Source organism: Roseburia sp. AF15-21 (assembly GCF_003479505.1).
GTDB lineage: Bacteria > Bacillota > Clostridia > Lachnospirales > Lachnospiraceae > Roseburia_C > Roseburia_C amylophila.
Genome location: NZ_QUHG01000001.1, coordinates 461,373 through 576,715, shown reverse-complemented (window position 1 = coordinate 576,715; position 115,343 = coordinate 461,373). Strand labels below are relative to the sequence as shown.

The 115,343-nt window shown below is 41.1% G+C and carries 105 protein-coding genes, 1 pseudogene and 2 other annotated features (2 of these 108 cut by a window edge); of the genes and pseudogenes, 92 read left to right on the top strand and 14 right to left on the bottom strand.

The window, feature by feature from the left end; all coding sequences use genetic code 11:
• The 4 genes in view from pheA to DWW33_RS02770 are tightly spaced (at most 30 nt apart) and all read left to right on the top strand, a layout consistent with a single transcriptional unit that may run on beyond the window.
• On the top strand, positions 1-904 hold the 3' portion of the coding sequence (gene pheA, locus DWW33_RS02785; protein ID WP_022244094.1) for a prephenate dehydratase. It extends 227 nt beyond the left edge of the window; 904 of the gene's 1,131 nt are visible here — the last part of the coding sequence; the start codon falls outside the window, past its left edge; the stop codon is at positions 902-904.
• 21 nt (positions 905-925) lie between these two features.
• Entirely contained in the window at positions 926-2,221 is a 1,296-nt protein-coding gene (locus tag DWW33_RS02780; protein ID WP_117698734.1) for an ATP-binding protein, read from the top strand.
• A 30-nt stretch (positions 2,222-2,251) separates the two neighbouring features.
• Positions 2,252-3,784 carry a Ppx/GppA phosphatase family protein gene (locus DWW33_RS02775; protein WP_118638787.1) on the top strand — a complete coding sequence of 511 codons (1,533 nt, stop codon included), beginning with the start codon at positions 2,252-2,254 and terminating at the stop codon, positions 3,782-3,784.
• Positions 3,785-3,796: 12 nt separating this feature from the next.
• The gene (locus DWW33_RS02770; RefSeq protein ID WP_117841207.1) at positions 3,797-5,992 is read left to right on the top strand and encodes an RNA degradosome polyphosphate kinase; all 2,196 of its coding nucleotides are present in this window, start codon (positions 3,797-3,799) and stop codon (positions 5,990-5,992) included.
• Between the two features lie 318 nt (positions 5,993-6,310).
• Here DWW33_RS02770 and DWW33_RS02765 read toward each other — a convergent pair whose 3' ends face one another.
• Positions 6,311-7,183, bottom strand: coding sequence for a PHP domain-containing protein (locus tag DWW33_RS02765; RefSeq protein WP_118638786.1), 873 nt, complete (start codon positions 7,181-7,183; stop codon positions 6,311-6,313).
• A 177-nt stretch (positions 7,184-7,360) separates the two neighbouring features.
• Here DWW33_RS02765 and DWW33_RS02760 point away from each other — a divergent pair, with 177 nt between their 5' ends.
• The 8 genes from DWW33_RS02760 to rplT all read left to right on the top strand — a co-directional run bounded on the left by DWW33_RS02760 (position 7,361) and on the right by rplT (position 16,846).
• Entirely contained in the window at positions 7,361-8,545 is a 1,185-nt protein-coding gene (locus DWW33_RS02760; RefSeq protein ID WP_117698730.1) for an AfsR/SARP family transcriptional regulator, read from the top strand.
• 166 nt (positions 8,546-8,711) lie between these two features.
• Positions 8,712-11,672 carry a hypothetical protein gene (locus tag DWW33_RS15910; RefSeq protein WP_243088490.1) on the top strand — a complete coding sequence of 987 codons (2,961 nt, stop codon included), beginning with the start codon at positions 8,712-8,714 and terminating at the stop codon, positions 11,670-11,672.
• Positions 11,673-11,690: 18 nt separating this feature from the next.
• Positions 11,691-11,873, top strand: a complete 183-nt coding sequence (locus tag DWW33_RS02750) for a hypothetical protein (RefSeq protein WP_117698320.1) — start codon at positions 11,691-11,693, stop codon at positions 11,871-11,873.
• Between the two features lie 183 nt (positions 11,874-12,056).
• Complete coding sequence (locus DWW33_RS02745) at positions 12,057-13,859, top strand: hypothetical protein (RefSeq protein ID WP_117698319.1); 1,803 nt, start codon at positions 12,057-12,059, stop codon at positions 13,857-13,859.
• A 12-nt stretch (positions 13,860-13,871) separates the two neighbouring features.
• Positions 13,872-15,512, top strand: a complete 1,641-nt coding sequence (locus DWW33_RS02740; protein WP_117841203.1) for a MutS-related protein — start codon at positions 13,872-13,874, stop codon at positions 15,510-15,512.
• A 238-nt stretch (positions 15,513-15,750) separates the two neighbouring features.
• Positions 15,751-16,245 (top strand): translation initiation factor IF-3, encoded by a 495-nt coding sequence (infC, locus tag DWW33_RS02735; RefSeq protein WP_022244104.1) that lies wholly within the window; start codon positions 15,751-15,753, stop codon positions 16,243-16,245.
• Positions 16,246-16,267: 22 nt separating this feature from the next.
• Positions 16,268-16,465: a 50S ribosomal protein L35 gene (gene rpmI, locus DWW33_RS02730; protein WP_022244105.1), complete on the top strand. Its 198-nt coding sequence runs from the start codon at positions 16,268-16,270 to the stop codon at positions 16,463-16,465.
• A gap of 24 nt (positions 16,466-16,489) precedes the next feature.
• Complete coding sequence (gene rplT, locus DWW33_RS02725) at positions 16,490-16,846, top strand: 50S ribosomal protein L20 (protein ID WP_022244106.1); 357 nt, start codon at positions 16,490-16,492, stop codon at positions 16,844-16,846.
• Positions 16,847-16,883: 37 nt separating this feature from the next.
• Here rplT and DWW33_RS16185 read toward each other — a convergent pair whose 3' ends face one another.
• Positions 16,884-17,186, bottom strand: a complete 303-nt coding sequence (locus tag DWW33_RS16185; protein WP_330408315.1) for a hypothetical protein — start codon at positions 17,184-17,186, stop codon at positions 16,884-16,886.
• 191 nt (positions 17,187-17,377) lie between these two features.
• On the opposite strand from DWW33_RS16185, the gene DWW33_RS02715 reads away from it, so the two are divergent.
• The 19 genes from DWW33_RS02715 to DWW33_RS02630 all read left to right on the top strand — a co-directional run bounded on the left by DWW33_RS02715 (position 17,378) and on the right by DWW33_RS02630 (position 37,872).
• On the top strand, positions 17,378-17,878 hold the full coding sequence (locus DWW33_RS02715; RefSeq protein WP_117841202.1) for an SEC-C metal-binding domain-containing protein: 501 nt from the start codon (positions 17,378-17,380) through the stop codon (positions 17,876-17,878).
• 93 nt (positions 17,879-17,971) lie between these two features.
• Positions 17,972-18,174: a binding site (T-box leader), on the top strand.
• A gap of 76 nt (positions 18,175-18,250) precedes the next feature.
• On the top strand, positions 18,251-20,212 hold the full coding sequence (gene thrS / locus DWW33_RS02710) for a threonine--tRNA ligase (RefSeq protein WP_117698317.1): 1,962 nt from the start codon (positions 18,251-18,253) through the stop codon (positions 20,210-20,212).
• A gap of 220 nt (positions 20,213-20,432) precedes the next feature.
• Positions 20,433-20,747 (top strand): DUF1540 domain-containing protein, encoded by a 315-nt coding sequence (locus tag DWW33_RS02705; RefSeq protein ID WP_022243376.1) that lies wholly within the window; start codon positions 20,433-20,435, stop codon positions 20,745-20,747.
• A 188-nt stretch (positions 20,748-20,935) separates the two neighbouring features.
• A complete protein-coding gene (locus DWW33_RS02700) occupies positions 20,936-21,535 on the top strand; it encodes a zinc dependent phospholipase C family protein (protein ID WP_022243375.1) in 600 nt (199 codons plus the stop codon).
• 103 nt (positions 21,536-21,638) lie between these two features.
• Positions 21,639-21,815 carry a hypothetical protein gene (locus DWW33_RS15610; protein WP_022243374.1) on the top strand — a complete coding sequence of 59 codons (177 nt, stop codon included), beginning with the start codon at positions 21,639-21,641 and terminating at the stop codon, positions 21,813-21,815.
• A gap of 201 nt (positions 21,816-22,016) precedes the next feature.
• Positions 22,017-22,448 carry a division/cell wall cluster transcriptional repressor MraZ gene (gene mraZ / locus DWW33_RS02695; RefSeq protein ID WP_022243373.1) on the top strand — a complete coding sequence of 144 codons (432 nt, stop codon included), beginning with the start codon at positions 22,017-22,019 and terminating at the stop codon, positions 22,446-22,448.
• A 10-nt stretch (positions 22,449-22,458) separates the two neighbouring features.
• Positions 22,459-23,406, top strand: a complete 948-nt coding sequence (gene rsmH / locus DWW33_RS02690; RefSeq protein WP_022243372.1) for a 16S rRNA (cytosine(1402)-N(4))-methyltransferase RsmH — start codon at positions 22,459-22,461, stop codon at positions 23,404-23,406.
• 14 nt (positions 23,407-23,420) lie between these two features.
• Positions 23,421-23,909 (top strand): hypothetical protein, encoded by a 489-nt coding sequence (locus tag DWW33_RS02685; protein WP_022243371.1) that lies wholly within the window; start codon positions 23,421-23,423, stop codon positions 23,907-23,909.
• Between the two features lie 20 nt (positions 23,910-23,929).
• A complete protein-coding gene (locus tag DWW33_RS02680; protein WP_118638785.1) occupies positions 23,930-25,966 on the top strand; it encodes a peptidoglycan D,D-transpeptidase FtsI family protein in 2,037 nt (678 codons plus the stop codon).
• A 68-nt stretch (positions 25,967-26,034) separates the two neighbouring features.
• Positions 26,035-27,840, top strand: a complete 1,806-nt coding sequence (locus DWW33_RS02675) for a peptidoglycan D,D-transpeptidase FtsI family protein (protein WP_243006644.1) — start codon at positions 26,035-26,037, stop codon at positions 27,838-27,840.
• A 94-nt stretch (positions 27,841-27,934) separates the two neighbouring features.
• Entirely contained in the window at positions 27,935-28,888 is a 954-nt protein-coding gene (mraY, locus tag DWW33_RS02670; protein ID WP_117698314.1) for a phospho-N-acetylmuramoyl-pentapeptide-transferase, read from the top strand.
• A 19-nt stretch (positions 28,889-28,907) separates the two neighbouring features.
• Complete coding sequence (murD, locus tag DWW33_RS02665; protein WP_117698313.1) at positions 28,908-30,269, top strand: UDP-N-acetylmuramoyl-L-alanine--D-glutamate ligase; 1,362 nt, start codon at positions 28,908-28,910, stop codon at positions 30,267-30,269.
• Between the two features lie 6 nt (positions 30,270-30,275).
• Positions 30,276-31,397, top strand: a complete 1,122-nt coding sequence (ftsW, locus tag DWW33_RS02660) for a putative lipid II flippase FtsW (RefSeq protein ID WP_118638784.1) — start codon at positions 30,276-30,278, stop codon at positions 31,395-31,397.
• A gap of 3 nt (positions 31,398-31,400) precedes the next feature.
• A complete protein-coding gene (locus DWW33_RS02655) occupies positions 31,401-32,150 on the top strand; it encodes a cell division protein FtsQ/DivIB (RefSeq protein ID WP_117841198.1) in 750 nt (249 codons plus the stop codon).
• Positions 32,151-32,306: 156 nt separating this feature from the next.
• Entirely contained in the window at positions 32,307-33,542 is a 1,236-nt protein-coding gene (gene ftsZ, locus DWW33_RS02650; RefSeq protein WP_022243364.1) for a cell division protein FtsZ, read from the top strand.
• Positions 33,543-33,871: 329 nt separating this feature from the next.
• The gene (locus tag DWW33_RS02645; RefSeq protein ID WP_118638783.1) at positions 33,872-34,672 is read left to right on the top strand and encodes a sigma-E processing peptidase SpoIIGA; all 801 of its coding nucleotides are present in this window, start codon (positions 33,872-33,874) and stop codon (positions 34,670-34,672) included.
• A gap of 36 nt (positions 34,673-34,708) precedes the next feature.
• The gene (gene sigE, locus DWW33_RS02640; protein ID WP_022243362.1) at positions 34,709-35,449 is read left to right on the top strand and encodes an RNA polymerase sporulation sigma factor SigE; all 741 of its coding nucleotides are present in this window, start codon (positions 34,709-34,711) and stop codon (positions 35,447-35,449) included.
• A gap of 92 nt (positions 35,450-35,541) precedes the next feature.
• Complete coding sequence (locus DWW33_RS02635) at positions 35,542-37,146, top strand: MBL fold metallo-hydrolase RNA specificity domain-containing protein (RefSeq protein WP_117841196.1); 1,605 nt, start codon at positions 35,542-35,544, stop codon at positions 37,144-37,146.
• A 141-nt stretch (positions 37,147-37,287) separates the two neighbouring features.
• Positions 37,288-37,872 carry a hypothetical protein gene (locus tag DWW33_RS02630; protein ID WP_118638782.1) on the top strand — a complete coding sequence of 195 codons (585 nt, stop codon included), beginning with the start codon at positions 37,288-37,290 and terminating at the stop codon, positions 37,870-37,872.
• Positions 37,873-37,934: 62 nt separating this feature from the next.
• On the opposite strand, the gene DWW33_RS02625 is transcribed toward DWW33_RS02630, so the two are convergent.
• Positions 37,935-38,573, bottom strand: coding sequence for a lactate utilization protein (locus DWW33_RS02625; RefSeq protein ID WP_117698307.1), 639 nt, complete (start codon positions 38,571-38,573; stop codon positions 37,935-37,937).
• A 196-nt stretch (positions 38,574-38,769) separates the two neighbouring features.
• On the opposite strand from DWW33_RS02625, the gene DWW33_RS02620 reads away from it, so the two are divergent.
• The gene (locus DWW33_RS02620; RefSeq protein ID WP_117698306.1) at positions 38,770-39,189 is read left to right on the top strand and encodes a PaaI family thioesterase; all 420 of its coding nucleotides are present in this window, start codon (positions 38,770-38,772) and stop codon (positions 39,187-39,189) included.
• Here DWW33_RS02620 and DWW33_RS02615 read toward each other — a convergent pair.
• The 4 genes from DWW33_RS02615 to DWW33_RS02600 form a co-directional block, all read right to left on the bottom strand.
• The gene (locus DWW33_RS02615; RefSeq protein WP_118638781.1) at positions 39,184-41,793 is read right to left on the bottom strand and encodes an ABC transporter permease; all 2,610 of its coding nucleotides are present in this window, start codon (positions 41,791-41,793) and stop codon (positions 39,184-39,186) included. The genes DWW33_RS02620 and DWW33_RS02615 overlap by 6 nt on opposite strands.
• On the bottom strand, positions 41,790-42,473 hold the full coding sequence (locus DWW33_RS02610) for an ABC transporter ATP-binding protein (RefSeq protein WP_022243356.1): 684 nt from the start codon (positions 42,471-42,473) through the stop codon (positions 41,790-41,792). Before DWW33_RS02610 ends, DWW33_RS02615 begins: the two co-directional genes overlap by 4 nt.
• A gap of 87 nt (positions 42,474-42,560) precedes the next feature.
• Positions 42,561-43,565: a sensor histidine kinase gene (locus tag DWW33_RS02605; RefSeq protein WP_158561515.1), complete on the bottom strand. Its 1,005-nt coding sequence runs from the start codon at positions 43,563-43,565 to the stop codon at positions 42,561-42,563.
• 78 nt (positions 43,566-43,643) lie between these two features.
• Complete coding sequence (locus DWW33_RS02600) at positions 43,644-44,321, bottom strand: response regulator transcription factor (RefSeq protein ID WP_118638779.1); 678 nt, start codon at positions 44,319-44,321, stop codon at positions 43,644-43,646.
• A 509-nt stretch (positions 44,322-44,830) separates the two neighbouring features.
• Here DWW33_RS02600 and DWW33_RS02590 point away from each other — a divergent pair.
• From DWW33_RS02590 to DWW33_RS02540, 11 genes are all read left to right on the top strand, one after another.
• Positions 44,831-46,558 carry an ABC transporter ATP-binding protein gene (locus tag DWW33_RS02590; RefSeq protein ID WP_118638777.1) on the top strand — a complete coding sequence of 576 codons (1,728 nt, stop codon included), beginning with the start codon at positions 44,831-44,833 and terminating at the stop codon, positions 46,556-46,558.
• A gap of 143 nt (positions 46,559-46,701) precedes the next feature.
• The gene (locus tag DWW33_RS02585) at positions 46,702-47,841 is read left to right on the top strand and encodes a CobW family GTP-binding protein (RefSeq protein ID WP_118638776.1); all 1,140 of its coding nucleotides are present in this window, start codon (positions 46,702-46,704) and stop codon (positions 47,839-47,841) included.
• 27 nt (positions 47,842-47,868) lie between these two features.
• Positions 47,869-48,816, top strand: coding sequence for a TIGR03943 family putative permease subunit (locus DWW33_RS02580; RefSeq protein WP_118638775.1), 948 nt, complete (start codon positions 47,869-47,871; stop codon positions 48,814-48,816).
• A gap of 47 nt (positions 48,817-48,863) precedes the next feature.
• Positions 48,864-49,103: a binding site (T-box leader), on the top strand.
• Between the two features lie 95 nt (positions 49,104-49,198).
• Positions 49,199-50,254: an ABC transporter substrate-binding protein gene (locus DWW33_RS02575; protein ID WP_118087541.1), complete on the top strand. Its 1,056-nt coding sequence runs from the start codon at positions 49,199-49,201 to the stop codon at positions 50,252-50,254.
• Positions 50,255-50,299: 45 nt separating this feature from the next.
• A complete protein-coding gene (locus tag DWW33_RS02570) occupies positions 50,300-51,265 on the top strand; it encodes an ABC transporter permease (RefSeq protein ID WP_022243349.1) in 966 nt (321 codons plus the stop codon).
• Positions 51,265-52,071 carry an ABC transporter ATP-binding protein gene (locus DWW33_RS02565; RefSeq protein ID WP_022243348.1) on the top strand — a complete coding sequence of 269 codons (807 nt, stop codon included), beginning with the start codon at positions 51,265-51,267 and terminating at the stop codon, positions 52,069-52,071. Before DWW33_RS02570 ends, DWW33_RS02565 begins: the two co-directional genes overlap by 1 nt.
• 132 nt (positions 52,072-52,203) lie before the next feature.
• On the top strand, positions 52,204-53,091 hold the full coding sequence (locus tag DWW33_RS02560; protein WP_118638774.1) for a sulfide/dihydroorotate dehydrogenase-like FAD/NAD-binding protein: 888 nt from the start codon (positions 52,204-52,206) through the stop codon (positions 53,089-53,091).
• Positions 53,091-54,476, top strand: a complete 1,386-nt coding sequence (gene gltA / locus DWW33_RS02555; RefSeq protein WP_022243346.1) for an NADPH-dependent glutamate synthase — start codon at positions 53,091-53,093, stop codon at positions 54,474-54,476. The genes DWW33_RS02560 and gltA overlap by 1 nt, the downstream gene beginning before the upstream one ends.
• A 358-nt stretch (positions 54,477-54,834) precedes the next feature.
• Entirely contained in the window at positions 54,835-55,206 is a 372-nt protein-coding gene (locus DWW33_RS02550) for a GntR family transcriptional regulator (protein WP_022243345.1), read from the top strand.
• On the top strand, positions 55,203-55,901 hold the full coding sequence (locus DWW33_RS02545) for an ABC transporter ATP-binding protein (RefSeq protein WP_022243344.1): 699 nt from the start codon (positions 55,203-55,205) through the stop codon (positions 55,899-55,901). The genes DWW33_RS02550 and DWW33_RS02545 overlap by 4 nt, the downstream gene beginning before the upstream one ends.
• Positions 55,895-56,719 (top strand): hypothetical protein, encoded by an 825-nt coding sequence (locus tag DWW33_RS02540; RefSeq protein ID WP_117841187.1) that lies wholly within the window; start codon positions 55,895-55,897, stop codon positions 56,717-56,719. Before DWW33_RS02545 ends, DWW33_RS02540 begins: the two co-directional genes overlap by 7 nt.
• A 140-nt stretch (positions 56,720-56,859) precedes the next feature.
• On the opposite strand, the gene DWW33_RS02535 is transcribed toward DWW33_RS02540, so the two are convergent.
• Positions 56,860-57,951, bottom strand: coding sequence for a pyridoxal phosphate-dependent aminotransferase (locus DWW33_RS02535; RefSeq protein WP_118638773.1), 1,092 nt, complete (start codon positions 57,949-57,951; stop codon positions 56,860-56,862).
• Between the two features lie 134 nt (positions 57,952-58,085).
• Here DWW33_RS02535 and DWW33_RS02530 point away from each other — a divergent pair, with 134 nt between their 5' ends.
• From DWW33_RS02530 to DWW33_RS02515, 4 genes are read left to right on the top strand one after another with little or no spacing between them, the layout of a single operon-like run.
• Positions 58,086-61,625, top strand: a complete 3,540-nt coding sequence (locus DWW33_RS02530; RefSeq protein ID WP_147404696.1) for a DUF5717 family protein — start codon at positions 58,086-58,088, stop codon at positions 61,623-61,625.
• Between the two features lie 30 nt (positions 61,626-61,655).
• Complete coding sequence (locus tag DWW33_RS02525) at positions 61,656-62,885, top strand: DUF5716 family protein (protein ID WP_118638771.1); 1,230 nt, start codon at positions 61,656-61,658, stop codon at positions 62,883-62,885.
• Positions 62,886-62,896: 11 nt separating this feature from the next.
• On the top strand, positions 62,897-63,661 hold the full coding sequence (locus DWW33_RS02520; protein WP_117947039.1) for a hypothetical protein: 765 nt from the start codon (positions 62,897-62,899) through the stop codon (positions 63,659-63,661).
• A gap of 2 nt (positions 63,662-63,663) precedes the next feature.
• On the top strand, positions 63,664-64,842 hold the full coding sequence (locus DWW33_RS02515) for a hypothetical protein (RefSeq protein ID WP_118638770.1): 1,179 nt from the start codon (positions 63,664-63,666) through the stop codon (positions 64,840-64,842).
• A gap of 182 nt (positions 64,843-65,024) precedes the next feature.
• On the opposite strand, the gene DWW33_RS02510 is transcribed toward DWW33_RS02515, so the two are convergent.
• From DWW33_RS02510 to DWW33_RS02500, 3 genes are read right to left on the bottom strand one after another with little or no spacing between them, the layout of a single operon-like run.
• The gene (locus DWW33_RS02510; protein ID WP_022243337.1) at positions 65,025-65,636 is read right to left on the bottom strand and encodes a manganese catalase family protein; all 612 of its coding nucleotides are present in this window, start codon (positions 65,634-65,636) and stop codon (positions 65,025-65,027) included.
• The gene (locus tag DWW33_RS02505; protein WP_117698289.1) at positions 65,637-65,903 is read right to left on the bottom strand and encodes a spore coat protein CotJB; all 267 of its coding nucleotides are present in this window, start codon (positions 65,901-65,903) and stop codon (positions 65,637-65,639) included.
• Positions 65,903-66,118, bottom strand: a complete 216-nt coding sequence (locus tag DWW33_RS02500) for a spore coat associated protein CotJA (RefSeq protein ID WP_022243335.1) — start codon at positions 66,116-66,118, stop codon at positions 65,903-65,905. Before DWW33_RS02500 ends, DWW33_RS02505 begins: the two co-directional genes overlap by 1 nt.
• 141 nt (positions 66,119-66,259) lie before the next feature.
• Here DWW33_RS02500 and feoB point away from each other — a divergent pair.
• From feoB to DWW33_RS02470, 5 genes and pseudogenes are all read left to right on the top strand, one after another.
• Positions 66,260-68,498: pseudogene (gene feoB / locus DWW33_RS02490) on the top strand (ferrous iron transport protein B).
• Positions 68,499-68,510: 12 nt separating this feature from the next.
• A complete protein-coding gene (locus DWW33_RS02485; RefSeq protein ID WP_117947041.1) occupies positions 68,511-68,684 on the top strand; it encodes a FeoB-associated Cys-rich membrane protein in 174 nt (57 codons plus the stop codon).
• A 147-nt stretch (positions 68,685-68,831) separates the two neighbouring features.
• Positions 68,832-70,340 carry a 4Fe-4S dicluster domain-containing protein gene (locus DWW33_RS02480; RefSeq protein ID WP_118087535.1) on the top strand — a complete coding sequence of 503 codons (1,509 nt, stop codon included), beginning with the start codon at positions 68,832-68,834 and terminating at the stop codon, positions 70,338-70,340.
• Positions 70,341-70,363: 23 nt separating this feature from the next.
• On the top strand, positions 70,364-71,827 hold the full coding sequence (gltX, locus tag DWW33_RS02475) for a glutamate--tRNA ligase (protein WP_117841179.1): 1,464 nt from the start codon (positions 70,364-70,366) through the stop codon (positions 71,825-71,827).
• A gap of 17 nt (positions 71,828-71,844) precedes the next feature.
• On the top strand, positions 71,845-73,680 hold the full coding sequence (locus DWW33_RS02470; protein WP_117841178.1) for an ATP-dependent helicase: 1,836 nt from the start codon (positions 71,845-71,847) through the stop codon (positions 73,678-73,680).
• Between the two features lie 7 nt (positions 73,681-73,687).
• Here the strand turns inward: DWW33_RS02470 and DWW33_RS02465 are convergent, their stop codons facing one another.
• Positions 73,688-73,996, bottom strand: coding sequence for a DUF1292 domain-containing protein (locus tag DWW33_RS02465; RefSeq protein ID WP_117841177.1), 309 nt, complete (start codon positions 73,994-73,996; stop codon positions 73,688-73,690).
• A gap of 15 nt (positions 73,997-74,011) precedes the next feature.
• Positions 74,012-75,106, bottom strand: a complete 1,095-nt coding sequence (locus tag DWW33_RS02460; protein ID WP_118638768.1) for an HD-GYP domain-containing protein — start codon at positions 75,104-75,106, stop codon at positions 74,012-74,014.
• A gap of 131 nt (positions 75,107-75,237) precedes the next feature.
• Here DWW33_RS02460 and DWW33_RS02455 point away from each other — a divergent pair, with 131 nt between their 5' ends.
• The 3 genes from DWW33_RS02455 to trpS are packed head-to-tail and all read left to right on the top strand — an operon-like array spanning position 75,238 to position 78,645.
• Positions 75,238-77,085, top strand: a complete 1,848-nt coding sequence (locus DWW33_RS02455) for a glycogen operon protein GlgX (protein ID WP_118638803.1) — start codon at positions 75,238-75,240, stop codon at positions 77,083-77,085.
• Between the two features lie 6 nt (positions 77,086-77,091).
• On the top strand, positions 77,092-77,640 hold the full coding sequence (locus tag DWW33_RS02450; protein WP_118638767.1) for a DUF5662 family protein: 549 nt from the start codon (positions 77,092-77,094) through the stop codon (positions 77,638-77,640).
• Entirely contained in the window at positions 77,641-78,645 is a 1,005-nt protein-coding gene (trpS, locus tag DWW33_RS02445; protein ID WP_022243325.1) for a tryptophan--tRNA ligase, read from the top strand. It abuts the gene before it with no gap.
• Here the strand turns inward: trpS and DWW33_RS02440 are convergent.
• Positions 78,642-79,610 carry an RluA family pseudouridine synthase gene (locus tag DWW33_RS02440; protein WP_118638766.1) on the bottom strand — a complete coding sequence of 323 codons (969 nt, stop codon included), beginning with the start codon at positions 79,608-79,610 and terminating at the stop codon, positions 78,642-78,644. The genes trpS and DWW33_RS02440 overlap by 4 nt on opposite strands.
• A 119-nt stretch (positions 79,611-79,729) precedes the next feature.
• Here DWW33_RS02440 and sigK point away from each other — a divergent pair, with 119 nt between their 5' ends.
• From sigK to DWW33_RS02255, 37 genes are all read left to right on the top strand, one after another.
• Positions 79,730-80,365, top strand: a complete 636-nt coding sequence (gene sigK, locus DWW33_RS02435; protein ID WP_118057408.1) for an RNA polymerase sporulation sigma factor SigK — start codon at positions 79,730-79,732, stop codon at positions 80,363-80,365.
• Between the two features lie 219 nt (positions 80,366-80,584).
• Entirely contained in the window at positions 80,585-82,123 is a 1,539-nt protein-coding gene (locus tag DWW33_RS02430) for a YifB family Mg chelatase-like AAA ATPase (protein WP_118638765.1), read from the top strand.
• A gap of 5 nt (positions 82,124-82,128) precedes the next feature.
• On the top strand, positions 82,129-83,223 hold the full coding sequence (gene dprA, locus DWW33_RS02425; protein WP_118638764.1) for a DNA-processing protein DprA: 1,095 nt from the start codon (positions 82,129-82,131) through the stop codon (positions 83,221-83,223).
• Positions 83,224-83,257: 34 nt separating this feature from the next.
• Complete coding sequence (gene topA, locus DWW33_RS02420) at positions 83,258-85,348, top strand: type I DNA topoisomerase (protein ID WP_118638763.1); 2,091 nt, start codon at positions 83,258-83,260, stop codon at positions 85,346-85,348.
• Between the two features lie 91 nt (positions 85,349-85,439).
• Positions 85,440-86,213 (top strand): GTP-sensing pleiotropic transcriptional regulator CodY, encoded by a 774-nt coding sequence (gene codY / locus DWW33_RS02415; RefSeq protein ID WP_022243319.1) that lies wholly within the window; start codon positions 85,440-85,442, stop codon positions 86,211-86,213.
• A gap of 226 nt (positions 86,214-86,439) precedes the next feature.
• Positions 86,440-86,829 carry a flagellar basal body rod protein FlgB gene (gene flgB / locus DWW33_RS02410; protein WP_117698276.1) on the top strand — a complete coding sequence of 130 codons (390 nt, stop codon included), beginning with the start codon at positions 86,440-86,442 and terminating at the stop codon, positions 86,827-86,829.
• A 22-nt stretch (positions 86,830-86,851) separates the two neighbouring features.
• Positions 86,852-87,295, top strand: a complete 444-nt coding sequence (gene flgC / locus DWW33_RS02405) for a flagellar basal body rod protein FlgC (RefSeq protein WP_117698275.1) — start codon at positions 86,852-86,854, stop codon at positions 87,293-87,295.
• A gap of 27 nt (positions 87,296-87,322) precedes the next feature.
• A complete protein-coding gene (gene fliE / locus DWW33_RS02400; protein WP_022243316.1) occupies positions 87,323-87,634 on the top strand; it encodes a flagellar hook-basal body complex protein FliE in 312 nt (103 codons plus the stop codon).
• 21 nt (positions 87,635-87,655) lie between these two features.
• A complete protein-coding gene (locus DWW33_RS02395) occupies positions 87,656-89,263 on the top strand; it encodes a flagellar M-ring protein FliF C-terminal domain-containing protein (RefSeq protein ID WP_117947050.1) in 1,608 nt (535 codons plus the stop codon).
• The gene (fliG, locus tag DWW33_RS02390) at positions 89,264-90,271 is read left to right on the top strand and encodes a flagellar motor switch protein FliG (protein ID WP_022243314.1); all 1,008 of its coding nucleotides are present in this window, start codon (positions 89,264-89,266) and stop codon (positions 90,269-90,271) included.
• Positions 90,264-91,055 (top strand): FliH/SctL family protein, encoded by a 792-nt coding sequence (locus DWW33_RS02385; protein WP_158577441.1) that lies wholly within the window; start codon positions 90,264-90,266, stop codon positions 91,053-91,055. The genes fliG and DWW33_RS02385 overlap by 8 nt, the downstream gene beginning before the upstream one ends.
• Before the next feature lie 10 nt (positions 91,056-91,065).
• Entirely contained in the window at positions 91,066-92,373 is a 1,308-nt protein-coding gene (gene fliI / locus DWW33_RS02380) for a flagellar protein export ATPase FliI (protein WP_117698274.1), read from the top strand.
• Positions 92,374-92,382: 9 nt separating this feature from the next.
• On the top strand, positions 92,383-92,829 hold the full coding sequence (fliJ, locus tag DWW33_RS02375) for a flagellar export protein FliJ (RefSeq protein ID WP_117698273.1): 447 nt from the start codon (positions 92,383-92,385) through the stop codon (positions 92,827-92,829).
• A gap of 15 nt (positions 92,830-92,844) precedes the next feature.
• Positions 92,845-93,669, top strand: a complete 825-nt coding sequence (locus DWW33_RS02370; RefSeq protein ID WP_118057402.1) for a MotE family protein — start codon at positions 92,845-92,847, stop codon at positions 93,667-93,669.
• A 35-nt stretch (positions 93,670-93,704) separates the two neighbouring features.
• Entirely contained in the window at positions 93,705-95,180 is a 1,476-nt protein-coding gene (locus DWW33_RS02365; protein WP_118638761.1) for a flagellar hook-length control protein FliK, read from the top strand.
• A 13-nt stretch (positions 95,181-95,193) separates the two neighbouring features.
• Positions 95,194-95,916 (top strand): flagellar hook capping FlgD N-terminal domain-containing protein, encoded by a 723-nt coding sequence (locus DWW33_RS02360; RefSeq protein WP_118638760.1) that lies wholly within the window; start codon positions 95,194-95,196, stop codon positions 95,914-95,916.
• Between the two features lie 30 nt (positions 95,917-95,946).
• The gene (locus DWW33_RS02355; RefSeq protein WP_022243307.1) at positions 95,947-96,345 is read left to right on the top strand and encodes a TIGR02530 family flagellar biosynthesis protein; all 399 of its coding nucleotides are present in this window, start codon (positions 95,947-95,949) and stop codon (positions 96,343-96,345) included.
• Positions 96,346-96,426: 81 nt separating this feature from the next.
• Positions 96,427-98,133 carry a flagellar hook protein FlgE gene (locus DWW33_RS02350; protein WP_118638759.1) on the top strand — a complete coding sequence of 569 codons (1,707 nt, stop codon included), beginning with the start codon at positions 96,427-96,429 and terminating at the stop codon, positions 98,131-98,133.
• Positions 98,134-98,387: 254 nt separating this feature from the next.
• Positions 98,388-99,188, top strand: a complete 801-nt coding sequence (locus DWW33_RS02345) for a motility protein A (protein ID WP_117841168.1) — start codon at positions 98,388-98,390, stop codon at positions 99,186-99,188.
• Complete coding sequence (locus DWW33_RS02340) at positions 99,188-100,021, top strand: OmpA/MotB family protein (RefSeq protein ID WP_118638758.1); 834 nt, start codon at positions 99,188-99,190, stop codon at positions 100,019-100,021. Before DWW33_RS02345 ends, DWW33_RS02340 begins: the two co-directional genes overlap by 1 nt.
• Before the next feature lie 11 nt (positions 100,022-100,032).
• Positions 100,033-100,545 carry a flagellar basal body-associated FliL family protein gene (locus DWW33_RS02335; protein WP_117699053.1) on the top strand — a complete coding sequence of 171 codons (513 nt, stop codon included), beginning with the start codon at positions 100,033-100,035 and terminating at the stop codon, positions 100,543-100,545.
• 42 nt (positions 100,546-100,587) lie between these two features.
• Positions 100,588-101,568 carry a flagellar motor switch protein FliM gene (gene fliM, locus DWW33_RS02330; protein WP_117699052.1) on the top strand — a complete coding sequence of 327 codons (981 nt, stop codon included), beginning with the start codon at positions 100,588-100,590 and terminating at the stop codon, positions 101,566-101,568.
• Between the two features lie 3 nt (positions 101,569-101,571).
• Positions 101,572-102,726, top strand: a complete 1,155-nt coding sequence (gene fliY, locus DWW33_RS02325; protein WP_118638757.1) for a flagellar motor switch phosphatase FliY — start codon at positions 101,572-101,574, stop codon at positions 102,724-102,726.
• 20 nt (positions 102,727-102,746) lie between these two features.
• Positions 102,747-103,109, top strand: a complete 363-nt coding sequence (locus tag DWW33_RS02320) for a response regulator (RefSeq protein WP_117699050.1) — start codon at positions 102,747-102,749, stop codon at positions 103,107-103,109.
• 1 nt (position 103,110) lies between these two features.
• Positions 103,111-103,509 carry a flagellar biosynthetic protein FliO gene (locus tag DWW33_RS02315; protein ID WP_022243299.1) on the top strand — a complete coding sequence of 133 codons (399 nt, stop codon included), beginning with the start codon at positions 103,111-103,113 and terminating at the stop codon, positions 103,507-103,509.
• Entirely contained in the window at positions 103,502-104,359 is an 858-nt protein-coding gene (gene fliP, locus DWW33_RS02310; RefSeq protein ID WP_117841165.1) for a flagellar type III secretion system pore protein FliP, read from the top strand. The genes DWW33_RS02315 and fliP overlap by 8 nt, the downstream gene beginning before the upstream one ends.
• Positions 104,360-104,379: 20 nt before the next feature.
• Positions 104,380-104,649, top strand: a complete 270-nt coding sequence (gene fliQ / locus DWW33_RS02305; RefSeq protein WP_197420812.1) for a flagellar biosynthesis protein FliQ — start codon at positions 104,380-104,382, stop codon at positions 104,647-104,649.
• 20 nt (positions 104,650-104,669) lie between these two features.
• Entirely contained in the window at positions 104,670-105,452 is a 783-nt protein-coding gene (gene fliR / locus DWW33_RS02300) for a flagellar biosynthetic protein FliR (protein ID WP_117699047.1), read from the top strand.
• A gap of 25 nt (positions 105,453-105,477) precedes the next feature.
• A complete protein-coding gene (gene flhB, locus DWW33_RS02295; RefSeq protein WP_117947056.1) occupies positions 105,478-106,605 on the top strand; it encodes a flagellar biosynthesis protein FlhB in 1,128 nt (375 codons plus the stop codon).
• Positions 106,606-106,635: 30 nt separating this feature from the next.
• The gene (gene flhA, locus DWW33_RS02290; RefSeq protein WP_022243294.1) at positions 106,636-108,669 is read left to right on the top strand and encodes a flagellar biosynthesis protein FlhA; all 2,034 of its coding nucleotides are present in this window, start codon (positions 106,636-106,638) and stop codon (positions 108,667-108,669) included.
• A gap of 1 nt (position 108,670) precedes the next feature.
• A complete protein-coding gene (flhF, locus tag DWW33_RS02285) occupies positions 108,671-109,906 on the top strand; it encodes a flagellar biosynthesis protein FlhF (protein WP_117841163.1) in 1,236 nt (411 codons plus the stop codon).
• 4 nt (positions 109,907-109,910) lie between these two features.
• Entirely contained in the window at positions 109,911-110,786 is an 876-nt protein-coding gene (locus DWW33_RS02280; protein ID WP_117699044.1) for a MinD/ParA family protein, read from the top strand.
• 8 nt (positions 110,787-110,794) lie between these two features.
• Positions 110,795-111,535: a flagellar brake protein gene (locus DWW33_RS02275; RefSeq protein WP_118638756.1), complete on the top strand. Its 741-nt coding sequence runs from the start codon at positions 110,795-110,797 to the stop codon at positions 111,533-111,535.
• Positions 111,536-111,550: 15 nt separating this feature from the next.
• Positions 111,551-112,618, top strand: a complete 1,068-nt coding sequence (locus DWW33_RS02270) for a protein-glutamate methylesterase/protein-glutamine glutaminase (RefSeq protein ID WP_118057393.1) — start codon at positions 111,551-111,553, stop codon at positions 112,616-112,618.
• Positions 112,619-112,620: 2 nt separating this feature from the next.
• Positions 112,621-114,708: a chemotaxis protein CheA gene (locus DWW33_RS02265; protein WP_118638755.1), complete on the top strand. Its 2,088-nt coding sequence runs from the start codon at positions 112,621-112,623 to the stop codon at positions 114,706-114,708.
• Between the two features lie 15 nt (positions 114,709-114,723).
• Positions 114,724-115,188 (top strand): chemotaxis protein CheW, encoded by a 465-nt coding sequence (locus DWW33_RS02260; protein WP_022243288.1) that lies wholly within the window; start codon positions 114,724-114,726, stop codon positions 115,186-115,188.
• Between the two features lie 70 nt (positions 115,189-115,258).
• Positions 115,259-115,343: the 5' portion of a chemotaxis protein CheC gene (locus DWW33_RS02255; RefSeq protein ID WP_022243287.1), read on the top strand. 536 nt of this gene lie beyond the right edge of the window; the window shows 85 of its 621 coding nt (coding positions 1-85); its start codon is at positions 115,259-115,261; its stop codon lies off the right edge, out of view.

Below are 115,343 nucleotides of genomic sequence, written 5' to 3'. Positions count from 1 at the left end.
GATGAGCATGAGCAGAAAACGGCAGTATCAGAAGCTGGCAGAAAAAGGCATTATGGAGCCGATACCATTTGAAGAGGTAGCGGCACTTCCGGATAAAAATATAAGAATCGTATATCAGGGAGAAGAGGGCGCATACAGCCAGATGGCAATGCAGCAGTTTTTCCATGATACCACAAACAGTTATCATGTGCAGACCTGGCGGGATGCCATGGAAGCAATCGCAAAAGGAGAAGCAGATTATGCAGTGCTTCCGATTGAAAATTCTTCTGCCGGAATTGTGTCAGAAAATTATGATTTGCTGGTAGAATATGATAATTGTATCGTGGGAGAACAGATTATTCCAATAGACCACTGCCTGCTCGGAACGAAAGGCTCAAAGCTATCTGATATTGAACAGGTATATTCCCATCCGCAGGCACTGATGCAGTGCGGCAGATATTTGGACGAGCATCGGAACTGGGAAAAACACAGCTTTAAGAATACTGCCATGGCAGCAAAAAAAGTAAAAGAAGATGGTCTCCTAAGACAGGCAGCCATTGCCAGTCGTCTTACTGCCGATATTTACAGGCTTGATATATTGGACGAGCATATCCAGGATAACAGCAATAACTGTACAAAGTTTGTCATTGTAACCGGCCGTAAGATATTCTTAAAGAATGCCGGAAAAATCAGTATCTGCTTTGAAATTCCGCATGAAAGTGGATCTCTTTATCATATGTTATCCCATTTTATTTTTAATGATTTGAACATGAATAAGATAGAATCAAGACCATTAGGAGAGCGGAACTGGGAATATCGTTTCTTTATTGACTTTGAAGGAAATTTAAATGAGAGTGCAGTAAAGAATGCATTGCATGGAATCAAAGAAGAAGCTGAAAACTTTAAAATTCTTGGAAATTATTAGAAAGACAGGTAAGACATTAAGATGAAACATTCAGGAGAATTAATTTTATATAAGAACTTTGAAAATGGAGAATTATTTTATAATTTTACATGGATTTTGGAAAACTATGATAGTGAATTTTACAATCGGTCTGATATAGTAGAATTGTATTATAGATGTTTGAACCAACTGATTGAACTGGCAGTGAGCCACGGTTTTGAAGGAAATCTGTGGCACTGTTTTCTTGCGTTTATTATGGTGAATAATGAAAATGCCTATAGTACCGCCTGCGAAATGAAAGGAGCAGTAAACGGAAGTATCAATGCGATTGCAGCCCATGATTTTGCTATTTTAAAAGAAATGTTTGATTATAACTTAAATGAAGTGGCAAAGACTCTGGAAATTGATGATATGGATGTGCTTCAGAATTTCAAGGGACCGGATGATAATGGAAGCGTATTTAACAAACGTATCCGTGACTGCATCTGTGAACTGGCTGTAGAACTGGCAGGAGCAAAGGATACCAATGCATTTCAGGACAGCGTAACCGGATTCTATGCAAGATTTGGTGTGGGAAATCTAGGCTTACATAAGGCATTCCGTATCCAGAATACCAATGGTGTTGTAGAACTGGCACCGATTACCAGAATCGCTCATGTGAAACTCGATGACCTGGTAGGCTATGAAATTGCCAAGAAGAAGCTGGTGGATAATACAGAAGCTTTTGTAAAGGGAAAGAGTGCCAATAACTGTCTGTTGTTTGGTGATGCAGGTACCGGTAAATCAACCAGCATAAAGGCAATTGCCAATCAGTATTATGAGCAGGGACTTCGCCTGATTGAAGTTTATAAGCATCAGTTTAAAGATTTGAACACGGTTATTTCCATGATAAAGAACCGTAATTATAAATTTATTATATATATGGATGATTTATCTTTTGAGGAATTTGAAATTGAATACAAATATTTGAAAGCTGTAATTGAAGGTGGGCTGGAGAAGAAACCGGACAATGTGCTGATTTATGCAACCTCAAACCGCAGACATCTGATTCGTGAGAACTTTTCAGATAAAGAGGAAGTGCGTGAGGATATGCATACTTCTGACACCGTACAGGAAAAACTTTCGCTGGTATATCGTTTTGGTGTATCTATTTACTTTGGAGCACCGACCAAGAAAGAATTCCAGCAGATTGTAGTAGAACTGGCAGAAAAGCAGGGAGTACATCTTCCGGCAGAAGAGCTTTTAGCAGAAGCCAACAAATGGGAGTTAAGTCATGGTGGACTTTCCGGAAGAACCGCACAGCAGTTTATCAATTATATGTTAGGACAGGAAGTGTAACAGAAGATTTACACAGGAGGAGGAGCACGGATGAAGACTTTTGCAGCAATTTATATCGGGTCTTATGAAATCAGCATGAAAGTGTTTGAGCTTTCCATTAAGAGAGGAATCCGGGAAATTGACCATGTCCGCCATAGAATAGAATTGGGAAGGGATGTTTATTCCCAGGGATATGTTGGATATGAAACAGCGGATGAATTGTGTCAGGTGCTGAAAGAATTCGTGGGGATTATGGAGATGTATCGGACGGATGAGTATGAAGCATATTCAGGTCTTGTCATCCGGGATGCACAGAACGAAGCATTTATTTTAGACCAGATACGGATTCGAACCGGACTTAATGTGAAAGTGCTGAGCAATTCGGAACATCGTTTTATCAGTTATAAGACGGTGGCATCCCAGAAGAATTTTGAGGATATGACCAGTCAGAATGCAGCAGTAGTTGATGTAGGTGGTGGCAGTATGCAGATAACACTTTTTGTAAAAGGAAAGGTAGTTACCACGCAGCATCTTCTGATTGGAATTATGCGTGTGCAGGAGAAACTCTTTGACCTTGGCATGCAAAGCAGCGGTAATTATGAGCAGCAGATACAGGAAGTCGTAGATAAGGAATTAGAGGTCTTTAAAGCTCTTTATCTGCCAAAGGATGGCATCCGTTATGTTATTTTTATGGGAGATTATATCTCTGCATTTATGCCGAAAATCAGTAAAGAAAATGGCAAATGTATGGTAGATGCGGACAAGTTCTATCGTTATACGGAGAAGCTGAGAGCCAAGAATACAGGACAGATTGCAAGAGAATTAGGAATCACCAACGAGAGTGATGCATTGCTGATTCCGGCACTGGTTATCTATCGTCAGTTAGTTGCTGCATTAAATGCGCAGAATGTTGTTGTTCCGGGTGTGAATGTAAATGATGGTATAGCATATGATTATGCACAGCGGCATAATATGGTGAAAGCAACACATGATTTCGAAGAAGATGTAATATCTGCGGCGGAATGTATGTCCAAAAGATATTTCGGCTATCAGCCACATCTTGAAGCATTAGAGCAGATGGCAGTCCAGATATTTGATGCCATGAAGAAGATTCATGGATTGGGAAACAGAGAGCGGCTGATGCTAAGGACAGCAGCCATTCTCCATGACTGTGGTAAATTTGTCAGTCTGGTTAATGGACCGCAGTGCTCCTATGACATTATTATTTCTTCAGAAATTATTGGATTGACTCATCTGGAGCGTGAAATTGTGGCGTCTACGGTACTTTATAATACACTACCGATAGACAGCTATGACAGACTGGCAGATAAGATGGATCATGACAGTTATCTTACCGTAGCCAAGCTTGCAGCTATCCTTAAGGTGGCAAATGCCATGGATAGAAGCCACAAGCAGAAATTTAAGAATGTAAAGACATCTGTTTCCGGAAGAAATCTGATTATTACCATAGAGACGGAAGATGATGTGACCTTGGAAAAGGGACTGTTTGAGTCCAAGGCGTCCTTCTTTGAAGAAGTATTCAGTATGAAACCGGTGATTAAAGTGAAAAAGGTCTATAGTTAGGAGAGTATGCGAATGGAAAAATTAAAAGAATATACGAATCCGGAATATTATGAAAACCGTGAGTTGAGCTGGATTAAATTTAATGGCAGAGTATTGAATGAAGCAAGAGACAAATCCATTCCGCTGCTGGAGCGGTTAAAATTTGTCAGCATTACTTCTTCAAATCTGGACGAATTTTTCATGGTACGTGTGGCTTCTTTAAAGGATATGGTACATGCGGGCTATAAGAAAACAGATATTGCCGGTATGACAGCGTCTGAACAGTTAGCAGCCATTAATCATGATACCAGGGAATTGGTAGAACTGCAGTATTCTACTTATAACCGTTCCCTGATTCCGCTATTGAATGCAAGAGGAATCTATATTGTAGATGCCTATGAAGATTTGGAAAATTTTCAGGCAGAATATGTAGACCGTTATTTTGAAGAAAATATATATCCGGTACTGACACCGATGGCAGTGGATGCATCCAGACCATTTCCGTTGATTCGCAATAAGACATTAAACATTGTAGCTTTACTGGAAGAAAATCCGAAGAAGGATGACCTCCTTGGCAAAGAAGAAGAGAAGAAGCTTAAGGCAGAGGGGAAGAAGGGCGGAACCATCTATGAATATGCAACCGTTCAGGTGCCATCTGTATTACCAAGGCTGATTCCAATTCCATCCGTAAAGGAAGGCGAGAAATCCTTTATCCTGTTGGAGCAGATTATTGAGAAGAATATTTCCAAATTGTTCTTAGGCCATAAAGTGGTCTGTGCTTATCCGTATCGTATTATGCGTAATGCGGACCTTTCCTTTGATGAGGACGAAGCAGAGGATTTACTGAAAGAAATTGAAAAATCCCTAAAGAAACGGCAGTGGGGCGAAGTTATCCGGCTGGAAGTGGAATATGGCATTGATAAGCGTCTGCTGGCATTTTTAAAGGATGAACTTCGGGTAGAGTCAGAGGATGATATCTTTAAAATCAATGGACCGATTGATTTGACTTACCTGATGAAGATGTATGGACTGGAAGGCTGTGATGATTTACGTTACAAACCATATACGCCACAGCCGGTGCCGCAGATCCAGCAGGGAGAGAGTATCTTTGATGCGATTAAAAAAGGTGATATTTTACTGCATCATCCATACCAGACCTTTGATCCGGTAGTCGAATTTATCCGTCAGGCAGCCAAAGATCCGGATGTACTGGCAATCAAACAGACACTTTACCGTGTCAGCGGCAATTCGCCAATCATTGCATCGCTGGCGCAGGCAGCAGAAAATGGCAAACAGGTATCTGTTCTGGTAGAATTAAAAGCCCGTTTCGATGAGGAAAATAATATTGTCTGGGCAAAAAAATTAGAGAAAGCAGGCTGCCATGTCATCTATGGTCTGGTGGGCTTAAAGACCCACAGCAAGATTGCACTGGTCGTAAGAAGAGAAGAAGAAGGCATCTGCCGTTATGTACATCTTGGAACCGGAAACTATAACGATTCCACTGCAAAGCTGTACACAGACTGTGGTATCTTTACCTGTTCGGAAGCAATCGGAGAAGATGCAACAGCAGTATTTAATATGTTATCCGGTTATTCTGAACCGCTGTCCTGGAACCGGCTGGTGGTAGCACCAATCTGGCTGCGGAAGCGTTTCTTGAAATTAATTGAGCGTGAAACAAAATACGCCAGGGCGGGAAAGACAGCCAAAATTGTTGCCAAGATGAATTCTCTTTGTGACCGTGATATTATTGCAGCTTTGTATGAAGCATCAGCAGCGGGAGTGCAGATTGATCTGGTGGTACGTGGAATCTGCTGCCTGAAGGTAGGCATTCCAAAGATCAGTGAAAATATCAGAGTGCGTTCCATTGTAGGAAATTTCTTGGAGCACAGCAGAATTTTCTATTTCTATAATGATGGACAGGAAGAAATTTACATGGGAAGTGCTGACTGGATGCCGCGTAACTTAGACCGCCGTGTAGAGATTATTTTCCCCGTAGAAAATGAAGAGTTAAAGCATAAAGTAATGCATATTCTGGATGTGGAACTGGCAGATAATACGAAAGCACATCTCCTTCAGAAGGATGGCACCTATGAAAAGGTTGACAAACGTGGAAAGGTACTGGTGAATTCACAGCTGCAGTTCTGCAGGGAAGCAGAAGAAGCAGCACCAAAGCCTGCAGATGTGGTAAAAGACCGTATTTTTATTCCGGCAGAACCGGTAGAGGACTAAAGAAATCAGACACTTTTGCCGATATATAATATGAAACCATTGAAATAAAGCTCCAGGGAGGGGATTGTCGCATACGGATATGACGGTTATTTTAAGGTTCCGGTTGTTTTGCTCGTTCATGAGCAGGCAAGACAGCAGAATAGAGGGTATTCGGATGAATCCAGCCGGAAAAAATGTTCCGAAAATGAATTTGAACGAATCTTTCGAAATGCATTAGACGAGGTGAAAGACAAAAAATAGAAAGTATCTATAAAGAGGGACTGTTGTTTTACAGAAATTGTAAAATGACAGTCCCTCTTGGTGTACATGAGTAGTAAGCTATCTGCAATGCAGCGCATTTTTAATATCCGATAAAATATAATAAGGAATCGGCATATGTCTCGTTCCGTTTCCCATGGAAATATAAGGTTTGTTACTTCCGTGGAAGTCAGAGCCACCAGAAATAAGCAGATGATATTTTTGTGCAAGCTTCTTGATGTTCTGTTCGTCACCAAGCTGGTAGCTGGAATAGACGGCTTCAATACCATCTAAATGGCTTTCTTCTACCAGTGTCTGAACCAGAGCGTCCAATCGGTCTGCATTCATGCGATAGAGTACCGGATGGGCTAAAATGGCAAGACCACCGGCATGATGAATCAGGGAAATACCTTCCTGCGGAGTGATTTTAGGACGGTCTACATAATAAGGACAGTCATCCCCGATATATTTACTGAATACTGCATTCATATCTTTGGCAAGACCATGATTTACAAGGTATCTTGCAATATGTGCCCTTGTAATGACTGCATCCGGAAATTCTCTGATAAGACTGTCATAATCAATGGCAAAGTGTGCCTCCTGCTGCAGTTTATCAACCATCAGGCGGTTGCGGTCTGTGCGGGAAGAACGGAATGCATTTAATTTATCATTAAATACTTTATCGTCCGGGTTAATATATAGCCCGACCATATGGATTTCACGATCATCCAGTTCACAGGAGAGTTCAACACCGGCAATGACTTCCGGTGCATCCGGGGAGTTAAGCCGCAAGGTTTCTTCCTGTGCTTCTTTAATACCATCGATACAGTCGTGGTCAGTAAGGGCAAAGGCATATATCGAATGACGTCTGGCTTCATGAACCAGCTCAGATGGAGTAAAAGTTCCGTCAGAGCAGGTTGAATGTACATGTAAATCAATAAATCCTGTTTCCATGGTATAATCCTTTCTAACAGCTCGAAACAATTATTTTTTAGAATTATTTATGAATATGATTATAAGAGTAATCTTTCGTTTTGACAATCCGGAAGAAATGAGAAAAATCTTTTGCGTATAAAAACAAAGTCCTTTATACTGCAATTAGGAAAAATAATCTGCAGGGGGGCAGGAAGCATGAAAAAAATTTTAGAAGTAAGTATGCTTGGAACATTTCGAATGCAATATGGAAATCATTCCTTTATCATAGACCGGAAATCAACGACAAAGACGAACCGGCTGCTTCAGATTATTCTGCATGCGGGTACAGAAGGGGTAACAAGGGAAGAACTGGTGGGAAGACTATGGGAAAATGAGGAGGTCGCAAACCCATCCAACAGTTTCCGGGCAATTCTTTTCCGGGTGCGGAAACTGCTTAAGGAGCAGGGACTGCCGGAGAGCGATTATATTATAAGCCGAAAGGGAGTTTATTACTGGACACCGGAAATTCCGTATCGTTGTGATTGCATTTCTTTTGAAGAGAAGGCAGAGCATGCATTGAAACAGGCGGAAGATTTTGGAAAAACAGAATTAGAGGAAGCAGTCAGGCTGTACCGTGGAGAATTTTTGCCGGCACTGGGAGCATCGGAATGGGTAATTTTCTGGGCAACGAAATACCGGAAATTATATATGTCCTGTGTAAAGAGACTGTGCGGAATTTACAGGGATGAGCAGGAGTATCAGAAATTATATGAGATAGCAGAAAAAGCAGCGGTTCTTTATCCACTGGATGACTGGCAGGTATACCAGATGGAGGCATTGATTGCCATGAAGCGTTCCAAAGAGGCGGTGGCATTATATCATAAGACAGAAGAAATGCTGCTGGCAGAGCTTGGCAGTGAGCCTTCAAAGTCTATGCTGGAACAATTAAAACGAATCAGCAGCTGTGTTACGGAGGATGATGCCACTCATATTCAGGCAATACAGGAGAAGCTGGAAGAAGAGAGAGAGGAAGGAGCATTTTACTGTTCGTATCCTGTTTTCATTGAAAATTACCGCTTTGCAAAACGGGTTTTGCAGCGTACGGGAAAGAGCGCGTGGCTTCTTATGAGCACCATTACCGATGGGAAGGGGTATGCTTCAGAAGGCGGTGTTCATTTCGAATACATCCGGGCAGAACTGGAGCAGGCATTGAAAAACTCCCTGCGCAGCGGTGACCTGTATACCAGATACAGCACAAACCAGTATCTGATACTTTTAATAGGTATTGAAGAAGAAAATTGCGGACTTGTGATAGAAAGAATCAATGACAACATGGAACGGACGGCTGGAAAGAAATATGTGAAATATCATAAAGTATTGGTGAATGGAACAGACGAGTAGATACGAGGAGAAATACAATACAAACAGGAAGATTTAAGTACAATTCGGAAGAATAAAGAAAAAATAGAAAAATATAACGCTTTTTATAACACAGAGTAGGCTATGATTGGTTATACAATTCATAAATTAACAGGAAATGGATAAAATGAATAAAAGGAGAAAAAACATGAGAGTAGCCAAAATGTTGGGAAAAAGAATTACAGCTTTTGTAATGGCAGCATTGATGGTATTGTCCTTATCCGGAATAACCGGGATGACAGTAAAAGCTGCCGAAAAGGATGGTACAATTAAGATGCAGCTGCAGGATACGAAGAAAATCGAGTGTTCTGCATGGATTGCTTACGAAACCAAATGGAGTGTTACCAGTGGAAAAGATAAGGTAACATTAAAAAATACAAATAAGAAAGAGGTATCTGTAACTGCGGATAAGACAGGAACAGTTACCTTGAAGTGCAAGTATAAGAATTATCTCTTTCAATGGAAAACAGAAAAATATACTATTAAAATCAGTAAGAGAACTCCGGTATTTGAAGAGAGCATTTCAAATCTGACTTATAACGGAAAAGTCCAGACACTGAATGCAAAGAACTTTGTAAAGGATGGTCCAAAGAGTGGTATTGCTGGAACCTGTGACAAAGAGATTTTAAATGCAGGAACTTATACTTATACGGTTACAACACCGGCAACAGATGTATATGAGGCAGGAAGCAGGACTTATGCGGTAACTGTAAATAAGGCAGAGGCAGTAATTAAGGAAAAACCATCTGCAACAATCAATCATATGTCCGGAAAACTGAGAGAGTCCCATCTGAATGGCGGAATGGCAGTAGCGGTCAATGATGAGAACCAGGAACTGGAAGGCCATTTTGAGTGGCAGAGCCCGGATGAGACACTGTGGTTTAATACTACCGGAACTGCAATCTTTGAAGATGTAGACCATCATGTAGTATTTGTGCCGGAAGGAGATACAGCAGAGAACTATAAAGAGACGGTATTTATTGTACCGGTAAGAACCTATTTGAAAGCATTGTATGCAAATCTTACAGCCAGTGATTTTGAATATAACGGAAGTAATGACGAGAAGAATTTAAGCTGTGATGCCAATGCATACAGCTGGGGAATTGAGAAGAATCCAAGCATTTCCATTACTTATACTTATTATGATGAGGCAGGAAACAAATTAAGCAAAGCACCGGTGGACGCAGGAACTTATACGGTAATTGCAACAGCCAGTGCAAAGAAATTTGAATCCGCAGACAGTAATGAAGCAGCCTTTACTATCCGGCAGAAAACGTTGACGAATGAAATGGTAACTGCAAAGGATACTGAGTATACTGGAAACACAGTTGCAGTTGTGGTAAAGGATGGAGACAAAACATTAGTAGAAGGAAAAGATTATACTGCAATATACAGTGGAAGTAATCCAAATGCAGGAGAGGCATCAGCAGCAATTACCGGAATCGGTAACTATAAAGGAACGGTAAATACAACCTATACCATTCTTCCGAAAGAAGTGGAAAATGACAGCGTGATTGCAGCTGCAAAGGAAAAATATTATACCGGAAAAGCAGTAACACTCAGTGAAGAAGATGTAACTGTAACTTATAATGGAAAAGTATTAACAGCAGGAACCGATTATACTGTTGGTAATTACAAAGATAATGTAGAAGAGGGAACTGCGCTGGCAACCGTAACCTTTACCGGTAACTATAGTGGAACTGTAAATGTAAGCTTTGGAATCAGTAAGATTCGTGCAAAAGTATATGCCAAATATGGAAATGGAAAACTGCTGCTGTTAAGTGGAAACTGTATTTTAGACCCGGCTGTATTAGAAGAAGCAGCAGATTATGCAACCACAGAGGAAAGCGTAATCCATGGATTCATCTTAGAGGATGAAAATGCAGGTGTAGTGACAACATATACAAAACTTTTCCGCAATACAGAGGGTTATAACGTATATGTAAAAGTAGCAGATACATTTACACAGAAGGCAGAGTTCTACATCCGGAAAGCAGGAACTGTCCGTCCGGAAGGAACAGTTGGTGATGCAACAGCAAATTATGACTATATAGGAAGAGCAGCAGTTTCTTTAAATCAGCTGAAAGTGACAACGGATATGTCTGGTTTTACTGCACCAGCCTCTTTTGATGCAGAAAAGAATTATGATGGAAAGATGCCGGTAACACTTGCATCTGTTTTAGATGCATATGCAGCGAACAGCGGCATTGCAGGGGATGATGCAAGATTCTACCGCATCGAATGGTACCGGATGATTAATCCGAATTCCTGGCATATTGATGGAGAAATTGTTGATAACAGTTATACCGTTACTTTTATGGTAGACGGAAATGTATATCAGGAAGTACGTGAAGTAAAGGGAACGGAAGTTTCTGTAACAGATCCTGTAAAGGCAGAGACAGAGACAACAACCTATGAATTTACCGGCTGGACTTTAGAAGATGGCAGTAAAGTAAATGTTGCAGATTTAAATGATAGTACCGTAGTGTATGCTTCTTTTGATGAAAAGGAGAAAGAAACTGAGCCGACCGAGCCAGTTGGACCGACCGGACCAACCGAACCAACCCAGCCGACTGAGCCGACTGAGCCGACTGAGCCAACCGAACCGACTGAGCCAACCGAACCGACTGAGCCGACCGAGCCAACTGAGCCGACCGAGCCAACCGAACCAACCCAGCCGGCAGAATCAACGGAACCGGCACAGCCGGCAAATCCAGCCCAGCCAGCATCATCAGAAACAGCGGTAACTCCGGCAGATAACAATACACAGCCGGAGACAGCCGTACAGACACCGGTAATCCAGGCACAGACTCCGGTTACACAGACCCAGGTGGCACAGACACCAGTCAGACAGCAGCAGGCAGCACAGCAGCCACAGGATGCAGAAGAACCGGTGGTATTAGAAGATGAAGAGGTTCCACTGGCGAATGTAACGGACGATAATGCAAAACAGGAAGTAACTGCATTAGAAGATGAAGCAGTTCCTCTGGCAGCAAATCCGGCGGGAGAAGATAACTGTATCATCCATTGGATTATGATGATTCTTACGATTGTATTTGCAGGATATAATGTAGTAAGGGCAGTACTTCGTCAGAAGAGAAATGCATAAAGGCAGGAGGCAGAAAGTATGAAAAAAGTAGATGGAATCATTGCTGTTATATATGTAATTGCTATGGCAGTGCTGTTTTTCTTGAGAGACTGTGAGAAAGATCTTCCAATGGGAATTCTGGCACTGGCTGTTACCGCAGCTGCAGTAGCATGTATGGTTATCCAGAATAAAAAGCGTGATAGCAAAGCAGCAAGAGCTTAAAAAAATAATATAAATAAGTATTGCAGGCAGGACGATAGAAAATGAAAATACATTTTGTCGTCCTGCTGTTTTTAGTTGCCAGCCATTTGAAGAAAGCTTTCACTTGACATTATTTTGAAATTGAGTTATTGTATTAATTAAATAATACAATAATAATTGCAAAGAAGAAAAGGGAGATTAGGTATGGCAAAGAAAAAGAAGAAAAGGGAGTTTGAAACAAAGCAGATAAAGCTGCCTCATGTAAAGGGGCTGTCCATTGTACTTCCGGTTATTTATATTTTATGGGTGGCAGTGATGTATTATCTTCTGCTTCCGGCATTGAATATTCATTCCAGAGGTTTATGGCTGTTTGTATTAGGCGTTATGTTATTCCCGTTAGGAATAATAGGTGCGTTGGTATCGGCAGCCAGGAAGGCGGAAGGTAAGTCCGCAGGAAAGCTGGAAAAGCCGGTAAACGGTATTTTTGCAGCAGTTGGAGTAATCGGAATTCTGTTCTTGATTCTTTTATTTTATGGCAGCAAAATGTTCCATGCACAGGCATATGCAGATATCCTGACCATCGAAGACAGTGATTTTAACAGCGATATCAATACAGCATCTTCTGTATCAAAGATTGCGTTAATGGATACGGACAGTGCAGTATTGCTGGGTAATCGTGAAATCGGAAGCCTTTCAGAAGTGGTGAGCCAGTATAATGTATCGGAAGACTACACACAGATTGATTATCAGGGGGCACCAACGAAAGTATCTGCATTAGAGTATGCCGGCTTCTTTAAATATATGGGAAATAAGGAAAATGGTGTTCCGGGTTATATAACTGTTGATCCGGTAGGACAGAAGGCGCAGTATGTTCCGGTAAAGGAAGGAATGATTTATGTTCCGTCTGCTTACTTTGGCAAGGATTTAAGAAGGCATATCCGTATGAATTACCCGGATAAACTTTTCGGAAATCTTCATTTTGAAGTGGACGAAGATGGAAAACCATACTATATTGCCAGTGTATACAAATACACCATCGGTTTATTTGGTGGAGAAACTGTTGAGGGTGCAATCAGCTGTGACCCAATCAGCGGAGACTGTCAGTATTATGATGCATCAGAAGTGCCGAACTGGATGGATGATGTCTTTGACGGGGATCTTCTGGTGGAACAGTATAACTGGTATGGAGAATTATCTAATGGATTTATGAACAGCATCTTCGGCAAAAAAGGCTGTAAGAAATGTACGGAAACGGTAGTAGAGGATGAAGACGGAGATGAGGAATCTTACGAAGCAAACTTCGGCTATGTTGCCAAAGACGGGGATATCTGGATTTATACCGGAGTTACTTCCGTCAATGATGATGCCTCCAATATCGGGTTTATACTGGTAAATGAGCGGACTTCAGAAGCACATTATTACAGTATTGCAGGAGCAGATGAAAGCTCTGCAATGGCTGCTGCAGAAGGAGAAGTGCAGGAGAAAGGATACCGTGCATCTTTCCCGTCTTTGATTAATGTAGATGGTCAGCCGACTTATATTATGGTATTAAAAGATGCCAGCGGCATAGTGAAGCTTTATGGCATGGTAAATGTAGAATCTTATAATATGGTAACAACAGCAGCCAGTCTCGATGAGTGCTTTGCAAAGTATCGTAAGATGACAGGCAGTGATGGTACAGAAAACACTGGGAATCCGGAAGAGGCAGAAAATTCTTCCGGGGACAGCAACAGCACTGCAGGTAATGCACAGACAGCAGCCAAAGGAAAAACAATTCCGGAAGGTGAGACAGAGACAAGAAGTTTTGTAATCAGTGAAATGCAGTATGTTGAGATTGCAGGAGAGACCTATGTTTATCTGGCAGGAGACGACGGTATGGTATACTGGCAGAAGTTTTCTGATAATGAACAATTGATTTTCCTGCATGCGGGAGATACCGTTACTGTAAATGGAATTATGGATAAAGATAATATTTACTGGATAGATACCATTGGGATCATGCAGTAGGAAGGCGAAGAAATGGAAGCAGCAATCCTTGTAGTAATTATGATTGCAGGATTTACTTATTCAGCAATTAAGACAAAAGAAAGTTGGAAGAACCGCTGCAAACGGACACTGAAAGAAAAATATGGAAAAGAACCTGAGAAAAAGGAATTTAAAAGAGAACTGATAAGAAATTATCTGGATACTGTGGGTGGAACACAGCAGGTGGATGAGGTCACATGGAATGACCTTAATATGGATGATGTGTACCAGAGAATCAACAACTGTGATTCCACTATGGGAGAAGAAATTTTATATGCAAAGCTTCATTATGCGAAGCAGACGAAGGAAGAAGAGGAGCTTTTAGAAAAAAGAATAGCTTTTTGTGAAGCAGATGATGAAAAACGCTATCATCTGGAAGAAACTTTGTCAAAGCTTGGAAAGAGAGACGAGGCTTACTATATTCCATCCTTTATCCAGACAGTAGAGGATTTTGCAATTTCAAATCTCTGGGTTTATCAGATGCTCCGGATATTGCTGATGGTAGTTGTTGTGGCGGCAGTCGTATTTCATAATATATATGCTCTGTCAGCTTTGGTGGTAGTATTTCTTGTGAATTTGTCGGTGTATATCTTTACGGTCCGGCTGAAGTTTGACCAGGAGATTCATATGATGGGAACGGCGGCATACCTGATTACGGTAGCACGAGAACTGGAGCAGGAATACCGGAAAGACAAAATATGTGAGGAACTGGCACCGCTGCTTCCGGTATTTGCCAAAATGGATAAGAAGGCATTTCTGCTAAATATCCAGAGCAGAAATGCCATGGGAGATGTGTTTGAAATGCTGCAGGATTTCCTGCTGGGAGTAACCCAGTGGCATATCCTTACTTATATGAAAGTATTGAATCAGTTTATGGATAACCAGGATGCTTATCTTAAGATTTACCGGGTGGTAGGAGAACTGGATGCAGCGGTCAGCACAGGCTCTTTCCGAAAGAGTCTGCCTCTTGTGACAGTACCGGAATATGAGGAAGCAAAGCAGCTTGAGATGGAAGAAATTTATCATCCGCTGCTTCATGGAGCAGTGACCAATTCTATGGAACTTCAGCATAACTGCATTATCACAGGCTCCAATGCTTCCGGTAAGTCAACCTTTATCAAGACCATAGCTGTCAATGTGATACTGGCACAGAGCATTCATACCTGCACCGCAAAAAGAATGCATCTGCCTCATGCAAAAATGATTACTTCCATGGCGGTAAGAGACGATATTTTATCCGGTGACAGTTATTTTATTAAAGAGATTAAATATTTAAAACGTATCCTGGATGCTTTGTCGGAGGATGAACTGGTTATCTGTGTTATTGATGAAATCTTAAGAGGAACCAATACCCAGGAGCGTATTGCAGCTTCAAAAGCAATCATGGAATATCTGGCACATCATAACTGCATTGCAATTGTGGCATCCCATGATAAGGAATTGACGGAGCTTGAAAAAATTGGTTATGACAATTATCATTTTTCCGAAGAGTTTGGAGAAGCGGATATTGTATTTGATTATAAATTGCAGAAGGGACCAGCAAATTCCCAGAATGCAATCCGCCTGCTTTCCTTTACCGGGTTCCCGGAAACGATTATTGAGAGGGCGGAAAATATCAGAAGCGAATATCGGTAAAAATAATGCTTGACGAACGAAATGACATATGGTACTATAAGCGAGTTGAAGAAAGTAGAGTATCCACTCTCACCTTAGCACAATCAAGTGACTAAGTGTTTATAATGAGTATGCAATGAGCGAATCATTTTGAAGTGGATAGTCTGTCTATCCACTTTTTTTGCGGAAATAAACGGAAAGTTGTCTGGCAAAGCTGTGGTGAATTTAATTTTGGAGGTGTACGACCATTAGCGAGTTAATGATCAATGAACAAATCAGAGATAAGGAAGTCCGCCTGATTGGCGCGGATGGTGAACAGTTAGGTATCATGTCAGCAAGAGAAGCATATAAGCTGGCACAGGAAGCAGAACTTGATTTAGTAAAGATTGCTCCTGGAGCAAAGCCACCTGTATGTAAGATTATCGATTACGGTAAATACAGATATGAGCTTGCAAGAAAAGAGAAGGAAGCACGTAAGAAACAGAAAACGGTTGAATTAAAAGAAGTTCGTCTTTCTCCAAATATCGATACCAATGATTTGAATACCAAAATGAATGCCGCAAGAAAGTTCATTTCCAAAGGAAATAAAGTAAAAGTTACACTTCGTTTCCGTGGCAGAGAAATGGCACATGTACAGGCAAGCAAACATATTCTGGATGATTTTGCAGAAGCACTTGCAGATATTGCAGTAGTGGAGAAAGCACCAAAGCTGGAAGGCAGAAGCATGGGTATGGTGCTGGCAGAGAAAAGATAATGATTTTAAGGAGGAATAAATTATGCCAAAACAGAAAACAAGCAGAGCAGCAGCAAAACGTTTCAAATTAACAGGAACAGGAAAATTAAAGAGAAACAAGGCTTATAAGAGACATATCTTAACAAAGAAAACAACTAAGACTAAGAGAAATCTTAGAAAACCTGCAATGACAGATGCAACAAATGTTAAGAATATGAAGAAGATTTTACCATATTTATAAGAATTGGTTAAGGAGGAATAGAACATGGCAAGAATTAAAGGCGGCTTAAACGCTAAAAAGAAACATAATAGAACATTAAAATTAGCTAAAGGTTACAGAGGAGCACGCTCCAAACAGTATAGAGTAGCAAAACAGTCTGTCATGAGAGCCTTAACAAGTTCTTATGCAGGAAGAAAACAGAGAAAGAGACAGTTCAGACAGTTATGGATTGCCCGTATTAACGCAGCAGCAAGAATGAATGGATTATCTTACAGCAAATTTATGTATGGTTTAAAATTAGCTGGTGTTGATATGAACCGTAAAATGTTAGCTGAGATGGCTGTAAATGATGCAGAAGGATTTGCAACATTAGCAGAGCTTGCAAAAACAAAACTTGCTTAGTTTTAAGAAGTGGACAAGTTATAAAAGAGGATTGTGGTTATTCGCAATCCTCTTTTTTGATGTTTGGTTCATTTGAAGTTTTTGCGGAAGCATCCTGCCCGGAAGCTTCTTTTTTGATGGAATCCAAATCTTCTCTTAAAGAGTAATGATTCTTAAGTAAGCGGTATACCATGGTATAAGCCCAGATGAGAACCGGGACAACCACAGTGGCATAGATGGAAGCCTTAAGACAGTTTGTGGCAAAATCGCTTCCAATCAATGCAAAAACAAGAGTGGAAACATAGAGGGCAACTAAGAGTACAACACCGATAATTGCAAGAATCTGTTTTGTCTTTTTCATATATGACCTCAACTTTCTTTGATGACCTGTTTTTAGAAAAAAGCAATATACATTATTTTAACATTTGACAGCAGATAGTCAATCAGAAAATGTAAAGTTGCAGAGGATAAATACTTGAAAAAAGCACAAAATATGCTATACTGAAACAAGCGTTATACGACTAAATATGGATTAAAGGATGGATATGAACAATGGCATTATTAGAAGAATGGCAGAAGATTGCTTATGATCAGCAGGCAGATAGAGGAAAATTACAGAAGTTCTGGCAGAGATATTTTATGTTAGAGAAGGGCGTATATGAGAAGCTTTTAGCAAACCCGGATGAGAAGGTAGAAGGAACTGTAAAAGAGCTGGCAGAGAAATACGACCTCAGCATTATGGATATGACTGGATTCTTAGATGGAATCAATGACAGCCTGGTAACACCAAACCCAATTGATACTATGGAAGAGGATACCAAGGTAAGCCTTGCATTCGATAAAGAAAAATTATACAAGAACATGGTAGATGCCAAAGCTGACTGGCTCTATGAATTACCACAGTGGGATGAAATTTTTGATGCAGATACCAAGAGAAAGCTTTATTTAGAGCAGAAGAAATCCGGCACTGTTGTAGTTGGAAAGAAAGTCGGAAGAAATGATCCGTGTCCTTGTGGAAGTGGAAAGAAATATAAATTCTGCTGCGGAAGATAAGAATAAAATATTTTGGAAAACATTTGGAAAATATTTCGCAGAAAAACTCTTTACATAGCAGAAAAAAGAGTATACAATAGCTTTTGTCAAAAGGACAAAACAAAGAAGAGACGAGTAGCATGACAGGAAGTCAAAGAGAGGAATACATCTGGTGAGAGTATTCTGATGGAGTGTAATGTGAAGACCAGCTCTGAGTGACCCCAATCCGGTCCGGTGATTCCGTTATCATCAGAATGAGCGGTTGTACGATAAGTACAGCAAGCAGGGTGGAACCACGATAGAGTATCGTCCCTGATGCATAAATTTTATGCATCAGGGATTTTTTACTTTACAGTTATTAATACTAATATAATAAGAAAAGGAGACTTGAACATGAAAATCACATTAAAAGATGGCTCAGTAAAAGAGTACAGTGAAGCAAAATCAGTCTATGATATTGCAGCAGATATCAGCGAAGGCCTTGCAAGAGTTGCATGCGCCGGTGAAGTAGACGGAGAAGTGGTGGATTTACGAACCGTTCTTGACAAGGACTGCAATTTAAATATTATAACAGCAAGTGATGAAGAAGGATTAAAGGTAATCCGCCATACTGCATCCCATGTGCTGGCTCAGGCGGTAAAGAAATTATTCCCGGATGCAAAGATTACGATCGGACCGGCAATTGAAGATGGATTCTATTATGATTTTGATCATGCCCCATTTTCAAGAGAAGACCTCGATAATCTGGAAGCAGAGATGAAGAAGATTATCAAGGAAGGTCATGAATTAAAACGATTCACACTTCCAAGAGAGGAAGCAATCAAATTCATGCAGGAACGTAATGAGCCATACAAAGTAGAACTGATTGAAGAATTACCAGAGGGAGAAGAAATTTCTTTCTATGACCAGGGCGGCTTCGTAGATTTATGTGCTGGCCCACATCTGATGACAACCAAGGGCGTAAAGGCATTTAAGCTGACATCATCTTCCATGGCATATTGGAGAGGTAATTCTGACAAAGCAAGATTACAGAGAATTTATGGTACTGCTTTTAATAAGAAGGAAGAGTTAAAAGAATACTTAGAGAAATTAGAAGATGCCAAACGCCGTGACCATAACAAACTTGGTCGTGAAATGGGATTATTTACCACTGTTGATGTTATCGGACAGGGACTTCCTTTATTTACACCAAAGGGAACCAAGATGATTATGAAACTGCAGCGTTGGATAGAAGACTTAGAGGATAAAGAGTGGGGTTATGTACGTACCAGAACTCCGCTGATGGCAAAGAGTGACCTCTATAAGATTTCCGGACACTGGGATCACTACATGGATGGAATGTTCATTTTAAATAAGGACAGCGACGACAAAGAGACAATGGCACTGCGTCCGATGACCTGTCCATTCCAGTATTATGTATACATGAATGAACAGCACTCTTACAGAGATCTGCCATATCGGATGTCAGAGACTTCTACATTGTTCCGGAATGAGGACTCCGGAGAGATGCATGGACTTACCCGTGTCAGACAGTTTACTATTACAGAGGCACATATTATTCTTTGCCCGGAACAGGCGGAAGAAGAACTTACCAGATGTACTGAGCTTTGCCATTATGTAATGACTACACTTGGTATCGATGGAGATGTTACTTACCGTCTGTCCAAATGGGATCCGAACAACAAAGAAAAATATCTGGGCGACGAAGCATATTGGAACAGTACCCAGCAGTATCTGCGTGATGTTATGGATAAGAATGGCATCAAGTATACAGAAGCAGATGGGGAAGCTGCATTCTACGGACCAAAGATTGATATTCAGGCAAAGAATGTATATGGAAAAGAAGATACCATGGTTACCATCCAGCTTGACTGTGCAAGTGCAGAGAAGTTTGGCATGTACTATATCGATGAGAAGGGTGAGAAAGTACTTCCTTGGATTATCCATCGTACATCCATGGGATGTTATGAGCGTACCCTTGCATGGCTGATTGAACATTATGCAGGAAAATTCCCAACCTGGCTTTGCCCGGAACAGGTAAGAGTATTGCCGATTTCTGAAAAATATGCAGACTATGCAGAGCAGGTAAGAAAAGAATTAGCAGCTCATGATGTAGATGTAACGGTTGATAACCGTTCTGAGAAAATCGGATTCAAGATTCGTGAAGCAAGACTGGATAAGCTGCCGTACATGCTGGTAGTTGGTCAGCAGGAGGCAGAGGACGGAACCGTATCCGTAAGAAGCCGTTTTGCAGGAGATGAAGGTGTAAAACCTTTAGGAGAATTCATTGATGCAATCTGCGAAGAGATTCGTACAAAGGAAATCCGTAAGGAAGAAGTTGCAGAAGAAAAATAAAAATGCAATAAAATCTAATTTTTAATTTTATTATTTATATGGATTTAAAAAGACTGTTGCTGGTATTTGCACCGGACAACAGTCTTTTTTGCTTTACAGGAAAGCGGCCGCCGCAGGCACGAGAATGTGTCAAGATACATTTTTTTACATGAAGTTGGTAACATAAAAAGATTTCCTTTGGAGATACTAAACATGTAACGAAAGAAAGGAGATGATTTTTGTGACAGAATTAAAATGTTCTGTAAGAAGCTGCAGTTTCCAGAAAGATGATTGCTGTTGCCGTGGAAATATTACGGTAGAGGGTGCACATGCAAACCGCAACAGCGAGACAAGCTGTGGAAGTTTTGAAGAGAAGAAAAACTGTGGATGTGCCAATTCGACCGGTAAACCGCCTAAGATGAGCGATGTTACCTGTGAGGCAGTAAACTGTAAATTCAATGAAGGAAGAAAATGTCATGCAAAAGACATCCAGGTAGCCGGAACGAATGCCTGTACCTGTATGGAAACAGAGTGTGCCAGCTTCTGTTGTTCCTAAAAAGTGGAATATCAGTAAGTTTTAGCAAAATATTTCTGTGTCTACTCTTAACAGATTGGACACAGAAATTTAGAAGAATCTTAAGAAAAATACTATTGTAAATGAGATGAAAGAAAGTATAATGTGATTGAAGCATAAATAAAGCAGAAGTAATGTGTAAGGTGTAGATGGTAAACAGGAGGAAGCAAATGAGAAAAAAATCACATATTTTGCTGGCACGTTATATTGCAAAGAATACAGAGGATGAAGAACTTAAGAAACATAGACTGTCTTTTTATATTGGCAGCATCCTGCCGGATTGCAAACCATCTTTTGTATATAAGAAACATGAAATCAATGGGACGTTTCCGGATGTGAAAAAGATGGTGAATCAATTGATTTTCGGTAAACAGCAGGGGAAACTGACCCGTAAACGCCGGTATTATATGAATCTCGGGCAGGTAACGCATTATGTAGCTGATTATTTTACTTATCCGCATAACAAGATTTATCCGGGAAACTTAAAGGATCATTGTTCCTATGAAGAACAATTGAAGCGAAGCCTTAAAAATTATATCATGAGCCGGAATATGGAAGCAGGAGAAAAAGTGCAGGCTGATTTTTCTGATGCAGAGGCACTGTATGAATATATTTTAGAGAGGCATAAACAGTATCTTGGAAGAAAAATTAATATAGAAACAGATATTCGGAATATAGTAGCAACCAACCGGATGCTGGTGGAGGCCATTGCCGATTTGTTTTATAAAACACAGCATAAGGAAAAAATGCCGCTTGCTGTCGAATATTGACGAAAAAAGATGTTATATTTTGTTTGATTTTTGGTGATGAGCAGAGTAAAATGAATTTACAAAGAACAACACAGAGATGGGACACAGCATAGGAGAAATGCTTATGGATGAAAGGGAAGCACTTCGCATTGCGATTGAACGTGCAAGAATCCGACTGGATGAAGCACTGGAACGAGCGAAAAGTATGGATGAATGCTATGACCTGAGCCTGGAAGTGGACAGACTGATTGAGAACTATGTATCGCTATGTGAGCAAAAAGAACTTGTACCAATAAGATAAAAGTAAAGAGTAAGTGGAAAGAAGTACATTGAGAAATGTGCTTCTTTTTTTTGTGCATTTTTATGTGTAGTATATTGATTTTTTCCCAAAAGTGGGGTAATATGTATTCATAAGTGGAGGAAAATGGTTGAAAATGGCACAAAGTGGTGGATAAGTTGATAACTTTGTGGATAAATAGCAACCGGACTGAGGTGTTTGACAATGTTCATGGGAGAGTACAGTCACAACATAGACGCCAAGGGCAGAATGATTGTTCCTTCCAAATTCAGAGAACAGCTCGGTGATGAGTTTGTAGTAACGAAGGGTTTGGATGGGTGTCTTTTTGTGTACCCAAATGAAGAATGGCAGAACATTGAAGAAAAATTCCGCAACGTACCACTTACCTCAAAAGATGCAAGAAAATTCTCACGTTTCTTCTTTGCAGGAGCAACAACCTGTGAAGTGGACAAGCAGGGAAGAATTCTTCTTCCGGCAGTGTTAAGAGAATTTGCCGGATTAGAGAAAGAAGTCGTATCAGTCGGAGTCTTAAAGCGAATTGAGATTTGGGACAAGAACAGATGGCAGGATACCAATACTTATGATGACATGGATGAAGTTGCAGAACACATGGCAGAACTTGGCTTGAGTATCTAAAGGAGTGAACATGGAATTTAAACACACATCGGTTCTCTTGCATGAGACCATAGACAATCTGAATATTCGCCCGGACGGAATTTATGTAGACGGAACGCTCGGTGGAGCGGGACATTCTTCCGAAATTGTAAAAAGGCTGAATGAGAACGGAAGGCTGATAGGAATTGACCAGGACGAAGATGCAATTGCAGCAGCCAGTGAGCGGTTAAAGGATTATTCTGATAAAGTAACCATTATCCGCAGCAATTACTGCAATATGAAAGAAGAATTGAACCGTATCGGAGTGACGAAGGTAAATGGAATCCTTCTTGATCTGGGAGTATCTTCCTTTCAGTTAGATACACCGGAGCGTGGATTTACCTACCGGGAGGAAGATGCACCACTGGACATGAGAATGGATCAGCGTCAGACATTAACGGCAAAAGATATTGTAAATGATTACAGTGAATCAGAGCTGTATCGTATCATAAGAGACTATGGGGAAGACCGGTTCGCAAAGAATATTGCAAAGCATATTGTCGCAGCCCGGGCAAAGAAACCAATTGAGACAACCGGAGAGCTGACCGCAATTATCCGGGCATCCATACCGATGAAAGTACAGAGTACTGGCGGACATCCGGCAAAGAGAACGTTTCAGGCAATTCGTATTGAACTGAATCGTGAGCTGGAAGTCTTATCGGATACCCTGGATGAGATGATAGACCTTTTAGAGGAAGATGGAAGAATCTGTATCATTACCTTCCATTCCCTGGAAGACAGAATTGTAAAGAACATCTTTCGCAAAAATGAAAATCCATGTACCTGTCCGAAAGAATTTCCGGTGTGTGTATGTGGCAAGAAACCAAAAGGAAAAGTAATCACTAGAAAACCGATTCTTCCAACGAAATCTGAAATGGAAGAGAATCCGAGAGCAAAAAGCGCAAAATTAAGAGTATTTGAACGGCATATCAATGACTAGGGAGAGACGTGAAAATGGAGAAGACAAGAAGAAATTATCGAACACAGACTTACATAGATGGAAACACTGTCCGTAAATTAGAAGCTGCACCGGATTACCGCAGAGAACAGGAAGAAAAGCAGCGGGAGGAAATCAGACAGCGCAACAGACGTATGGCGCAGAAGAATCAGGAGAAGTCAGCACATATGGATTTGGGTTATGTGGCATTTTTATCTGTATCGCTGCTGGTTATGTGTGTGGCAGCAGTACTGTATATCCGTCTGCAGTCTGGAATTACAACGCATTTAAAGACAATTTCTGCATTAGAAAGCCAGGTAGCTGAATTAAAGGCAGATAATGATGCGGCAGAAAAAAGAATCGAGACAGCAGTAGATCTTTCAACCATCAAGGATATAGCAATGAACCAGCTTGGCATGAGCTATGCGGGACCGGACCAGATTATACATTATACGGTTGATAAAGAAGATTATATGAATCAGTTTGAGGATATTCCGAATAAGTAGGAAACAAACGTGGTGGTAAAATGGCAGGAAAGAGACGCGGCGGAAAGAAAATAGCAAAATTTAGTAAGAAAATGCAAAAGAAACTTGTAGTGCTGTTTGTAATAATAGCACTACTTTTGTTGGGATTAATTGTAAGATTGATGTATATTGAACACACCAGTGGAAAGAAATACGAAAAGAAAGTATTATCCCAGCAGAAATATGACAGTACGGTCATTCCTTATCAGCGTGGAAATATTACAGACTGCAAGGGAACGATACTTGCAACCAGCGTGGATGTATACAATGTGATATTAGACTGTAAGGTATTAAACAGTGATTCGGCAGATATTGACCCGACCATCGATGCACTGATAACCTGTTTCCCACAGCTGAATGAAACCGATTTACGTAATCTGATTACGGATAAGCCAAAGAGCCAGTACAATGTTCTGGCAAAGAAATTAAGCTATGAAGAGATTCGGGCGTTTGAAGATATGCAGGCGGCAGAAAAGGAAGCTTCCGATAAGAAGAGCGGCGATGCAGAGAAAAAAGGAAAAATTAATGGAGTCTGGTTTGAAAAAGAATACCAGAGAGAATATCCATATGGTTCTCTAGCCAGTGCGGTAGTAGGATTTACTACCAGCGGTAATCTGGGAATGAATGGAGTGGAAAATTCCTATAACAGTGTTCTGAATGGAACCAACGGAAGAGAATATGGTTATCTGAATTCCGACAGTAATTTTGAGAAGACAGTAATCGATGCCCAGAATGGTAATGATGTTACACTGACCATTGATGCAAATATCCAGAAAATCGTAGAAGATAAGATTGCTGCATTTGAAGAAGAATACAGGGATGCAGCAAGAGAGGGTGCTGGAAGTAAACATGTGGGAGTTATTGTAATGAACCCACAGAATGCTGAAGTGCTTGCCATGGCAAATTATCCAAATTATGACAGTAGTAATCCAAGGGATTTGTCTGCCTATTATACCCAGGAAGAAATTGATGCTATGGATGACGATGCAGAACTGGATGCTTTAAACCAGTTATGGTCTAATTTCTGCATTACTTATACTTATGAACCGGGCTCTACCGTAAAACCTTTTACCGTAGCCTGTGGTCTGGATACCGGAACTTTAGACCCGAACCGTACTTTTATCTGTGATGGATACGAGACGATTTCCGGTCATGACATTCACTGTGTAAATACCAACGGACATGGACTTGAAACAGTAGAAGATGCCTTAAAGAATTCCTGTAATGATGCCCTGATGCAGATGTCTTATGATATCGGACCTGAGAATTTCTCTAAGTATCAGCAGATTTTCGGCTTTGGTACCAAGACAAACATTGATTTACCGGGAGAGGCTAGAACCGATTCCTTAATTTATACCGAAGACCAGCTAAGCACCATTAACCTGGCTACCAATTCCTTTGGACAGAACTTTAATGTTACCATGATACAGGTGGCAAGTGCTTTTTGTTCCATTATTAATGGTGGTAACTATTATCAGCCACATGTGGTAAAGAAAATAACAGATGAAAATGGGAATGTCATACAGGAAGACAATGGAACCTTGTTAAAGAAAACAGTGTCTTCATCTACCAGTGAATTATTAAAACAGTATCTTTATGCAACGGTTTCCGATGGTACCGGAAAATATGCAAAAGTGCCGGGATACTCCATGGGTGGAAAGACCGGAACAGCACAGAAGCTTCCTCGAGGACAGGGAAATTATCTGGTTTCCTTTATCGGTTTTGCACCAGTAGACAATCCGCAGCTTTTGGTATATGTAGTAGTAGACGAACCAAACGCAGAAGAAGAGTTTCACAGTACCTTTGCACAGGAAATCGCAAAGGGAATTTTCGAAGAGACACTGCCTTATCTTAATATTTATCCGGATGAGGACATTGTTGTAACAGAAGAGACAGACCCGGCAGAAGCACCGACAGATGGAACAACAGATGTTCCGGATTCTGCACCGGAGGATTCTATGGTAGACCAGACACCGGATATTGCAGAGGAAACAGTACCACCGGAGGATGGTTTACAGCCACAGGATGTAGCACAATAGAGAAAACAACATAACCTTGTAAAAGTTGTAATAGATTATAATAACTGCTTTTATGAGGTTATGTTTTTATGTTTCAGCAAAAAATGCAGGAGGAAGAAGAAAACAGATTTTGCATCTATCGGAATAAAACCTTTAACCGACGAAAAATTATGATTATTTTTGTGGCAGTATTACTGCTGATGGTATTTCTGATGGGACGACTGGTGTATCTTATGATATTCTGTTCAGAATACTATGGGGTCCGGGCGGAGAATCTCCATGAAAGAGAAAGGGATATCAAGGCGGCAAGAGGAAATATTTATGACAGAAATGGTGTGGTTTTAGCAGAAAATAAGACGGTATGTACGATTTCTGTGATTCACAGCCAGATAGAAGACCCGGAAAAGGTAATTGCAGTTTTAACAAAAGAGCTTGGCATGTCAGAAGAGACAGTGCGGAAGCGGGTAGAGAAGGTTAGTTCCATTGAACGGATTAAGACGAATGTGGAGAAAGAAACCGGAGATGCGATTCGATCTTATGAACTGGCGGGCGTGAAGATCGATGAAGATTATAAACGGTATTATCCTTATAATGAACTGGCTTCTAAAGTAATCGGATTTACTGGCGGGGACAATCAGGGAATTATCGGAATAGAAGTAAAATATGATGAATATCTGGAGGGCATCAATGGAAAGATACTTACATTGACAGATGCCAGAGGCGTAGAGATAAAAAATGCCGGAGAGCGGCGGAGTGAGCCGGTAGAAGGAGATGACCTTTATTTAAGTCTTGATTATAATATCCAGATGTATGCAGCGCAGGCGGCAGTAAAGGTGCGGGAGGAAAAACAGGCAGATAGTGTCAGCATCCTTGTGATGAACCCACAGAACGGCGAAATTCTTGCCATGGTAAATGAACCGGAGTTTAATCTCAATGAACCTTTTGCCTTAAATACGGAGAATGACACGGAATTGAGCGAAGAGGAGAAGCAGGATGCTTTAAATAAAATGTGGAGAAACCAGTGCATCAATGACACTTATGAACCGGGATCCACTTTTAAGATAATAACAGCATCCGCAGCCTTGGAGGAGGGAAAAGTAAGTCTTTCTGACCAGTTTAACTGTCCGGGATATAAGATTGTGGAGGACAGGAGAATCCGCTGCCATAAAGTGGGAGGGCATGGGGCAGAGGATTTTACCCATGGCATTATGAATTCCTGCAACCCGGTATTCATAGAAATCGGACTTCGTATCGGTTCCGACCGCTTCTGCGATTATTTTGAACAGTTTGGTTTATTATCCAGGACAAATATAGATTTACCGGGGGAAGCATCCACCATTATGCATAAAAGAGAAAATATCGGTCAGGTGGAGCTTGCAACCATGTCCTTTGGGCAGTCCTTCCAGATTACACCGATTCAGCTTGCAACTACGGTTTCCTCTATTATAAATGGAGGAAACCGTGTGACGCCGCATTTTGGCGTGGAGACGAAAAATGCAGAAGGAGAAGTGACACATACTTTTGTCTATGGACAAAAGGAACATATTGTAAGCGAAGAAACTTCCACCACCATGCGCTATTTGCTGGAAAAAGTAGTATCTGAGGGCAGTGGAAAGAATGCGGCTCTTGAAGGCTTTTCTATTGGCGGCAAAACCGCAACGTCCCAGACGCTTCCACGTAGTGAAAAAAGGTATATTTCTTCTTTTTTAGGCTTTGCTCCGGCTGACGATCCGCAGGTACTTGCCTTAATTATTATCAATAATCCACAAGGCGTTTATTATGGTGGAACCATAGCAGCACCGGTCTGCCGGGATTTGTTTTCCAATATTCTGCCATATCTTGGCATTGAGCAGGCACTGGTTACAGAAGATGCGGAAATTCAGGAAAATCCGTGAAACTTTGGGAAGATATCTTGCAGGAAATCTCTAAATAACGTATACTAGATAAGTTGAAATGATATACAAAAAGAAAATAAAAAGAGGTGCAGTTATGACGTATCATGTTATTCTTCCGGTTATTATCGCTTTTGCAGTGAGTGCATTGTTAGGACCGGTCGTAATTCCTTTTTTAAGAAGATTGAAAGTTGGTCAGACGGAGCGGAAAGAGCTTGAATCCCATCAGAAGAAAATGGGAACCCCTACCATGGGTGGATTGATGATTATCGCAAGTATTATTGTAACCAGTCTGATTTATGTAAAAGATTATCCGAAGATTATTCCGATTCTCTTTATGGTAGTAGGATTTGGCGTAATTGGATTTTTAGATGATTATTTGAAGGTTGTACTGAGACGGTCGGATGGACTGCTTGCATGGCAGAAAATGTTATGCCAGCTTGTAGTGACCACTGTTTTTGTGGTATACATGGTGAAGTTTTCAGATGTTTCCCTTACAATGCTGCTTCCATTTTCCGGTGGAAAATACTGGAATATTGGCTGGCTTGCAATTCCGGTCATGTATTTTGCAGTAATCGGAACTGTAAACGGAGTCAACTTTACCGATGGCTTAGATGGTCTTGCTACCAGCGTAACCATTATCGTAGCAACCTTCTTTACTGTAGTTGCAGTGGGAACCAACAGCGGAATCGAACCGATTACCTGTGCTGTAGTAGGTGCATTGATGGGATTCCTTCTGTTTAATGTATATCCGGCAAGTGTATTTATGGGAGATACCGGTTCTCTTGCACTGGGTGGATTTGTGGCAGCTACCGCATATATGCTTCAGATGCCAATTTTCCTTCTGATTGTGGGACTGATTTATCTGGTAGAAGTATTATCTGTTATCATTCAGGTAACCTATTTTAAAAAAACAGGTGGAAAGAGAATTTTCCGTATGGCTCCGATTCATCACCACTTTGAATTAGGTGGCTGGTCAGAGACCAGGGTAGTGGCAGTATTTTCAATTGTAACAGCAATCTTATGTCTGGTTGCATTGATTGGATTATAAAGAGACAGGAGTGAATAAAATGGAATTTCAGGAGAAAAATGTACTGGTATTTGGCTCTGGGAAAAGTGGAATTGCTGCAGCAGAGCTGTTAGAAAAACAGAATGCGAATATTTTCGTTTTTGAAGGAAATGAAAAGCAGAGTGTAGCAGAAATCAAAGAAAAATCGGAGAGCTTTGCCAAGGCAGAAATCTATGTGGGCACCCTTCCGGAAGAAGTGATGGATAAACTGGATTTTGTTGTGTTAAGTCCGGGTGTTCCAACCGATTTACCATTGGTAAATGCCATGCGTGATAAGAAAATTACGATTATTGGTGAGATTGAGCTTGCTTATCAGGTGGCAAAAGGAAAAATCCTTGCAATTACAGGAACGAATGGCAAGACGACAACCACTACACTGGTGGGAGAAATTTTATCCAATTACTTTAAGGATGTAAAAGTCGTAGGAAATATTGGAATTCCATATACATCGGTAGCGGCAGATACCACAGAAGAAACGGTAACAGCAGCAGAAATCAGCAGTTTCCAGTTAGAGACAATTGTAGATTTTGCTCCGGATGTATCTGCTATTTTAAATATTACACCGGATCATCTGAACCGTCATCATACCATGGAAAATTATATTAAGGCAAAAGAGGACATTACAAAGAATCAGAAAGCAAACGATGTCTGCGTCTTAAATTATGAGGATGAAGTACTTCGCAAATTTGGGGAATCCTTATCCATGAAAGTGCTCTGGTTTGACAGTAAAAAGCCGGTACAGAATGGATGTTATTTAAATGGTGAGAAGATTATTTATGTCTCTGAGGGCAAAGAGGAAGAAGTCATTGATGTCAATGAGCTAAATATTCTTGGAACCCATAATTATGAAAATGTTATGGCGGCAGTTGCCATGACCATAAGTATCGGAGTACCGATGGATGTCATTGTAAAAACACTGCGTGAGTTCCAGGCAGTAGAGCATAGAATTGAATATGTTACGGAGAAACGTGGCGTAAAATTCTATAACGATTCCAAGGGAACAAACCCGGATGCAGCGATTAAGGGAATTCAGGCAATGAACCGTCCGACACTTCTCATTGGCGGTGGCTATGATAAGCAGTCTGAATATGATGAATGGATAGAAAGCTTCGATGGTAAAGTAAAGAAATTAGTATTAATCGGAGTAACAAAAGAGAAGATTGCAGACTGTGCAAAGAGACATGGATTTACAGAGTATGTATTCGCAGACAGTCTCGAAGAGGCAGTAAATATCTGCTATGACAATGCAGTTTCCGGTGATGCCGTATTATTATCACCGGCATGTGCAAGCTGGGATATGTTTAAAAGCTACGAAGAACGAGGAAGAATATTTAAGGATTTGGTGCGCAATTTAAAGGAGTAGTGATTTATGGGCCGCAGACCGGGAAGAAAATCAGACACAAAAGAAAAGACAATTAAATATTTTGACTATACACTTTTGTTTGTTATTATTTTCTTAGTGTGTTTTGGTCTGGTTATGCTGTACAGCACCAGTTCTTATAATGCACAGATTGAGTATGGCGATGGAACTCATTATCTAAAGCGGCAGGCATTTGCATGCTGCCTTGGATTTGCTGCCATGTTTGTGATTTCCAAGATTGATTATCATGTGTGGAAGAAATTGTATGGTGTGGCATACATAGGCGCATTTTTACTGTGCGTTTCCGTTATCTTTTTAGGATCGAATGGAAATGGTTCTACCAGATGGTTCCGCCTTGGTCCGCTTTCTTTCCAGCCATCTGAGTTTGCAAAGCTTGCTGTCATTATTTTTCTTGCAACGGTAATCAGCCGCATGCAAAAGAAGATTGGCGATCTGAAGGAACTGATGAAGGTAATGGTTTTACTGCTTCCGCTGGTTGGACCGGTTGCTTATACGAACTTAAGTACCGCGATTATCATTGTGGGTATCGCAGTGGCAATGGCGTTCGTGGCAAGCCCGAAATATGCGCAGTTTGTGGGAATGGCAATCGCAGTATTCGCTTTCGGAGCAGTCTTTATTGTACTGGCAAGCTATCGTGCAGAACGTATCAAAATCTGGCTCCATCCGGAGAATTATGATAAAGGTTATCAGACCATGCAGGGCTTATATGCCATTGGTTCTGGAGGACTTTTTGGAAAAGGACTTGGTGCCAGTATGCAGAAGCTTGGGTTCGTACCGGAAGCGCAGAATGATATGGTATTTTCCATCATCTGTGAGGAGCTTGGATTATTCGGAGCAATCTGCCTGATTTTGCTGTTTATCTTAATGCTGTGGCGTTTTATGGTAATTGCCAATAATGCGAAAGATTTATATGGTGCATTGCTGGTGGTTGGTATTATGGCTCACATTGCCATTCAGGTAATCCTTAATATCGCCGTTGTAACCAACAGTATTCCAAATACCGGTATCACACTTCCTTTTATCAGTTATGGTGGTACTTCGGCATCATTCCTCTTAGCAGAAATGGGACTTGCGTTAAGTGTTTCCAGAGGAATTCAGTTGGAGGGATAGGATATGATACGAGAAGAACGCAGAAAGAAGAGAAGAAGAAAACATATCCTGATTGGATTTCTGACTACACTGTTGATTCTGGCACTGGCAGCACTCATTGTAATCAAGGTATTTACCGTAAAAAATGTCGAAGTAGAAGGCAATAAATTATACAGTGATGAGCAGATTAAGGAATGGGTCTTAAATGATGACTATTCCTGGAATACATTATATGTATATTTTAAATATCGTTTCTTTGATACACAGAAAGTTCCGTTTATTGATACGATGGAGGTGAGTGTCAAATCACCGCATACCCTTCATGTAGAAGTATATGAAAAAGGACTGCTGGGCTACTTATATATGGATTCCCTGGGACAGAATGTCTATTTTGACAAAGATGGCTTTGTAGTGGAAATGTCTACAGATGTCATCGAAGGAGTACCGCAGATTACCGGACTGGCTTGTGGGGAAGCAGTACTTTATGAAAAGCTTGACGTAAGCGGAAAAGATACCCTAAAGGATTTGCTGGCAGTAACCCAGACCTTAAAGAAGTATAATCTGGTTCCGGATACCATCAATTATGATGACCAGGGAAATGTAACCCTGCAGTACGGAACGATTACGGTGAATCTTGGACAGGCAACCAGCCTTACGGAAAAAGTAGTTCGTATGGAGAAAATTATGCCAAATCTGGAAGGACTTACAGGCATTCTTCATCTGGAAGACTGGACAGAAGATACTACAGATATTACTTTTGAAAAGACGGCGTAATTTTTTCAAAAAAACAGAAAATATAGGTTGATTATTTTTACGAAAAATTATATGATAGAGTATATGAGTAAATAAAGGCATACTTTTTATGAGAAATCTGTAAAGCAGATTTCTCATAGATTACATATAGAATGAGGGAGAGAAGGAGGAACTACCTTGCTTGAAATTAAAACAACAGAAGCAGAATCCAGTGCTAAAATTATTGTAATTGGTGTTGGTGGTGCAGGTAATAATGCAGTAAATAGAATGATTGATGAAAATATTGGTGGTGTTGAGTTTGTTGGAGTAAATACCGATAAACAGGCATTACTTTTATGTAAAGCACCTACGTTGATTCAGATTGGTGAGAAGCTTACCAAAGGACTTGGAGCAGGAGCACAGCCGGAGGTTGGAGCCAAAGCTGCAGAAGAGAGTATGGAAGAGTTGTCAGCAGCTATTGAAGGTGCAGATATGGTATTCGTAACCTGTGGTATGGGTGGCGGAACCGGTACAGGAGCAGCTCCTGTTGTGGCAAAGATTGCAAAGGATCAGGGAATTCTTACCGTTGGTGTTGTAACTAAGCCGTTTAAATTTGAAGCAAAAGCAAGAATGGTAAATGCTTTAAGCGGTGTTGACAAGCTTCGTGAGAATGTAGATACCTTGATTGTAATTCCAAATGATAAATTATTAGAGATTGTAGACCGCAGAACAACCTTCCCGGATGCATTAAAGAAAGCAGATGAGGTGCTTCAGCAGGCGGTTCAGGGAATCACAGACCTGATTAATATGCCGGCATTGATTAACCTTGACTTCGCAGATGTTCAGACTGTTATGAAGGACAAGGGTCTTGCACATATCGGTATCGGTATGGCTAAGGGTGATGATAAGGCAATTGAGGCAGTCAAACTGGCTGTTACCAGTCCATTGCTTGAGACAACTATCAATGGAGCAAGCCATGTTATTATCAATATTTCCGGTGATATTTCTCTTATGGATGCCAATGATGCAGCAAGCTATGTAGAAGATCTTGCCGGCGATAATGCAAATATTATCTTTGGTGCAAAATATGATGAGACTATGACAGATGCTGCAACGATTACTGTAATTGCAACAGGACTGGAAGAGAATGCAGCAAAAACCACTGCATCTTCTAATCTTATGTCCGGATTGAAATATCCAAATACAGCAGCAACCACCAGACCGGTCATTAATTCCGGACTTGTAAACCGTACTGCTAATGTTACAACCAACAGCAGTTTCGGAGCAACATCTACTCTGGGACAGACTGCTGCACAGCAGCCGGCTCCGGCAGCTTCTCCATTTATTGGAATTACCAAACCAAAGAGACCGGAAAGCACTGTTCATGAGAAGGATATTAAAATTCCGGAGTTCTTAAAGAGTACCAAAAAATAAGAACTATCATTTTGAAAAGGATAGCAATAAAATTATAGTGTAAGAGTAGAAAAGGAATTTGAAGTTCCTGTATGATACGACGCTTAGAACATTTGAAATGTACCAGATACTGGTGACAGCCATTGTTCTAAGCGTTTTTTGCGTTGTCAGGCATCCGTAAGAAGCTGCCGGTGGCAGCTTCTGTAGGTAAGATTTGCAGAGTGCATTACGTTTCTTTTGCAACTTCCCTGCCGGGCAGTCGGATTCTGTCAATGAAATGAAAGAATGGCGGCATCTGTTTTGACAAAATATGCAGAGGAAAGTTTGTATAATGCAGGAAAGGAAGGGAGGTGGCATGTATTTATGAGATATATTTAGATGTTCTTTTTGTCAATAATTTCCTGATGGATGTGCTGAATCTGTTCCTGACAGGCATTTTTTTGCGGAATCTCATACATAAGGGCAGGATACTGCTTGCTGCCTTATTTGGAAGTGGTATGGGAGTCATTTGTTTTCTGATGCTTTCATCCTATAGATTGTATCGGCTGATTATGTATGTAGCGGTTCCGCTTGGCATGGTTATGATTGCATTTTTTACGAGGAAACATACGACACAAAGAGTCGCTTTTCTGATAAAAAACTGGCTTGGCTGTTTTTTGTTTTCGATTCTGACAGGAGGCTGCATGCAGTGGCTCAATAAGAGCCTTTTTTATGGGCAGCATTTTTATCTGGCAATGGTGCTGACGGCGGGAATTGCTGTGTCAGCATCCATAATATGGCGCAGCAGAAAGGAGAGAAGCCGGCATCTTTATCAGGTGCGTCTTTGCTATCATGAACATGAATTGCTGTTAGAAGCCTATTATGATACCGGAAATCTGCTGATCGACCCCTATGTGGGAAAACCGGTCAGTATCATAGATAAAGAGCTTCTGATGCCGATTTTCCGGGAAGATGAGCCGGTAGTACGACTGTTGCCATTTAGCAGTATGGGAGAGAAAAACGGCTTGGTAGAAGCACTTACCGTAGAAGAACTTTATATTAAAGAAGGAAAAAAAGAGCGGCAGATTTTACAGGCGGTGATTGCACTTGGAAGTCCATCGTTGTTTCAAAAGAAGGAATATCAGATGATTTTAAATTGCCATCTGCTATAGGATGGAATGTGAATAAGAGAGGAAAGAGGAGTTGTAATGTATTTAAAAGTAGATATACCGGAGCATTTTCAGTTTCGCATTGTGCGTAGTTTAAAAGATATGCTGCTTCGTAAGGAGACGGAGATTCACTATATCGGAGGGGCAGAGGTGCTGCCGCCACCGCTTCCGGCGAAAGAGGAAATGGAATGTATCGGACAATTGGTGAAAGAGCAGAGTGAGACTGCAAGAAAGAAATTAATCGAGCATAATCTGAGACTTGTAGTATACATAGCGAAGAAATTTGACAATACGGGAGTAGGAGTGGAGGATTTGATTTCTATTGGAACCATCGGATTAATCAAGGCAATTAATACTTTTAATCCGGAAAAAAATATCAAGCTTGCAACCTATGCCTCCCGATGTATTGAAAATGAAATTCTGATGTATCTGCGTAGAAATAATAAGACGAAATTAGAGGTATCCATTGATGAGCCGTTAAATGTGGACTGGGACGGAAATGAATTACTACTTTCGGATATTTTAGGAACAGATGAAGATGTCATTTACCGGGATATTGAGACTGAGGTTGAAAAGAAGCTTTTGAATAAAGCAATTGAGCATTTAAGCGGCAGGGAGCGGACGATTATTGAACTGCGGTTTGGCATCAATTCGAAAAATGATAATGAACTGACCCAGAAAGAGGTGGCGGATTTATTAGGAATTTCCCAGTCCTATATTTCCAGGCTGGAGAAAAAGATTATGAAACGATTGAAGAAAGAAATTGTGCGATTTGAATAAAAAACGAATAAAATGTATACATTTTTTGTCCAATATGATAAAATGATACTATCATAAGTTCGACAATAAAGAGATGGCGAGGAGATGGTATTATGTTATTGGAGTTTTTAGGGGCTGCACATGAAGTAACTGGAAGTTGTCATTTTCTGCAATGTCAGGATAAGCGGATACTGGTGGATTGTGGTATGGAGCAGGGACCGGATTTATATGTGAATCAGGAGATTCCGGTGAATGCATCTAATATTGATTATGTGTTTGTAACACATGCCCATATCGACCATTCAGGCTTACTTCCATTGCTGTATAGTCATGGATTCCGGGGACAGATATTTGCGACAACAGCAACCAGCGAACTTTGTAATATCATGTTAAAGGACAGTGCACACATCCAGATGTTTGAAGCAGAGTGGAGAAACCGTAAGGCCAGGAGAGCCGGATTACCGGAAGTAGTGCCTCTTTACGATATGGATGATGCACAGGGGGTTTTAGAGCATTTTGTACCATGTGATTACAATAAAATCATTGAAATCTGTGATGGAGTAAAAATCCGGTTTGTAGATGCAGGACATCTTCTTGGTTCATCCAGCATTGAGGTATGGCTGACGGAAGAAGATAAGACCGTGAAAATTGTATTTTCCGGAGATATCGGTCATGGCAATAAGCCATTGATTAAAAATCCGCAGTTTATCGATGAAGCAGATTATGTATTGATTGAATCAACTTATGGTGACCGGATACATGCAGATCCGCCGGATTATGCACCGGAACTTGCGGCAGTAATTAAGCGGACATTTGCAAGAGGTGGTAATCTTGTCATTCCGGCATTTTCTGTAGGTCGTACACAGGAAATGCTATATCATCTGCGACGGATCAAGACAGAACATCTGCTGCCGGAGTTTGAAGATTTTGAGGCCTATATCGACAGCCCGCTGGCTGTGGAAGCAACAAATATTTTCCATAAGAGTGTAGAAGACTGCTTCTCTGATGAGGCAAAGAAATTAGTGGAGCAGGGTATTAATCCGATTGGATTCCCGGGACTGAAAACGTCTGTTACCAGTGATGAATCCAAAATGATTAACTTCAGCAAGAAACCATTGGTTATCATTTCTGCTTCCGGTATGTGTGAGGCTGGCCGTATCCGCCATCATTTAAAACATAATTTGTGGAGACCGGAAAGCACGATTCTGTTTGTAGGATATCAGGTACCTGGAACCTTGGGTCATGCACTTTTGAATGGAGCCAAAGAAGTAAAACTTTTCGGTGAAAATATTCAGGTACATGCAGAAATTTTAAATCTTCCTGGTATCAGTGGTCATGCAGACCGTGATATGCTGACAAAATGGGCATCTGCATTTAAAAATCCACCAAAGCGTGTCTTTGTGGTACATGGTGAGGATAAGGTCTGTGATGAATTTGCAGAGCATCTGCATACGGAATTAGGCTATCAGGCGGTTGCACCATATAGTGGTGATACCTATGACTTATTAGAAAATGTCTGTGTTCATGAAGGAAGCCGTGAACTGGTTGAAAAGAAGAAAGACAAACCGGCAAAGGCATCCTCTAATGTGTTTGCAAGACTGCTGGCGGCGGGTCAGAGGCTGCTTAGTGTCATTCAGAAGAATGAAGGTATCCCAAATAAAGATCTTGCGAAATTTGCTGACCAGATTAATTCTCTGGCAGATAAGTGGGACAGATAGGAAGTTAAAAAAACGCGCCGCGTGTTTCTCGCTACTTGCTGTCAAGCATTTTCAAATGACTATGGAAAAAGAAGAAATATTCCGATATATAAGTGTAAGATAAAATGCAAGGAACAGATTACGAAATCAGGAGGAGATGCGATGGCAGTCAGACTGAATTTATTTTCCAATACGGAGCAGGATACAAAGAAGGTATCTACGGTGGAGGAATTGCCGCAGTATATGATGAAATGCATTTATGATAATAATGTGGCAGAAGAAAGTGAAGAAGCAAAACAGGAAAAAATGGCGAAAATCAAACGGAAATTAGAGGCTGGAAAGAAGCTGACCAAAGAAGAACTTTCATGGCTTCAAAGAAATGACCCCATTGCATATGCCCATGCGATACGGATTCAGATGATTGCAGAGGAAGTGGAGAACGAGCTGAAAACTGCAAAGAGCAAAGAAGAAGCAAACCGTATTGTATCCACCGCTGTTTCCGGTATATCGGACAATGATCCGGATAAGGAATATATTGTAGCAGCAGTAAACAGGGTGTCAGATGAATTCCATAAATCCGGTGCCTATAGCAGACTGCCGGGAACTCAGGAAAGTGCAGAAAAGAGAAAGCAGAAAAAGGAAAATGGGATTTCTTTCAAGAGAGAGGATGAAAAGGAAGAACTGATGAACTGGAGTCCGTTGCAGGAAGTCATTGAGAAACTACCGACATTTACAGCCGGAGCATAGGATAAAATAAAAATCCGCATATCAGAGTATATCTGGTATGCGGATTTTTTTATGAAATCGTATTAATATCCTAATTCCTCTCCGATGAGAATTACTTTGATTCTTCCCGGAATACCACTTCTTCTGGTGATAACAACCTGATTACAGATACACTCCGGTGAGAGGCAGTCGGCACATGTTCCGGTGAGTGCACATGGCGTTTTCTTGCTAAGGCGGATGCAGTTGGCAGGAGTAGCAGTATTATGTACCCGGTCAAGAGCGTCGTCAACTGTTTTTACAACCTTATTCATACCGGCCATAACGATGACTTCCTTCGGGCCATAGATGAGTGCTGCAACCCGGTTGCCATTTCCGTCAATATTGACAAGCTGTCCGTCAGAAGTGATTGCATTGGAACTCATAAAATAATAATCTGCATTCAGACACTGATGATAAATTGCAGTTGTTTCTTCCGGTGTGGCAGCTTTGCTTCTGTCATAAAGAGTGATGTCAGTCTTATTTTGCAGAGCAGCCATCATACCACTTTCGGTTAAAGTCATGGAACCGCCAAAACCAACGGTTGCCTGTGTCGGCAGCATGGAAGTGGCAAGTGCAACGGCTTCTTCTTTGGTGGCACAGTAATATGCGTCAATCTGTCTTTTCTTGAATTTTTCAATCATGGACGTAGCGAGTGTTTCATAAAATTGTTTCTTTGGATCCATAAAGATACCTCCTTGATGCGTAAGTGTATGGTGAGAAAAATTCTTAATATACACCATACAAAATATATTACATCATAGGATGGGGATTTGGCAATCCGAAAAGTCAGATAGATTGTTTCATTGACAAAAAACATAAATGAGCACAAAATAGGTACAAATAAAGGATAAAAGATACATGTAAGAAAAGAGGAACCAAATGCAAAATAAAATTACAATAGAAGAATGCCAGAAATTATTAGAGCAGAATCCCTTTGGAAGTCTGCTGCAGATGAAGATAACAGAGGCAGAACTTGGAAGGGTAAAGGCAGAACTGCCATTCAAAAAAGAGTTTACAAATATCTATGGAGATTTGCACGGCGGAGTACTGTATTCGGCAGTGGATACCATATGCGGAATTGCGGCAGGAACCTATGGATATTATGTGACTACTGTGGACGGACAGATCCGCTATTTAAAAGCGGCGCGTGCAACAGAATATGTTACATGCACCGCCAAAGTGGTAAAACCCGGAAGGAACCTCACAGTAGTAGCATTTGAAATTACAGATGCCAATGGAATGCTTTTAAATACCGGTGATTTTACCTTTTATAATCTGAAAGAAAAAGAGATTTTATAAATTTTCATTTTTTAATGCATCCATGATATTTTCAGAAGAAAGCTTACGCATGGAATAAATCATGGTTGCAGCAACGACGACAAACACACTGCCAATGGCAATGACAAAGCTATACCATGGAATAAAGAATCCAAAGTCGATTCCATCACTGACTGCCCGATAAATAAGCCAGGTGATTCCAATAGAAGCCGGAAGTCCGTAAAGGAGTCCTTTGCAGCCATAGAGCAGACATTCAAACTGCATCATTTTGCGGAAACCCTTCGGAGAAAGACCGATGGATTTTAACATGGCAAATTCACGTTTTCGTAAAATAATATTGGTAGAAATCGTGTTAAATACATTGGCTGCCGCTATCAGGGAAATTAGTGTAATAAATCCATAGGAAAAAATATTGATAACGGTAATCATGGCACGCTCATTTTCAATGGAATCCATATAATCATAGATATCAGCAGAAATATTTTCGTTGTCAAAGAGTGTATTTAAGTCGGTCTGTACCTGTTTGTGATTATCTGTTTTTATATAGTATGAATTTTCCAGTGAACTATCCGGGTTCTGGCTGAGTGCCTGCCAGAGAGCATCCTTACAGGAATATGGAAAAATAAATTTCGCATTATCGGAAGGAGCACTGACACCGAAAGGAATGGTATCACTGAAAGCACCAGCGGTGACGGTGCAGGTATTTTTCACATCTTCGTCTAAAGCGGATAATACAATATCCTGCGAAGAAGGATTGGCGAAAATATTAATGTCATAGTATTTGTCATTGAATACATGAAGCCGGTCAATCAATACACCCGTTGGATGATCAGAATTCTGATAATCGGAAGGATTTTCCCCGATTTCTTTTAAATAATCTTCAAATAAATGATCCTCCACGAAATAAATCAAAGTGGTAAGCTCACAGGAGTCATCTGCCAGGAGTGTATTGCTGTAATAAGCCTGTTCATAATCAGAATAGAAACTTTCAAATTCTTTCGAACAGTCTTCTTTGGCTACAGTAAAGCAGGCAGCGAAGCTGGCACCGTAAGAAGCCTTATCTACACCATCTAAAGCGCGGATTTTTGTTAAAAGCGTATCCGGGTCATAGTTATTTTCGGAATATATCGTGCAGGAAAGTTCATAGCCGTTTCCGTTATAAATGCTGCCGGCGGAACGTGTCAGATAAGCACAAAAGCTGCTGGCAGAAATAAACAGTACAATACTTAAGAAAAGTGAGATAACAGTAGCACGGTATTTGCTGCGGCTTCGTTTATAGTTTTTGGCAGCAAGCATTCCTTCAAAGCCAAATAATTTTTCCGTAAGTGGAAATGTATGCACTTTTTTGGAACGGATGTTAATATCACTGGTCTGCCGGATGGCTTCTAAGGCAGATAACTTCATGGATTTCCGTGCCGGCAGGTAAGCAGAAATCAATACCGTAATAAAAGCGAGGGTGACGGCAATCACAATTCCGGCAACGGATGGCTGCAGGGTCAGGTGCAGTGTGGTTTCGCTTCGGTACAGCATGGCAAGAGTATCACCAGTGAAATAGAAGGTAATGCCAATGCCAACTAAACCGAAGAAGATTCCAAGCGGAATACCGATAAGACACAGGAAAGCCGCTTCAAACAGGATGCTGTGAATCATCTGGTGTCTGGTTGCACCAAGGGATGAAAGCAGACCAAATTGTCTGGTTCGTTCGCTGATAGAAATGGAAAATGCATTATAAATCAGTGAGATAGACCCAAGTACGATAATTGCAATCAAAATAACCGCAAGACTGGTGACGGTGCGGTTTAAGGAATCCTCCATGGATGCTCCGTCAAGCCGCAGTAAATCATAGTTCATGGTATAAGAATATGGTGCATTCTGCTCTAAAAAACTGGATACATCCTTGCTGTTATGAAGACAGAAGTAAATATCCTGATAGGATGTCCGGGCAGAAGAGAGAGTCAGTGCTGTATAACCCGGAGCCTGAAAGCTTTCAAAGGAAGGTCTGCTGTAAAAACCTACCACCTGATAAGTTTTTGACTCCGTATTTGTAATGGATTCTAACGGAATTACTTTTCCGTCTTTTGTTTTTTCTGACTTATTACCAAGCAGTGAAGTATTATTATCTAAAATAGAACCATCTTCATCCACACGTTCCCCAACATCCAGGGTAATTTCATCGTTTAAGCTATAAGCAATGCCACCGTCATAGGTAAGGTGCTCAGGAAGTAGAAGCTCAGAATCATTTTCAGGCATCCGTCCTTTCGTGATGTGTACCGGAAGAAGAGAGGTGATATCGTCCGTTACACCGCAGATATAAAGGTATGGTTTGTATTGGTTGGCGGGATCTTTAAGATTGGCATATCCAATATATTTTAAAGAAACAGAAGACTCGATTTCGTCATGGGAGAGGAAATCTTTTGCTTCTGATGGGGTGACATGAAAAGCGGCACCCTGCCAGCAGCCTTCTGTATCAATGGTATATTCCTTCATAAATGCATGAAGGGAACTGATGCTGCTGGTAACTGCGGTAAACATGGCAGTAGAAAGAATAATTCCGATAATCGTGACGATGGTACGGGTTTTATTCTTCTTTAAGTTGGTGAGTGTGATTTTGTGGAAGATATTCATGCACGAATCACCTCATCCCGTGTAATTTTGCCGTCTTCAATGGCAATGATGCGGTCTGCCTGAAGGGCAATGTTTTCATCATGGGTAATGACAATTAAGGTCTGGTTAAATTTCTGGTTGGAATATTTTAAGAGTTCCACAATTTCCTGGCTGTTTTTGGAATCTAAGTTTCCGGTAGGCTCATCGGCTAAAACCACAGCAGGAGCGTTCATTAATGCACGACCGATGGAGACACGCTGCTGCTGACCACCGGAAAGCTGATTTGGAAGATGATTTTCCCGTCCTTTTAAAGAGAGAATTTCCAGCAGTTCATTTAAATGCTCTTTGTTGACCGGGCGTCCATCCATGCGGACAGGAAGTGTCATATTTTCAACGACATTCAGTACCGGAATCAGGTTATAGAACTGGTAAATCAGTCCGACCTGCCGTCTGCGGAAGATGGCAAGCTGTTCTTCTTTTTGCGCGTAGACATCAGTGCCCTCCATATAGACTTTGCCGGAGGTTGGTGTATCAACACCACCTAAAATGTGAAGCAGTGTAGATTTGCCGGAGCCGGATGGCCCGATGATGGCGAGAAATTCGCCTTTGTTGACAGAAAAAGAAACGTGGTCTAAGGCAACCACCTGATTTTCTCCTGTTCCATAGATTTTGGTGAGATTTTCAGCTCGTAAGATTTCCATAAGTAACTCCTTTCCATTTGATGCGATTCTAATGAGAAGTATAAGCATCCCGGATGACAGGAGCATGACTTTTCAGTGACAGTTCTGTCACTTTTTATAGAATTTCAGGATAAAACGTGCACCGCCTTCTTTACGGTTTTCTGCTTTTAAGGTTCCGTTTTCTTTGGAAACAATCATACGGGAGAGGGAAAGACCGATGCCAATGCTCTGGCCGGTGGCATTTTTTCCTTTGTAAAAGCGTTCAAAAAGATGCGGAATATCTTCTGGCAGAAAACCACTTCCATTATCTTCAATCACGATAGAAACATAGATTGGATTGTCGGTAACCGTAACATCAATCCTGCCACCGGAAGGCGTGTGCTCCATGCAGTTCTTTAAGATATTTCCAAGGGCTTCCGCCGTCCATCGTAAATCCGTAGAAAAAGAAAAATCCTTCGGCTCTATGGTTTCATGATACTGGATGTCGCGAAGCTCTAGTGGAATGAGCAAAGGTGCAGCCGCAGCGGAGAGCAGTTCTTTGACAGAGGTTTTGGTCTGGTGAAAAGTAATGGTTCCTGCGTCCATGGAAGATAATTTCAGCAAAGTTTCAATGAGCCAGTCCATCCGGTCAATTAGCATGGATAATTCCCGCAGGGATTCCCTTCGCTTCTCATCGGAAAGAGCCGGCTCTTTTAAGAGAGTCAGCAAAAGGCGGATGGAAGTAAGGGGAGAGCGGAGCTGATGGGAAATATCAGCCATGGCATCCGCAAGATATTTTTTATCGTTTTCAAGAGCCTGATTCTGTTCCGCAAGGCGTCTGGTCAGCTTGGCAAGCTCATTTTGTAAAATTGCAAGTTCTCCTTCCATATAGTCGCTGAAATCACCACTGCTGTTACTGTGCAGCATCGCATCTAACTGCTGACTTAAGGATTCCACCTTCCGGTAACGTTTTCTGGTGAAAATAATAAAAATAAGAATGAAAATAAGTGATGAAAAAAGGATGATTACACCACAGATGGTATCAAAATAAAATCCGATGCCTGCAAAGATAAAGCATACAAGCAGTTGTAGAAACAGGCATTTTTTGATTTCGGGATTGCGTAAAAATTTCATAAAGACTCCTTTGGGAAAATACATTTTCATCGGTTATTATGGTACTCATATTTATAACAGTCATTTTCTGCAGTTCAATTAGTCACCAAGCTTATAGCCCAGTCCGCGGATGGTTTTGATATATTCCGGGTGTGCCGGGTCGGCTTCGATTTTTTCCCGGAGCCTTTTGATGTAGACGGTAAGGGTATTATCATTTACAAATTCCCCTGCCATATCCCAGAGTTCATCTAAGAGCCGGCTTCGTGTAAGGACGATGCCCTGGTTGGAAAGAAAGAGTAGGAGCAGCCGGTATTCCAAAGCAGAAAGAGTTAGTTCCATATTATTTTTATAGACCAGTCCACGTACAGTATCAGCTTTTAGTTCATGATATTCCAACGGCTGGCTGCCACGGTGATAGCGGCGGAGAACACTGTTCATTCTGGAAATCAGTTCTCTCGGCCGGAAGGGCTTGGAAATATAATCGTCGGCACCAAGGTCAAGCCCGGCAACCACACTGTATTCATCATCCGATGCTGTCAGAAAAATGACAGGAATATCAGAATTTGCCTTGATGGCACTGCACAAAGAAAAGCCGCTTCCATCCGGCAGGGAGACATCAAGCAACGCTAAGTCAAAGTGATACTGCCCGGAATCTAATAAATCGATGGTTTCCTTTTGGTTATTCGCAGAAGTAACCTGAAAACCCTCCTGATTCAGGAAAGTGCGTAAATTGGAAACGATACTTGTATCATCATCTACAAGAAGTACATGTGTCATGTTTTCTTCTCCTTACAATTAATTTATAGAAGGCACGGATTGACAACGGGAGCACTTGCTAAAATAATTCTGTTATCCAAAGGATATTTGTTTTGGATATAAAATACCGTAGTTCTAAGCTGCATATTTTGCTTTTGCCTGTAAAAACCGTCTTTCCAATGTTTGACAGTCTATCTGTACCGTCCGTCGAAGTGCGGATGCCTAAGAAGTGCCCCTTGCAGGTCTTATACCGCATCCGCACCCGGCGGAAAGTGCAGATATCCAGTCAAAGCAAGCGGAAAGACAGTTTATCATCAAGCAAAACATGCAGCTAAGAACAACAGGCATTTTCCATCCCATAAACAAATATCCTTCGGATAACCGAAATTATTTTATGCAGGCAGCTTTTTCAATCCGCCACGTTTATAAAAGTCATTGTAGCATAAAGAAACTTGCATTTGCAAAAGAAACAGTATAAGATGGACAGTTGTGATGAAAAATAAGCTGGTAAAGGCAAGAGGGATAGACAGATGAAGCAGAATTTAAAGAAAATGATTTCTTATTATAAACCATATCTTGGCGTATTTTTTACCGATATGTTTTTTGCATTGTTAGCAGCAGTGGCGGCACTGGTGATTCCGCTGATTGTACGCTATATTACATCAACAGTGGTATATCTGCCGGAGCAGGATGCAGTAAAGACAATCGGAAAGCTTGCTTTGTTTATGGTGGCGTTAGTAGCCATTCAGTGTTACAGCAATTATTATATTTCTAATAATGGTCATGTAATGGGTGCCAAAATAGAATATGATATGCGGGCAGAAATATTTGCTCATTATCAGAAACTGTCCTTTGCATTTTATGATAATCAGAAGGTCGGACAACTGATGGCGAGAATTACTACGGACCTTTTTGATATCAGCGAACTACTGCACCATGGACCGGAAAATATTGTGATTTCCCTGATTAAGATAATTGGTGCATTTGTTATTATGATGGGAATCAGTCCGAAGCTTACAGTGGCGGCATTTGCACTGGTGCCGTTTATGATAGCGTATGCATATTTCTTTAATAAGCGGATGAAAAAGGCGTTCCGGCAGAACCGTATTAAGATAGCGGATATCAACAGCCAGATTGAGGACAACCTTTCCGGTATCCGCGTAGTAAAATCCTTTGCTAATGAAGAAGTCGAACAGGAAAAATTCAGCCGCGGAAACAAAGGCTTCTTAGATGCCAAGAAGAACAGCTATCTCTTTATGGGTGGTTATCAGGCGGGACTGACTGCATTTACCACGTTGATTACCGTAGCAGTGGTGATTGCCGGAGCACTGTGGATTCCGGGTGGCAGTGTGAGTAATACGGATTTGATTACGTTCCTTTTATATATCAATGTATTTACCGAGCCGGTTAAGACGCTGATTGATTTTACCGAGCAGTTCCAGAATGGATATTCCGGCTTTGAACGGTTTATGGAGATTCTTTCCATTGAACCGGATATTTCGGATGAGGAAAATGCCATTGTCATGGAAAATGTGCGGGGAGAAGTAGAATTTCAGGATGTTTCCTTCCGGTATGAAGAACATTTAAGCCGCGTTTTAAGGCATATAAATCTGAAAGTTCCGGCAGGAAGCTATGTGGCACTGGTGGGAACTTCAGGTGCCGGAAAGACAACCCTTTGCAGCCTGATACCAAGATTTTATGATGTGTCAGAGGGCAGAATTTTAATTGATGGCTGTGATATCCGCCACTATAAATTAAAAAGTTTAAGAGACCACATTGGCATTGTCCAGCAGGATGTTTATTTGTTTGCCGGAACCATTTTTGAAAATATTGCTTATGGCAAACCGGATGCGACAAGGCAAGAAGTCATTGAGGCAGCAAAGAATGCCAATGCCCATGAATTTATTTTATCACTGCCGGATGGTTATGATACAGATATCGGACAGCGGGGTGTAAAACTTTCCGGCGGTCAGAAACAGCGGCTCTCCATTGCCCGGGTATTTTTAAAGAATCCGCCGATACTTATTTTTGATGAAGCAACATCGGCACTGGATAATGAAAGTGAAAAAGTGGTACAGGAATCGCTTGAGAAACTGGCAAAGAACCGGACAACATTTGTAATTGCCCACAGGCTTTCTACGATAGAAAATGCAGGGCGTATTCTGGTGCTGACTGAGCAGGGAATCGAAGAAGAGGGCACCCATGAGGAGCTGCTTGCACGGAATGGAATTTATGCAGGGCTTTATCATACCCATTGATATTGAGAAAAGCTATTTATAAAATTTGTATGAAGTTCACGCGGTTTGCTTGAGAAATTTTACTTTTTCTGCTATATTGCAATAGGTAGACAAATCAATTCAGTGTGAAATACACTTTAATTATTAGAAAGAAGGATGTTAAAATGACAAAAATTGATATTATTTCAGGCTTCTTAGGAGCTGGAAAGACCACATTTATCAAGAAAATGATAGAAGAGGCTTTTGTTGGTGAGAAGCTGGTACTGATTGAAAATGAATTTGGTGAAGTCGGTATCGACGGCGGATTCTTAAAGGATTCCGGCATTGAGATTACCGAGATGAACTCAGGATGTATCTGCTGTTCCCTGGTAGGAGACTTTGGAAAGAACTTAAATGAAGTAATTACTAAATTCCATCCGGACCGTATTTTAATCGAGCCGTCAGGAGTTGGTAAACTTTCTGACGTAATGAAATCTGTTATTGATGTGGAAAAAGAGCAGGATGTGAAATTAAATGCACTGGTTACAGTTGTAAATGCAAAGAAAGCATCCAAACAGATGAAAGCCTTTGGCGAATTCTTCAATAACCAGATTGAATTTGCAACAACAATCGTATTAAGCAGAACCCAGAGCACAACACCGGAGCAGTTAGAGCTTTGCGTAAAACAGATGCAGGAATTAAATGGCAAGGCTGCAATCATTACAACTCCTTGGGATGCCATCAAAGGTGAGCAGATTCTCAAAGTTATGGAAGGACAGGATTCTCTTGAGATGAAACTTCTTGCAGAGGCACATCATAAAGCAGAAGAGGAAGAACATGAGCATGAACACCATCATGACCATGACCACGAAGAGCATGAGCACCATCACGACCATGAGGAGCATGAGCATCATCACGATCATGATCATGATCATGAGGAGCACGACCATGACCATGAAGAGCACGAGCATCATCATGAACATGATGAGAACTGCACCTGCGGATGCCATGACCATGACCACGAACATCATCATCACCATCATGCAGATGAGGTATTTACAAGCTGGGGCAAAGAGACTCCGCATAAATTTACCCGTGAGAAGATAGAAGAGGTATTAAAGACCTTATCCGAGAGCGAAGAGTATGGTATGATTCTCCGTGCAAAAGGAATGGTAGAGGATGTCAATGGTTCCTGGATTTACTTTGATATGGTTCCGGGCGAGTATGAATTAAGAGACGGAGAGCCGGATTACACCGGAAGACTCTGTGTCATCGGTTCTAAGATTGACGAACACAAGATTGAAGAATTATTCGGCATTGCATAATGCCCGTCGGATAGGAAAGGGGAAACCATGCAGGAGATTCCAGTATATTTATTTACCGGATTTATGGATAGCGGTAAGACCACATTAATCAAAGAAACACTTTTTGAAAATGATTTCGGCGGGGACAACCGTACGGTAATTATTGTCTGTGAAGACGGCGATGAAGAATATGATGAAGCAAAATTAAATACCATTAATGCGAAGGTTGTGATGATTGAGGAGCAGGAAGATTTTACAACAGAAACCTTGCAGAAGATTCAGGAGACATACAAACCGGAGCAGATTTTTGTTGAGTATAACGGTACCTGGGATATCGCTACTTTGCTTGAAACAAAGATGCCGGATGGCTGGGTAATCGTACAGTCTTTGGCAACCGTAGATGCCACTACATTTGAAATGTATCTTGCCAATATGCGTGCCATGATTATGGAGCAGTTATTTAAGGCAGACGTAGTAATCTTTAACCGTTGTGATGACAATACGCCAAAGGGCAAGTTCCGCCGTGCAGTAAAAGCACAGAACCGTCCGGCACAGATTGTATACGAGCGTGCCGATGGAACAATTGATGAGAGTGCCGATGAAGAACTGCCATTTGACATCAATGCAGATGTCATTGATATTACGGATGCAGATTATGCAATCTGGTATATGGATGCACAGGATAATCCGAAGAAATACGATGGCAAGAAAATTAAATTCCTTGCGTTGGTATATAATCCGGAAAAGATGAGCAGGAAGGGCATGTTCGTGCCGGGACGTTTTGCCATGACCTGTTGTGTAGAGGATGTCCAGTTCTTAGGATTCAAATGCAAATATCCGAAGTCGGAAGAAATCGGTCACAAATCATGGATAAATATTACCGCAGAAGTTCATGTGGAATTTGCCAAGGAATACAGAGGAAAAGGACCTGTCCTTTATCCGGTATCCATTGAGCCGGCAGAGAAGCCGGAAGATGAACTGGTATATTTCTCATAAAAAAGTGTTGACAATGTGAAAGAAAAGTATTATTCTAACTTCAATAAGAGAAACCGTTGAGAAAGAGTAGTAAGCTTGATTGGAAATCAAAGAGAGCTGCAGGTGGTGGAATTGCAGTATGGAAGATTTTGCTGAATGGACTTTCGAGGGTGGCCTGAATTAACAGTAGGCGTCGCCGGGAACCGAACCCGTTACCAATCCGGCATGTATGATTCGTACATGAATGAGTGGACAATTCGTCAATATGAGTGGTACCGCGATAATAAGATTTTATTACCGTCTCAAGCATAAGCTTGAGGCGGTTTTTTACTGTTGGAAAACAGTAAAAGCGCTTTCTCTTATGAACAACAATAAATCATATAAGAAAGAAGAGGTAGTAATTATGAAGAAGAAAATGATGGCAGCAGTATTAACAATGGCTATGGCAGTAGCAGCAATGGCAGGATGCGGAAGCAACAGTGCATCCAATGATGCAGCAACAACAGAGAAGGCTGCAGCAGATGGTAAAGTTTATAAAGTAGGTATCGTACAGTATGTAGATGATGCTTCTTTAAATCAGATTGAGAAAGCAGTAGAAGCAGAGCTGGATGCAAAAGCAAAAGAGCTCGGTGTTACTTTTGATTACAAAGATTATACTTACAATGGTCAGGCAGATTCTTCAACCTTAAACCAGATTGCAACAGACCTGGTTGCAGAAGATGTAGATGTGATTATTCCAATTGCAACACCAACCGCAATGATCATGCAGGCAGCAACAGAAGAAAATCAGATTCCGGTTGTATTCTCTGCAGTCAGTGATCCGGTTACCGCAGGACTTGTTGAAAGTATGGATAAACCTGGTTCCAATATCACCGGAACATCGGATGCATTAAATACAGAAGCAGTAATGGACTTAATGTTTGCAGCAAATAAAGACATTAAAAAAGTAGGTCTTTTATATAATAAGAGTCAGGATTCTTCCACTGTTCCAATTCAGGACGCAAAAGATTATCTTGATAAAAAAGGCGTTGAATATGTAGAAAAAACAGGAACAACCAATGATGAAATTTCTCTTGCAGCAGATGCATTAGTTGCAGCCGGCGTAGATGCTGTATTTACACCAACCGATAACACTGTAATGACAGCAGAACTTGCAATTTATGAGAAATTTGTAGAAGCAGGCATTCCACATTATGCAGGAGCTGACTCCTTTGCATTAAACGGAGCTTTCTGTGGATTCGGTGTAAACTATGTTGACCTTGGTACTGCAACAGCAGATATTGTAGTAGATATTTTAGTAAATGGGAAAGATCCTGCAACAACAGCAGTACAGACCATGAGCAACGGAATCGCAACTGTAAATACAGATGTGGCAAGCCAGCTTGGAATTGACTACAGCGTATTTGACGGTATGTGTGAAAAAGTAGTAGAGATTCAGACCGCAGAAGAGTTTGAATAAAAAGATAAAACGATAGTATGATAAGATAGTCAGGGGGATTAAAGAATGGGCTCCATATTTACAATATCCATTTTACAAAGTGCATTAGAGCTAGGGTGTATATACGCCCTGGTTGCACTGGCATTGTTTGTTTCATTTTCCATATTAAATATTGCAGATTTGTCAACCGATGGCTGCTTTACCTTAGGCTGTGCCGTATGTGCCATGGTAACGATACAGGGTCATCCGATTCTGGCACTGGCAGCAGCAATGTTAGCCGGTGTATGTTCCGGATTTATCACAGCATTTCTGCAGACAAAGCTTGGAATTGAATCGATTCTGGCAGGAATTATTGTAAATACGGGACTCTATACCATTAATATTGCAGTCATGGGATTTGCTTCCCAGGTGAACCTGTTTAATTGCAATACCATATTTACCATGGCAAAAAATGCCATTGGCGGTGGCTGGTATAAACTGATTGTGGCAGCATTAATCGTACTGGTAATCGGCGTGATTTTATCCGCATTTTTAAATACCAGATTAGGTCTTTCCATACGGGCAACCGGTGATAATGCTGACATGGTAAAAGCCTCCAGCATTAATCCATCCTTTACGATTACCGTAGGTCTTTGTGTAGCCAATGCAATGACTGCATTATCCGGCGGTGTACTGGCACAGTACCAGAAATCCTGCGATATCAACCTTGGAACCGGTATGGTAACCATCGCACTTGCCAGCCTGATTATCGGAGAATCCATTATCGGAAAAGGCTCCATGTTCCGCAGAGTATTAGGCGTTGTATTAGGAAGCTGCCTGTACCGTTTCTTAGTAGCCGTTGCATTAAGACTGAATGTTCCGGCAGAGGCACTGAAACTGGTTTCTGCAATTATCGTAGCAATTGCAATTGCATTCCCGTTCTTAAAGAAGAAGGTAGCGTTTGTCAGACAGAAGAGCGCAGCACAGAAGAAATTAAAAGACAATATGCGTCTGGCGGAAGCAAATACAAAGGAAATGGGAGGTGACCGATAATGTTAGAAATGAAGCATGTATCTAAGACATTTAATCCGGGAACCGTAAATGAAAAGAAAGCATTGTGTGATTTGAATCTGGTTCTTGAAGATGGAGATTTTGCTACAATCGTAGGAAGCAACGGAGCAGGAAAATCAACTACATTTAATGCAATCACAGGTGCGTTCTATGTAGACGAAGGACAGATTATTCTCGATGGAGAGGATATTACATATAAGAAAGAATTTTTGCGCAGTAAAGTCATTGGTCATCTGTTTCAGGACCCATTAAAGGGAACAGCTCCACATATGACCATTGAAGAAAATATGGCACTGGCATATCTTCGTGCATCCGGAAAAGAAAATGCATTTTTCAGCAGAATCCGTAAATCCGATAAGGAAAAATTCAGAGAACTGTTATCCCAGCTTGATATGGGCCTGGAAGACAGAATGAAGCAGCCGGTGGGATTATTATCCGGCGGTCAGAGGCAGGCACTTACCCTTCTGATGGCAACGATGGTGACCCCGAAGATTCTTCTTTTGGATGAGCATACGGCAGCACTTGACCCTGCAACCGCAGAGAAAGTATTGGAACTGACAAAAAAAATTATTGCAGAGCATCATATTACCTGTCTTATGGTAACCCACAATATGCATCAGGCATTAGAGCTTGGCAACCGGATTCTGATGATGGATTCCGGAAATATTGTCCTTGATTTAAAGGATGAAGAGAAGAAGAAAATGACGGTAGACAGCCTTTTGGAACAATTCCGCATCCAGGCAGGAAAGCGTCTCGACAATGACCGAATTTTAATGTCAGCACAGTAAAAATAGAAATTGGTAAATTTTTTTAAGAAACAAGTGTCGGAAAATGTTGATTTTCTGACACTTTTCCTATATGATTAAATCTAGTGGTCTGGAATTCCACGAGTTGATGTAAACAAAGTATGGAGGTATAGTATGTATCCTATTATAAAAAAGGAAAAGCTGGCAGATAAGATTTATCTTATGGATGTCAAAGCAGAGCGTGTTGCAAAGTCTGCAAAGCCAGGACAATTTGTAATCGTGAAAATCGATGAAGAAGGTGAGCGTATTCCGCTTACTATCTGTGATTATGATGAAAAAGCAGGAACTGTAACAATTGTATTCCAGACAGTTGGAGCTTCCACAGAGCGTATGGCATATTTAGAGGAAGGAGATGCATTCCAGGATTTCGTTGGACCACTGGGCTGCCCATCCGACCTTATTGAGGAAGATATAGAAGAGTTAAAGAAAAAGAAGATCGTATTTATTGCAGGTGGTGTTGGAACTGCACCTGTATATCCGCAGGTAAAATGGCTGCATGAGCATGGTGTGGACTGTGACGTTATTATGGGTTCTAAGACAAAAGACCTTTTGATTCTGGTAGAAGAAATGCGTAAGGTTGCAACCAATCTTTATGTAACAACCGATGATGGTACTTATGGCTTCCATGGAATGGGAACCAACCAGTTACAGGAATTATGGGATAAAGGTGTCCGTTACGACCATTGTGTTGCTATCGGACCAATGATTATGATGAAATTCGTTTGTAAACTGACCAAGGAGCTTGGCATTCCAACTGTTGTATCCATGAATCCGATTATGGTAGACGGAACCGGAATGTGTGGAGCATGTCGTCTTATGGTTGGCGGCGAAGTAAAATTCGCATGCGTGGATGGACCGGAATTTGACGGACATCAGGTAGATTTCGACCAGGCAATGAAGAGACAGCTTCAGTATAAGACAGAAGAAGGCCGTGCAATGTTAAAATTGCAGGAAGGTGATACCCATCATGGCGGATGCGGTCAGTGCGGAGGTGACAAATAATGGAAGGATTAACAAGAGTACCTGTACGTGAACAGGAGCCAGAGGTACGTGCAGCAAACTTTGAAGAAGTTTGTCTTGGCTATAATGAAGAAGAAGCAGTAGCAGAAGCAAAACGCTGCTTAAACTGTAAAAATGCACAGTGTATGAAAGGATGTCCGGTTTCCATTAATATTCCGGCATTTATTGCACAGGTGAAAGAAGGCAACTTCGAAGAAGCTTATCATATTATCAGTGAATCATCTGCACTTCCTGCTGTATGTGGCCGTGTATGCCCACAGGAGAGTCAGTGTGAAGGAAAATGTATCCGTGGTATCAAGGGTGAGCCGGTTGCAATCGGTAAATTAGAGCGTTTCGTAGCTGACTGGGCAAGAGAGCATGGAATCAAGCCTAAGAAAGCAGAAAAATTAAATGGACATAAAGTAGCAGTTATCGGTTCCGGCCCTGCAGGTCTTACCTGTGCCGGTGATTTGGCAAAGCTTGGCTATGATGTTACTATTTTTGAAGCTTTACATGAAGCCGGTGGAGTATTAATTTACGGTATTCCGGAATTCCGTCTTCCAAAGTCAAAAGTAGTTGCAGCAGAAGTAGAAAATGTAAAAGCTTTAGGCGTTAAGATTGAGACCAACGTTGTCATTGGTAAAGCAGTTACCATTGATGAATTAATGGAAAAAGAAGGATTCGAAGCTGTATTTATCGGTTCCGGTGCAGGACTTCCAAGATTTATGGGAATCCCTGGCGAGCAGGCAATGGGAGTATTCTCTGCAAACGAATTCTTAACCAGAAATAACCTGATGAAAGCATTCCGTGATGACTATGATACGCCAATTAAAGCCGGAAAAAAAGTTGTTGTAGTTGGTGGTGGTAACGTTGCAATGGATGCAGCCCGTACCGCAAAACGTCTCGGCGCAGAGGTACATATCGTATACCGTCGTGGCGAGGAAGAGCTTCCGGCAAGAAAAGAAGAAGTACATCATGCAAAAGAAGAAGGCATTATCTTTGACCTTCTGCAGAATCCTACTGAAATCTTAGTAGACGAAGACGGCTGGGTAAAAGGCTGTCGTGTCATTAAGATGGAATTAGGTGAGCCGGACGCATCCGGAAGAAGAAGCCCGGTAGAGATTCCAGGTTCTGAATACGAAATCGAGGCAGATACCGTAATCATGTCTCTTGGTACCTCTCCAAACCCATTGATTTCATCCACTACCAAGGGTCTGGACATCAATCGCAGAAAATGTATCATTGCAGAAGAAGAGACCGGAGCAACCTCCAAAGATGGCGTATACGCCGGTGGAGATGCAGTAACCGGAGCAGCAACCGTTATCCTTGCCATGGGTGCAGGAAAAACTGCAGCAAAGGGAATTGATGAATTCTTACGCAATAAATAAAGAGAAGTAAAGAATAAAGCATAATAATATATGCTTTTGGGACGCAGGATTTTTCTGCGTCCCTTTTTTACTTTATAGGAAATTGCTTTCCTGTAAAGTAAAAAACGCTCTGCGAAGATGCGCACTGCGGCGTATAAGGTAGATGTCGCAAGCGACCGCCGCAGGCGCGAGAATGTGCCAAGGCACATTCTTTGTTCTAAGCTGGTTGCTAAGTGACCACCTTATTGGTTACTGGTGGCCACTATTTCTGACATGAGGAATAAATTAAGGATTGGTAATGAAAATCCTCTTGACAAATCCGTCGTAAGAATATATTGTATTACTTATATAGTACAAAAATACGGAAAGGGGTGATTGCATGGCATGGGAATTGGATTCGGATCGTCCTATTTTTATTCAGATTGTGGAGCGGATTCAGATGGAAATAATATCCGGTAAATACAGTCCGGGAGATAAGTTACCTTCTGTCAGGGATCTGGCGGCGGTAGCTGCAGTAAATCCGAATACGATGCAGAAAGCACTGACAGAGTTAGAGCGGACAGGACTTGTGTATTCCCAGCGTACAAGCGGGAGATTTATAACGGAGGATGCAAAAATGATTGAGGAGTTAAAGAATAATCTGGCACAGGAACAGATTAAGGAATTTTTGGAAAATATGAGCAAGCTTGGCTATAAGAAATCAGAAACCTTATCCTTGATTCAGGAGATTTTGGAGGGAGAGCAGGCATGAGTACATTATTGGAAGTAAAAGATGTATGCAAGCGATATGGAAAGAAAACTGCGCTTGACCATCTGAACCTGACTTTAGAGAGCGGACATATTGTTGGCCTCTTAGGACCGAACGGAAGTGGAAAGACAACACTGATTAAGCTGATTAACGGAATCCTTACTCCGGATGAGGGCGAGATTTTGGTGGAAGGAATGAAGATTGGTGTAGAGACAAAGAAGGTGGTTTCTTATCTGCCAGATCATACGTATCTTAACATGGGGATGCGGGTACGTGATATTTTAGATTATTTTGAAGATTTTTATCAGGATTTTGATGTGGTAAGAGCTTATGATATGCTGGCAAAATTATCTATTAATCCCAATGATAAATTAAAATCCATGTCCAAGGGAACCAAAGAAAAGGTGCAGCTTATTTTGGTAATGAGCCGTCGTGCGGACTTATATGTTCTGGATGAGCCGATTGCGGGAGTAGACCCGGCGGCAAGAGATTATATATTGCGGACGATTCTTACCAACTATGATGAGAATGCAACGATTCTGATTTCAACCCATCTGATTGCAGATGTTGAGAATGTATTAGATGAGGTAGTCTTTATTCAGAATGGAACAATCAGCCTGACTTCATCAGTAGATGATATTAGAATTAATCAGGGTAAATCGGTGGATGCTTTGTTCCGGGAGGTGTTTAGATGTTAGGAAAAGTAATGAAACATGAAATGAAAGCAACCTGGAAAGTATTATTTCCACTGGCAATGGTTTTAGTCGGCGTTACGTTAATTGGCATGCTGATGATGAATATGCAGGTTTTCGAAACAGATATGGGAGCCTTAGTCGGTCTGGCAATGCTTCTTTTGTATATCATCGGGCTGATTGCATTGAGTGTTACGGCATTTATTTTTCTGCTGGTTCGGTTTTACCACAGCATGTATGGTGCAGAAGGTTATTTGTCACATACCCTTCCGGTAACCACTTTTTCCTTGATTAACGGAAAGCTTTTGGTGGCGGTATTCTGGGATGCAATTACGACAATACTTGTTTATGTTTCGGCATTTTCATTGATCGTGACAGCTGGATTGAATCTGGGTAATGAAGGGGAAAGAATCAAGCTGGGAGAATTGCTGCAGCAGCTGGGAGATATGATAGGAATTTCGATTCCGGCACTTTTTGGCTGGGCAATATTATATAGTGTGATTTCTGCATTTTCAGCTATGCTTATGGTATATGCCAGCATGGCAATCGGTCAGTTGTTCCGCCACAAAGTTGCAATGTCTATTGTAATGTATGGTGTATTATATGCGATTCTTCAGATTATATCTTTTGTGATATCCATTAATTCAGCAAATGGATTTGTTGAGAAACAGGCTGCAATGGGAGATGACAGCTTCTTTACCCTGACCATTGCAAATATGTATGGAAATATATTTTCAAAGAGCATGATACTTTCCATCGGGGTATCAATTGTATGCTATATCATAACAGCAGTGATTACCCATAAGAAATTAAATCTGGAATAAATTAGAAAACTATTTGTATATAAGAAAAGGCGGGACCAATCAAAAATAGACTGGTTTCGCCTTTTTACGTCGCCATGAATTCCATAGAAACTGCCAGTGGCAGTTTCGGCTGGCATAGATTAGCGGAGAAAAATAAGAAATTACTTCGAAAGAAGACAGTCAATCAGCTTATCATTCATCTCCGGCATCATAAAGCAGAAGCGGATGTATTTGTTATCTAAGAAAGGAAAAGTAGAGCAGTCGCGAATCATCATATTCTTCCGGATTGCTTTATCAAATAAATCCGCAGAAGTAATGTCCTCCCTTAAGATTTTAAGAAGCATGAAGTTGCCGGATGGCTTGTATGGTTTGAAATCCGGGTGATTTTTAAATATTTCATAAATCCGGGCACGCTCTGAAGAAATAAGAAATTTTGTCTGCTGGATGTATTCCTCATCGGTAAACATCAATTCTCCGGCAATTACGGCAAGAGAGTTAATGGTCCATGGATTTTTTCTGGTATTGATGGATTTGATTAAATCCTGATTGCCGCTGATAGCGTAGCCAAGGCGGAGCCCAGGAGCAGCAAAGAATTTGGATGTTCCACGCAGGATAATAATATTGTTATAGTAGTGGGTCAGTGGAACTGCGGTAATTTCATCCATGTTATCGGCAAATTCCACATAAGTCTCATCCACCATGACAAAGATATCATATTGCTTGCAGATATCTAAAACCCGGCGCATATCCGTCCGGTTGATGCAGGATGAGGTAGGGTTATTGGGATTGCAGAGTACTAAAAGGTCGATGCTTTCATTTAAGTGAGCGGTAAAATCATCCACATCAAGGACGAAATCGTCCTTTTCACGGAGTGGATAGTAGAGTGTAGTACCACCGCCTAAGGAAATTTCGCGCTCATATTCCGAATAAGTCGGACCGAGAATCATGGCTTTTTTCGGATGCTCAATCTGAATAAAAAGAGAGATTAATTCCGTGGAACCATTTCCTACAATGACCTGGCTGGCATCGGTGCCGGTATAAGCGGCGATGCATTCTCGTAAAGAAGTATATTCCCGGTCCGGGTAGGATGTAATGGCATCAATATGGGAAGCCAAAGTACTTCGCAGCAGCGGAGATACGCCTAAGGGATTGACATTGGCGGAAAAGCTTGTAATATCCTCTTTTTTGATACCGTAAACGGCTTCTATTTTCTCTAAATCACTTCCGTGAAAATGTTCTTTTGGTGTTATCATGAAAAAGACCTCCTGTTAAAATACAACGGAAAGAAAGTTGCATGTGTGTTTTAAATAGTTTATAATCTATTATAACTGTAATGAGAGAAAAAGCAACAAAATCTCATATCGGAGAAGGAAAAGCAGGTGACATTTTGCGTAGACGGATTCAGAGACTTGCAGCAGGAAAATTTGAACAGGAACAGCCGGTTTTATCTCTTTCGGAAGAGAAGATTGAAATTGAGGTATTAGAGGGACAGGATTATACGGGAGAATTTGTGATTGAAGTATCCAACCATGTTCCGGTAAAGGGGCTGATTTATTCCTCTAATCCATATATGGAATGTCTGACACCGGAATTTGAAGGGGAAGAAGTCCGAATCGGATTTCAGTTCCATAGTGAGGGTTTCCGGGTTGGTGATATACAAAAGGGTGAATTCTGTATTATCTGTAATCAGTTGGAATACAGCCTTTCTTTTGTTGTGTCTATAATCCGGCCTTATGGAAATGCGTCTACCGGAAGAATCCGAAATCTCAGTGATTTTATCAAACTGGCACAGACGGATTATATGGAAGCTTACCGCCTGTTTGCTTCCCAGGGCTTTCAACATGTATTAAAAGAAGAAAAAGGAAAAGAACTATTATGGTATGCCGGCTTTGGCGGACCGGGAGCATTGATTTCCGGTATGGAGGAGTTCTTGGTTACGATCAATGCCAAGCCACGCATTGAGCTTGCGTTAAAAGAACAGGAAATTACCTATCAGGATATCAAAGAGGAGCAGAAGGAAACGCTTTTTGTGCAGAAGAATGGCTGGGGGTATATAAGCTTTGAAGCACAGACAGACAGCAGCTTCTTAAAACTGGAAAAGAATGTTTATACTTCAGATGATTTTACCGGAAGTATCTGCGACCTTATTTATTATATTGACCCGGCAGAACTTCATACCGGAAAAAATTATGGAAGAATTACTTTAGAAAATATTTATCAGCATCTTACTTATGAGATTACCATAATCAGGACGCCGGAGCGCAGAGAACAGGAGCATATCGATTATCTGGAAGAGCAGAGAACACTTGCACATATCACCGGAATCTATCTCAATTATCGTTTGAAAAAGATTGGCGCAGGACTTTTTGCATCAGGAATGTTAGATGCACTGAATCATCTGATTGCAATGCGGCCGGAAAATGACTGGTATCTTCTGATGAAAATACAGGCATTACTGGTAAGCGGACAGAGGCAGGAGGCAGAGTGGTTATTTGATGAGTTCCGGCGGAAAGAGGAAGCAAAAGATACACCGCTTTATGCATATTTCCTCTATCTCCGTACGTTGTGGGAGCGGGAAGAATCCTATGTGAACCGGCTGACTGCAGAGATTGAAGAAATTTATCAGAAAACAGATGATATCCGGGTGTTCTGGATGCTGCTTTTCTTAAAGAAAGAATATTGCGAAAATGATACCAGGAAAATCCGGGCAATTGAGAGCCAGATGTTAGACGGCTGTAACAGTCCGTTTTTCTATATCGAAGGATTCTATTTATACTGGCAGAATCCGTATCTTTTAACGAGACTTACTGATTTTGAAATCCGCATTCTTTACTGGGCGGCAAAAAAAGGTGTGTTGACCAGTGACCTTGCCATGCAGATTACGACGCTGGTATCGGAAAAACGGGTATTTCATCCGCTGCTTTATAAGACTATGTGCGTGGCATATGATAAATTTCAGAATAATCAGATGTTGTCAGCAATCTGTGCTTACCTGATAAGAGGACAGCGTTTTGGATTGCATTATCATATCTGGTTTGAACGTGGCGTGGAAGAAGATTTGCGGCTGGCAGGATTAAATGAAGCATATTTAATGTCCATGGATTTACTTGCCATTAAGAAAATTCCACGGATGATACAGATGTATTTTCAGTATAACAGCAGCATTCCATACAAACAGAAGGCGGCTCTGCTTGCAAATGTAGTAGCGTTAAAGGAGAAAGAGCCGGAGGTATATTCCAGTTACCGGAAGCGGATGGAAGAATTCGCAATTGCCCAGATAGAAGAAGGTCATATCGATGATAATCTGGCGATTATCTATTCTGATTTATTAAATAAAGGCATGATACAAAAAGAGATGGCAGGACCACTGGCGAAGATTCTCTTTACCCATAAAATGAACTGCTTTGCACCGAATATTGTGCGGATGTATGTTTTGCATGACCAGCTGCGAAAAGTGCAGTGTGTGCCGATAGTAAATGGCAGTGCTTATTTTGAGTTATACAGCAAGGACTATGTCATTGTATTTGAGGATACGAAGGGATACCGGTATGGCAGTGAGATTTCATACCAGCTGGAAAAGCTGATGAGGCCTGGTGCCTTTTACCGTACCTGCATGGAATATGCACCATATGAGATTTCGTATCTTTTGTATCATTTTACATCCAGGGATACCCACCGTGCGTTTATGCCGGAGGACAGTGAGTATTTACGCATCTTCTTAAAAGAGGAAGCATTGCGGGAAAGTTACCGGGCAGAGCTTTATGCAAAGGCAGTACATTTCTATGAGCAGGAAGATAATCAGGAACTGGTGGAAGAGTGTCTGCGTCATGCACCGCTTTCTTCTATGAAGCGGGATGACAGAGCCTATCTTTTGAATCTGATGTTGGAATACCGGTTATATGAGATTGCATATCCGGATATCCGGGAATTTGGCTGGGAAGGCATCCGGCTGGAGAAACTGACAGCACTTCTGACTTATGAAATAGAAGAAGTGGATTATGAAAGTGATGATTTCCTGCTGGCACTGTGTGCAGTGACTTTTCAGGCGAAGAAATACAGTAAAGAGATGCTGCAGTATTTAGCACAGTTCTACTGCGGTCCGACCCGTATAATGGCGGCGGTCTGGTCAGCAGCGCAGACTTTTGATATAGATACCAGAGACTTGGAAGAACGGTTATTGATGCAGATGTTATATACAGCAGAATTTGTAGAACAGGTGCAGAGCATTTATGAAAGCTTTGTGTCACACGGAGCACCACATCTTCTGCGGAAAGCATATGTAAATTATTTTGCACATTTCTATTTTGTGCATCAGGGCATTGTGCCGGAAAATGTCATTAGAGGCTTAAAGAAAAATTATGAGGAACAGGAAGAATTAAGCCAGGTGATGAAGCTGGCACTGCTTTATGCAGTGGCGAAGAGAGATTTGTCCATAGAAGAAAAAGGTGTAACGGAGATGACAGAGCAGCTTTTACAGGAGCAGCTGGCACAGAATCTTTATTTCGCATTTTATCAGCAGATGCCGGAAGAGATTCGCTATCGATTCCATTTTTACGACCGGCAGTTTGTGGAATACCGGACAAATCCGAGCAAGCGTGTGGTGATTCACTACCAGAAGGGTGAATCCTATGTGGATGAAGATATGAATGAGATGTATGAGGGCATTTTCGTAAAAGAATTTATCGTATTCTTTGGAGAAGAAATTCCGTATTATATTTCAGAGGAAGCACCACGGGAGTCCGTTGTGACTGAGAGTGGACGGCTTTCCTGTAAGGATGTCTGCGGCAGGGAAAACGGAAGCACCTACGATATGTTGAATGAAATGGAATTAGAATATACCTTAAAGGATTATGAGAAGTTAGAGCGGCTTTTACGGAAATATGACAGCATGAAGAAAAGGAATGAAGAACGTTTTCAACTGATGTAATAATAGGGAAAACAATAACAGGGTGATGGTATGAAGGAAAAAAGCCTTTCAATAGGACTTGATTTTGGAAAAAAATACGCATTAGTATCATATTGTACATCCGATATGTCAGAGCCGGATACCATCAGTACCGTGGCAGGCAGTGAATTGTATCAGATTCCGCTGAGTCTTTGCAAGAGGAAGGGAATCGGACAGTGGTATTACGGAAAAGAAGCAGAGACTGTCATGAAAAATGGTGAAGGAAGCGGCTGTGACCGGCTCTTCAGCCGGGCACTGGCAGGCGAACCGGTTACCGTGGAAGGGGAAACATATGATACGGTAGAACTGTTAAGTCTCTTTGTCCGTAAAATTCTTACGGTACCGCAGAAATTCGGCACATCCATGAAGCTGGCAAGAATTACCATTACCATGGACACTTTAAACCGTGAGAAGATGGAATTGATTGAAAAATTAGCCGGACGGATGAAGTGGACGAAAGAGCAGTATCATGTCATCGATTATGCAGAAAGCTTTTATTACTATGCTTTAAGCCGGAAGGAAGAACTGTGGCTGCATGATGCGGTATTATTTGATTATTCGAAGAACAGCATGCGCTTTTATTACATGGAGCGGAATCTGAATTCCACACCGCAGCTGGTACACATTTACCTGAAGGACTATGGTCCATTGATTGGTAACAAAGATACTGCATTTTTGGATGTGGTAACGGATGCCATTTCCCGGAAAATCTATTCATCCGTATATCTGACTGGGGATGGGTTTGATGGAGAATGGATGAGAGAATCCTTAAAGTTTCTCTGCAATGGAAGGCACGTATTCCTAGGCAAGAACCTTTATGCCAAAGGAGCCTGTTATGCATCCTGTATCCATGCAGGAATGCAGCCGTGGCAGTTTGTCTATATTGGCGAGAATGAGATGAAGGTAAATATCAGCCTTAAAGTAAAAGACCGGGAAGAACTTATTTTCCATACACTGGTAAGTGCAGGAGAAAACTGGTATGAAGCAAAGAATCAGTGCGAGATTTTACTGGCAGGTACGAATACCGTTGATTTCTGGCTGCAGCTTCCGGACAGCAGGGAAGCAAAGATAGAATCCTTAGAGCTTACGGATATTCCAAAACGGCCGGAACGTATGACCAGACTTTCTGTTATGACAGAAGCACTGTCGGATTCCGCTGTAAAGGTTACCATACGGGACCTTGGATTTGGAGAGATTTATAAAAGCTCTGAAAAAGTGTGGGAATATAAAATGGAACTGTAGGAGGAGACCTCATGGGAGAATTGATTTTATGCAATCGGAAAGAAACCGATGTGCCATATTATTTAGAACAGAATATGATAAATATCTATTCCCTGGAGGAATTGAACTGGTATATTTTAAACCACACGGAATATCTTGACGATTCTTTTGTGTCGGATGATTTAATCAGCTGGATTGCAGAGGAGTTAAAAGACCTGGAGTTAGCCGGGCAGTTAAAAGAGGCTGTCCGAAAGAAAATAACGCTGGCAAAGAAAGTCCGACTTCTGATGGATGCCTGCGGCTTTTGCACAAAGAAAGAAAAAGATGAAATCGAATATGCACTGGCAGAAGTAGAAAATAAATCAGAAATTGAATGTATGAAAATCAGGGCAGACAGAAGCCTTATGAATCATCGGTATGTCATGGCTATCAGGGAATATATGCGTCTGCTGCAGAAGGAAGAGGCGGGGAAGCTGGCTACTTCTGTCATAGGAAATATATGGAATAATATTGGAGTTGCACATACCGGATTATTCCTGTACCGGGATGCGGCACGATGCTTTAAGAAAGCTTATGACTATAATAACAATCCGGCATGTATGCGGGAGATGGAAGAAGCATGGCGGATGGCAGCACCGGATGAAAAGGAACAGGTTTATGAAGTATCAGAAGAACTGCAAAAGACATTAGAGGATATTCATAAGCAATGGAATGATGAGGAAGAAGTACTGGAAGCATTTCGAGATGTGCTGGATAAGAAAAAATATATTTACGAAAGCAATGGACGGTGGGCATAACATTGATAAAATTTTTTAGAAGAAAAAGGAAACCAAAGAAAACAATCGAAGAGGTCTTAGAATGTATCACAGAGGATACGTTATCGGAAGAAGACCGGAAGGATGAACATAAAGTACAACATTATGTTCTGGGTCACTGTGAACAGATGATTGACACCACAAAGACCCTGGAAAATGAAAAGTCTGAATATCGTGTGGTGACTTCTTATTTAAAGGATATCCAGATTATTGAAGAACTGCCGGAAGATGAGGCAGCTGCTTTAAGAGATACTGCAAACAGTATTCTTACACTGGATCAGTCCCGTTCCGATTATCTGAAAGCAACCAAGAAGCTGACAGATACGCAGTATGCACAGATGGAACAGGAAGAGGAGACTCTGACGGAATCCATCCGGACCCTGCAGGCAAATGAGATGTATCAGGCGGCCGTAAAGCGTGATATGAATTACCTGGAAGGGGAGAAGAATGAATGGGCCTATTACCGGGAAGAGTTAATGGAAGAACAGAAGATTCTGCGGAAGGCATCCTATGTAGTATTTGGCATGGTACTGGCATTCCTTGCAGTCATATTGGTTCTTCATGTGGCATTGGAAATGGATGTACGGATTCTATTTACGATTCTGATGGTAGCTGCGGCAGCCAGTGGATTCTTTATGCTGTTCCGGAATCAGAATAATACAAGAGAAATCAAGCGGGCAGAAGTGAACATGAATCATGCCATTACTCTTTTGAACCGTACTAAAATAAAGTATGTAAATTCTACGAATGCGGTGGATTATGCCTGCGAGAAATACCATGTGCATAATTCCTATGAACTGACCTATCTCTGGGAGCAGTACTTAGAAGCCAGGCGGGAAAGAGAGAAATTTGAGCGGAACAGTGATGACTTGGAATATTTTAATGGAAAGTTAGTACGCATGCTGCAAAAATATGAACTTTATGATGCAAAGGTCTGGATTAGTCAGCCCAATGCACTGGTAGATAAGCGTGAAATGGTGGAAATCAAGCATGAATTATTGAGCCGGCGGCAGAAAATCCGGGCATCCATTGAATATAACATGGATGTAGTATTAGAACAGAAGGAAGAAATTGAAAAACTCATGAAAGAGTATCATGAGGAAATTCCGGAAGTCCGTGAGATTATTAATTCTGTGGACCGGCTCTGCGGAACCGGAGAATGAAAATAGCGTATCATCGATAGAAAATATCGGTGATACGCTATTTTTTACTTTACAGGAAATTGCTTTCCTGTAAAGTAAAAAACGCTCCGCGAGGATGCACACTGCGGCGTATAAGGTAGATGTCGCAAGCAACCGCCGCAGGCGCGAGAATGTGCCAAGGCACATTCTTTTCTATCACAGTTTTATTTGCAGCCGCAGCTCTTATCGAAAGCCGGGTTACATGCATAGAAGTTCTTGGAGTCAAGGTGTTCCTGTACCATCCGGAGTGCTTCGCCAAAACGCTGGAAGTGTACGACCTCCCTGGCACGCAGGAAACGAATCGGATCTACAACGTCCGGGTCTTTTACGACACGAAGAATGTTATCGTAAGTGGTGCGGGCTTTCTGCTCTGCAGCCATATCTTCCATAAGGTCAGTAATCGGATCGCCTTTGGACTGGAATTCACAGGCATTCTGTGGAACACCACCGGCAGCTTGTGGCCATACGGCAAGGGTGTGGTCAATATAGTAAGGACCGAAGTTAGAGGCTTTGATTTCCTCCGGAGTCAGGTCTCTGGTAAGCTGGTGTACGATGGTTGCAATCATCTCAAAATGGGCAATTTCTTCTGTCGCAATATCGGTAAGCAGTCCGGCTACTTCACGGTAAGGAATGGAATAGCGCTGGGAGAGATAACGTAAGGATGCGTTGATTTCTCCGTCAGGACCTCCGTACTGGCTTAAGATATACTGTGCGGTTTTCGGATCGGTCTGTTTGATGTTGACCGGATATTCCAGTCTTTTTTCATACTGCCACATTTAACAATTTCCCCCTTCCCATGGATTTCTCATGCTTCCCCAGCTCCAGTGACCGTCTGTGTCGGCACCGTCTAAAGTCAGGGGACCATATTTTTCTTCATACATTTTCACTGCTTTTAACCGCAGGGTACGGTAGTGGTTATAGAAGGAAAGTGCTTCTTCATCATATGGATGGGTGTCAAGGTAAAGGGCAGTATCATAAGCTACAAAGCTGACCTGATTAATCCAGTCTAAAAGCTGGGACTGGTTCATTGGCATATTGTTCATCAGAATCTGCCTCCTTTCATGGAACCATGGAAAGGCTTATTTAAATCCTGAAAGACTGTGCCATTACGCAGAGCCTGGTCAGGTTCGTACAGATTGCCGAACTGCTGCCATGGAACATAAGCCATGGCAAGTTCCTGATTACAGGCAAACTGTTTCGTATAAGGTGTCGGAACAGCCGGACGGCTGCTTTGTGGCTGACAATTACAGTTGTTCATATGCTGACCTCAATAAAAATATTCATATTAATATATGTGCAGATGAAAAGGAATGTGAGATTTTATATTGTGAAAAAAAGAATCCTGCGGTAAAATACTTAATTGAGAAAAAATATCAATAACAAGAGAAGAGGAAAATAGATGACACTGGATGAACTTGAAATTGGAAGAGAAGCGGTAATAACCAAAGTAGGGGGAGAAGGAGCACTGCGGTGTAGATTTTTAGATATGGGGCTGATTCCAAAGACAAAGGTGCAGGTGCGTAAAGTAGCACCTATGGGAGACCCGATTGAACTCCGGATTCGTGGATATGAACTGACCATACGAAAAGAAGATGCCGGAAAAATTGAAGTAGAACCGGAGGAGAACTAGAATGATATTTGCATTAGTAGGAAACCAGAACTGTGGTAAGACCACATTATTTAATCAGCTCACCGGTTCCAACCAGCATGTTGGAAATTTTCCGGGTGTAACGGTTGACCAGAAAATGGGAGAAATCAGAGAACATAAGGATGCGTCGGTAGTTGACCTGCCGGGAATCTATTCTCTGCGTCCATATACCAGTGAGGAGATTGTAACAAGAGACTTTATTTTAAATGAAAAGCCGGATGGAATTATCAATATTGTAGATGCAACAAATATTGAGCGAAACCTCTATCTGACCCTGCAGTTGTTAGAAATGCATATTCCGATGGTATTAGCTCTGAATATGATGGATGAGGTGCGTAACAACGGCGGAAGTATTGATGTAAAACAGATGTCTTTAGAACTGGGAATTCCGGTCATTCCAATCAGTGCGGTAAAGGGAGAGGGAGTGGAAGACCTGGTACACAGCGCCATGAAGGTGGCAGGACAGAAGATATATCCAAAGGTAACGGATTTCTGCGAGAAAGGTCCTGTGCACCGCTGCATTCATGCGGTATCCCATCAGGTAGAAGACCATGCACAGAATATCGGAATGTCACCACGTTTTGCAGCAACGAAGATTGTAGAACAGGATACAGACATTATTGACAGACTGAAGCTGAGCCAGAACGAACTGGATATGATGGAACACAGTATTGAAGAAATGGAAACAGACCATCATATGGACAGAAATGCCGCTCTGGCTGATATGAGATATACCTTTATTGAAAAGGTGTGCAGTAAATCAGTAACAAAGTGCCATGAGAGCAAAGAACATATCCGTAGTGTAAAGATAGACAACGTATTAACGAATAAATATCTTGCTATCCCGCTGTTTCTTCTGATTATGCTGCTTGTATTCTGGCTGACCTTCGGTGTGATTGGAGCATTTTTGAGCGATTATCTGGCTGTTTTTATTGCATACATAACGAATCTTGCAGACAAGGGGCTGACTGCTTATGGAATTAACCCGGTGGTTCACAGCCTGATTATTGATGGTGTATTTGCCGGAGTAGGAAGTGTGTTAAGCTTCCTGCCGATTATTGTGGTTTTATTTTTCTTCCTGTCTATTCTGGAAGATTCCGGTTATATGGCAAGAGTTGCCTTTGTTATGGATAAACTGCTGCGTAAGATTGGACTTTCCGGACGAAGCTTTGTTCCAATGCTGATTGGATTTGGTTGCACGGTTCCGGCAGTAATGTCAAGCAGAACTTTAGCATCCGAAAGAGACCGGAAAATGACCATTATGCTGACACCATTTATCAGCTGTTCGGCGAAAATACCGATTTATGCGGTGTTTACAGCAGCATTTTTTAAAAAGTATCAGGCACTTGTTATGATTGCACTTTATGTTGGTGGAATGGTAATGGGAATTCTGGTGGCACTTTTATTCAAGCATTCCGCATTCCGTGGAAAACCGATGCCTTTTGTCATGGAGCTTCCGAATTACCGGCTGCCATCTTTAAAGAGCGTGGTACTCCTGATGTGGGACAAGGCAAAGGATTTCTTAGAGAGGGCATTTACCGTTATTTTCCTTGCAACGATTATTATCTGGTTTTTACAGTCTTTTGATACCAGACTGAATGTAGTATCTGACAGCGCAGACAGCCTGCTGGCATTAATCGGCCGTGTGATTGCACCGGTTTTTGCTCCGCTTGGATTTGGGGACTGGAGAGTATCCACTTCTTTGATTACCGGATTTACTGCCAAAGAAGCAGTAATCAGTACCATGAGTGTACTTCTTGGAACCAGTGTGACTGCTTTGGGCAACAGTCTTGGAGCTCTGTTTACACCGGTATCAGCAGTCAGCTTCCTGGTATTTACGTTACTTTATACACCATGTGTAGCAGCGGTTGCAGCAATTAGACGGGAGATGGGCTCAAAGCTTCAGGCACTTGGTGTTGTGATAATGCAGTGCGTGGTTGCATGGATTGCGGCATTTGTTGTCTTTCAGATTGGCAGCCTGATTTTTTAGGAGGCAGATAGTATGGGCGTTAATGATATTATTTTGCTATTACTGATTCTTTGCTGGTGCGCCTTTGCGGTATATGCTATGATGAAAAAGAAAAAAGAGGGAGGCTGCATTGGCTGCAGCGGATGTAGTGGAAGGACAGATACGGATGCGGTCTGCAAAGAATGTTCCCGGAGGAAAAAGTTGTAAAAAGTATTTATTTTAGAACATAAGAGCAGGCTACTTGTATTATTGAAAGTGGTGTGCTAGATTATTGTTAGCATAGTGTTATATATTGATAATACTGTGCGTGGTTATGAACAATGATATAATACAATTTTTTTCTAGGAGGAAACGATGAGAGGACTACGTACACCAGTATCAGATTTGAGAAAAAGCATTTTTACGGAGGTAGCAAAAATTGCTTATGAAGCAGACAGTGCAAACCTGAACGATGCCGTTGAGGCAGTTCCATATACAGTTTGCCCTGGAGATGTTCCTACATACCGTGAAAGTATTTATAGAGAACGTGCGATTGCAGCAGAAAGAGTAAGACTTGCTATGGGTATGTCTTTACGGCCACAGGATAAACCGGTACATGTTACCAGTGGCCTCGAAGAGAGCAATGTGGCAGAAAAATATTATGAGCCACCTCTTATGCAGGTAATTCCATCTGCATGTAATCTGTGCGAAGAAAAGAAATATGAAGTATCCAATATGTGTCAGGGATGTATTGCACATCCATGTATGGAGGTATGTCCAAAGGGAGCAATCTCCCAGGTAGATGGCAAATCCGTAATCGACCAGGAAAAATGTATCAAATGTGGAAGATGTAAAGCAGCCTGCCCATATGATGCGATTTCCAAGAAAGAAAGACCTTGTTCCATGGCTTGTGGAATTGGAGCAATTGGAACAGATGAATACGGAAGAGCAAAGATTGATGCAGATAAATGTGTATCCTGTGGTCAGTGTATGGTAAGCTGCCCATTCGGAGCAATTGCAGATAAATCACAGATTTTCCAGTTGATCCGTTGTATGAAAGAAGGCGGAGAAGTTATCGCTGAAATTGCACCTGCATTTGTAGGTCAGTTCGGACCTGGAGCTACTCCAAAGCATGTAAAGGCAGCTTTATTAGAACTTGGTTTCTCAGAAGTTGTTGAAGTTGCACTTGGGGCTGATATCGGTGCAGTAGCAGAAGCACATCACTATGCAAATCATGTTGCAACAGGAGAGCTTCCGTTCTTACTTACTTCCTGCTGTCCTGCATGGTCCATGCTTGCAAAGACACAGTTCCCGGATTTAATCGAGAGCGTATCTTCTGAGCTTACACCTATGGTTGCTACAGCAAGAAGCATTAAGAAAGAACATCCGAATGCAAAAGTAGTATTTATCGGACCGTGTGCTGCTAAGAAACTGGAAGCAAGCAGAAGAACTGTACGAAGCGATGTTGATTTTGTAATCACATTTGAAGAGTTAGACGCTATGTTTGCAGCAAAAGGAATTGATCCGAACCAGACGGATGGTGAAAGCTCCATGCATGATGCAACTGCTGCAGGTCGTGGATATGCATGTGCCGGTGGTGTTGCAGATGCCATTGAAAAATGTATACATGAGTATTATCCGGATGTGGATGTTAAGATTGAACATGCAGAAGGTCTTGCTGAATGTAAGAAGATGCTGATGCTTGCCAAGGCTGGTAAGATGAATGGATATATGATTGAAGGAATGGGATGTCCTGGCGGATGTATCGCCGGAGCAGGAACTATTCTTCCGATTCCGAAAGCAAAACAGGAAATCGAGAAGATTAAGAAAGCTTCTACCAAGCAGCTTCCTCCAAAGGAATTACGGGAAATCGAATTAAATTAATAGTAAGAAAGCGGGTTAATAGAATGAGCAAGGTTAGAACCAGATTTGCACCAAGTCCTACAGGAAGAATGCATGTAGGAAATCTGCGTACAGCACTTTATGCATATTTAATTGCAAAGCATGAGGGCGGAGATTTTATTTTAAGAATTGAAGATACAGACCAGGAACGTTATGTTGAGGGAGCGGTAGATATTATCTACCGTACCCTTGAGAAGACTGGATTGTTACATGATGAAGGTCCGGACAAGGATGGCGGTGTTGGCCCATATGTGCAGAGTGAACGTCAGGCACAGGGAATTTATCTGGAGTATGCGAAGAAACTCATTGAAAAGGGAGAAGCATACTATTGTTTCTGTGATAAGGAGCGTTTAGAGAGTCTGCGTCAGACTGTTGCAGGTAAAGAGATTATTGTTTACGATAAGCATTGCCTGCATTTAAGCAAGGAAGAAATAGAAGAAAAGCTTGCTGCAGGTGTTCCATACGTTATCCGTCAGAACAATCCTCAGACAGGAACAACAACCTTCCATGATGAAATCTATGGAGATATTACCGTTGATAATGCGGAGCTGGACGATATGATTCTGATTAAATCAGACGGATATCCGACTTATAACTTTGCCAACGTAGTAGATGACCATTTGATGGGAATTACACATGTAGTAAGAGGAAATGAATATCTTTCTTCTTCTCCAAAGTATAACCGTCTGTATGAAGCTTTTGGCTGGGATGTGCCAGTGTATGTACACTGTCCGTTAATTACCAACGAAGAGCATCAGAAGTTAAGTAAACGTTGTGGACATTCTTCCTACGAAGATTTGATTGAACAGGGATTTTTAACAGAGGCAGTTGTAAACTTTGTGGCATTACTGGGGTGGAGTCCGGCAGATAACCGGGAAATCTTTTCTTTAGAGGAGCTGGTAAAAGCCTTTGATTATCATCATATGAGTAAATCACCGGCTGTATTTGACTATACAAAGCTGAAATGGATGAATGGCGAATACATCAAGGCAATGGATTTTGATTCGTACTTTGAAATGGCAGAGCCATATATCCGGAAAGTAATTACCAGGGATTATGATATCCGCAAGATTGCGGAGATGGTGAAGACCAGAATTGAAATCTTCCCGGATATTGAGAATCTGATTGACTTCTTTGAGGAACTTCCGGAGTATGATACCGCAATGTATACCCATAAGAAGATGAAGACCACAGAAGAGAGCTCTTTGGAAGTCTTGACAGAGATTCTTCCGGTATTAGAAGCTCAACAGGATTACAGTAATGATGCACTGTATCAGACACTTTGTGATTTTGTGGCAGAGAAGGGCTGCAAGAATGGTTATGTATTATGGCCGGTTCGTACAGCGGTTTCCGGTAAACAGATGACACCGGCAGGTGCAACTGAGATTATGGAAATTATTGGTAAGGAGGAGTCCTTAAAACGTATCCGTACCGGAATTACACTTCTTACGAAAGCACTTGAGAAATAAAAGTTACGAGGCATTTCATGCAATTTAATGAAGCACAACAGGAAGCTGTTGATTTTTATCAGGGTCCCTGCCTTACACTGGCGGGGCCCGGTTCAGGCAAAACTGCCGTAATTACCCATCGAACGAAAAATTTAATAGAAAAATATGGGGTGTCACCATCAGAGATTCTGGTGGTGACATTTACAAAAGCAGCCGCTATGGAGATGAAGGAGCGTTTTCTTTCGCTAACGAATCAGACATCCACAACGGCTACTTTTGGTACTTTTCATGCGGTGTTTTTTACGGTATTAAAGTATGCTTATCATTATCGGGCAGAAAATATTATAAGAGATGAGCAGAAGGTGGTATTTATCCGGAATCTTTTACGTCATTTTCCGATTGACTATGAAGATGAAAATGAATGCATCCAGACTCTGTTATCTGAAATCAGCGGTGTAAAGAATTCGAACATTCCCATTGAACATTATTATTCTTCTAATTTTCCAGAGCATACATTCCGGGATGTATTTATGAATTATCAGAAGATGCTACAGAAGAACCGGCTGATTGATTTTGATGATATGTTAGTTTATACCTATGAACTTTTCAGCCAGCGGAAGGATATCTTAGCACTCTGGCAGAAGAAGTTCCGGTATATTTTGATTGATGAGTTTCAGGATATCAATGGATTGCAATATGAGATTATAAGGATGCTTGCAGCACCGGAAAATAATCTCTTTGTGGTAGGGGATGATGACCAGTCTATTTACAGGTTCCGCCAGGCAAGACCGGAGATTATGCTGAACTTTGAGAAGGATTATGCTGATGCAAAGCGGATTGTATTAAATTATAATTATCGTTCCGATGGAAATATTGTGGCAGCGGCAGGAAGACTGATTGCCCACAATACAGGGCGGTTTGCAAAGGATATTAAGGCATTTCATCCGGCAAAGGAAGCGGTAGTATGTAAGACTTACCGGACGCAGCGGGAAGAAAATTTAGGATTGATTCATGCACTTAAGGAATATACCGCAGCTGGTGGTGACTGGTCGGACGCAGCGGTGCTGTTTCGCACTAATACACAGCCAAGACTTCTGATGCAGCAGTTGATGGAATATAATATTCCTTTCCGTACAAGGGATAATATTCCTAATATTTATGAGCATTGGATTGCAAAAGATATGGAAAGTTATCTTCGGATTGCCCATGGAAGCAGAAGAAGGGCAGACTTCTTACAGATTATGAACCGGCCGAACCGTTATATTGGGCGGGACAGCCTGGAAGAGGATACCGTAGCATTTGATGTCTGGGCAGATTATTATGATAAAATGGAGCAGTCCTGGATTGCACGAAGAATCGACCGGCTTTATCATGACTGCAAAATGTTAGCCGGAATGAAGCCTTTTGCAGCGGTGAATTATATCCGCAAGGGAATCGGCTACGATGACTATATCAAAGAATATGCAGATCAGAGAGGTATGAATGAGGAAGAACTTTTGGATATTCTAGAGCAGCTTACCGATATGACCAAAGAGTTCGATAGCTTTGATGACTGGCAGAAACAGAAAGAGAAATATTTAAAAGAATTACAGCGTGCCATGGAGAAGCAGCGGACGAAGGGAGAGGGCGTTGTCTTATCTACCTTACATAGCTCGAAGGGATTAGAGTATGATGTGGTATTTTTGATTGATGTAAATGAGAAAATCATGCCCTATAAGAAAGCTGTTTTAGATGCGGATCTGGAAGAGGAACGCAGAATGTTCTATGTTGGGATGACCAGAGCAAAAAAACAGCTCTACCTCTTCTCGGTAGAGCTGTTGAATAATCACAGTGCAGAACCATCCCGGTTCTTAAAAGAATTGCAGGAAACGTAATGGATGATTAGTTGTCCATTGCGTCAAATTCTGCTTCATCTAATAATTCATCAAAACGGTCGGAGACAACTTCGTATTCTTCGTCACTGTCAATATTATCTAAAGAAGGATTTCCATCCTCATCCTCGGAGTAACGATAGATATATACTTCACCATCTGCATTTTCATTTCCCTTTTCATCTAAGGGCATCAGCGCAATATAATCCTGTTTTCCTGCTTCAAAGATAGTAAGAATTTTGCATTCCACATCCTGCCCATTGTCTAAATTCAATGTCACCATGATATCGTCTTCCTCTTTTAACTGTTTGTTTTCCATAAAATACCTCTTTCTTTATATAATTGTCTGAACGTAGAGTTCCGGACGCTTTTCCAGATTGATAAATTTACCGTCTTCTAACCGAACCACCGGACGGGTCAGGCGATGCTTGTTAATCAGCACAATTTTACCGGTCATGCCATTACTTAACATGACATCATTGTTAATATATGTATTGGCAATATGCTCCAGGAAGCTGGTAATAAACTGGGGTTTGTATTTACCCAGACCTTCCCGCTCAAAAGTGGCAATGACCTCAAACGGGCAGATGCCGCGGCGGTAGCAGCGGTCAGCAGTCATGGCATCGTAGACATCTGCAATAGCAACGATATTGGCAAAATCATCAATATCATCTCCGATAAGTCCGATTGGATAGCCGCTTCCATCACAGCGTTCATGATGGGTGAGAGCAATTTTTTTGATGCGGACAGATACATTCTGATTTTTCAGCAGTTCATAACCATATTCGGAATGTTTTTTCACCAGTTCATATTCTTCCGGGGTCAGGCGTCCTGGCTTGTTAATGATTTCCGGTGGAATTTTACTTTTTCCTATATCGTGTAAGAGACCACCCAGAGTCAGAGTTTCTAAATCATCTGCATTATAATTCTGCCACATACCAATCATTCGGCTGATTAAAGAAACATTCAGACTGTGGGCATAAGTGGAATCGGTAATTTTGCGCATATTGTGCAGCATATCGAACATGGAAATTGTAGTGGAATGTCTGGCAAAAAGATCTAAAGCGCAGGATAAAAGAGCCTCCTGATCAAAAGGAATGTTTTTTGTGACAAAATCATTGATGGATTTTTCTAAAAAAGGTACTTTTTTTTCGTAATTTGCTTTAAAAACTTTGAATTCTTTACTGTTTCTTACCCGTTCAGAATACCGGTCGACCGCTTCCTTTTCTTCAGCCATTGACTGAATGGCATCAACAGGCAGAGCACCGTCTATTATTCTGGCACTCTCAATTCCATAAAACTCAAGGTGTGCAATCATTTGAGTTGTCAGCATTTTGTGTGCTTCTACAATCATCTGCCCATGCCTGCTCATGACAGGAGTGGCAGTCACCATGCCAGGTTGTAAATCCTTTGTTGCAACTGTATGCATGAATATACCTCTTATATCACTAATTAACAATACACTACACTATAATTATAAAAATTTACATATCAATTGTCAATGAATCGTGTTATAATCTTTTCAAGAGACTTGAATATAGGAAAGTGCAGGATGATGAAATGAAATACAATGTTCGGGAAGGCGATTACAGAACCATGGGAGCAGTTGTGCATAGTGATGGGGTTGTATTTACCTTTGAGGGGAGAAAAGAGCAGAAATGCAGTATTGTACTGTATGAAAAGAAAACAGGGAAAATTGAGAAAATACCGGTTCCGGATACTTACTATGTGGGTGCACTGCGCTCAATTATGGTAATGGGCATTGAACCGGCTTCTTTTGATTATAATTTTGAAATAGACGGTAAGGTTATGACAGATCCATATGCCAGAAGAATTGTAGGCAGGGAAAAGTGGGGAGAAAAGGAACGCTTTGGTATGGATTATCAGGTGAAAAGCGGTTTCTCCACAGATGTTTTTGACTGGGAAGAGGATGTGGCACCGGAAATTGCCAAAAAGGATATGGTCATGTACAAACTTCATGTGAGAAATTTTACCATGGAGGGTAGTAATGGCGGAGCAAGAAAAGGAACTTTTGAAGCAGTAGAGAACCGGATAGGATATCTTCGTGATATGGGCGTTACAACCGTTGAATTTATGCCTTTTTATGAATTTGAAGAGCTGATGATACCGGAAACCTGTGAACTGCCGGATTATGTGACCTGGAAGGAAGAACAGAAGACAGATACAAAGAAGCTGCCGGAAGTTGAGAAGATAAATTGCTGGGGCTATACCGAAGGCAATTATTTTGCGCCGAAGGCTGCATTTACCAGAAGCAGACAGCCGGAGCATGCCTTGAAATCATTAATTAAGGCATTGCATAAAAATGACATGGAATGTATTATGGAAATTTATTTTCCTGATACCATCAATCAGAATCTGATGTTAGAAGCCCTGCGCTTCTGGGTGATGGAATATCATGTGGATGGATTCCGTCTGATGGGAGCAAATCTTCCGATTCGTGCTATGGCACAGGATTTGATTTTGTGCCGCAGTAAGCTGTTTGCAGATACAATTCCGGAGGATTTGCTGGAACAGGATTATGCATATCCGCATTTATTTGTTTACCGGGATGAATTTTATTATCCGTTGCGGAAAATGTTAAATCATAAGGAAATCTGTCTTACCGATTTTGTAAACCAGATGCGTAAGCAGAAGAAACATGCCGGATTTGTGAATTACGCAGCATCTAATGATGGTTTTACACTGGCAGATGTATTTATGTACAGTGAGAAACATAATGAGGCAAATGGGGAAAACAATGCGGATGGAAATGACTGGAATTACAGTGACAACTATGGCATTGAAGGACCAACCCGCAAAAAATATATAGAAAGCCTGCGTAAAAAACAGCTTCGAAATGCGATTACGGCAGTATTTTTAGCACAGGGTATTCCACTGCTTGCTGCCGGTGATGAGATTGGTAATTCCCAGAGGGGAAATAATAATGCTTATTGCCAGGATAATGCAGTTGGCTGGGTAAACTGGAAAAATGATAAGAAATATGCTTCCTTACAACAGTTTGTAAAGAAAATGGCAGCCTTTCGTAAGGCACACCCGGTTCTTCGGATGGAAGAGCCGATGCGGATGAATGATTATAAGGGACTGGGATATCCGGATCTTTCTTTTCATTGCGATAGTGCATGGACTGTGGGATTTAGCCCGAACCGCCAGTCGGTTGGGATGCTTTATTGCGGACCCTATGCGGATTGTGAGGAAATGATTTATGTGGCATATAATTTTCACACCGGAAAACAGTTCCTTGCACTTCCAAAATTGCCAAAAAGCAAAAAATGGTATAAAGTAATGGATACAGGAAATGAAAATGGTTTTCTGGAGAAAGAAATGATAATGGATGCAGTCCAGGTGGAAATTGCCGGGATGTCCATTCAGATATTAATAGGGAAATAAAGTAAGATGAAAGCATGGAAACATTTTTGCACAATTAATCATCACAAGATGTTGGTCATGAAAGGCTGTTTTAAAGTAGGACTTTACCGCCAGGGTTTATTGCATGATTTGTCGAAATATTCACCAACGGAATTTTTAGTGGGCTGTAAGTATTTTCAGGGAAATATGAGTCCCAACAATGCCGAACGTGAGGATAAGGGGTATTCCGCAGCCTGGCTACACCATAAGGGCAGAAACAAGCATCATATGGAATACTGGATTGATTACGGACCGGATAAATGCACCGGAATTACTGGAATGAAGATGCCAACAAAATATGTTGTTGAGATGTTTATTGACCGGGTGGCAGCAAGCAGGAATTACCAGAGAGAAAAATATACCGACGAAAGTCCTCTGGCTTATTACGAACATGGAAAGCAGTATCATATTATTCATGAGGAATCAAGAGAACTTTTAGAGTGCCTTCTTCATATGCTGGCAGACCGCGGCGAAGAAGAGACTTATGCATATATTCGATATGAAGTATTGAAAAATAAAAGAAAGAAGGATAAATAAATGTTAGACGGAAAGAAGATTTTATATAGTGGAATGCAGGCAACAGGAACCCTTACCCTTGGAAACTATTTGGGAGCATTGAAAAACTGGGTAAATCTTACGGATGAATATGAATGTATCTATGGTGTTATGGATTTACATTCCCTTACCTTAAGACAGGTGCCGGCAGAGTTCCGCAAAAATGCCCGTTCTCTTTATGCATTATATGTAGCGGCAGGATTAGACCCGGAGAAAAACTGTATTTATTATCAGTCCCATGTATCCGGACATGCAGAATTAAGCTGGATATTAGGCTGCTTTACCTATATGGGGGAATTGAACCGAATGACACAGTTTAAGGATAAGGCTGCAAAACATGCAGATAATATCAATGCAGGTCTTTATACCTATCCGGTATTAATGGCAGCTGATATTTTATTGTATCAGGCAGATGTGGTTCCGGTTGGTGTAGACCAGAAACAGCATCTTGAAATTACCAGAGATATTGCACAGCGTTTTAATGCTATTTACGGAGATGTCTTTACAATTCCGGAGGCATATATCGGAAAAGCAGGCGCAAAGATTATGAGTCTGCAGGAGCCGGAGAAAAAGATGTCAAAGTCCGATGAGAATCCGAATGCAACCATCCGCCTTTTGGATGATAAGGATACTGTTATCCGTAAATTTAAACGTGCAGTAACCGACTCTGGCAGTGAAATTGTATATCGTGAAGATAAACCGGGCATCAGCAATCTGATTGATATTTATGGTTGTGTAACCGGTAAGACAAGAGAAGAAACCGAAAAAGAATTTGACGGAAAAGGCTACGGTGATTTCAAACTGGCAGTAGGAGAAGCAGTTGCTGCAGAGTTAGAGCCATTGCAGAAACGTTATGGGGAACTGATGGCAGACAAGACCTATCTTGACAGCATGATTAAAATGAATGACGAAAAAGCAGCTTATTATTCTAATAAGACCTTGCGTAAGGTACAGAAGAAAGTCGGACTTACCGAAAGAATCCGTTAATCCGAAAAAAGATTTTCCAAATCTGGAACATGAAATTCAGGGAACAGCATTTGCATATCGGCAGGAAGTGGAGCCGTAAAGCAGAGCTGTTCCTTTGTGATTGGATGTTCGAATTTTAACTGGCAGGCATGAAGAGCCTGCCTTTTTAACATGGAAAAATCCGGATAATAAAGAAAATCTCCGATTAAAGGGTAGCCGAGGTAGCTCATATGGACACGGATCTGGTGGGTTCTGCCGGTGTCAAGCCGCAAAGCAATAAGGGAGAGTGCATCCGGTGAAAGAGGCTCCCCTGAAAAAGTATTTTTTGAAAAAATTTCTTTCACAGCTAGTCTGCGGTAATGGGTGCAGGCGTATTCACCTTGCCCAAAATCTACCTGACGCTCTAATACAGAACCTTCCTTTCTGCCGATTGGCGCAGTAATGGTACCGGATTCCGGGGTAATACCACGGACAATGGCAAGATAGGTGCGGTGGATTTTCCGTTCGTTCATCTGTCTGCCTAAGATACCGCCGCTGAGACTGTTCTTTGCAAGGATTGTGATACCGGTAGTATCCTTATCCAGCCGGTTGATGCAGCGGAAAGGACCGGCTTCGTTTTTGCTGCCCAGATAATAAAAGACAGCATTGGCGAGGGTATGTTCGTAATGTGTCATGGATGGGTGGACAGGCATGTGTGCCGGTTTATTGATAACAAGAATATCTTCGTCTTCATAGAGGATGGAAAGGGGAATGTTTTCCGGTGCAGGATAGTTTTCCGGCATAGATTCTTCTAAAATAATCTTTAATTTATCAGAAACCTTCAGCCGGTCACTGCTGTGCCCGGTATCACCGTTTCGGAAAAGAACATTTTCGGTGCGGAAAAGATGTGCCCGGAGCCCTTTCGGGTATCCTTTTTCCGTAAGAAATTCTCTTATCGTATAGTTTTTGTATTCATTTGTTATGGTATAGTCTAATATTCGCTTCATAAGGATAATTATAAAGGAAAAAGACACAGAAGAAAAGGATAGAGATAAAAAAAGAGGAAAGGCACGAAGAATCTGGCAGACGCATAGAATATAATAAATCGCTTTTTAAGGGTGCTGTATTGAAAACATTTTTATCTCCATTGACTATACAGGAAGAGAAGCAATATTTAAAACAGCTTGGGGAAGGCAGCCTTGAAGCAAAACATATTCTGATAGAACATAATATGCGTCTGGTAGCGCATGTGGTAAAAAAATATCAGAATGTGGAAGAGGATATGGAAGATCTGATATCGATTGGAACCATTGGATTGATTAAAGCAATCGATACCTTCCGGGTAGAAAAAGGAAATAAGCTGGCAACTTATGCAGCGAGATGCATTGAAAATGAACTTCTGATGTATCTGCGCAGTAAGCGTAAAATTGCCAGGGAAGTGTCTCTTTATGAGCCAATCGGAACAGATAAAGAGGGAAACCAGATACATTTACTGGATATTGTAGAGCATAACGAACCGGATGTGGTGGAGCAGATGGAGTATGACAGAAATGTGAAGACATTATATGAAATACTGCCCCAGGTACTAAACAGGCGGGAACAGATTATCATAAACCTGCGCTATGGTTTGAAAACGGACTGTCCGGTGACACAAAAGGAGATTGCAAAAAATTTAAATATCTCGAGATCCTATGTTTCACGAATTGAAAAAAGGGCATTGGAGAAGCTGAAAGCTTATTTTGAAAAAGGTTACAATTATTAAATTTTTATAATGTGTTAAATTGGTATTTGAAAAGGATGGATTTCATGATATGATGAGTCCATCTTTTTTATCGAAATAAATGATGAATAACCCATCTTGGGGCTGCTCATGTAAATTGCAGAGTTCTTCTGCAGAAAAATCCCGGACAAACAAAATGAACAGAGAAAATGAAATAATTACAAAAAACAGAATAATTGCAAAACAGAAAGGTGAAATTTAATGTACAGTATTGTATCAACGGCAATCGTGCGTGGCATTGAGAGCATTCCTATCCGCGTGGAAGCAGATGTGACGGATGGTATGCCAGTGTTTGAAATGGTAGGATTTTTATCGGCAGAAGTGCGGGAGGCAAGAGAGCGGGTGCGGACAGCCCTTAAAAATTGTGGATACCGTCTCCCACCAAAACGGATTACGATTAATCTCTCGCCGGCATATGTAAGAAAATCCGGTTCGTCCTTTGATTTGCCGGTAGCAGTGGCAGTGCTTGCTGCAATGGGGATTATTCCGAAAGACAGGCTGGAACAGCTTCTGATTGTAGGAGAAGTAGGACTGGATGGAAGAATAAAACCGATTCATGGAGTATTGCCCATTGTGACAAAGGCTGCACAGGAGCGGATGGACGCCTGTATGGTGCCGGTGGAAAATGCCAAAGAAGCTGCATTGGTAAAAGGAATCCGTCTGTTTGGTGTAAACACATTGGAAGAAGTGATAAAAGGCTTTAATGATGAAATAAAATTCTGGGAGCCTGAGAAAGAAGAAATCGGGCTTGAGAAAAAGGTTAAGAGAAAAGAAGTACCGGATTTTTCAGAAATTAATGGACAACAGTTTGTGAAAAGAGCCTGTGAGATTGCGGTAAGCGGCAGACATAATCTCCTGATGATTGGACCACCAGGCGCAGGAAAGACAATGATTGCAAGGAGAATTCCGGGTATTTTACCGGAGATGACAGAAGAGGAGGCCCTGGAGGTAACAAAAATATACAGTGTAAGGGGACTTCTGACGGAAAGTGAAGCATGGATGGCAGAACGTCCTTTCCGTAATCCACATCATACCATAACACCACAGGGACTGGCAGGTGGTGGAATGGTTCCGGGACCGGGAGAAATCAGCCTCGCCCACCATGGTGTGCTCTTTTTAGATGAGCTGGCGGAGTTCCGGCGGGAAACCTTGGAAATTTTAAGACAGCCTATGGAAGAACACTGTGTAAAGCTTGCAAGGCTTGCCGGAAATTATGAATTTCCGTCGGATTTTATGCTGGTGGCTGCCATGAATCCCTGCCGGTGTGGATATTATCCGGATTTGAACCGCTGTCATTGCACGAAAGGAATGGTGGAACAGTATTTAAAGAAAATCAGTCAGCCTTTATTGGACAGAATTGATATCTGTGTAGAGACAAAGCGTGTGGAATATCAGGATTTAATTAAAGAAAATCCGCATCAGGAGACTTCGGCAGAAATCAGAAAAAGGGTGGTTGCAGCTATGGAGCGGCAGCAGCAAAGGTTTGCCGGAACTAACATTCGCTATAACAGTAGAATTCCGGCGGCATTACTGACAAAATATTGCAGATTATCGACAAAACAAAAACAGTATATGGAAAGCATTTATCAGAAGCTGGAATTGACAGCCAGATCTTATCATAGGATTTTGCGGGTGGCGAGAACCATTGCAGATATGGACGGTTCAGATGAAATCCTAACCAGACATTTAAGTGAGGCGGTCTGTTATCGGAATGTAGATAAGAAATTCTGGGAGGGATAAATGGAATGAAATATAAATACTGGCTGGCGTGTATGGCACAGATGGCAGAAAACATTGGAACCGGAAAAGTGGAAAAACTGTTTCGTTTTGCCGGAAGTGCAGGAGTCTTATATGACATGTCAGAAAAGGAATTCATGCAGATTCCGGGCATTACCGAAGCAGATGTGAAGTCTGTTCTTACCTATAAAAAAGCATGGAACTTAGAAGAAGCATGGGAGAATTTAAAAAGAAGCGGACTGTATCTTGTAACAAGAGAGGATGAAAACTATCCGAAACGTCTTTTATATATCAATAAGCCACCTTATGGAATTTTTTATAAGGGCAGTCTGCCACCGGAAGATAAGAAAAGTATTGCTATTGTGGGAGCAAGAAGATGCAGTGAATACGGTCGTTACTATGCAAAACATCTGGCGGAACTGGCAGTAAAAGCAGGCTGCATTATAATCAGTGGACTGGCTGCAGGAATTGATGGAGCAGCCCACAGTGGTGCCATGGCGGCAGAGGGAGAAACTTATGCTGTTATGGGATGCGGGGCAGATTACTGTTATCCCAGACAGAATCAGAGTCTTTATCGGACTATGACACAAAAAGGCGGAATTCTATCTGAATATATGCCGCAGACAAAACCTTTGGGAAAGTTGTTCCCGCAACGGAACCGGTTAATCAGCGGGCTTTCAGATGTGGTAGTTGTAATAGAAGCAAAGGAGCGGAGCGGTTCATTGATTACGGCAGACTTTGCCTTAGAGCAGGGAAAAGATATTTATGCACTTCCGGGGCGTGTTGGAGATGTGTTAAGTGGAGGCTGTAACCGCCTGATACGGCAGGGGGCGGGCATCATTGTGTCTCCGGAGGAATGGCTTAAGGATCTTGAAATTGACCTTGCCAATATAGTAGTTCCCAATGCTTTTTCAAAAAAGGTACTTGAAAAAGATGAAGGGGTGGTGTATAGTGTTCTCGATTTGCAACCGAAAAGTGCCCAGCAGATTTTGGAAGAAACAAAGCTTCCGGTAGACCGGATGTGTGAGATACTGCTGACGCTGGAAAATGCAGGTTTTATCAAAGAAGTATATAAGAATTATTATATAAAAATACATGAATAACCGCATAGAGAGAACAAAATAAAGGAGCAGGGTTATGGCTAAATATCTTGTTATTGTTGAGTCACCGGCAAAAGTTAAAACAATTAAAAAATTTCTTGGGAAAAATTATGAAGTGGATGCATCCAATGGACATGTGCGTGATTTACCGAAGAGTACCTTAGGATTTGATGCAGAGCATGGATTTGAACCAAAGTATATTACCATCAGGGGAAAAGGTGATGTACTTGCAAAATTAAGAAAAGAAGTAAAAAAAGCAGATGTCATTTATCTTGCAACAGACCCTGACCGTGAGGGAGAAGCAATTTCCTGGCATTTATATCAGGCACTGAATCTGGCAAATTCCGATAAAAAGGTTTACCGGATCAGTTTCAATGAGATTACCAAGAATGCAGTAAAGACCTCTTTAAAAAATCCGAGAGACATCGATATGGATTTAGTGAATGCCCAGCAGGCACGCCGTATGTTAGACCGTATGGTGGGTTACCGGATCAGCCCCTTATTATGGGCAAAGGTAAAAAGAGGCTTAAGTGCAGGACGTGTACAGTCTGTGGCATTGCGTTTGATCTGCGATCGTGAAAGTGAAATCAACGCATTTATACCGGAAGAATACTGGACCTTAGATGCAAGCCTGAAAGTAAAAGGTGAGAAGAAACCGTTAACTGCAAAGTTTTACGGAACAGCAAAAGAAAAAATGAATATCACCTCAAGAGAACAGGCAGATGCTATTATGGCAGAGCTTGAAAAAGAAAAATTTGCCGTAACAGATGTGAAAAAAGGGGAACGTAATAAAAAGGCTCCACAGCCGTTTATCACCAGTACCTTACAGCAGGAAGCATCCAAGGTGTTGAATTTCTCCACACAGAAAACCATGCGTTTGGCACAGCAGTTATACGAAGGTGTGGATGTAAAGGGAATCGGAACGGTTGGTCTGATTACTTACCTGAGAACAGATTCTGTCCGTATTTCAGAAGAAGCAGATGCTATGGCACGCAGCTTTATCGCAGTGCAGTATGGCGAGAATTATGTTTCTTCCCATGTACAGGAAAAGAAGAGCAGTAACAAGATTCAGGATGCCCATGAAGCAATCCGTCCGTCTGATATTACAAGAACACCGGTAATGGTAAAGGAATCATTATCCAGAGACCAGTTCCGCCTGTACCAGTTAATCTGGAACCGTTTTACCGCAAGCCGTATGAGTGATGCAAAATATGAGACAACATCCGTAAAAATCGGTGCTGGAAAATACTGTTTTACCGTAGCAGCATCCAAGCTTGTATTTGAAGGATTTATGTCTGTATACACCAATGAAGATGAGGAAAAGGGCACACAGAATGTGATGCTTAAGTCCATTGATAAAGATACAGAATTAAGTTTTGATGCATGGGATGAAAAACAGCATTTTACACAGCCGCCTGCTCATTATACCGAGGCATCTTTGGTAAAGGCATTGGAGGAACGTGGAATTGGAAGACCAAGTACCTATTCCCCGACCATAACCACCATTCTTGCCAGAAGATATGTGATTAAGGAAAATAAAAACCTTTATGTTACCGAGCTTGGTGAAGCAGTAAATTCCATTATGACAGAAGCATTTTCCAGTATCGTGGACGAACATTTTACCGCTAATATGGAGTCGCTGCTGGACAGCGTGGAAGAAGGAACCGTAAACTGGAAGACTGTAGTAAGCAATTTCTATCCGGATTTGGATGAGGCAGTAAAGCAGGCAGAAAAAGATCTGGAAAAAGTGCAGATAGCGGATGAAGTGACCGATGTAATTTGTGAAGAGTGCGGCAGAAATATGGTAATCAAATACGGTCCGCATGGTAAATTCTTGGCATGTCCTGGATTCCCGGAGTGCCGTAATACCAAACCGTATTTTGAGAAGATTGGTGTTGCCTGCCCGAAATGCGGCAAAGATATTGTACTACGTAAAACCAAGAAAGGCAGAAGATATTACGGATGTGAGAATAATCCGGAATGTGATTTCATGTCATGGGCAAAGCCGTCATCTGAGAAATGTCCGAAGTGCGGAAGTTATATGGTAGAAAAGGGCAATAAGCTTGCCTGTGCCAATGAGCAGTGTGGCTTTTCAGAGGAAAAACCAAAAAAGGATGAAAAGAATTAAAAGTACAATTCAAATCCTTGAATTATCAGAATAAACATGATAAAATATTAAACAGTCTAGTTATTCTGAATATAACGTGGAGGATATAAGTATGAGCGTTCAGCTGTTGGATAAAACAAGAAAAATAAATAAGCTTTTGCACAATAATAATTCGTCAAAGGTTGTGTTCAATGATATCTGTGAGGTTTTGACAGAGATATTGGATTCCAATATCCTTGTTATCAGTAAAAAAGGAAAGGTACTCGGAAGCAGCCAGTGCCGTGGAATTGATGAGATTCATGAACTGATTGTTGATGAAGTAGGCGGGTTTATTGATTCTATGCTGAATGAAAGACTGCTTGGAATTCTTTCCACAAAGGAAAACGTCAATCTGGAAACATTAGGATTTGAATCAGATATTAAGAAATATTCTGCAATTATTACACCGATTGATATTGCTGGTGAGCGGTTAGGAACATTGTTTGTATATCGTTATGATAACCAGTATGACATTGATGATATTATTCTCAGTGAATATGGAACAACAGTTGTCGGACTGGAAATGATGCGTTCTGTGAATGAGGAAAATGCGGAAGAGACCAGAAAAGTACAGATTGTGCGTTCAGCAATCAGCACACTTTCTTTTTCAGAGTTAGAGGCAATTACTCATATTTTTGATGAGTTAAACGGAACAGAAGGTATTCTTGTAGCCAGCAAGATTGCAGATCGTGTAGGAATTACACGTTCCGTTATTGTAAATGCATTGCGTAAGTTCGAAAGTGCAGGAGTCATCGAATCCCGTTCTTCCGGAATGAAGGGAACTTATATCAAAGTTGTAAATGATGTGGTGTTTGATGAACTTGCCAGAATACGAAAGGCAGATTAACCATAGAAATATAAACAAACAGAATATAAAGAAGAGCACACGGATGGTGCATCGGATAAAGGGATTTATAGTGGGAAAAAGCTGTAAATCCCTTTTATATTGTGTGGCCAATTGGAAAAAAACACTAGATAATGTAAAAATAAGAAAAAAATACTTGTGTTTTTTACAAGATTATTTATAATAAAATATGATGCGATAACAATATGGATAACTATGGAGGTGCAGTATGATAAGTTCAAATGCGTTTGACTATATGAATGTGCTGAATAAGGCCGCAAGTGCGAGCTGGGAAAGAGAACAGTTAATATCAAATAATATTGCAAATGCTGATACACCTGGATATAAACGCCGGGATTTGGATTTTGAAAGTACATTGGAATCCGAACTGGGCAAAAGCAAATATGTTTCACTGGATGACAAGGTGGCAAATATCCATATGGACCATCTGAATGCAAAGACATATATCGACAATGCCTCTTATTCTTACCGTCTGGACGGCAACAATGTTGACCCGGAGCAGGAGAATGTAGAGCTTGCCTCAGAAACAATCCGTTATCTGGGATTGACCAACAGTATCAGTCAGGAAATATCACGGTATAAAACCGTTATTAAATAAAATTGTGTGGGAGGAATAAAGAATGGCATTATTTCAGTCGTTTGATATCAGTGCGTCCGGTATGACGGCGCAGCGTTTTCGTATGGATACCATTTCTGAGAACGTAGCAAATGTAAATACAACCAGTACAGAGAATGGAACACCATACCGCAGAAAAATTGTAACTTTTTCGGAAAAAGGTGTAACTCCGTTCAGCAAAGTGCTTTCTGATTCCCGGGAAGGCTATGTGGGAAACGGAGTAAAGGTTTCTTCAGTGACAGAAGATTATTCTACTGATTTTACTATGGAATATGACCCATCCAATCCAGATGCGGATGAAAATGGTTATGTGTCATATCCGAATGTGAATATAGTAACAGAAATGACGAATCTTATTGATGCCAGCAGAGCATATGAGGCGAACGTAACAGCTTTTGATGCAAGCAAACAGATTGCACAGGCAGGATTACAGATTGGTAAATTATAAAAGATATTTGGAAAGGTGAGATAAACGATGAATGTTAATGTATTAACAGGAGTTTCGTCAGATGTTTTTAATACACAGAATGCAGCTGCAACACAGCAGTCAAACAGTGCGGAAAGCTTTGATAATATTCTTGCAACGGCAATGAACATGGTGAAGGAAACAAATAATTATCAGAACAATGCAGAGGAAGAGGAAATTAAATTTGCATTGGGAGAATCAACCAATACCCATGAATTGCTTGTGGCGCAGGAAAAGGCAAACATTGCATTATCGTATACAGTTGCAGTAAGGGATAAAGTAATAGATGCTTATAAAGAAATTATGAACATGCAGATTTAGTATAGGTAGGATGAGTAGATTATGCCAGACAGATTGAAAGCAATATTAGAAAAAATAAAAGAGTGGTGGCTGAAGTTTACAACAAAGCAGAAGACGCTTCTTATCAGTATTACGGCTGTAGTAATTCTTGCATTGGTGATACTGGCTGTCGTGATGACGAAACCTACGATGGTTCAGCTGATAACCTGTGAGGATGCAACGCAGGCATCGTCTGTAAAAGACCTTTTGGATGGAAACAGCATAGATTATGAGGTTTCTTCTGATGGAATGACTTTTTCGGTAAATGCAAAGAATCAGGCAGATGCAAATATTTTGCTTGGTTCAAACAGTATTCCGACCAACGGATTTACCATTGATGATGCATTAAGCGGCAGTATCAGCACAACGGAAGCTGATAAGAGTAAACGGTATCAGGTTTTTTTGGAAGATAAATTTGCAAAAGAACTGGAAAATATGGATTTGATTAAGTCGGCAGATGTTAACTTAAATATTCCGGAAGATGATGGAACCTTAGTTACAAGAAATCAGGAGTCCTATGCCAGCGTTAAGCTGGAACTGAACGGAGAGATGTCCGAAGACCAGGCGGCATCTTTAGCAAGATATATAGCAACTGAGATTGGCAATTCTTCCACGGATAATATTACGATTATTGACTCTAATTCCAACCTTTTATTTGCGGGTGGAGAAGAGAGTACAGCAATCGGAACTGCCAGCACACAGCTCAGTTATCAGACAAAGAAAGAAACACAGGTGAAGAAGGCTGTTACAGATGTGATTAAGGGAACAGACCTTTATGATACGATTGATGTAGGATTAAATTTAAAGCTGAATTTTGATCAGGTTACGACTAATGAGACAAATTATTCTGCGCAGGGAGACAGGGATGAAGGACTGATTACCCATGAGGACCGTTATCAGTCAGACTCAACCGGTGGTACGTCGGGAACACCGGGAACAGACTCTAATGGAGATGGAACAACTTATGTACTTCCGGATGGAAGCACATCAGAAAGCTCTATTACAGATGATTCCATTGACCGTGCACTGGATGAAAAGAACACCCAGACCATTGGCTCTGTAGGAGATATAGAATATGACCAGTCATCCATATCTGTAACGGTAGCCCGTTATGTGACTTATAATGAGGATACCTTAAAAGCAGATGGTACTCTGGACAATATGACCTTTGATGAATTTGTAACACAGAATAACAACCGGGTAAAGGGAACGGTAGATCAGGATCTTTATACTATGGTATCCAATGCAACCGGTATCCCGGCATCTAATATTTCGATTGTCAGCTATGATATTCCGATGTTTGAATATTCTAAGGGCAGCGGCAGGGGCTTTCAGGATTACCTGCAGATTATTCTTGCGGTTCTGATTTTTGCACTGTTAGGATATGTGGTATTCCGCAGTACCAGAAAAGAAAAAGAAACTGAGATTGAACCGGAACTTTCTGTAGAATCGTTGCTTGAGACAACCAAGCAGGCAGAACAGGAAGATTTGGAAGATATTGGTTACAATGAGAAGTCAGAGATTCGTGTCCTGATTGAAAAATTCGTAGATGAAAATCCGGAGGCTGTTGCGTCGTTGCTTCGTAACTGGCTGAATGAGGAGTGGGAATAAATGGGAACAGAAGAATATAATGGCATTCAGAAAGCGGCAATATTGCTGATAGCATTAGGACCGGAGAAGTCGGCCAGTATTTTCAAACATTTAAAAGAAGATGAAATAGAAGAACTGACACTAGAGATTGCAAATACCAGAAGCGTGTCACCACAGACCAAAGAAAGCGTATTAAACGAATTCTATCAGGTATGCCTTGCACAGCAGTATATTGCAGAAGGTGGTATTGGCTATGCCAAAGAACTCCTGGATAAGGCATTAGGCAGCGACAAGGCACAGGAGGTTATTACAAAACTGACAGCATCCCTTCAGGTTCGTCCGTTCGAATTTGTACGAAAGACAGATCCAAGTCAGGTGTTGAACTTTATTCAGGACGAGCATCCACAGACCATAGCCATGATTTTGTCATATCTGTCACCGGCACAGTCTGCAATGATTTTAGGAGCCCTGACACCGGAGAAACAGGCAGATGTTGCAAAACGTATTGCCAAGATGGACAGGACTTCACCAGATGTAATCAAAGAGGTAGAGCGTGTGTTAGAGAGAAAACTTTCTTCCCTGATCAATCAGGATTACACAATTGTGGGTGGTGTAGATGCTATCGTTGGTATTTTGAATACGGTAGACCGTGGAACAGAGAAACATATTATGGAATCCTTAGAAATCGAAGAGCCGGAACTTGCAGACGAAATCCGCAAGAAGATGTTTGTGTTCGAAGACATCCTGTTGCTGGACGACCGTGCAATCCAGCGTGTGCTGCGTGATGTGGACAACAATGACCTTGCTGTTGCACTGAAGGGTGCCAACGAAGAGGTTCAGAATGTTATCTTTAAGAACCTGTCCAAACGTCTTGCTGCCATGATTCGTGAAGATATGGAATTCATGGGTCCGGTAAGAATGAAGGATGTAGAAGAAGCACAGCAGAAGATTGTTGGTATTATTCGTAAACTGGAAGACTCCGCAGAAATTGTAATTTCCCGTGGCGGAGGTGATGAGATTATTGTCTAATTTATATAAACAGCGTTTTATCACGAATGAATCTGAGAGCCGCGTGATTAATTCCAATACGCTGGCGTATCGTATTTTAGAAGAACAGTCCCGGGCTCTTGCAAAGACAAGAGAACCGGAACAGCCACAGACAGAGTCAGGTGGATTTGTAGAAGGAATTACTGCACCGCAGGTGGAAACAATTGATTATGAAGCAGAGGCAAAGGAAAAAGCAGAAGAAATTTTAGCACAGGCAAATGCCGAAGCAGACGAAATCCGAAAAGCAGCCCGGGAGGAAGCAGACGAAATTCGTAAGCAGGCACAGGAACAGGGACAGGCAGAAGGTTTGGAACAGGGAATGCAGGAAGGTGCTGCGGTTTATGATGCAAAGTTAGAGAGCATTGGAAAAAGGGAACAGCAGCTGCAGGATTCTTATCTGGAACAGATGCGGGAACTGGAACCGAAGCTTGTACATACAATTACAGATGTGGTTTCCCATGTTTTCCATGTGCAGTTCCATGATAAGGATGAGATTGTACTTTATCTTGTAAAACGGGCAATGGAATCCATTGACGGACCGAAAGAATTTACAATCAAAGCAGGTCCGAAACAGGCAGCATATCTGGAAGAACATAAACAGGAGCTGTTAGAATGCGTGGGACAGAATGCAACTTTGGATTTAGTTACCATTCATTCCATGACTGAAGGAGAATGTATCATAGAGACAGATACAGGAGTGTTTGAGTGTGGAATGGATGTACAGCTGGATAATCTGATTCGTGATATACAGTCATTGTGTATGTGAGGAAAAAAGAGTGACATGTGATTTGGAAAAATATCAGTTACTTTCGGATAAGACATATTATACCTGCCTTGGAAGAGTGTCTAAGGTAGTAGGTCTTACCATTGAATCTATCGGACCGGAAGCAAAACTGAATGACTTGTGTAAAATATATCGGGATAGAGAGCAAAAAGAATATGTCATGGCAGAGGTAGTCGGTTTTAAGGATAACCGGCTGTTATTGATGCCTTTTGACAGTATTGAAGGTCTGGGTGTTGGATGTATCGTAGCAAATACGGGACATCCTTTGTCTGTTTTGGTGGGAGATGAGGTTTTAGGCCATATTCTGGATGGAATTGGACGACCGACAGATGTGGATGAGATTCATACCGATAAGGAATATCCGATTGAAGCCCCGCCACCAGATCCGATGAAGCGTGAAATCATCAGTGAGGTATTACCACTGGGAGTTAAAGCAGTGGATGGATTAATTACCATTGGAAAGGGACAGCGTATTGGAATTTTTGCGGGTTCCGGAGTTGGTAAGAGTACCCTGCTTGGTATGTTTGCAAGAAATACCAAAGCGGATATCAATGTAATTGCCCTGATTGGAGAGCGGGGCAGAGAGGTGAGAGAATTTATTGAACGGGACCTTGGCGAAGAAGGTATGCGCCGTTCGGTGGTAATTGTGGCAACTTCAGATAAACCGGCATTGATTCGTAATAAAGCAGCCAAAACTGCAACAGCTGTAGCGGAATATTTCAGGGATCAGGGAAAAGATGTACTGCTGATGATGGATTCACTGACCCGATTCTCCATGGCACAAAGAGAAATCGGACTTGCTACCGGGGAACCACCGGTTACCCGTGGATATCCACCAAGCGTGTATTCGGAAATGCCGAAATTATTAGAGCGGGCAGGAACAGCAGAAAGAGGTTCTATTACCGGACTTTATACGGTGCTGGTAGACGGTGACGATTTTAATGAGCCGATTACCGATACAGCAAGAAGTATTCTGGATGGACATATTGTGTTATCCAGAAAATTAGGACATAAGAATCATTATCCGGCAATCGATATTTTGCAGAGTATTTCCCGTGTAATGAGTTCCATTGTTTCGGCGGAGCATAAGGCGGTGGCAGGAAAGCTGAAAAATGTACTGGCAACCTATCAGGAAGCAGAAGATTTGATTAATATTGGCGCTTATAAGAGCGGCTCCAATGAAGAAATTGATTATGCGGTTTCTAAGATAAAAGCGGTCAATGAGTTTCTGTGTCAGAGGACTGATGAAAAATTTACATTTGAAGAAGAATTGACATTGTTGGAAGATGTATTCAAGTAGGAATGAGATATGGCAAAATTTATTTACCGAATGCAGAATATTTTAGATATTAAATTAAAACTGGAAAGTCAGGCAAAGATTGCATACAGCCAGGCAAATGCAGCACTCCGGGAAGAAGAGGCAAAGCTTTTAAAACTCTTTGAGCGGAAGAATGCATATGATAACCGGGCAAAAGAGTTGGTTGAAGGCAAAATAGATTTGCTGGAAATAAAAAAATGCAGACAGGCAATTGAAAGCATGAAGGTGTTGATTCGAAGACAGATGATGCAGGTGCAGGTAGCAGAGAAAAATGTGGAAGCCGCCAGGCAGAAACTGGAAGAAGTTATGAAAGAGCGAAAGACGCAGGAAAAACTACGGGAAAAAGATTTTGAAGATTTCAAACAACAACTGGCGCAGGAAGATAACAAGGTAGTAGACGAACTGGTAAGCTATAGCTATGGCAGACCGAAAAAATAGACAGGTGGTGTAACGATGGCAGAAGAAATGGATAAGAAAGCAGCAAAGAAAGCGGAGAAGGCAAGAAAGAAGGCAGAAAAAAAGGCTGCAAAGAACATGGAAACTGATTTGGAAAATACAGAAGAAGAGGAAGGCAGTTCTTCAAAACTGGCAGTTGCTCTGGTAACATTGGTCATCATTATTGTATGGCTGGCAATATTGGCACTGCTGATTAAATGGGATGTTGGAGGATTTGGCTCTACGGTAATGCGTCCACTATTAAAAGATATTCCGTATGTCAACCGGATTTTACCGGACTCTGAGGACGATCTTTCTACGGAAGAGGATTATCCATATAAGAATATGGATGAAGCGGTGGCTTACATAAAAGAACTGGAGCAGGAACTGGCACAGGCACAGCAGGGGAGCAGTGAAAACAGTGCCTATATCGCGGATTTGGAAGCACAGTCCCAGAAGCTGAAAGAATATGAAGCAAATGAGGCTGCTTTTGAAGAAGAAAAAGAAAAATTTTATAATGAGGTTGTTTTTTCGGACCAGGCACCCGATATAGAACAATATAAGGAATATTATGAGAGTATTGATCCGGATAATGCGGAACTTTTGTATAAACAGGTAGTGGAACAGCAGCAGACAGACAGTAAGATATCTGATTATGTTAAGGGCTATTCCCAGATGAAACCGAAGGAAGCAGCAGCCATATTTGACACCATGACAGATAATCTGAATCTGGTGGCACAGATATTGGAAAATATGGATGCGCAATCAAGAGCTGATATTCTAGGGAAAATGAATTCTGATACAGCCGCAAAGGTGACAGAAATCATGAATCCTTCAGAATAAATAAAATTGAATAAAGAAGAAAGGAGGAAGAATACATGACGAGTGCAAAGATTTCGGGAATGGTATCAACCCCTGGAACTTTAGACACAGGACTTTCCAAAGTGACGGGCACTGTGGAAAAAGGGTTATGTGCAACTGCACAGGCAAGCTTTGCTTCTGTGATGGAACAGAAAACATCCGGTTATGGAAACCAGCAGCTTACCAGTGAAAATCCGGTAGGAAAAGAACCTGCAGCAACAACCACACAGCCGGCAGCTGTAGCAGACAGCACAAAGAAACTGAATGTAAAGGAGAATTCTCCTACACAGAAAGTGGAAGAACTGCAGAATCAGCTGGAAGACACAAAGGATGCATTTGAAACTGGTGTAAAAGAAATTCTGAAAGATGAACTTGGCGTTTCGGATGAGCAGGTAGAAGATGCTATGTCTATACTGGGATTGCAGTGGATGGATTTGCTGAACCCGGCAAGCCTTTCACAGCTTGTGACACAACTGACAGGAACTGAGGATGCCTGTTCACTGCTTATGAGTGAAGAATTCACAAATATTATGCAGAATACAGATGCGTTGGTTCAGAACTTAAGTGAGACACTTGGAATTTCTAGGGATGAGTGGGTAGCATTACAGAATCAGTTGGCAGAACTGACAGTGGATTTTAACGAAACAGTGGATATGGCAGATGGCGGCGTACAGGAAATGGCTCCACAGACTGATGCGACAATTACTTCACAGGATACAACAGTAATGGCAGCTACAGTTCAGATGACCCATACTACAGAAGAAGCACAGAATGTACAGCCGGAAGAAGAGGCAGAAGATGCAGCGCCGGTAATTCAGGTGAATGCGTCAGAGGATGCACAGACTGAAAACAATGTATCAGAGGATGCGTCCGGTGAAATGGGCGAGCCAGCAGCCCAGTCACAGAAAACGAAAGAGAGCAGTGTAAATGAACATGCGCAGAATATGGAATTTCAGGTAAGAGCAGAACAGCAGACTGTAGCACCGGAAGAGGTAAATAAGGTGGCATCCCGTACAACCATTGATGTGCAGGATATTATGAATCAGATTACAGAATTCGCAAAAGTGAATCTCTCCTCAGAAAATTCATCCATTGAGATGCAGCTGAATCCGGAAAATCTTGGAAAAGTATATTTACACATTGCAGCAACCAAAGAAGGAAATATAACTGCAGAACTGGCAGTAAGCAGTGAAACAGTAAAGACCGCTTTGGAAGCACAGATTGCAGACCTTCGAACCAGTTTAAACCAGCAGGGAATCAAAGTAGATGCAGTCGAAGTTACAATAGCAAGTCATGAATTTGAACGGAACTTAGAGCAGAATGCATCTGGAGAAGAACAGCAGGGCAGTCAGAGAGAAGAATCTGGAAGAACAGCCGGAAGAAGATTGTTCCGTGGAGAATTGGACGAGTTATCCGGGCTTATGAATGAAGAAGAAGCATTGGCAGCCCAGATTATGAAAGACCATGGAAATACCATGGATGTAACAGCGTAGAAAGGAGCACAAAATGATAATACAGCTTATAAAAAATGGCGAGGTTGTGGATACCAGTGCAGAATCAAATTCCTCATCCTCTACTTCCAAAAAATCAGGAGGTAGTCTGGATAAAGATGCGTTTTTACAACTGTTAGTAGCACAGATGAAATATCAGGATCCATTGGAACCAACAGATAATACAGAGTATATTTCACAGCTGGCAACATTCTCACAGTTAGAGGAAACTCAGAATATGCAGGCATCCTTACAGGAGATGGAAGCAAATTCACTGGTGGGAAAACAGGTAGTACTTCGTGTTACATCTTCTGCAACAGGCGAGACATCCGATGTTACCGGAACAGTAGACAGTGTAATCCATGAGAACAATAAGACTTATCTTATGGTAAATAACAACCTTTACTCCATTGACGATTTATATTCTGTTATGGACGACAGTTATATGGATGCAATCAGCCTTGCAAAATCATTTTCACTTGCAATTGCATCATTACCTTCAGCAGATGAACTTACACTGGATAATGCAGGTACACTGACTAACCTTCGGAAAGCATATGACAGCATGACCAGTTATCAGAAGTCATTCATTAAACAGAGTGATATCGATAAACTTGTAAAACTGGAAGAGAAAATGAAACAGTTACAGGCTGCTGCCGGAGAAAACGGTGATAAGACAGAAGGTAACGGTGGTACAGAAGACAAAAAAGATACAGAAGAAACAGGGAAAGCAGAGTAAACCACGGAAGGTTATTAGGGAGATGAAAGCATGAATAAGATAGCAAATCAATTCACTTCCATTGAACAGGTAGCAGACCAGTATCTCAATCCTTCGAAGAGTAATAAAACGCAGCCGGAGCAGGGAGCTTCTTTTGCGGAGGTATTAAAAGAAAAGCAAAAAGCAGCAGATGTTTCCGAAGTGAAATTTTCGAAGCATGCAAGCATGCGGTTGTCTACCCGGAATATCAGTCTTTCAGACCAGCAGAGTGAACGTTTGGAAGCGGGTGTGGAGATGGCTGAGAAGAAAGGAATCAAAGAATCCTTAGTAGTAGTTGATTCGCTGGCATTCATTGTAAATGTACCGAGCAGGACAGTTGTAACAGCAATGGACCAGAATGAATCAGAAAATAATGTTTTTACAAATATTGATGGTGCAGTAATAGCATAGCCGGACCTTATGGAGGCTGTGAGAACCCTGACTGACAGATGGGTTCTGCGTCAGACATCAAATTTAGGAGGTCATTTCATTATGATGAGATCAATGTATTCTGCTGTGTCAGGACTTAAGACACATCAGACAAAGATGGACGTTATCGGTAACAATATTGCCAATGTAAATACCGTGGCATTTAAAGAGTCCAGTGTAACATTCAGCGAGATTATGTATCAGACAATTTCTGGTGCATCCGGAGCAAATGCAACAACCGGAACCGGTGGAATTAATGCCAAGCAGATTGGTCTTGGTGTAACAACAGGTTCTACTTCCATCGACATTACTTCCGGTGGGGCAGCCCAGACAACCGGAAAAGCATTTGACTTAAGAATTACAGATAAGGGTAATACAACAAGTTTCTTTGTTGTAAGCAACGGTACTGAAAATCTTTTTACCAGAGCAGGTTCTTTCTATATCGATGGCTCAGGAAATCTTGCCATGACATCTACCGGATACAATGTTATGGGATGGCAGGTAGACCCGACCACCGGACAGATTAAAAAAGACCAGGTATCTGCACTTCGTATCATGCAGGAAAGCAATCTTACTTCTCCGGCAGAAGCAACAACGAATGCAGTTTGTGGTGGTATTGTAGATAAAAACAGTACAGAAATAACCAGTGAAAGTGGATATGCCATGAATTTGAATTTCTTCGATGCATTGGGATATTCCTATACCGCAAAATTTGCAGTCAAAGGTGTAGATACCGATGCCGGAACTTATACCGTTGAGTTGAGTGCTATTTATGATTCTTCCAATAAGAATATCTTAGAGGAGTTTTTGGCAAATGGTGGAAATCTTTCTGATGTATTCGGAGCAAATGCCAGCGGTGGAATTACTAATGCACAGACTGCTTACAATGCAATCAGTACAGAGTGGACAGATACTGGAGCATCTAATTCCTTTGGCGGAAATACATATCATCAGTTCCGTAACAGCAGTGGTGAAATGTACTATATCAATACAACACAGAATGCCGCTACCGGACAGTATGACAGCAAAGTATATCGTGCAATTACTTCAGCCGGTGGTGTAGTAAAAGGATACGAAGCAGTAACGGACGTATCACTTTCTGATATTTATACCGGGTTACAGCCTGGTGCAACCATCAACAGCATTACTGATGGCAATCCACCTACTATTGAAGCAACAGCAGTAAATTACGAACTGAAGTTTGATACTGGTACTGGAAAAGGTAAATTTGTTTCCGTGGGTGACAGCACTAACGGCTCAGTCACATTGAACATGAAACAGTTAGGCGACCAGTTTGAAAATATTTCCATTGATTTTACACAGTGTAAGAATTCTAATAATGGTGGAACATCTACTGTTGGAATGGATGCGGGAGCAATTGATGGAACAACCGGAACAGGTAAGAAGCTTGGAGCATTAACCGGTGTATATGTAGATACCAATGGTAAAATTTACGGTTCTTACGATAATGGTAATACTGTTCTTTTGGGCCAGATTGCATCTGCCCGCTTTGCAAATGCAGCCGGACTTGAAAAAGTAGGAGATAACTGCTACCGTACTACTTTAAACTCCGGTGAATTTGATGGAATTGGTGTCGAAATTACTTCAAACGGAAGTACCATGAATTCCGGAGAACTGGAAATGTCCAACGTAGACCTGGCTTCTGAATTTACCGAGATGATTACCACGCAGAGAGGTTTCCAGGCAAACTCAAGAGTAATTACTACATCCGATACGCTTCTTGAGGAGTTGATTAATCTGAAACGATAATAAAAATAGTCAGATATAGCGAAAAATAATATAAAAACAGTACATATAGGGGGACTATATTTGATAGTTCCCCTATATATGGTATAATAGAAAATGGAATTGTTTCTAAAATAATTGTAAAAAAAGTAGACATTTTGCTGAAAGTTTAGTAAGATTATATAGAAATGAAAATGAAAATACAAAAAGGTGGGTAACAAGGACCATTTTCAAAAGAATGGTGTTCCCATAATTTTATAGAAATGTAGGTGGATAAATTGGATATAGCATCACTTATTGGTACCTTGATGGGACTTGCAATGGTTTTATTTGGAATTATTCAAAGTGCAGGTGTATCGGCAATATGGAATACATATATGGACTTCCCATCCGCTGTTATTACGATTGGAGGATCTATTGCTGGTGTTCTGGCATGTAACAGTATGGCAGATTTCATTAATGGCTTTAAGTCAGCGGGAAATGCTTTTAAGTTACATAAGAATGACCCGAGTGAGATTATTGGAAATATCATTAATCTTTCAAATATTGCCAGAAAAGAGGGGCTTCTTGCATTGGAAGAAGCAGCGAATGATATTGATGATGACTTTCTGAAAAAAGGAGTTATGCTGGTAGTAGATGGAACTGACCCGGAACTGGTGCGTGGAATTCTGGAAACAGATTTGGGCTGCATTGAGGACCGGCATAAGAAAGTAATCGGCTTCTGGGAAAAGTGGGGAGAATTAGCTCCGGCTTGGGGTATGATTGGTACCCTGATTGGTCTGATTAATATGTTGAAGGATTTACAGGATGCATCTTCCATCGGACCTAATATGGCAGTTGCCCTGATTACAACATTGTATGGTTCGCTGATATCTAACTGGATCTGTAATCCGATTGCATCAAAGATGTCAGATAATAATGCCAGAGAAATTATAATGAAAGAGGTTACCGTTGAGGGACTTTTGTCTATTCAGGCAGGAGAAAACCCTCGTGTAATAGAAGAAAAACTGAAATCATTCCTGTCACCACAGGCAAGAGAGGCTTATAATGCACAAGATGAAGCCGGAGGTGAAGAATAATGGCGAGAAAGAAGCGGGAACCGGAAGCAAAGCCGGCGGCTGGCTGGATAACCACCTTTAGTGATTTGATGAATCTGTTGCTGTGCTTTTTCGTGTTGCTTTTTTCCATGTCTACCGTTGATGCAGAGAAGTTTCAGATGGTGATAGCCTCGCTGCAGAGCAGCTTAAGTATTATGCCGGCAGGCAGTATGAGTATTGGCGAGGGAGAAATGGTGGGCAACGGAATCAGCCAGTTGCCGAATATTGATGTTTTTTTTGAAACGTCCTCAGGAGAGGATGGGGATTCCCAGGGTGGCAAAACAGAAGAGACTGAGACTGAGACAGATGTAGCAGAGCAGTATAAAGAACAGGCATTGGCGGAATCAGAACAAATGGCAGAACAAATCGAGCAGCAGATAGAGGCGGGTGGATTACAGAATCAGGTGGAAGTAGATTTTAATGCCGAGTATGTAAAACTTACATTAAATGGAGCAATATTATTTGATTCGGCAAAGGCAAATATCCGGGAAGATGCCCAGCCGCTGATTGCTAAAATAGGAACTATCCTGGAAAACTATGACAGCAATGTGATTGAAATTGAAGGACATACCGACAATGTGCCAATCCATTCGTCAAAATATGAAAACAATAATGTACTGTCCATGTACCGGGCACTTTCTGTGGCGGATTTTATCCGGGATAATACCACATTGAATCCGGCACTGATTAAATCCTCAGGAAGAGGGGAATATGTTCCTGTAGCAGATAATACTACAGAGGAAGGCAGAGCAAGAAACCGTCGTGTTGAAATTAAGGTATATAATTCATATAATTCCGGCGGCACTACAGAATAGGAGGAAATGAGATGAAGAAGAACCTTATGTCAGTGCTTATTTTGGCACTGGTTCTGGTGAACCTGATTTTGACAGGAATACTTACAATAACAATCCTGCCGCAAACAAAGAAATCCAATGAGCTGGTAAACAAGGTATGCAGTGCAATTGATCTGGAGCTGGAGAGTGGGGATGGAACTGAGTCTGCCAGCATTCCAATGGACCAGATTGTGACCTATAAAATTGAAGATGCCATGACAATCAATTTAAAAACAGGTGCAGATGGCGAAACTCATTATGTAAAGCTTACAGCATCCATTTCCATGGACAGCAAGAACGATGGATATAAAACCTATGGCGAAGATATGGCTGATCGTGAAACAATTTTAAAAGATACCATTAATAGCGTAATTAATACCTATACAATGGATGAATTTAATGCGGATCGGCAGGCGGTTAAAGACGCTATACTGGCAGAACTACAGAAGCAGTTTGGTTCAGATTTTATCATTGCAGTCAACTTCTCGGAAGTAACTGTAGTATAGGATTAAAAATAGTAAGCATGAAATATAAGGTGGTGAGAGTCCGTGAGCGAAGTTTTATCTCAGAATGAGATAGATAACCTGCTTCAGGCATTGAGCAGCGGCGAGCTGGATGTAGAAGAAATGAAGGACAATGGCGAGAAGCAGATTAAGAATTATGATTTCGCCAGACCTTCCAAGTTTTCAAAAGAACACTTAAGAACACTGGAGATTGTGTTTGAACATTATGGCAGACTGATATCCACAAATCTTCCGGTTTATCTAAGAAAAAATATTCAGGTTGAGGTGATGAACTCTGAAGCAGTTACCTATTCTGAGTTTTCAAATGCACTTTCTAATCCGGTGGTTCTTGGTATTGTTAATTTTTCTCCATTGAAAGGTTCGGTTATTCTGGAGATTGCTTCAAATCTTGCATATGCCATGGTGGATCGTATGCTTGGTGGAAGCGGAGAACCATTAGCGAAAGTCCGTGACTTTTCAGAAATAGAGTTGCTGATTATAGAAAGAATTATGGGAGTCTGCGTCGACCTGCTCCGGGAACCGTGGGAAAATGTTGTGGATTTACATCCAAGACTGGAACGTATTGAAACAAATTCGCAGTTTGCTCAGATTATTTCTCCGAGTGAAATGATTGCAATTGTTACAATTAATGTAAAAATAGGAGATGTTGAAGGTCTGATGAATATCTGCCTTCCGTATCTTACTTTGGAACCTGTTATGGACAAGTTGAATACAAAATACTGGTATTCTACCATGCAGGAAAAAGATGAACAGCGTTATACGGAAGCAATTGAAACTTTGATTTCAAAAGCACCGATACCTGTAAAAGCAATTTTAGGTAACAGCACCATATCGGTAAACGACTTCATGAATTTACAGGTGGGTGATATAGTTAGATTGGACACGAAAGTGGACCAGGAGCTGGATGTTTACGTTGGAAACATTCGTAAGTTTACTGCATTGCCGGGAGCTTCGGGTGATGACTATGCAGTAAGAGTAATGTCAGTAATTAGAGAGGAGCAGTAAGTGATGGATGGAGTACTATCGCAAGAAGAAATCAATGCCCTGCTAAATAATCCGGGTGCATCATCAGATACGGCAGATGGACAGCTGAGTGATTCAGAAAAAGACACAATCGGTGAAATTGCTAATATCAGTATGGGTACCGCAGCAACGACATTGTTTTCGCTGGTGAACCGTAAAGTGGAAATATCCACACCGGTTGTTACCATGGCAAACTGGGACGACGTGGTAAAGGCGTATGAGCGTCCGTGTGTATTTATACGAATCGGATTCACTGTTGGATTGGATGGAAGCAATATCCTGATATTAAAGGAGCATGATGTTAAGGTCATTACAGATCTTATGATGGGAGGAGACGGAACCAATACAGACGTGGAACTGGGAGAGCTTCATTTAAGCGCAATCAGTGAAGCAATGAATCAGATGATGGGTTCTGCAGCTACATCATTATCATCCATGCTGAATAAAAAGATTGATATCAGCCCGCCTGTTGCAGATCTGATTGATCTGACAGGAAATATTGATGAGGGAGCAATTGATGATTTCCTGACACAGCCATTTGTGAAAATCTCTTTTAAAATGGAAATTGGTGATCTTGTGGACAGTGAAATCATGCAGCTGTATCCGGTATCTTTTGCGAGAGAGATGTGTAAAAGTATTACGGAGACCATGACAGGTAGAAATGAACCAATACAGGAAGCAACACCACAGCCGGCACCGGCTCCTGCACCACAACCACAGGCAAGCCAGCCAGCACCACAGCCTCAGCCAATGATAAATCAGCAGCCAATGATGGGACAGCCGATGATGGGGCAGCCAATGATGGGACAACCTGTAGATATGTCGGCAATGTATGCAAACCAGCAGGTAAATGTACAGCCGGCTCAGTTCCAAAATTTTACTGGAGATATGAATGGGGTATTTCCAAAGGAAAATATTGATCTTATTATGGATGTACCATTGGAAGTAACCGTGGAACTGGGAAGAACCAGTAAATCCATTCATGATATATTGGATTTTGCTCCGGGAACAATCATTGAATTGAATAAGATTGCTGGAGAACCAATTGATGTACTGGTAAATGGAAAGTACGTTGCAAAAGGTGAAGTAGTTGTAATTGAAGAAAGCTTTGGTGTAAGAATTACAGAGATTATTAAATAATTAGCAAGGAGATAACTAATATGGCAAAGAGTATTTTAATTTGTGATGATGCAGCTTTTATGAGAATGATGATTAAGGATATCCTTACCAAAAATGGATATACAGTTGCCGGAGAAGCAGAAAATGGAGTAAAGGCAATCGAAAAATATAATGAAGTACATCCAGACCTGGTACTGATGGATATTACCATGCCGGAGATGGACGGAATTCAGGCATTAAAAAAGATTAAAGAAGCAGATGCAAGTGCATGTGTAATTATGTGTTCTGCAATGGGCCAGCAGGCAATGGTTATTGAAGCAATCCAGTCTGGTGCAAAGGATTTTATTGTAAAACCATTTCAGGCAGAACGTGTTCTTGAAGCAGTAAAAAAAGTAGTGGGTTAATATGATATTACTGAGTAGCAGAACATCGGGTGTACAAAGCTTTTTCCAATTGATAGGTGTATTGCTGATATTTGTTTTTGTGCTTGCAATTACATATTATGTAACAAAATGGATTGCCGGATATCAGAAGCAACATAATTTTCAGAAGAATATGCGGGTAGTGGAGACTATGAAACTCACTACAAATAAGTATATTCAGATTATAGAGGTGGGAGAGACCTATCTCGTAATCGGAATCGGAAAAGATGAAGTGACGATGTTAGCACAGCTTACAAGGGAACAGTTAAATGATGTTTCGCTGGAAGATACGGTGAAATATCAGAATACAGGAGAAAGTTTCTCTAACATTATGAAACAGTTCAAAGAACATTTACCGAAGAGCAGGCATAAGGATGAGTAATTTTAAGAAGAAATACTGTCTGGTATCTTTTATATTTGCGGTTATTGCAGTTGTTGTTACACTGGTGGCATTTGTACCACAGAAAGCGTATGCGGCATCTGTAAATATACCTGGGGTAACTGACAGCAGTAATAGTAATCAGTCAACTGAAAATGGCAATGGTCCAGATGGAACAGCATCCTCTGGTAATAATGGACTTTCTGTTAATATTAATAATGGAGAGGGAAATTTATCCGGGACAGTTCGGATTTTTCTGGTACTGACTGTAATTGCGTTAGCACCATCTATTCTTATTATGCTGACTTCCTTTACCAGAATTATTATTGTGCTTCATTTTGTAAGAGCAGCAATTGGAACGCAGACTGTTCCGCCAAATCAGGTGTTGATTGGACTGGCGTTGTTCCTTACCCTGTTTATTATGAACCCGGTTTTCTCACAGATTAATGAAAATGCATTGAAACCGCTGGATGCCGGTGAAATCACGCAGGAACAGGCCTTTGAGGCAGGAATGGAGCCAATCCGTGAATTTATGTTTAAACAGACACAGGCAAAGGATATCAATACATTTTGTGACATTGCCGGCGTGACTTATGAGACACAGGATGATATATCCAATACTGTGCTGATTCCGAGCTTTATTTTAAGTGAGCTGAGACAGGCATTTATTATTGGATTTGTTATATATATTCCGTTTATTGTAATTGACATGGTAGTAGCATCTGTCCTTATGTCGATGGGTATGATGATGCTTCCGCCAACTACGATTTCTCTTCCGTTTAAGATTCTGCTGTTTGTGCTTGCTGATGGATGGAATCTTGTTATCAGGGAACTGGTAGAGACATTTTACTGATGAAAGAGGTGTAGAAATTGATCACACAGGGAGAAGTTTTAGATATTGCAAGGGATGCTATTTATAATATTATTTTAACTTCGGCTCCATTGCTTTTAATATCACTTATCGTAGGCTTGATTATTAGTATTTTTCAGACGGTTACATCTATTCAGGAACAGACGCTTACCTTTGTACCGAAGATTCTGGCTGTATTTGCAGGAATGCTTCTCTTTGGAGCGTGGATGCTGAATAATATGACTGATTTTATGACGAGATTGTGGTCTGATTTTAGTTTATATATCAGTTGATATACAGGTAGAGATAAAACATGGTTAATTATAGTTTCTCACTGCTTACATTTGAATATTTTTTGCTGGTTCTGGTGAGGATTACTTCTTTTGTTTTTTCGGCTCCATTTTTTAGCATGTCGAATACTCCGGGAAGAGTCAAAATTGGTTTCTCAGTATTTGTATCCATCCTGTTGATTGGAGTATTACCTGAAAGCACGATAGAATATGGAGGAGTAATTGAATATGCCACAATTGTCGTGAAAGAGGGAATTACAGGATTGCTGATTGGTTTTGGAGCAAATATTTGTAATTCCATTGTTTTATTTGCGGGTAATATTATGGATTTAAATATGGGCTTGTCCATGGCGACCGAGTATGATCCGGTAAGTAAAACAAATTCTCCGATAACAGGTAATTTTTATAATTATCTGGTCATGTTATTGCTCATGTCCAGTGGAATGTATCAGTATATCTTACAGGCAATTGTTGATTCTTTCACTCTGATTCCGGTAAATGGTCAGAATTTTATGTGGGATTCCCTGCTTCAGACCATGGTTTCTTATATGACGGATTCCATGGTGCTTGGTTTCCGGGTGGCACTTCCTGTTTTTGCAGTGTTAATGATATTGAACTGTATTCTTGGAATCATGGCAAAGATTGCACCACAGATGAATATGTTTTCTGTTGGTATCCAGCTTAAGATATTGCTTGGATTTCTGGTTTTGTTTTTGACGATACAGCTGCTTCCGTATGTATCCGATTTTGTGTTTACTGAGATGAAACGGATGGTTACCGGAATTGCATCAGGAATGCATGGATAAGCTGGTACATGAATAGGAGATTTATATGGAGGAAAGAGATTTACTTCTGAAATATAATCTGCAGTGGTTCGCAAAAGAGGGACCTGGCGGCGAAAAGACAGAGCCGGCAACTGCAAAAAAATTAAAAGATGCAAGAGAAGAAGGAAAAGTTGCAAAAAGCAAGGAATTTTCCGGAGCAGTAGATTTAATTGTTTTATTCCTGGGATTGAAGATTTTTGGAAGCTATGTCTCAGAAAACTTAATGAATGAGTTTTCAGGTTTCTATCGGAAAATCCCGGATATTTTATTAGAAAATAAGACGGGCATGACAGTAAAATCCAGCCATATGCTAATGTCGCAGGCTGTGATTGAAATGATAAAGGTCATGATACCGTTTCTTTTAATCGGAATGGTGGTAACGTTTTTAGTCAGCGTGCTTCAGGTGGGCTGGAAAATAAGTGGGAAGCCATTAAAACCGGAATTATCAAAGTTTAATCCTATCAATGGTTTTAAACGGATGTTTTCCAAAGATTCTCTGTTTGAACTTGTAAAGTCTATTGTCAAAGTGGCACTGGTCATGTATGTGGCGTATTCCGAGATTAGGGACAGGCAGGGAGAATTATTTGTTATCTATGATATGGAACTGTTGCAGGCAGTTGCATTGATTGCCGGACTTATTGTGGATGTGGGTTTAAAAATAAGTCTGGTTTACCTGATTGTCGGAATCACTGATTTGATTTATCAGAAACATAAATTCAAAGAAGAAATGAAGATGACCAAACAGGAAGTAAAGGACGAGTATAAGAATACTGAGGGAGACCCACAGATTAAGGGAAGACAGCGTCAGAGAATGCGTGAGGCATCGCAGCGGCGAATGATGCAGGATGTGCCGAAGGCAGACGTAGTCATTACGAACCCGACCCATTATGCAGTTGCGATAAGGTATGATGCGGAAGTATCCAAAGCACCGGTTGTGGTTGCAAAGGGTGAAGATTTTCTGGCTGCAAAGATTAAGGAAGTGGCAAGAGAAAATCAGGTGGAAATTGTAGAGAATAAACCGTTGGCGCGTATGCTTTATGCAAATGTAAATGTCGGAGCAGAAATTCCACCAGAATTGTATCAGGCAGTTGCAGAAGTGCTTGCGATGGTTTACAATCTAAAAGGCAGAAATTAATACGAATTTAAATGAAAGGAGGAAACCGGAATGAAAAAAGCGGATTTTGGTGTAGCAATCTATCTTCTTGCTGCAGTCATATTCTTTATTATTCCGATTCCTTCTATTTTATTGGATGTCATGCTGGCGATTAATATTTCACTGGCAATGATTATTCTTTTTAATGCATTATTTGCAAAAGAAGTGCTGGATATGTCATTTTTCCCGACACTGTTATTGTTTACCACCATATTCCGAATCTCATTAAATGTTTCTTCCACCCGATTGATTTTATCTACCGGTGAACCAGGAAATGTAGTAGAGACCTTTGGAGGCTTTGTAGGTGGTGGTAATCTTGTAATCGGAGCAATTGTATTTATTGTCCTGATTCTGATACAGTTTATCGTTATCAATAAAGGTTCTGAGCGTGTATCTGAGGTAACTGCACGTTTTACATTGGATGCAATGCCTGGAAAACAGATGGCAATTGACGCAGATTTAAATACTGGTGCCATCACAGAGAAGGAAGCAAGAGAACGGAGAACTAAGATTCAGCAGGAATCTAACTTCTTTGGTTCTATGGATGGTGCAACCAAGTATGTAAAAGGAGATGCAACGGCCGGCCTTATTATTACATTCATCAACCTGATTGGTGGAACAATTATGGGGGTCATGAATGGCGGGCTGTCTGCCATGGAGGCACTTCAGAAATATGGTATATTAACTATTGGTGATGGACTGGTCAGCCAGGTTCCGTCTCTTTTGATTTCGCTGGCAACAGGTATTCTGGTAACAAAAGCATCCAGTGAAGCAGATTTTGGATCCATGCTGGTAAAACAGCTTTTTGGAATTCCCAAGGTATTGTATATTGTAGGTGCAACGATAACCTTTCTTGGAATTGCAACTCCGCTGAATCCGGTACTTTTCTGTGCACTTGGCATTGCATTTTTAGCTGCCGGACGGAAGATACAAAAGGATGTAAAGGTGGAAGAAATCGAAGAGGAAACCAATGCAGATGAAACGGCGGCAGAAGAAATCCGGCGGCCGGAGAATGTGGTTTCACTGCTTCAGGTTGATCCTATTGAACTGGAGTTTGGTTATGGTATTATTCCACTGGCAGATGTAAATCAGGGTGGAGACCTTTTGGACCGTGTAGTAATGATTCGTAGACAGATTGCACTGGAACTTGGAACAGTGGTTCCGATTATTCGTCTGCGTGATAATATTCAGTTAAATCCTAACCAGTATATTATTAAGATAAAGGGAATTCAGGTAACAGAAGGAGAAATCCTTTTTGACCACTATATGGCAATGAATCCGGGATATGTGGAAGAGGAAATCACCGGTATTCCGACCTTTGAGCCATCCTTCCATCTGCCGGCAATCTGGATTACAGAGGGACAGAGAGAGCGTGCGGAGAGTCTTGGCTATACCGTAGTAGATCCGCCATCTATTATTGCCACCCATCTGACAGAGGTAATCCGTTCCCATATTGCAGAACTTCTTACCAGACAGGATGTATCTAATCTTATTAGTAATATCAAGGAAAACAATCCTGCACTTGTGGATGAACTTACACCGAAGCTTCTTAGTATTGGTGAAATTCAGAAAGTTTTACAGAATCTTTTACAGGAGGGCATCTCTATCCGTGACCTGCTTACGATTTTTGAAAATTTAGCAGACCATGCGGTAACAACCAGGGATACCGATGTATTGACAGAATATGTGCGTCAGGGATTAAAACGTGCAATTTCAAGTAAATACTTTCCGGCAAATGAGACAACCAGCGTGGTAACATTAGATCCGAAGGTGGAACAGGAAATCATGGGTTCTGTAAAACAGACTGAGCAGGGAGCTTATCTGACTTTAGACCCGGAGAAGACCAAGAATATTATGGAATCCTTGAAGCAGGAAGTGGCGAAGTTAGAGAATATTGGAAAGAATCCGATTGTCATTACTTCGCCAATTGTGCGGATGTATTTTAAGAAACTCACCGAGGACTATTTCAAAGACCTCATTGTGGTGTCTTATAATGAAGTGGAATCAAATGTGGAATTACAATCAGTAGGGATGGTGACAGCATAAAATGACGATTAATAAATTTCAGGGCAGAACAAGAGAAGAGGCAGTTGATAAGGCAAAAAAGGAAATGGGAGAAGCAGTTGTGATTATGAATGTAAAGGAAATCAAACCGAAGGGTTTATTCCGGGCATTAAAGAGCACAACTTATGAAGTGACGGCAGCATTAGAGGAAAAGGAACAGACAGTTAATCCTCTTCCTGCGTTACATGCTCCATTAAAGATGCATGACAGCATAAATTTTGCAGCAAATGAAAAAATTGAAATTCCGGCACCGGAACCAGCAGCCATTCATCCGGAAAGCAGTCATGATTTGGAAGAAAAGATAGAAAGTCTTTCTAATTTATTAGAAAAGAAGTTAAAACCGGAAAAAGAGGAAGAACCAAAAGAAGAGGAAAAGCCGGAAAAGGAAACTGATGCTCCAAAGGATATGAAGCATCAGCAGTCTGAGACTTTCCGTTGTATCCGCATGATTTATGAAACATTACTGGATAATGAAGTGAATGAAAGATATGTCAACCAGATATTAGATGATGTGGAGAAGAATTTAAGAGGCAGTGCAAGCATGGATATTATCTTATCCAATGTTTACCAGAAAATGGTATTAAAATTCGGGCAGCCTCAAAAGATTGAACTGGTACCGGGACAGCCTAAAATCGTATTTTTTATTGGACCAACCGGTGTTGGCAAGACAACAACCATTGCAAAAGTGGCTTCCAGATTTAAAGTGGATTATGGCAAAAAAGTAGCACTTTTAACAGCAGATACTTATCGGATTGCTGCGGCAGAACAGTTACGTACTTATGCGAATATCTTAGATACACCGCTGACAGTTATTTATTCATCGGAAGAAATGAATGCAGCCATAGAGCGTGTAAAGGATTATGATCTCGTTCTGGTAGATACCGCAGGATTCTCTTATAAGAATGAAGATCAGAGAAAAGATATGAGAAACCTCATAGAAAGTCTGGATGACAAATATGAGAAGGATGTTTATCTGGTATTAAGCGCAACTACAAAATACCGCGATTTGATGGAAATTGTAGATAAATACCATGAGATATCGGATTATAAGATTATTTTTACTAAATTAGATGAAACCAGTAGTTATGGTAGTCTGTTAAATATTCGCATGTATTCTGGTGCGGATGTTTCCTATGTGACAACAGGGCAGAATGTGCCAGATGATATTGAAATTTTCCAGTCACAGAAAATTGTAAAACAGTTATTGGGAGGCAGATAATAATATGGATCAGGCAGAAAAGCTGCGCAATGTAATTAAATTAAAGAACCAGAAGCTTCCCCAGAAAGCAAGAGTAATTACGGTTACCAGTGGAAAAGGTGGCGTGGGAAAATCCAGCGTTACAGTTAATCTGGCAATCCAGCTTCAGAAAATGAATAAGAAAGTTATTATTTTTGATGCTGATTTGGGACTGGCAAATGTAGAAGTTATGCTTGGAGCAATACCAAAACATAATTTGAGTGATGTTATATACCGGGGAATGGATATGCGGCAGATTATAACAGAGGGACCGGCAGGAGTAAGCTTTATCTCAGGCGGCTCCGGCATTGTGGGAATGAATAATCTGTCCAAGGATCAGATTACTTTTTTAGTACGTAATCTGGCACAGTTAGATGAAATGGCTGATATTGTACTGGTGGATACCGGAGCAGGAATTGCAGACAGCGTATTGGAATTTGTTATGGCTTGTCCGGAGGTCCTTCTGGTATCAACACCGGAACCAAGCTCACTGACCGATTCCTATTCTCTGTTAAAGGCACTGCACCGGAATCCGAATTTTGCCAAAAGCGGAACGCAGATTCATGTGGTTGCCAACCGTGTAAATTCTGTGGAAGATGGACAGGCAGTATATGATAAATTAAATACCGTTGTGTCACAGTTTTTAAATGGTAATCTTGAATATCTCGGCATGATACCGCAGGATTCCATGTTTGAAAAAGCAATACGCCAGCAGCAGACAGTATCTTTATATGCACCGGAGACCAAGTCGGCAAAAGCATTTGAGATACTTGCAAATAATCTTATAGAAGGTGCGCATGATATTCCGTTGATGAAGCGGGGCTTTGCCCAGTTGTTTGCTGAATTTTTTAATAACAGATAGGTGATAGAATGATTTCAAATGTTTTACGGGAAGGAATGAAAATTGATATTCATATAGTGAACCAGACGGAAAGGCCAGAATCTGCAGAAAAGGCTGCACCAGTTTACAAGAGTCAGATTTTTGAACTGTTTGAAAATGGTGAAATGGAGATAATGATGCCGATTCAGAGTGGAAAACTGATATTACTTCCACTGGGACTTCGCTATGAATTTGTATTCTATACACCGAATGGATTGTATAAAAGCATTGGTCAGATCTGGGAACGTTATAAGACGGAGAACCGCTACCTGCTCCGGATTGTATTAAATACACCATTGAGCAAATATCAGAGGCGGGAATATTACCGTATGGAATGTGTCCTTGATATGGGGTATTTCCATCTGACAGACGAAGAATCGGAAATGGAACAGACGGAAGACATCATCGCAAGTCTCAGGGATGATAATTTTTATAAAAAGCAGAAAAAGGGCACTATTGTTGATATCAGTGGAGGTGGTGTACGCTTTGTAACGAATGAGCAGTTAGAAGAGGGAAAAGCTGTTCTGATTATTGTGATGCTACAGACGCAGACCGGTGAAAAACAATATTATCTTCCAGGATATATCCTGCGAAGTACGAAGCTGTTAAATCGTGATAATATGTATGAAAACCGACTGAAATTTATTATTCGTGATGATAAAATAAGGGAAGAAATTATCAGGTATATTTTTGCAGAAGAAAGAAAAGCAAGACAGAGAGGAAAAGGATAGGGTTAAATTAATAGAATGAAAAAGAATATTCTGGTTGTTGATGACTCAGCACTCATGAGAAGAGTTATCTGTGATATAATTAATTCAGATAGTGGTTTTCAGGCAACGGATACATGCAGAGATGGCTTGGAAGCATATGAGAAATTGTGTCAGAAAGCATATGACGCAGTTGTTTTAGATGTAAATATGCCAAGAATGAACGGACTGGAACTACTTGAAAGATTACAAAAAGAAAATATAAAAGCAACAGTAGTAATGGTCAGTACATTAACGACAGATGGAGCTGAAGTTACACTCAAGGCAATGGAACGTGGTGCAATTGACTTTATCGAGAAACCCAATAATCTGATAGAGACAAAGGGACAGCGTTTCCGGGAAAAACTGATAAAAGTTCTTGCAACAATAACTACAGCAGGAAGCACACAGACGTATCAGAAAAAAGTAATTACGAATGTGGTAAAACCGGCAGCTGTCCGGAAGATTAGAACGAAGGATGCAGCCCGGAGCAAGATTGTTGCAATTGCATGTTCCACAGGCGGTCCAAAATCCTTACAGAGTGTAATTCCATTGCTGAAATCCAATATGGATGCACCAGTTCTTGTGGTTCAGCATATGCCGGCTGGTTTTACAAAATCCATGGCAGCCCGGCTGAATGAACTCAGCCCGCTGGATGTGAAAGAGGCAAACGAAGGTGATGTCTTGGAAAAAGGACATGTTTATGTGGCACCGGGAGGAAAACATTTACTGGTACAGCGGTTAGCAGATGGAACGCACTGTATTGTTTTAAGTGATGCACCGGCAATTGGTGGATTAAGACCATGTGCCAATCTGATGTATGAGTCTTTGATGGACAGCGGCTATGATGAAATTACCTGTGTAGTTCTTACCGGAATGGGTGCTGATGGAACAAAGGGAATTTCAGAACTCCAGAAAGAAAAAAATGTATACGTAATTGCTCAGGATGAAGAAACATCTGTGGTATATGGAATGCCAAAGGCAATTGCAGAGACAGGACTTGTTGATGAAATAGTACCATTAGAAAGTGTTGCGGACACAATTCTAAAGAATGTGGGGGTAAATTAAAGATGGATGTAAGCCAGTATCTAGAAATTTTTATTGATGAGACAAGTGAGCATATCCAGAGCCTGAATGATTGCATTATGACTTTGGAAAAGGAGCCGGAAAACAAAGATACCATTAATGAAATTTTCCGTGCAGCACACTCCTTAAAGGGAATGGCAGGAACCATGGGCTTTAAGAGAATGCAGCATCTGACTCATGATATGGAAAATGTATTCCAGGAAGTTCGTAGTGACAAAGTAAAAGTCACCAGTGAAATGATTGATATTCTTTTCCAGTGTCTGGATGCAATTGAAAGTTACCTCGATACGATCAAGAGTACATCAGATGAAGGTACAGAAGACAACGAAGCACTGATTACAGCTTTGAACAAATTCTTAGAGAATGCAGAGAACGGCGGAGCAGCCGCACCTGCAAAGGAAGAGAAAAAAGAAGAAAAGAAAGCAGAAGAACCGGAAAACGGTGATGGTAAAAAGAAATACTTAAGCGTAGAATTTTCTTCCAAAGATAAAGATGCGTTAAAAGCAGCTGAAGAAAGTGGAAACAAAATTTACGGAATTACAGTAGAAGTACAGAAAGATTGCCTTTTGAAAGCGGCAAGAGCATTCCTTGTATTTAAAGCAGTAGAAGAGTTTGGACAGATTGTTGTTTACAGTCCAAGTTCCCAGGATATTGAGGATGAACGTTTTGAACTGGACTTCAGTTTGTTCTTATCATCCAATGCTGCATTAGATGATATTTTAAAAGCAGTTAAAAATGTATCTGAAATTGCGGATGCTGTTGGTGAAGAAGTGAAGACGGCAACTCTATTCCATGAGGAAAATGTACAGGAAAATCTTCCGGCAAATACATCAGCAGCAAAGCCGGCAGAGCAGGCAGTACATAAAGAGAATAAACCGGCACAGACTAAGTCAAAACCGGCAGGCAAACCGGTTACAAACCGTACCGTGCGTGTGGATATCGAAAAACTGGATGCACTGATGAACCAGGTGAGTGAGCTGATTATTGCAAAAAACAGTCTGGTATCCATTGGCTCCCAGGAAGGAGGCAATTTCCAGAATCAGTCATTCCATGAGCAGATTGAGTATCTGGAAAGAATTACAACCAGTCTTCATGAATCGGTTATGAAAGTGCGGATGGTTCCAATTGAGAGCGTTGTAAACAAATTCCCACGTATGATTCGTGACCTTTCCAGAAGATTGAATAAGAAGATGGAATTGTGCATGACCGGTGAAGATACAGAACTTGATCGTACTGTAGTTGACCAGATTGGCGACCCGTTGCAGCATCTGCTTCGTAACTCTGCTGACCATGGTCTTGAGAGTGCAGAAGTTCGTAAGGAACGCGGTAAGCCAGAAACAGGAACCATTAATCTGAATGCATTCCAGGAAGGAAATAATGTAATCATTGAAGTAAGTGATGATGGTAACGGAATTGATACAGAGAAGGTTAAAGCAAAAGCAATAGAGCGTGGTCTGGTAACACCGGAACAGGCAGAAAAGCTGAGCCAGAAAGAAATTATCGATTTCTTATTTATGCCGAGTTTCTCTATGGCAAAACAGATTACCGATATTTCCGGACGTGGTGTAGGTCTTGACGTTGTTAAATCCAATATTGAAGCATTAGGCGGAGATGTTGAGGTAAAGAGCAAACTTGGCGTTGGAACCAAATTCGTAGTAAGACTGCCACTTACACTGGCAATCATTCAGGCATTGATGGTAGAAATCCGCGATGAAAAATATGCAATTGCGTTAGGCGCAATTCAGACTATCGAGGATATTCCGGTTGAAGATATTAAATATGTAGAATCCAAGGAAGTAATTAATTTACGTGGTTCTGTTATTCCAATCATCCGGCTGGATCAGATACTTGATATTCCACCGAAGGATGAAGAAGTAGAAAGCCTTACTGTTGTTATCGTAAGAAAAGGCGACCGTTATGCAGGACTTGTTGTAGACAATCTTCTTGGACAGCAGGAAATCGTAATTAAATCACTTGGTAAGTATATTAATAATAATAAGACAATCAGCGGTGCAACAATTCTGGGTGATGGCGAAGTCGCATTAATCCTGGATGCAAATACATTGATTTAACAGGGGGTGTGCAGAGTGGCAGAGCAACTTGAAACAGTAGAAAATATCAGAAAACAGTATATTGTTGTAAAAATCGGAAATGAGCAGTACGGAATCGATATCAGTTATGTAGACAATATTGTCCGTATGCAGAAGATTACAAGAGTACCTAGAGTACAGAATTTCTTTAAAGGAATTATCAATCTTCGTGGAGAAATCGTACCGGTTATGAGTCTCAGAATCCGTATGGAACTGGAAGAAGATGTATTTACCAATGCCAGCCGTATTATAATTTTAAAAATTGAACAGCAGAGTGCACTGGGAATAATCGTGGATGAAGTAAAAGAAGTTGTTACATTAGGAACCAATGAAATTGATAAAGTGAGTGGCGATATGAAGAATGCCAAGGTATCTTTTATCGATGGAATCGGTAAAAACGGAGATGAATTAATTTCCCTTCTGGATATTCATTCTATTATAGAAGAAAAAGAAAATGCGTAATTGTTATAGATATAGTGAGGCAAATGCCTCACTATATTCTATATCTTGAAATGACAACAGGAGGATAAAATTGGCGGATTATACTTTGAACCAGGTAAATGACATGTATGTGGATGTCTTAAAAGAAATTGGAAATATTGGTGCCGGAAATGCAA

What these genes read in the sequence shown, in the direction of transcription:
- DWW33_RS02780 (WP_117698734.1), top strand. Translation starts at nt 926, where the DNA reads ATGAAACATTCAGGAGAATTAATTTTATATAAGAACTTTGAAAATGGA.
- DWW33_RS02775 (WP_118638787.1), top strand. Translation starts at nt 2,252, where the DNA reads ATGAAGACTTTTGCAGCAATTTATATCGGGTCTTATGAAATCAGCATG.
- DWW33_RS02770 (WP_117841207.1), top strand. Translation starts at nt 3,797, where the DNA reads ATGGAAAAATTAAAAGAATATACGAATCCGGAATATTATGAAAACCGT.
- DWW33_RS02765 (WP_118638786.1), bottom strand. Translation starts at nt 7,183, where the DNA reads ATGGAAACAGGATTTATTGATTTACATGTACATTCAACCTGCTCTGAC.
- DWW33_RS02760 (WP_117698730.1), top strand. Translation starts at nt 7,361, where the DNA reads ATGAAAAAAATTTTAGAAGTAAGTATGCTTGGAACATTTCGAATGCAA.
- DWW33_RS15910 (WP_243088490.1), top strand. Translation starts at nt 8,712, where the DNA reads ATGAGAGTAGCCAAAATGTTGGGAAAAAGAATTACAGCTTTTGTAATG.
- DWW33_RS02750 (WP_117698320.1), top strand. Translation starts at nt 11,691, where the DNA reads ATGAAAAAAGTAGATGGAATCATTGCTGTTATATATGTAATTGCTATG.
- DWW33_RS02745 (WP_117698319.1), top strand. Translation starts at nt 12,057, where the DNA reads ATGGCAAAGAAAAAGAAGAAAAGGGAGTTTGAAACAAAGCAGATAAAG.
- DWW33_RS02740 (WP_117841203.1), top strand. Translation starts at nt 13,872, where the DNA reads ATGGAAGCAGCAATCCTTGTAGTAATTATGATTGCAGGATTTACTTAT.
- infC (WP_022244104.1), top strand. Translation starts at nt 15,751, where the DNA reads ATGATCAATGAACAAATCAGAGATAAGGAAGTCCGCCTGATTGGCGCG.
- rpmI (WP_022244105.1), top strand. Translation starts at nt 16,268, where the DNA reads ATGCCAAAACAGAAAACAAGCAGAGCAGCAGCAAAACGTTTCAAATTA.
- rplT (WP_022244106.1), top strand. Translation starts at nt 16,490, where the DNA reads ATGGCAAGAATTAAAGGCGGCTTAAACGCTAAAAAGAAACATAATAGA.
- DWW33_RS16185 (WP_330408315.1), bottom strand. Translation starts at nt 17,186, where the DNA reads ATGAAAAAGACAAAACAGATTCTTGCAATTATCGGTGTTGTACTCTTA.
- DWW33_RS02715 (WP_117841202.1), top strand. Translation starts at nt 17,378, where the DNA reads ATGGCATTATTAGAAGAATGGCAGAAGATTGCTTATGATCAGCAGGCA.
- thrS (WP_117698317.1), top strand. Translation starts at nt 18,251, where the DNA reads ATGAAAATCACATTAAAAGATGGCTCAGTAAAAGAGTACAGTGAAGCA.
- DWW33_RS02700 (WP_022243375.1), top strand. Translation starts at nt 20,936, where the DNA reads ATGAGAAAAAAATCACATATTTTGCTGGCACGTTATATTGCAAAGAAT.
- DWW33_RS15610 (WP_022243374.1), top strand. Translation starts at nt 21,639, where the DNA reads ATGGATGAAAGGGAAGCACTTCGCATTGCGATTGAACGTGCAAGAATC.
- mraZ (WP_022243373.1), top strand. Translation starts at nt 22,017, where the DNA reads ATGTTCATGGGAGAGTACAGTCACAACATAGACGCCAAGGGCAGAATG.
- rsmH (WP_022243372.1), top strand. Translation starts at nt 22,459, where the DNA reads ATGGAATTTAAACACACATCGGTTCTCTTGCATGAGACCATAGACAAT.
- DWW33_RS02685 (WP_022243371.1), top strand. Translation starts at nt 23,421, where the DNA reads ATGGAGAAGACAAGAAGAAATTATCGAACACAGACTTACATAGATGGA.
- DWW33_RS02680 (WP_118638785.1), top strand. Translation starts at nt 23,930, where the DNA reads ATGGCAGGAAAGAGACGCGGCGGAAAGAAAATAGCAAAATTTAGTAAG.
- DWW33_RS02675 (WP_243006644.1), top strand. Translation starts at nt 26,035, where the DNA reads ATGTTTCAGCAAAAAATGCAGGAGGAAGAAGAAAACAGATTTTGCATC.
- mraY (WP_117698314.1), top strand. Translation starts at nt 27,935, where the DNA reads ATGACGTATCATGTTATTCTTCCGGTTATTATCGCTTTTGCAGTGAGT.
- murD (WP_117698313.1), top strand. Translation starts at nt 28,908, where the DNA reads ATGGAATTTCAGGAGAAAAATGTACTGGTATTTGGCTCTGGGAAAAGT.
- ftsW (WP_118638784.1), top strand. Translation starts at nt 30,276, where the DNA reads ATGGGCCGCAGACCGGGAAGAAAATCAGACACAAAAGAAAAGACAATT.
- DWW33_RS02655 (WP_117841198.1), top strand. Translation starts at nt 31,401, where the DNA reads ATGATACGAGAAGAACGCAGAAAGAAGAGAAGAAGAAAACATATCCTG.
- sigE (WP_022243362.1), top strand. Translation starts at nt 34,709, where the DNA reads ATGTATTTAAAAGTAGATATACCGGAGCATTTTCAGTTTCGCATTGTG.
- DWW33_RS02635 (WP_117841196.1), top strand. Translation starts at nt 35,542, where the DNA reads ATGTTATTGGAGTTTTTAGGGGCTGCACATGAAGTAACTGGAAGTTGT.
- DWW33_RS02630 (WP_118638782.1), top strand. Translation starts at nt 37,288, where the DNA reads ATGGCAGTCAGACTGAATTTATTTTCCAATACGGAGCAGGATACAAAG.
- DWW33_RS02625 (WP_117698307.1), bottom strand. Translation starts at nt 38,573, where the DNA reads ATGGATCCAAAGAAACAATTTTATGAAACACTCGCTACGTCCATGATT.
- DWW33_RS02620 (WP_117698306.1), top strand. Translation starts at nt 38,770, where the DNA reads ATGCAAAATAAAATTACAATAGAAGAATGCCAGAAATTATTAGAGCAG.
- DWW33_RS02615 (WP_118638781.1), bottom strand. Translation starts at nt 41,793, where the DNA reads ATGAATATCTTCCACAAAATCACACTCACCAACTTAAAGAAGAATAAA.
- DWW33_RS02610 (WP_022243356.1), bottom strand. Translation starts at nt 42,473, where the DNA reads ATGGAAATCTTACGAGCTGAAAATCTCACCAAAATCTATGGAACAGGA.
- DWW33_RS02605 (WP_158561515.1), bottom strand. Translation starts at nt 43,565, where the DNA reads ATGAAATTTTTACGCAATCCCGAAATCAAAAAATGCCTGTTTCTACAA.
- DWW33_RS02600 (WP_118638779.1), bottom strand. Translation starts at nt 44,321, where the DNA reads ATGACACATGTACTTCTTGTAGATGATGATACAAGTATCGTTTCCAAT.
- DWW33_RS02590 (WP_118638777.1), top strand. Translation starts at nt 44,831, where the DNA reads ATGAAGCAGAATTTAAAGAAAATGATTTCTTATTATAAACCATATCTT.
- DWW33_RS02585 (WP_118638776.1), top strand. Translation starts at nt 46,702, where the DNA reads ATGACAAAAATTGATATTATTTCAGGCTTCTTAGGAGCTGGAAAGACC.
- DWW33_RS02580 (WP_118638775.1), top strand. Translation starts at nt 47,869, where the DNA reads ATGCAGGAGATTCCAGTATATTTATTTACCGGATTTATGGATAGCGGT.
- DWW33_RS02575 (WP_118087541.1), top strand. Translation starts at nt 49,199, where the DNA reads ATGAAGAAGAAAATGATGGCAGCAGTATTAACAATGGCTATGGCAGTA.
- DWW33_RS02570 (WP_022243349.1), top strand. Translation starts at nt 50,300, where the DNA reads ATGGGCTCCATATTTACAATATCCATTTTACAAAGTGCATTAGAGCTA.
- DWW33_RS02565 (WP_022243348.1), top strand. Translation starts at nt 51,265, where the DNA reads ATGTTAGAAATGAAGCATGTATCTAAGACATTTAATCCGGGAACCGTA.
- DWW33_RS02560 (WP_118638774.1), top strand. Translation starts at nt 52,204, where the DNA reads ATGTATCCTATTATAAAAAAGGAAAAGCTGGCAGATAAGATTTATCTT.
- gltA (WP_022243346.1), top strand. Translation starts at nt 53,091, where the DNA reads ATGGAAGGATTAACAAGAGTACCTGTACGTGAACAGGAGCCAGAGGTA.
- DWW33_RS02550 (WP_022243345.1), top strand. Translation starts at nt 54,835, where the DNA reads ATGGCATGGGAATTGGATTCGGATCGTCCTATTTTTATTCAGATTGTG.
- DWW33_RS02545 (WP_022243344.1), top strand. Translation starts at nt 55,203, where the DNA reads ATGAGTACATTATTGGAAGTAAAAGATGTATGCAAGCGATATGGAAAG.
- DWW33_RS02540 (WP_117841187.1), top strand. Translation starts at nt 55,895, where the DNA reads ATGTTAGGAAAAGTAATGAAACATGAAATGAAAGCAACCTGGAAAGTA.
- DWW33_RS02535 (WP_118638773.1), bottom strand. Translation starts at nt 57,951, where the DNA reads ATGATAACACCAAAAGAACATTTTCACGGAAGTGATTTAGAGAAAATA.
- DWW33_RS02525 (WP_118638771.1), top strand. Translation starts at nt 61,656, where the DNA reads ATGAAGGAAAAAAGCCTTTCAATAGGACTTGATTTTGGAAAAAAATAC.
- DWW33_RS02520 (WP_117947039.1), top strand. Translation starts at nt 62,897, where the DNA reads ATGGGAGAATTGATTTTATGCAATCGGAAAGAAACCGATGTGCCATAT.
- DWW33_RS02510 (WP_022243337.1), bottom strand. Translation starts at nt 65,636, where the DNA reads ATGTGGCAGTATGAAAAAAGACTGGAATATCCGGTCAACATCAAACAG.
- DWW33_RS02505 (WP_117698289.1), bottom strand. Translation starts at nt 65,903, where the DNA reads ATGAACAATATGCCAATGAACCAGTCCCAGCTTTTAGACTGGATTAAT.
- DWW33_RS02500 (WP_022243335.1), bottom strand. Translation starts at nt 66,118, where the DNA reads ATGAACAACTGTAATTGTCAGCCACAAAGCAGCCGTCCGGCTGTTCCG.
- DWW33_RS02485 (WP_117947041.1), top strand. Translation starts at nt 68,511, where the DNA reads ATGGGCGTTAATGATATTATTTTGCTATTACTGATTCTTTGCTGGTGC.
- DWW33_RS02480 (WP_118087535.1), top strand. Translation starts at nt 68,832, where the DNA reads ATGAGAGGACTACGTACACCAGTATCAGATTTGAGAAAAAGCATTTTT.
- gltX (WP_117841179.1), top strand. Translation starts at nt 70,364, where the DNA reads ATGAGCAAGGTTAGAACCAGATTTGCACCAAGTCCTACAGGAAGAATG.
- DWW33_RS02470 (WP_117841178.1), top strand. Translation starts at nt 71,845, where the DNA reads ATGCAATTTAATGAAGCACAACAGGAAGCTGTTGATTTTTATCAGGGT.
- DWW33_RS02465 (WP_117841177.1), bottom strand. Translation starts at nt 73,996, where the DNA reads ATGGAAAACAAACAGTTAAAAGAGGAAGACGATATCATGGTGACATTG.
- DWW33_RS02460 (WP_118638768.1), bottom strand. Translation starts at nt 75,106, where the DNA reads ATGCATACAGTTGCAACAAAGGATTTACAACCTGGCATGGTGACTGCC.
- DWW33_RS02455 (WP_118638803.1), top strand. Translation starts at nt 75,238, where the DNA reads ATGAAATACAATGTTCGGGAAGGCGATTACAGAACCATGGGAGCAGTT.
- DWW33_RS02450 (WP_118638767.1), top strand. Translation starts at nt 77,092, where the DNA reads ATGAAAGCATGGAAACATTTTTGCACAATTAATCATCACAAGATGTTG.
- trpS (WP_022243325.1), top strand. Translation starts at nt 77,641, where the DNA reads ATGTTAGACGGAAAGAAGATTTTATATAGTGGAATGCAGGCAACAGGA.
- DWW33_RS02440 (WP_118638766.1), bottom strand. Translation starts at nt 79,610, where the DNA reads ATGAAGCGAATATTAGACTATACCATAACAAATGAATACAAAAACTAT.
- DWW33_RS02430 (WP_118638765.1), top strand. Translation starts at nt 80,585, where the DNA reads ATGTACAGTATTGTATCAACGGCAATCGTGCGTGGCATTGAGAGCATT.
- dprA (WP_118638764.1), top strand. Translation starts at nt 82,129, where the DNA reads ATGAAATATAAATACTGGCTGGCGTGTATGGCACAGATGGCAGAAAAC.
- topA (WP_118638763.1), top strand. Translation starts at nt 83,258, where the DNA reads ATGGCTAAATATCTTGTTATTGTTGAGTCACCGGCAAAAGTTAAAACA.
- codY (WP_022243319.1), top strand. Translation starts at nt 85,440, where the DNA reads ATGAGCGTTCAGCTGTTGGATAAAACAAGAAAAATAAATAAGCTTTTG.
- flgB (WP_117698276.1), top strand. Translation starts at nt 86,440, where the DNA reads ATGATAAGTTCAAATGCGTTTGACTATATGAATGTGCTGAATAAGGCC.
- flgC (WP_117698275.1), top strand. Translation starts at nt 86,852, where the DNA reads ATGGCATTATTTCAGTCGTTTGATATCAGTGCGTCCGGTATGACGGCG.
- fliE (WP_022243316.1), top strand. Translation starts at nt 87,323, where the DNA reads ATGAATGTTAATGTATTAACAGGAGTTTCGTCAGATGTTTTTAATACA.
- DWW33_RS02395 (WP_117947050.1), top strand. Translation starts at nt 87,656, where the DNA reads ATGCCAGACAGATTGAAAGCAATATTAGAAAAAATAAAAGAGTGGTGG.
- fliG (WP_022243314.1), top strand. Translation starts at nt 89,264, where the DNA reads ATGGGAACAGAAGAATATAATGGCATTCAGAAAGCGGCAATATTGCTG.
- fliJ (WP_117698273.1), top strand. Translation starts at nt 92,383, where the DNA reads ATGGCAAAATTTATTTACCGAATGCAGAATATTTTAGATATTAAATTA.
- DWW33_RS02370 (WP_118057402.1), top strand. Translation starts at nt 92,845, where the DNA reads ATGGCAGAAGAAATGGATAAGAAAGCAGCAAAGAAAGCGGAGAAGGCA.
- DWW33_RS02365 (WP_118638761.1), top strand. Translation starts at nt 93,705, where the DNA reads ATGACGAGTGCAAAGATTTCGGGAATGGTATCAACCCCTGGAACTTTA.
- DWW33_RS02360 (WP_118638760.1), top strand. Translation starts at nt 95,194, where the DNA reads ATGATAATACAGCTTATAAAAAATGGCGAGGTTGTGGATACCAGTGCA.
- DWW33_RS02355 (WP_022243307.1), top strand. Translation starts at nt 95,947, where the DNA reads ATGAATAAGATAGCAAATCAATTCACTTCCATTGAACAGGTAGCAGAC.
- DWW33_RS02350 (WP_118638759.1), top strand. Translation starts at nt 96,427, where the DNA reads ATGATGAGATCAATGTATTCTGCTGTGTCAGGACTTAAGACACATCAG.
- DWW33_RS02340 (WP_118638758.1), top strand. Translation starts at nt 99,188, where the DNA reads ATGGCGAGAAAGAAGCGGGAACCGGAAGCAAAGCCGGCGGCTGGCTGG.
- DWW33_RS02335 (WP_117699053.1), top strand. Translation starts at nt 100,033, where the DNA reads ATGAAGAAGAACCTTATGTCAGTGCTTATTTTGGCACTGGTTCTGGTG.
- fliY (WP_118638757.1), top strand. Translation starts at nt 101,572, where the DNA reads ATGGATGGAGTACTATCGCAAGAAGAAATCAATGCCCTGCTAAATAAT.
- DWW33_RS02320 (WP_117699050.1), top strand. Translation starts at nt 102,747, where the DNA reads ATGGCAAAGAGTATTTTAATTTGTGATGATGCAGCTTTTATGAGAATG.
- DWW33_RS02315 (WP_022243299.1), top strand. Translation starts at nt 103,111, where the DNA reads ATGATATTACTGAGTAGCAGAACATCGGGTGTACAAAGCTTTTTCCAA.
- fliP (WP_117841165.1), top strand. Translation starts at nt 103,502, where the DNA reads ATGAGTAATTTTAAGAAGAAATACTGTCTGGTATCTTTTATATTTGCG.
- fliR (WP_117699047.1), top strand. Translation starts at nt 104,670, where the DNA reads ATGGTTAATTATAGTTTCTCACTGCTTACATTTGAATATTTTTTGCTG.
- flhB (WP_117947056.1), top strand. Translation starts at nt 105,478, where the DNA reads ATGGAGGAAAGAGATTTACTTCTGAAATATAATCTGCAGTGGTTCGCA.
- flhA (WP_022243294.1), top strand. Translation starts at nt 106,636, where the DNA reads ATGAAAAAAGCGGATTTTGGTGTAGCAATCTATCTTCTTGCTGCAGTC.
- flhF (WP_117841163.1), top strand. Translation starts at nt 108,671, where the DNA reads ATGACGATTAATAAATTTCAGGGCAGAACAAGAGAAGAGGCAGTTGAT.
- DWW33_RS02280 (WP_117699044.1), top strand. Translation starts at nt 109,911, where the DNA reads ATGGATCAGGCAGAAAAGCTGCGCAATGTAATTAAATTAAAGAACCAG.
- DWW33_RS02275 (WP_118638756.1), top strand. Translation starts at nt 110,795, where the DNA reads ATGATTTCAAATGTTTTACGGGAAGGAATGAAAATTGATATTCATATA.
- DWW33_RS02270 (WP_118057393.1), top strand. Translation starts at nt 111,551, where the DNA reads ATGAAAAAGAATATTCTGGTTGTTGATGACTCAGCACTCATGAGAAGA.
- DWW33_RS02265 (WP_118638755.1), top strand. Translation starts at nt 112,621, where the DNA reads ATGGATGTAAGCCAGTATCTAGAAATTTTTATTGATGAGACAAGTGAG.